This window comes from Flavobacterium dankookense (assembly GCF_004362665.1).
Taxonomy (GTDB): Bacteria; Bacteroidota; Bacteroidia; order Flavobacteriales; family Flavobacteriaceae; genus Flavobacterium; species Flavobacterium dankookense.
In genome coordinates, this window is the sequence record NZ_SNXR01000002.1 from 1 (window position 1) to 83027 (window position 83027).

Consider the following 83027-nt stretch of genomic DNA (forward strand, 5'->3'; position numbering starts at 1 on the left):
AGCTATCGGAGAGCGTTATCCAACTGGAGTTTACAACGTAGTTGTTAGCCAAGATGGTAATGCTAAATCATTACGTATGATTAAGAGATAAGTTTCTCATTAGAACTTATATAAAGGAAACCGCCTCAAGCAATTGAGGCGGTTTTTGTTTATAACAATATTATTAAATACCTTATTAAAGGTTTGTTAACGAGTATAATGGTAATTTAACGTTTTTTTTGTGCAACTCACTGATATTAAGTTAAATTTAACTCGATTTCCAAAAATTAATTTCTTATAACTAAAATTATTTAGCGCATTTTATGTGTCTAGTAGTTGTTTATTGTTTAATCTTTTAAATTATAAAATATGAGAAATGATATTTATTCTTCCCGTTAAAAAGTAGTTTAAAATTACTTTTTAAAAATGCTAAAATGCATTTTATTCTTTTAAAAACAAAGTCTCTTTATTTTACGTGCTATATTTTATATGGCTGTTGTTTACTTATCTTAAAAAAATAATATAAAATCAAATACCATGAAATATATTACAAATAGAATTTTTATAATTCAGCAAACCAATTTTAGTTTGTTGATAAATTACATTTTGCTTTTTTTGTTTGGTCTTTTTGGAGTTAGTGCTCTTGGACAAACACAAACTTATACGTCAAGTGGTTCATTTACAGTTCCTGCTGGTGTTACCACCGTTCGAGTGCAAGCTTGGGGCGGCGGCGGCGGCGGCGGCGGCGTTAATGGATCAAACTCGCAGACTCGTGCTGGTGGCGGTGGCGGTGGTGGAACTTATACTAACAATAATACTGTTAGTGTAAATCCACTTGGTTCGGCTATAACTGTTACAGTTGGACTAGGCGGACAAGGTGGCGATGATAACTCAGATGGTTCAACAGGAGGAACATCTACATTTGCTTCTGCAAGTCCTGTAACGGCTGTTGGAGGTAATGGAGGTCAATCAGCAGATGGTTCTCCACAATATGGGAATGGTGGAGCTGTTAGAGTAGGAGTAACTAATGATGGTGGAGCTGGTTCTGCTGGTACAAGTACCTCAGGAGGAAGAAGTGGTGCTGGTGGTGGTGGAGCAGGTTCTTCTGGTGATGGAGGAAATGCTTCTGGAACTACGGGTGGATCTGGTGGATCTGGTGGTGGTGGTGCAGGTGCCAATGGTAGAACTGACAATGGAGATGGTGCTGATGCAAGTAATTTAGCTGCTGGAGGTGCTGGAGGTAGAAGTACCAGTAATACTGATAGAGACGGAGGAAATGGTTTTAGAGGTCAAGTAATAGTAACTTATACTTGTCCAACGTATTCTTTAACAAGTAGTCCAACAGGAAATAATATTTGTACAACTGCTGGAACTTCAACAGTTATTACATTAACTGGTTCTGCGGTTTCTTTGCCCGTAGGTAATTACACTGTTACTTATAATAGAAGTTTGCCAAATGCAAGTGGTTTGACTGCAACTATGTCTGTAACAACAGCTGGAACGGGAACTTTTACTGCTGTAGGTTTTACTTCGGCGGGTAATTCTACAATTACTATAACAAATTTAGCATCAGGTGGATGTACAAATTCAATAGGTTCATTAAACACTGTTGTAATTAATGTTACTTTAGGAGCTACTGCTGCTGCTGGAACTGCTATTTCAACTTGTTATACTTCTGGAGGAATAAATATTACAGCTGGTTCAACTGCAACAAATAACTCAGGAATTACTTGGACTTCAAGTGGAACAGGAAGTTTTACTGATGCTAATTCATTAACATTATGTGAATATACACCAAGCGTTGATGATATTGCAGCTGGTTTTGTGACTTTGACATTAACCGCAAGTGGAAATTCTCCATGTGGTGATGTAACTTCAACTAAAATTTTATCATTGTATTCCTCGCCAAGCACAACAGGTGTTTCTATTTGCCAAGGTGCATCGGGTAGTTTAACGTCAGCTGCACTTAGCGGTGGAGCTTTACAGTTGAATGGTACTTGGGCTGCCACACCTAATGCTGCTAGACCAGATACAGGAGATAATTCAACTACATGTGATTTTTCATATAGTGGTGGTGCTGATATACGAAATTATACAGCAACAAACTTTCAAGTAAGTACAACAGGTAGTTATACGTTTACTATGACACAAAATAACGCTTATGATGGAATGGGATATATTGTGTCTGGTAATTTTACTCCGGGAAGTTGTTCTACAGGAACTTTTATAAGAAGAGATGATGATGGAGGTCCAGATGATGAACCACAAATTACTACTAATTTGACAGCTGGGGTCGTTTATACTTTAATTTCTACAACCTATTCCACAAGTAGTGGAACGTATATTGGTGATTATCAATGGACAATAACACCACCATCTGGAGGGAAATTATTGCCAGTCGTTGAATGGTATACTGCTTCTTCTGGAGGAACACTTTTGGGAACTGGAACATCATTCAATCCTGTTGGGGTTGCTGGTTCAGGACTTTCAAATACTAATACATCAGGTACGACAACATTTTATGCGGCTAATTCGCTGAATGCATCTTGCGCAAGAACAGCGACTACTTTTGAGATTTTAACCAATGTTACTTATTATGCTGATGCTGATGCTGATGGTTTTGGAGATGCTTCAATTAGTCAAGTAAGCTGTACAGGTGCTCCAATAATGGCTGGTGGTAATCCTGGGGTTACAAACAGTACCGATTGTAATGATGCTGATGGTACTAAAAATGCACAATTTCCTTTCTACGCTGATAATGATGGCGATGGTTTTGGAGTTGGTAGCTTGATAAACGTTTGTGCTATAGATGCATTAACACCACCAACTGGTTATTCATTAAATAATACCGATTGTGATGATATTAATATAGCAATAAATGAAACTTTTCCATTCTATGTTGATGCAGACACTGATGGTTTTGGTGTAGGCAGTTTGGTTGATGTTTGTGCTGTAGATGCATTGACACCACCAATTGGTTATTCCTTAAACAATACTGATTGTGATGATACTAACTTATTAATAAATGCAACTTTCCCTTTTTATGTTGATGCTGATCAGGATGGTTTTGGTGTAGGTAGTTTGGTTGATGTTTGTGCTGTCGATGCATTATCGCCACCAGTAGGTTTTTCGTTAAATAATACAGATTGTGATGATTCTAATGTAGCAATTTATCAACTAGGTGATTTTTATGTTGATGCAGATGGGGATAATTATTCTACAAGTGCAACAACTATTGAATTATGTTATGGAGCAACTGAACCAGTTGGTTATAGTATGGTTTCGTTGGGTATTGATTGTGATGATACTAATGTAGCGATTTATCAATTAGGTGATTTTTATGTTGATGCTGATGATGATAATTATTCTACTAGTGGAACTACTATTGAATTGTGTTATGGAGCAACTGAACCAGCTGGTTATAGTCTTTTGAATCTTGGATTAGATTGTGATGATACTATTGCAGCAGTTAATCCTGGTATGGCAGAAATTCCATACGATGGTTTAGATAATGATTGTGACGGTAATTTAGATAATGGTTTCCCACTATTCACATCAACGATGTTAAATTGTGGTTCAACGTTGTCTAATATAGGTTCGTTTATTTCTTGTTTAGGCACAGCTAATGCTGTTGAATATAAATTTGAGATTACAGGACCAAACGGAACAGTAACTATTGATAGAAATGTTCATTACTTTAGTTTGACACAATTGGCAAACTATCAATACGCCACTACTTATTCAGTAAGAGTAATGTTGAGAAGAGCAGGACAAACGAACTTTGTGGGTTATTATGGTGATGCTTGTTTATATTCTACGCCACCAGTTACTTCACCAGTTGGAGGAGTTGGTTCAACTCAATTGCAATCTTATTGTGGAGAAAGTTTACCAACCTTAGCAACTTTAATTGCTACAACTAGTTTACCAGGAGTTACACAATACCGTTTTAGAGTTACTAACACTGAAACAGGAACTGTTCAAACATTGGATAGAAATTTACATTGGTTCTCATTAACTATGTTAAACGAATTCCACTATGGCACTACTTATTTAGTAGATGTAGCGGTTAGAACAACTGCTCCATTCCCTGCTGAACCTTCTTTTGGAGCGCCATGTACAGTTACTACACCAGCGTTACCAAGTTTAACGGCTTATTGTGATAGCGTTGTTCCAAACAAAGGAATTATTATTCCAACTAGTAGTTTAAACAGAGCGACTTTGTATCGTTTTGAAGTAACACGTTATGCTGATGAAACTTTAGAAACTATCTTAAGCACACAACAAATTGATAGAACAAAACACTGGTTTAATTTTAATCTTGTTACTGATTATGTTCCAAATGGAATATATGGCGTGAGAGTTAGTGTAATGACATCAGGTTCTTTCCCTGGTTCATCAGTTCTAGGTCAGTTCTTATATGGTGATGCTTGTATTATTATGTCTCCAAATATTGCTAGAGAAGCTACACCAGTTGCAACAAGTAGGTTTGAAGCTGTTGGTTATCCAAATCCATACGATTATGAGTTTGGTATCAAATTAGACACTACTAGTGATAGTATGATAAGTATTAGGGTTTATGACATGATTGGAAAACTAATCGAGCAAAGAGAAGTTGCACCAACTGACATTCCTGTACAAGCTATCGGAGAGCGTTATCCAACTGGAGTTTACAACGTAGTTGTTAGCCAAGATGGTAATGCTAAATCATTACGTATGATTAAGAGATAAGTATAGTAAATAAAACTTATAAAAAAAGAGACCGCCTCAATTGTTTGAGGCGGTTTTTTGTTTTTATTAATTAAAAAAAGGATTAGATAAAATCTCAAATTAATAGATAAAAAAAAATCTCCTTTGAGGAGATTTTTATATTTAAACGTGTTTTCTGTTTTTCTTGAAAGAGTAATATGCAAATATTAAACCTACAACTAACAATAAAATTAATTTAGAATTAATTGGAGCAGGTTGTGGGTCAACATCTTCAACGCCACCGCCACCATCGTCGTCTCCTGGTTGTGCAAATGCAGTAAAATCATATAACATTATAAATGCTAAAAGGGCAAATTTTAATATGTTCTTCATAAAAACTTCTATTTCAGTCGGTAAATATAGTAATCATTTTTATACTTCAAAAATATAATTGATTATTTAATGGTTTATTAATCAAATTCAGAGGTGAAAAATAGTTTTACATTTGGGAATTTGCTTTGTGTCATTTGTATGGTGAAGTCAGAATCAGCTAGGAAAACCAATTGTCCATATTTATCGTGAGCTAAAAACTTTTGTTTGATTCTTTTAAATTCTTTGAACTCTTCACTTTTTGCATCATTTGGTTTTACCCAACATGCTTTGTGGACTGGGAAATTTTCATAGCTACACTTTGCGCCATATTCATGTTCTAATCGGTATTGAATAACTTCATATTGTAAAGCTCCAACCGTACCAATTACTTTTCTATTATTCATCTCGAGAGTGAAAAGCTGTGCAACTCCTTCATCCATTAATTGATCAACTCCTTTTTCTAGTTGTTTTGCTTTTAGCGGATCGGCATTATTAATATATCTAAAATGCTCTGGTGAAAAACTTGGAATTCCTTTAAAACTCATCATTTCACCTTCCGTAAGTGTATCGCCAATTTTGAAATTTCCTGTATCATGAAGTCCAACAATGTCACCAGGATAAGATATGTCTACAATTTCTTTTTTTTCAGCAAAGAAAGCATTCGGGCTAGAGAATTTTAAATTTTTATTTAATCTAACATGTGTGTATGGTTTGTTTCTTTCAAATGTTCCTGAAACTATTTTTACAAATGCTAATCTGTCGCGATGTTTTGGATCCATGTTGGCATGAATTTTAAAAACAAATCCAGCCATTTTTTCTTCCTCAGGTTTCACTAGTCGGGTTTCTGACTCTTTTGGTCTTGGAGATGGAGCAATTTCTATAAAACAGTCCAATAATTCTCTAACTCCAAAGTTGTTCAACGCAGAGCCAAAAAAAACAGGTTGTAAATTACCGTTTAAATATTCCTCTCTATCAAACTTTGGATATACTTCGTCGATTAATTCTAATTCTTCTCTGAGTTTTACAGCAGGTTTTTCGCCAATTATTTTTTCTAATTCAGGGCTTGTAATGTCTGAAAATGCAATCGTATCTTCAATATTCTTACGACTATCACCACTAAAAAGATTGATGTTTTGTTCCCAAATGTTATAAATTCCTTGAAAATCATAACCCATTCCAATAGGAAAACTTAAAGGAGTAACGCTTAATTTTAGTTTTTGTTCCACTTCATCCATCAAATCGAAGGCGTCTTTTCCTTCTCTGTCCAATTTATTGATAAAAACAATCATTGGAATGTTTCGCATTCTACAAACTTCTACTAATTTTTCGGTTTGTTCCTCAACACCTTTTGCTACGTCAATCACTACAATTACACTATCAACAGCAGTTAATGTTCTAAAGGTATCTTCGGCAAAATCTTTGTGACCTGGCGTATCAAGAATATTGATTTTCTTGTTTTGGTAATTAAACGCAAGTACGGAAGTTGCTACCGAAATTCCTCTTTGACGTTCAATTTCCATAAAATCGGAAGTAGCTCCTTTTTTAATTTTATTGTTTTTAACAGCTCCAGCTTCTTGAATTGCTCCTCCAAAAAGAAGTAATTTTTCAGTTAAAGTTGTTTTTCCAGCATCTGGATGCGAGATAATTCCAAAGGTTCTTCGGCGTTGTATTTCTTTTAAAAAACTCATATTTTTTTATAAATAGTTTGCAAAAATACGACTTATTTCTTCATCTAGAAAAGTTCCGAGAAATCATTGGTTAATTGTGATACATTTTGTGTTAATAAAATTTTGTTAATACTAACCTTGAGATTTGTTTAATATAATTGAATTGTTACTTTTGTTGATTGTTATTGCACAAAATGACATCCTATCAAAAAAGATAATTTTAATAAAATTTATGAAAACCATTTTTAATAGAAACAACTTAATGGAAATGAAATTGAAACAACTGCTTTTCGGATTTTTATTTTTAATGACAACGGTGCTTTTTGCTCAAAAAAATACAAAAGAAGTATTGTTTACTGTCAATGAAAAACCATACTACACCGAAGAATTTTCAAGAGTTTATAAAAAGAATTTGGATTTAGTAAAAGACGAATCTCAAAAAGATTTAGACCAATATTTAGAATTATTTATTGGATATAAGTTAAAAGTAAATAAAGCTTATAAATTAGGTTTACAAAATAATGAAACCTATAAAAATGAACTAAAATCGTATCGTTCGCAACTAGCTAAAAATTATTTCAACGATACAAAAATTACTGAAGAACTTATTGAAGAAAGTTATAATCGTTTGCAGAAAGAAGTAAAAGCATCACACATTTTAATTCTTGTTGACGAAAATGCCTCAGTCGAAGATACTTTAAAAGCCTATAAAAAAATTAAAGAAATCAAGGATAGAATTTCAAAAGGTGAGGATTTTGATGCTTTGGCTTCTCAACTTTCTGAAGATCCATCAGCCAAAGAAAATAAAGGTGATTTAGGCTATTTTACTGCTTTTAGAATGGTTTATGCTTTTGAAAATGCTGCTTTTACAACTCCAATTGGTTCTGTTTCTAAAATTTTTAGAACACGTTTTGGGTATCATATTCTAAAAGTGACTGATGTTAGACCAAACAGAGGAGAAGTTACTGTAGCTCATATCATGATTTTAAATCCAAAACCTGAAGATACAGATCAAGATAAAGCAAAAAATACCATCAACGATTTATACAAAAAAATTAATCAAGGCGAAAAATTTGAAGAAATTGCTAAACAATTCTCCGAAGATAAATCATCGTCTGCAAAAGGTGGTGTTTTAAACAAATTTGGTTCTGGTCAATTGAGTTCTACAGAGTTCGAGAATGTTGCTTTTTCGCTTAAAAATCCTAACGACATTTCGCAACCGTTTCAATCACAATTTGGTTGGCATATTGTAAAACTTATCGAAAGACATCCAGTAAAAACATTGGATGAAATGAAGCCAGAGTTAGAAAATAAAATTGGTAAAGACGATCGCTCTAGAAAAATTACAGCTTCGTTAAACGAAAAACTTAGAAAAAAATATACCCATAAAAAAGACAACAAACAGTTTGCTGCTATTTCAAAGTTAGTAACAAATGATTTTTATGACGCAAAATGGACTTTGCCAGCCAATGCAAAAGACTTTACTTCACCAATTTTAACTATAGATAATAAAAAAGTTGAAGGAAAAACATTCTTAGAATACATTGAAAAACAACAAAAAGCTCCAAACAATGTTAAGCCATTAGCAAGAATGTTAGACAATGCATATAATGCTTTTTTAGACGAACAGTTGAAAAATTATTATGACGAAAATTTAGAAAACGAATTTGCTGATTTTGCTCATGTAATGGACGAATATCGTGATGGATTATTGCTTTTCGACTTGATGGAAAAAGAAATTTGGGAACGTTCAAAAACAGATACTATTGGATTGCAAAATTTCTACGGTTCACACAAATACAATCATATGTGGAAAAAAAGAGTAGAAGCAACTGTCATTTCTTCAACCAAAAAAGATATGATAGATAAAGTTGTTTCTATGTTGAAAAAAGGTACTTCGGCACAAGAAATTAAAGATAAATTAAATACAAAAGAAGTTGTAAACGTGATGATTAATTCTAATGTTTATGAAGAAGGAAACAATTCTTTACCTAAAGAAACAAAATTTGAAGTTGGCATTTCACCAGTCGTAAAAGAAGGAGAATATTATTTTGTTACTAAAGTAGATAAAGTTTTGCCAGAAGGTGTTAAAACTCTTGAAGAATGTAAAGGAAAATTAACCAACGAATACCAACAATATCTTGAACAAAGATGGGTTGATGATCTAAAACAAGAGTTTAACATTAAGGTAAACAAAGACGTTTTTGAAAAAGTCAAAAAAGAATTAAAACAATAAATGAAAAAAATCCTTCTTTGCTTTTTGATAATGACTTTTTCCTCTTGTGATTTGTTCAAGAAAGAAAAAAAAGCCGAGTCAATTGCCAGAGTTGGAAAAAACTATTTGTATAAAAGTGATATTCAAAATTTAGTTCCTGCTGGAACACCAAAAGCGGATAGCATTTTGATAGTTAAAAATTTTATTGATAGATGGGCAACTCAAAAATTACTTATTGATGCAGCCGAAAGAAATTTAAGCGAAAGTAAGAAGAATGAATATAGTTCGTTAATTAAGCAATATAAAATCGATTTATATACAAAAGCTTATATTGAAGAAATTGTAAAAAGAACTGTCGATACTATTGTTTCTAGCGATGAACTGAAGCAATTTTATAAAGAAAACAAAGAGAATTTTAAAACAAACGGAACATTAGTTCGAATGCGATACATCAATATTGCTAAAGACAATCCGAAACTGGCAACCATCAGAGATAAATTTTTTAACTACAACAAAAAAGATAAAAAGTTTTGGGAAACCTATAGTCTACAGTTCAAAAGTTTTGCATTTAATGATAGTATTTGGGTTGGAATGGATCAGGTTTATAATAAATTGCCAATCATAAATCCTGATAATAGAGATGAATATATTCAGCCAGGAAAAAAAATGCAAGTGCTCGACAATGAAGATTTGTATTTAATAAAAGTAACCAATGTTATTGATAAAAATCAAATTTCGCCGTTTGAATATATTAAACCAACAGTAAAAGAGATAATTCTAAACAAAAGAAAATTAGAATTAATAAAAAAATTTGAAAAAGAAATTACCGATGATGCCATTAAAAATAATGATTATGAAATTTATGAATAGCCGATTGAGTATAGTTTTTGCTGCTATTTTTTGCACAACAATTGCAACAAATGCTCAAGAGATTATAAAAGATGTTGAAAAACCAGTGGCGAAAACCATTAGTCCAAAAAAGCAAAAAGTTGACGGAATCATCGCTACAGTTGGAGATTATACCATACTCGATTCAGATATTGATAAAACATATTTAGAACTTTCAAGTCAAGGAAAATCAATAAAAGATATTACACGCTGTCAAATGTTAGGAACGTTGTTGGAAGGTAAACTTTATGCACACCAAGCTATTCAGGATAGTATCGTTATTAGAGATGAAGAAGTAAAAGAAAAACAAGCAGAGCAAATAGCATACATGGTTGAGCAACTTGGCTCAATGGAAAAAGTGCTACAATATTTCAAAAAAGATACTGAAGATGAATTTAGAACAGAGCTTTTTGAGATTATTAAAACCAATAAGTTGACAGCTGAAATGCAACGCAAGATTATTGATGCTGTTGAAATTACTCCAGAAGAAACTAGAAATTTCTTTAAATCAATTCCACAAAATGATTTGCCGCTTTTTGGTGCCGAAATGGAAGTAGCGCAAATTGTAGTAACTCCAAAAATATCTGATGAAGAAAAACAAAGAGTAATTGCAAGACTAAAAGAACTAAAAGCAGAAGTTTTGGCAGGTTCAAGTTTTAAAACAAGAGCTGTAATTTATTCTGATGATAGAGGTTCGGCAGCAAGTGGCGGTTTTTACAAAATTAATAGAAAAACACAATTCGTTAAAGAATTCAAAGATGTGGCATTCTCTTTAAACGAAGGAGAAATTTCAGAACCATTTGAAACAGAATATGGTTTTCACATCATTATGGTTGAAAAAATTAAAGGACAAGAAGTTGAATTACGTCATATTTTGATGATGCCAAAAGTTTCTGAACAATCCTTAAAAGAAGCTAAAGAAAAAATCAACCTTATCAAAAAAAGAATTGAAGATGGTGAAATAACTTTTGCTGAAGCTGCTAGAACAATGTCAGACGAAAAAGAAACTCGTGCCAATGGTGGAATTTTAATTAATCCAAAAACACAAGACACTAAGTTTGAGTTGACAAAAATGGATCCAAGTTTGTATAGCGAAGTATCAAATTTAAAAAGTGGTGCTATTACTCCAGTGATACTTGATGATGATCCAAGAACCGGAAAAAAATATAAAATAATCACCGTTACAAATAGAATTGAAGAGCATACAGCCGATTATTCAAAAGATTATATCAAGATCAAAGATTTAGCATTGCAAGAAAAACAAATCAAAGAAATTGCCAAATGGACTGATGAAAAAATTAAAGAAACTTACATCAAAATAAATGGTGAATACAGAGATTGTACTTTCATGAATAAATGGATAAAATAATAAATAGTATAACTTAGCGTTTTAGTTTGTCTAAAAACCTAATAATCTAAAATCTACAATGTCTGACGTAACAGCTATAAATAATTTGGTTCAAAAAAGAATTGAACTTAAAAAAGAAATTTCTAAAATCATTATTGGGCAAGATGTTGTTGTTGACCAAATCTTGCTGAGTATTTTTTCTGGCGGACATGCACTTCTTGTTGGTGTTCCAGGATTAGCAAAAACATTGATGGTTAATACTATTGCACAAGCATTAGGCTTAGATTTCAAAAGAATTCAGTTTACACCCGATTTGATGCCATCTGATATTTTAGGAAGTGAAATTTTAGATGAAAACAGACAGTTTAAGTTTATTAAAGGACCAATATTTTCTAATATTATTCTTGCTGACGAGATAAACAGAACGCCACCAAAAACTCAAGCTGCTTTACTTGAAGCCATGCAAGAACGTGCTGTTACAATTGCTGGTCAACATTATAAGTTGTCTTTGCCTTATTTTGTTTTAGCCACTCAAAATCCAATTGAGCAAGAAGGAACATATCCATTGCCAGAAGCACAATTAGACCGTTTTATGTTTGCTATAAAACTGGATTATCCTTCGTTTTCAGAAGAGGTTGATGTGGTAAAAAGTACTACTTCTGATGCAAAACCAACTATAAATGCATTGTTTACAGCTCAAGAGATAATAGATTTTCAACATTTACTTCGTCGTATTCCTGTAGCTGATAATGTTATTGAATATGCTGTAACCTTAGTTAGTAAAACACGTCCAAACAATCCACTCTCTAACGATTATGTGAAAAATTATTTAGATTGGGGTGCAGGACCAAGAGCTTCACAAAATTTAATTTTGGCAGCCAAAGCAAATGCGGCTTTCAACGGAAAGTTTTCACCAGATATTGAAGATGTAAAAGCAGTTGCAACTGGGATTTTGCGTCATAGAATAATTAAAAACTACAAGGCTGATGCTGAAGGAATTACCGAAGAAATGATTATTGATAAGTTGTTATAATAATTTCTATTTTTTTGCGTTTTCCGTTTAAAATAATTGGATTGTGAAAAGATATTTATTCCTTTTACCTGAGCTTACTCTTCTTGGCTTGAGTTGTTATTGGTTTTTAGACAATTTTATTGGAACAAAACACTTCATTCATTTGCTTTTGAGTATTTGTTATACTGTTATTTCAAGTTTTTTTTCAAAATAAATATGTTGTTTTTTTGATAGCTACTTTCATTTCCTTATTTTCAATATACATGTTTTTTGCAGTAATATCTGAATTTAAGGATTTTCCTGTGGCTACATCAGAAGCATTTCAATTGCTCGGTTTTGGATTGTTTTTATGTGTCATAGGTTTTGGTACATCAATTACTCTGTTTTATAAATTTCTACCTAATTTTTTTTAACACAGTACCCAGATATTGTCTATTTTAGTGCCATAAAATTGACAAATAGATGAGTTCTAACCCAGAAAGTTCAAGAATTTTTGGTCTCGATTTAATGAGAGCATCAGCTTTGATGTTGGTCATGAGTTCTCATACACTATGGATATATCCACCTAATGACTCCGTTTTCACCTATTTTTTTCGCTTAGTAGGATTTCTTGGAGTTGAAATGTTTTTTGTTTTAAGTGGTTTTTTGATTGGAACCATTTTTTATAAACTTTACATTCAAGATGATTTTACCTTCAAAGAGGTTCTTTATTTTTTAAAAAGAAGATGGTTTAGAACGCTGCCCAATTATTATTTATATTTAATTCTAAATGTAATTGTAGCTATTATTATTGGTTATTCTTATGCTGATATTTGGAAATATATATTTTTTATACAAAATTTCGCATCTCAAATGCCAGCTATATATCCAGAAGCATGGAGTCTGTCTGTTGAGGAATATACCTATTTAATTTTGCCTTTTTCAGTATATTTAGTTACTATTTTCTTCAAACCCAAAAATAAAAAATACACTTTTTTAACGATAATAATTTCACTTATACTAGTATTTATATTAACCAAATGGTTTTACAATATAACTACAACCAATATTTCATTGAACCAATGGAATGTTTCTTTAAAAAATGTTGTTATCTATAGAATTGATGCAATTCTTTATGGTGTTTTGATTAGTTGGTTAATGATTAACTGCAATGATTTTATGATCAAATACAAAAATTATTTTGTGTTTTTTGCTCTTTTTCTTTTGTTCATAGTAAATATTGTTTTAGGGTATTTTGGAGTGTCTATTGAAAAAAATCCAACTTTTTGGAATGTCTTCTATTTACCTATGTCATCGATAACAATGTCATTCTTTTTACCTTTTTTATCACAGTGGAAAAGTACAAAATTACCATTCAAAAGAATAATAGTTATCTTGAGTTTAATTTCTTATTCCTTTTACTTGATTCATTACAGTATTGTGATGCAATTGATGAAACACTTTATAAAAACGGATTATTTTCAATTGTATGAATATCATCTTTTCACTTTAAGTTTCTTGATAATTAGTCTAAGTTTATCGTACTTAAATTATAAATATTTTGAAAAACCAATGATGAATTTAAGAGATAAATTTTAATTAAAATCATTTTTCCTAATTTTAATTATATATTTAGCATTATTGCGGTGTGTATTTTGTTATTTTCGTAATAATCTTTAATAAAACAATATATTTTTCTGTTTTTTTTAAAATAAAATAACGTTTTCGTAAATTTGCACCGCAAACAATTTAACCTTAAAGATATATGGCTTTTGATATTGAAATGATTAAAAAAGTTTACGGAACTATGGCAGAACGTGTGGATAAAGCGCGCGAATTAGTTGGTCGTCCGTTAACACTTTCAGAAAAGATTTTATATTCTCACTTATGGGAAGGAACGCCTTCTCAATCTTTTACAAGAGGAAAAGATTACGTAGATTTTGCTCCAGATAGAGTTGCTTGTCAAGATGCAACAGCTCAAATGGCATTGTTGCAATTCATGCACGCAGGAAAAAAGACAGTTGCTGTTCCAACAACAGTTCACTGTGATCACTTAATCCAGGCTAAAGTTGGTGCAACTACCGATTTAGCTGTAGCAAATTCTCAATCTAAAGAAGTTTTTGATTTCCTTTCTTCAGTTTCTAATAAATATGGAATTGGTTTCTGGAAACCAGGTTCAGGAATTATTCACCAAATCGTTTTAGAAAATTACGCATTTCCAGGTGGAATGATGATTGGTACCGATTCTCATACAGTAAATGCTGGTGGTTTAGGTATGTTAGCTATTGGTGTTGGTGGTGCTGACGCTGTAGATGTTATGTCTGGGATGTCATGGGAATTGAAATTTCCAAAACTTATCGGAGTAAAATTGACTGGTAAATTAAACGGTTGGTCAGCTCCAAAAGACGTAATTCTAAAAGTTGCCGATATCCTTACTGTAAAAGGCGGTACAGGTGCTATCGTAGAATATTTTGGCGAAGGCGCAATAAATATGTCATGTACTGGTAAAGGAACAATTTGTAACATGGGTGCCGAAATTGGAGCAACTACTTCCACTTTCGGATACGATGATTCAATGAGAAGATATTTAGCAGCAACTGGTCGTCAAGATGTTGTTGATGCTGCCGATAAAGTTGCCGATTATTTAACAGGTGATGCTGAGGTTTATGCTAATCCGAGTCAGTATTTTGATGAGTTAATCGAAATCAATTTATCAGAATTAGAACCACACATTAATGGTCCGTTTACTCCAGATAGAGGAACGCCTGTTTCTAAAATGAAAGAAGAAGCTGCTAGAAATGGTTGGCCTCTAAAAGTAGAATGGGGTTTAATTGGTTCTTGTACTAACTCATCTTACGAAGATATGGCGCGTGCTGCATCAATTGTAGAACAAGCGGTTGCTCACGGAATTACTCCAAAAGCTGAATTCGGAATCAATCCAGGTTCTGAGCAAATTCGTTACACTATTGAAAGAGACGGAATTATTGCTACTTTCGAAAAAATGGGAACTAAAGTATTTACCAATGCTTGCGGACCATGTATCGGACAATGGGATAGAGCTGGAGCAGATAAAGAAGAAAAAAATACTATCGTACATTCGTTTAACAGAAATTTCTCTAAACGTGCTGATGGAAATCCAAATACTCACGCCTTTGTAACTTCTCCAGAAATGGTAGCTGCATTAGCAATTTCAGGAGATTTATCGTTCAACCCAATTACAGATACATTGTTAAACGATAACGGTGAAGCTGTAAAATTAAATCCGCCAACTGGTGATGAACTTCCTAAAAGAGGATTTGATGTTGAAGATGCAGGTTTTCAAGCTCCAGCCGCAGATGGAAGTAGTGTTGAAGTAGTGGTTTCTCCAACGTCTGATAGATTACAACTTTTAGCTCCATTTGATGCTTGGGATGGACAAAATATTACTGGTGCAAAATTGCTTATTAAAGCGTTCGGAAAATGTACTACTGACCACATTTCTATGGCTGGACCATGGTTGCGTTTCCGCGGACATTTAGATAATATTTCAAATAACATGTTGATTGGAGCTGTAAATGCTTTTAACCAAGAAGCTAATAAAGTTAAAAATCAATTAACTGGAGAATATGCTGCTGTTCCTGCTGTTGCAAGAGCTTATAAAGCTGCTGGTGTTCCTTCAATAGTTGTTGGTGATCAAAACTATGGTGAAGGTTCTTCAAGAGAGCACGCTGCAATGGAACCGCGTTTCTTGGGTGTGAAAGCGGTTTTGGTAAAATCATTTGCTCGTATTCACGAAACAAATTTGAAAAAACAAGGTATGTTAGCGTTAACTTTTGCTAACGAAGCTGATTATGACAAAATCAAAGAAGACGATACTATTAACTTCTTAGATTTAAAAGAATTTGCTCCTGGAAAACCATTATCATTAGAATTCGTTCATGCTGATGGTTCGAAAGATATAATTTTAGCAAATCATACTTACAACGAAAGTCAAATTGGTTGGTTTGTTGCTGGTTCTGCTTTGAACTTAATTGCTGCTAATGCATAAGTTTTTGCTAAACAATATATTATATAAAAAACGCTCCAATTATTGGAGCGTTTTTTATTATTAATCACTATCAGCAATTGCTGTTGAAATTATTGGATTATTTGGATTTCTATACAATTCTGTTAGTCCTGATTTCCAATCGACTTTTTCATAAAAAAATTCAATCGAAGTTAGCGTATCTTTCTTTTTGATAATACAGTTTCCGGTAACATTTGCTTCATCACCAATTATTGTATAGACTTTATCGCTTTCTAATTTGTTTTCTGCGTAAAGCAAATATATTTTTTGGGCAATTTCTTGTCTAATATCCAATTTAGCATTGAACGTACTTACTATAACAGTACTTTTTTTAGTCTTGACAATGTATTCAATTCCGTCTTGACCATAGTTGTAAGTATCAAAAACTTTTTTCTCTTGGGCAAATATTACTTGACAAAGTAATAGAATGCCAATGAATAAATTTTTCATTAGTAGGTATTTTAATTTGGGGCAATACAAAGTAAAAGAAAAAAAATGAAATAAAACAAAAATATTTAATATAAAAACTTACTTTTTTAATTAAAAACAGTTTTTAATCTGTATTTTTTTGACTTTAATCGATTTTATGATTGATGAATTTATAGTTTACTTAATCAATTTGTGGTATGAAATAGTTACTATTTCTAAATAGTTAATATGATAATTATCATTTTGTATGGAATTGAGATAGTCTAATTTTGAAAATTAAATTTCAATTTTATGTCAGCTTCTTTAATCCAAAAATACAATGTTCCTGGACCAAGATATACCAGTTATCCAACTGTACCTTATTGGGATGAACAGACTTTTTCATATCAAATTTGGAAAGATACATTGAAGAAATCTTTTTCAGAAAGTAATGCCAAAGAAGGAATTAGTTTATACATTCATTTACCTTTTTGCGAAAGCATGTGTACTTTTTGTGGATGTCATAAACGAATAACAAAAAATCACAGTGTAGAACATCCTTATATTGAAGCTCTTTTGAAAGAGTGGTATTTATACTGCCAGTTGTTTGATGAAAAACCAATTATTAAAGAAATTCATCTTGGTGGCGGAACACCAACTTTTTTTTCAATAAAAAATTTAGAAGATTTGATTAATGGGATTTTTACTAGTGCAAAAAAAGCGACATCTTATGAATTTAGTTTTGAAGGACATCCAAACAATACGACAAGAGAACATTTGCAAAAACTATATGATTTAGGTTTTAGAAGAGTAAGTTTTGGTGTTCAAGATTATTCTGAAACAGTCCAAAAAGCGATACATCGAGTTCAACCTTTTCACAACGTAGCAAAAGTAACACTTCAAGCACGTGAAATTGGGTATACATCAATTGGGCACGATATTATTTTTGGATTACCATTTCAAGAAATTGAAGATATAGTTGATACCATAGAAAAAACAAAATCACTACAACCAGATCGATTAGCGTTTTATAGTTATGCACATGTTCCTTGGATAAAAGGGAATGGGCAACGAGGATTTAAAGATGAAGATGTTCCAAAAGATGAAAAAAAGCGAATGTTCTATGAAGTTGGAAAAAAAATATTGCGTGAAAAAGGATATTATGAAATTGGGATGGATCATTTTGCACTTGAAACAGATAGTTTATACCAATCGTTTGAAAATGGAAGTTTGCATCGAAATTTTATGGGTTATAGTTCTTCAAAAACGCAACTTATGATTGGATTAGGTGTTTCGTCTATTAGTGATAGTTGGTATAGTTTTGCTCAAAATGAAAAAAATATTGAAGATTATTATCAGCTTTTGGAATGGAATAAATTACCAGTTGTAAAAGGACATTTTTTAACCAATGAAGATTTAATCATTAGAAAACATATTTTAAATTTAATGTGCCAATTTGAAACTTCTTGGGAAAATACTTCAGCTTATTTTGAAGAACTTCCGGATGTCATTATTCAATTGCAAGAAATGCAAGACGATGGTTTACTGACTATTGAAGATAAAACAATTCGAATTCATGAAAAAGGTAAACCATTTATTAGAAATATCTGCATGGCTTTTGATTTACGATTAAAGCGAAAAATTCCTGAAAATCAATTATTTTCAATGACGATTTAAAACAAAAAAAATCACGATTTTCGTGATTTTTTTTGTTTTACTTTTTTAAGTAAGTATAAATTTCATCTTTCAAATGTAGCATTTTTACCTTAATTTCTTTGAATGCTTCGTCGGTCATAATTTCTATGCCTTTATTAATACGAAGAATTTGATGTTCTATTTCATCATATTCTTCAAATAATTTTTTGAAGTGATTGTTCTCAATTTTTAGTTGATGAATTTTGTCTTGATATTCGGGGAATTCATGTAGTAAATCGTGTTTTTCCATAATTGTAAATTTAGAATTAATGACAGTTTGCTTTTTGTTGAACAAATAAATTGATGCTACTTGGTGAAACATAAGGAATTCCAATTGCTAAACCTCTAACTATAAATAGTATTCCAATAAAAACACCAACATAAGGAATTGCTTTTTGAATTTTATTGCGAATGGATATAGTTAAAAACGAGTTGATATAAACCACACTGCTCATCATTGGAATTGTTCCCAACCCGAAGAAAAACATATACAAAACACCTAGACTTGCACTTTGCATTGCAATGGCTCCAAATAGCGCGACATAAACCATTCCGCAGGGTAAAAATCCATTGAGTAATCCAATAGTAAAAAGTGATTTATAGCTTTTGTTTTTAAATTGACTTCCTAGCTTGGTTTTTATTTTTGAAATAATTTGAAATATTGGTTTTGAAAAATTATATTTAGCAAAAAGGCGTTCAGGAATTAGAATTACAGCTATCATTAATACTCCAATTGCAATAGATAGATTTTGTTGAATTCCAGCCAGATAAAAACCTCTACCTAACAATCCAAATAACAATCCGATAGTAGCGTAGGCTGTTAATCGACCTAAATGATAAGTTATAATTTGAGTTACTTTTTTTGCTTGATTGTTTCTATCAACAGGAAGCATCATAGCAATTGGTCCACACATACCAATGCAGTGTAAACTAGAAATTAATCCAAAAAGTAAAGCAGTGAATAGCATTTTTAGTTAAGATAAATGGTGTTTTTTGACTGGTATTCTTTATTGTTATATTCCCAATTCAAATTAATGTCCCAACGACCGCCTACCAAACTTTTTTTAGGTATGAGCAAAGTAGAATTAGATAGCGAAATCGGAATTTCAAAATCTAATTTTTTGTTAGACGGTCTGTATAAGGACACTTTTCCCTTAATATTTTTTGGATCAAATTTTGGAGGAAAGATGATTTTTATTTCTCCAGCTTCATTGATTATTTGTGGTTTTTCAACTAAATTTTGAGCATTCTGTATTCGAACCATTTCATCACCAAATTTGGCATCATGTTTATAATATTCTTCAACCACAAGTTCGTTGTCATATTTTGAATTCGATTGCACTTTGATAACAAAATACAATATAAAAGACATAAAAAGTGTGAATGCAATTACGATTCCTGTTCCCCAATTAATTTTCATGCTATTTGTTTTAGATTAATCAAAACTTCTCGGACTTAAAAAACTAGTGGTTGTTGTTTCTATTTTTTTGGTTCCATTATAAACTTCAATCTTTATTTTAGTTTTATCGTTTTCTAGTAGTGCACTATTTATTTCAACAAACAAAGTTCCTTTTGACATTCCTTGTTTTTTTACTTTAAAATCTTTTTGTCCGACTACTGTTAAAGTTCCTTTGATATTGATTAGTTTTAAATGAATATCATTAAAATCTTCATTAGTTTTATTTATGATTTTGAAAGTATATACATTGCTTATATTATCGCCTTTGTGTTGATAAAGTTGACCTGGTAATCTCAGAATAACCGCTTCTACTTCAGTCCTAAGAAATAAAAGACCACTTAAAATTCCAATTAAAATGAATAAAACAGCAGTGTAACCTTTCATCCTAGTTGTGAATTTGAACTTTTCTTTTTTCTCAATTTCATCTTCAGAAGCATATCGAATAAGACCTTTTGGCAGTCCAACACTTTCCATAATTGTATCACACTCATCAATACAAGCAGTACAATTGATGCATTCTAACTGTGTTCCATTTCTAATATCAATTCCTGTTGGACAAACGTGAACACATAGTTTACAGTCAATACAATCACCTTTTCCAGTGGTTGAACGATCTTCATTTTTATTAAATTTAGCTCTACCGGTTTCTTTTTCGCCTCGAACAAAATCGTAAGCAACATTTATAGATTTATTATCCAAAAGTACGCCTTGTAATCTTCCATAAGGACAAGCAATGATACAGACTTGTTCTCTGAACCAAGCGAAAATAAAATAGAAAACACCAGTAAAAATCAATAAAGCGATTAGTGTTCCAAGATGATTTTTTGGACCATCTTCAATCATTTTAAACAGTTCATCGCTGCTTATTAAATAGGCGAGGAAAACGTTAGCAATAAAGAATGATATTATTAAAAAAATCAACCATTTTAGCCCTTTTTTTCTAATTTTTTCGGCATTCCATTCTTGTTTAGAAAGTCTAATTTGAGCACCACGATCGCCTTCAATCCAGTATTCAATTCTTCTGAAAACCATTTCAAGAAAAATAGTTTGTGGACAAATCCATCCGCAAAAAATTCGTCCAAAAATGACTGTAAACAGGATGACGAATACAACGCCAATTATCATAAAAAGAACAAAAATGTAAAAGTCTTGTGGCCAAAAAGGAAATCCAAAGATGTTGAATCGTCTTTCAAGGACATTAAACATCATGAATTGGTTGCCATTTACTTTTAAAAATGGATTAGCAATTAAAATCAATAACAATACATAACTAACCCATTTCCTATAGTCATAAAATTTCCCAGAAGGTTTTTTTGGAAAAATAAATTTCCTTTGACCTTTTTCGTCAATTGTTCCGATACTATCGCGAAATGATTCGTCTGGCAAATTTGGCATTTTTTTAATTTTTTGTTTTTAAACTATCTGATTTGATATTTGTGCTATCAATTTTAGTTGTAACTTTTTCTGCCCAAATTTCTCCTTCAGCTACTTTTGCATCTTTAGGATTAGTGCCTTGTAGTGATAAAATATAACTCGCTACTTTTTGCATTTCTTTAGGTTTTAGAGTTCCTTTCCAAGAAATCATTCCTTTACTATCGCGACCACCATTCATTATGGTATGGAAAACATTTTTAATTCCGCCACCTAAAATCCAATGGTCATCAGTTAAGTTTGGACCAATTGTTCCACCGCCATCTGCTCTGTGACAAGCAGCACAATTTGTATCAAAAATGGTTTTTCCCTCAGCTAAACTTGGTTTGTCAGTTAACAAAGTCACCGATTTTTCATCCATCATATCGGGTGCTGTTTTCATGTATTCTGCAATCTCAATTTTAGCTTGTGCCATTTCTTTTTGGAGTTCCATTTCTTGGTCATCAGCACCAGCGAAATGAAAACGAAACAGATAAATACCTGCAAAAACAATGGTTATATAGAATAGATAAACCCACCATGGAGGTAAAGTATTGTCTAATTCTTTTATTCCGTCATAATCATGATCTAATAAAAGTTGATTTTCTTTATCAATAGGAACAGTTCTGGTCAATTTGTGCATTAGACTTTTATACCATTCACTGTCTCTGAAACTCAAGTTTTGAGCTTGTTTTAGTTTTTCTTTTTGTTCTTCTGTTAATAAATGATAGGTTACATTATCAACTGCTTTATTCACGATTTCAATTGCGATGAGTAGAAAAAGAAATACACCTAAAAACAATAGTATCATAGGGTATTTGATGAATGCAGGTCTATCACCTGAGTCGATAAAATACTCCATCGCTGCACCAACTGAAAAGAAAATGACAGGAATTCTGATATATGATGGGATTAATTTTTTCATTTCTTTAGATTTAAAAATTATATTAATTGTCCTTTAAAGGAATGTTGCTTAATTCTTCTATTTTTTCTTTTCTATACGATGAAACCCAGATTGTTAATCCAACAAAAAAGGAAAAGAAAATGACTAATGAAACTATTGGATATATTTCAACACCAGCAATTGTTTCCATATTGTGTTTTATTTGCTCAAACATGACTTTATTTTTTTGCGTTATCTTTTACTTTAATATCTGTTCCTAATCTTTGAAGATAGGCTATCAAAGCCACGATTTCTCTCTCGTTCATTGGAACAAATTCTTCGCCTTTTGCTGCTGCTTTTTTCTTGCTTTCATCATAACTTTTTACAAAGTCAGGATCTGTTTTTAAATTTTCTTCAATTTTTAATGCTTGAGTTCTTAAATCTTTTAGACCGTTTTCAATTTCATTTTTGGAATAAGGAACTCCAAGAGTAACCATAGCTTGCATTTTCTTTTGCGTTAAAGAAATATCCAAAGGCTCATTATCAAATAACCATTTATAGCTTGGCATAATCGAGCCCGATGATGTGCTTTGCGGACTCCACATGTGGTTAAAATGCCAGTTATCATTGTATTTTCCACCTTCACGTTGTAAATCTGGTCCTGTCCGTTTTGAACCCCAAAGGAATGGATGATCATAAACATATTCGCCAGCTTTTGATTGTGGTCCATAACGTTCTACTTCACTTCGGAATGGTCTAATCATTTGTGAATGACAACCAACACAACCTTCTCTTATATATAAATCGCGACCTTCTAATTCTAACGGTGTGTATGGTTTTACACTTGCAATGGTTGGAATATTAGATTTAACCATGATAGTTGGTACGATTTGAATTATTCCACCAATTAGAATTGCAACTGTTGCTAAAAGTGTTAATTGTATAGGTTTTCTTTCTAACCAAGAGTGATATTTTTCTCCTTTTAATCTTGCAGCATTTATTTTTACTAATTCGGGTGCTTCAGCAAATTCATCCTCTACATTGGCATTAGCTCTAACAGTTTGAATGATGTTATAAACTAAGATGAACATTCCAATTAAATACATTGTTCCACCAATTGCTCTCATCCAATACATTGGCATAATTTGAGTAACTGTTTCAAGGAAATTTCCATAAGTTAATGTTCCATCAGGATTGAATTGTTTCCACATTGAAGCTTGAAGAAATCCTGCAACATACATTGGAAGAGCATAAAGTATAATTCCTAAAGTTCCAATCCAAAAGTGAAAATTGGCTAGTTTGGTTGAATATAGTTTTCCTTTTGTCATTCTTGGAATTAACCAATAAATGATACCAAAAGCCATAAATCCATTCCAGGCTAAAGCACCAACGTGAACGTGAGCGACAATCCAATCGGTGAAGTGAGCAATAGCGTTAACATTTTTTAGTGATAGCATTGGTCCTTCAAAAGTTGCCATACCATAACCAGTAATGGCTACTACGAAAAATTTCAAAACGGGTTCAGTTCTAACTTTATCCCATGCACCTCTAAGTGTCAAAAGTCCGTTAATCATTCCACCCCAAGATGGAGCAATTAGCATAATTGAAAATACAACTCCTAGATTTTGAGCCCAATTTGGCAATGCAGAATATAATAAATGATGTGGTCCAGCCCATATGTAGATGAAAATTAACGACCAAAAATGGACAATCGATAATCGGTAAGAATAAACCGGACGATTAGCAGCTTTCGGTAGATAGTAATACATTAATCCTAAAAAAGGAGTTGTTAAGAAAAAAGCAACAGCATTATGACCATACCACCATTGTACTAATGCATCTTGAACACCTGCATATACAGAGTAGCTTTTCATGGCAGAAACAGGTAATTCTAAACTGTTGAAAATATGTAAAACGGCAACGGTTACAAAAGTTGCGAGATAAAACCAAATTGCTACGTACAAGTGTCGTTCTCTTCTTTTGAGAATTGTACCAATCATATTGATGCCAAAAACTACCCAAATTAGCGCAATAGCTATGTCGATTGGCCATTCTAATTCAGCATATTCTTTTGAAGAAGTGTAGCCTAATGGTAAAGAAATGGCTGCAGCGACAATAATTAATTGCCAACCCCAGAAATTGATATTACTCAATAAGTCGCTAAACATTCTAGCTTTTAGCAATCGTTGTAGAGAATAATAAATTCCCGCGAACATTGCATTTCCAACAAAGGCAAAAATAACCGCATTGGTATGTAAAGGTCTTAATCTCCCAAAACTCAACCAAGAAATTCCTTCGGTTAGGTTTGGAAAGAGAAACAAAAAGGCTAGTAAAAGCCCAACAAGCATTCCTACTACACCAAAAACGATTGTAGCATAAATGAACTTCTTTACAATTTTGTTGTCATAATAAAATTGTTGCATTTCCATAATTAAATTTGTTTTTCTTTAGTTATTCGTTTTGATTTTGGTTTTACTTTTTTCAGTTCATCGTCAAAAAGCATTCTGACTGATGGTGTATAATCGTCATCATACTGTCCGTTTTTAACTGCCCATATGAAGGCAACAAAAAAACAAACGGCAACGATGATGCTAATAGAGATTAATAAATAAATGACACTCATACCTTAATTTGTGTTAACAAAGTTACTATTGCGAATCCTCAATAAACATGATATTTATCATACCTTACTCTTCAATTTTATTTTAAATTTTTGCTGTAAAAATTGCTCATTATCGTTACGAAACTTACAATTGTTATTGTGCTCAACGGCATGATTATAGCGGCAACTAATGGAAGAAGATTACCAGTTAAAGCATAGGTTAAACCAATAATGTTGTAGAGAATTGATAGTCCAAAACTCATTTTTATCGTTGTGATTGCCTTTTTTGATAGTTTTAAAAAATAGTTCAGTTTTTGAAATTGGCTTGCATCTAAAATGGCATCACAAGCGGGAGAAAAGACATTTACATTTTCAGAAATAGAAATCCCAATATTACTTTGTGCTAATGCTCCAGCATCATTTAATCCGTCGCCAACCATCATTACATTTTCGCCTTTTTCTTGAAGTTTTTTTATGAACTCTAATTTTTGCTCTGGCTTTTGATTAAAAACCAATTCAGTATTTTTAGGTAATAATTTCTCCAAAATAGGTCGTTCACCTTCATTATCGCCTGATAAAACTTTTATTTGATAATTGGAACTTAAGTGATTAAATAATTCTGACAATCCTTTTCGATATTCATTGTTGAAAATGAATTTCCCATAATATTCCTCGTCGATTTTTATATGAACCGTTGTTTGCTGTATTGAAGTTTCTTCCGTCTTTTTAACAAAATTTGAAGAGCCAACTTGAATTTTATGATTATCAATGTTTGCTTCAATTCCTTTTCCTGTGATTTCATTAAAATGGGAAATTTTCATTTTTTTAGCATCGGGAAGAAAATCATATAACATTCTGCTTAATGGATGATTGGATGCTTGTAGACTATTTTTTAAAATGCCTAATTGTATTGTCGAAAGTGACTTTCCTTCATAGGTAATATTTGATTTTTTATTGGTAGTTATTGTTCCCGTTTTATCAAAAACTATTGTCGTTACTTTTGCTAATTGCTCAATAACTAGCGCGTTTTTTAGATAAAATTTCTTTTTTCCTAAAATTCTTAAAACGTTACCAAAAGTGAATGGAGCAGTCAATGCCAATGCACATGGACAAGCAACAATTAAAACTGCAGTAAAGACATTGAATGCAGTATTTAAATCAATAAATATCCAATAGCCAAAACCTAAAAACGAAATGATTAATAGAATAGGAGTGAAGTAGCGACTAACTTTATCTGTTATCGTTTTGTGTTTTTGTTCAACTTTTTTTTGAAAAACATCGTTGCTCCAAAGTTGGGTTAAATAGCTTTGTGAAACAGTATGTAAAACATCCATTTCTATGGCTTTTCCAATTTGTTTTCCACCAGCAAAAACTTTGTCTCCCGATTTTTTTGTGATTGGAATAGCTTCACCGGTAACAAAACTGTAATCTATAGCTGCTTTTTCAGTAATTAAAATTCCGTCAACAGGAATGAGTTCCTGATTGCGAATCAATAATCTGTCACCTTTTTGAATATCATAAATTGGAATACTTTCCTCTACTGTGTCTTTAATTCTTGTAATTGCAATTGGGAAATACGATTTAAAATCTCTTTCAAAGCTTAGGAAACTGTATGTTTTTATTTGAAACATTTTGCCTAAAAGCATGAAGAAAATCAATCCAGTTAGACTATCAAAAAATCCTGAACCATAATCCATCACAATATCAAAAGTACTTCGTATAAAAAATATTATGATTCCTAAAGCAATTGGAATATCAATATTCAACATTCCAGATTTAATGCTTTTATAGGCAGAAACATAGTAGATATTTGCGGAATAAAAAAAACTTGGAAGCGATAAAGCAAAAATTAACCATCTAAAAAATCCTTTGTAATGTTCCAGCCAATATTCTCCGACTTCAAAATATTCAGGAAAGGACAATAACATTATGTTTCCAAAAGAAAAGAAAGCCACACCAAGTCGATAGGTTAAACTTCTATCATGGTTAATTTTGCCACTTTCATAATTCTCTAAACTGATGTATGGTTCATATCCAATGGAACTTAATAAATTAACAATTGCTTTTAAATTGGTTTTTGTTGGATTGAAAGTAACTCGTACTGTTTTTTCAGGAAAATTAACCTGAGAGGAAATTATTCCTTCTTGAAGACGTTGTAGATTTTCCAAAATCCAAATGCACGAACTGCAATGAATATGAGGAATATTAAGTGAAACAATAGCGGTTGTGTCTTCTTTAAATTCAAGGAGTTTTGAAACAATGCTTTCATTTTCTAAAAAATCATATTTTCCTTTTATATCTTGTGGTGTTGCTCCAGGTGAGTTTTCGAAATCATAGTAACAAGTCATATCATTGAGAGCAAAAATCTCGTAGACAGTTTTACAACCACTACAGCAGAATTTTTTCTCGTCAAAAATAATTTCGTCTTCTTTTACAATATCTAAACCACAATGGAAACAATTTGGTGTGTCCATAACTTTACTCATTTTACCTGGAGCAAAGGTTGGTTAAAGCTTTTACAAGAAATATGATTTTTATCATATAAAAGTGTAATTTTGCTCGAACGAAATCTTTTGTTATGAGTAAATGCGAACAATGTATTGTTAGACAGTTTAGTTCTTTAAAGGCTTTAGGTAAGGAAGAGCTTTTAAAGATGGCGAATTGTAAAACATCGTATACCATAAAAAAAGGTGAACCTATTTTTGAAGAAGGAGAAACATTAAAAGGTGTTTTTTGTATAAAAGATGGTGTTGGAAAATTATCAAAACTAAGTTCAAATGGTAAAGACCAAATTGTAAAATTGGTAAAATCTGGTGAGTTACTTGGTCAACGTTCCATGATTAGTGAAGAGTCTGCCAATTTGAGTGCTATTGCTCTGAATGATATGGAAGTTTGCTTCATTCCTAGAAAAGAAATACTTGGATTTTTTGACAAAAACAATGAGTTTTCTATGAATGTAATGAAAACCATTTGTGGCGATTTAAAAGAAGCTGACGATCATATGGTTTCGATGGCACAAAAATCAGTAAAGTCACGATTGGCAGAAACATTGATTTATCTCGAAGATACTTTTGGAAAAAACGATGATGGTTCGTTATATCTTCAACTTTCTAGAGAAGAAATAGCTGGTTTGATCGGTACGGCAACTGAGAGTTGTATTCGATTATTATCGGATTATAAAAAAGAAGGTCTTATAGAGTTAGTTGGAAAAAAAATTATAATTCTGAAAAGAAATGAATTGATTAAATTATCAAATTAAAAAAAAAGGCTCAACCAGTAAGTTGAGCCTTTTTTTATCCTAAGAATTTTTTATAAATCTCTATTAATCCAGAATACCATTCTATTTTTTCATAATAAAAATCGATAGCAATTAAATTGTTCTTTTTTCTAATTACACAATTTCCAGTGACACTTGCTTCATTTCCAGAAATAGTATATTTTTTATTAGTTTCTAATTTGTTCTCAGCATACAATGAATATACTTTTCTTGCTATTTCTTCTCTAATGGTCATTTTTGCATTGAAAGTACTAATAATAACAACATCCTTTGAAGACTTAGCTATTAATTCCATTCCGTTTTGACCAAAACTATAAGTTTCAATCTTTTTTTTCTCTTGAGCAAAAGCGATTTGAGTTAGCAATAGTATGCTAAGAATTAATTTCTTCATTAGTAGGAGTTTGATTTTTGACATTGCAATAATATAAAATAATGTTCAACTTTATTTAATAATGAAACAATTAATTTATCAAAAACCCTACTTTTTTTCTTAAAAGGTGTTTTTAATCGATATTTTTTTATGATTAAACGTTATAAAATCAAGCTTTGCATTATTTGGTAAGAATTATTTTTAAAAATCATAAAAAATAAAATCCGCTATAATTACTTACAGCGGATTTACCTTGAACCAATAATTTCTCTTTCTATTAATAATAAGTATAGCGTCTTACTTTTGCTATATATTTTGCCAAGCGAATGACTTGATGACTATAACCATATTCGTTGTCATACCAAACATACATTACGATGCTTTTTCCATCGGGAGAAACAATCGTAGCATTACTATCATAAATTGATGGTTGTGCCGTTCCAACAATATCGGATGAAACCAATTCGTTGTTTAGTGAATACCTGATTTGCTCTACAAGATTGCCTTCTAAAGCATATTTTTTCATAATTGTATTTACTTCTTCTAAAGAAGTTTCTTGTCCAACTTCTAAATTCAAAACTACTAATGAACCGTTAGGAACTGGAACACGAATAGCATTTGAAGTTAATTTTCCTGCCAAACTCGGCAATGCTTTTGCGACAGCACTTCCAGCGCCAGTTTCGGTTATAACCATATTTAATGCAGCTGAACGACCACGACGGTATTTTTTGTGCATATTGTCAACCAAATTTTGGTCGTTAGTATAAGCATGAATGGTTTCGATATGACCTTTAACTACGCCAAGCGTTTCTTCAATTACTGCAAGAACTGGAGTAATTGCATTGGTTGTACAAGAAGCGGCAGAAAATATAGAAACGTCATCTGGATTAAAATCATCGTGATTTACACCATAAACAATATTTGGAACGCCTTTTCCTGGCGCAGTCAATAAAACTTTATCAACACCTTTTGAAACCAAATGACGTTTAAGCGCTTCTTCAGTAGTGAAAACACCAGTGTTGTCGATAACCAACGCATCTTCAATTCCATATTGTGTATAATCAATTTCTTCTGGAGCATTAGCTGTGATGATATGAACAGTTGTACCATTGATAATCAAAGCGCTATTTTCAACATCTGCAGAAACCGAACCTTGAAAATCACCATGAACAGAATCGTAGCGTAATAATGAAGCTCTTTTTTCTAAAAGTACGGCATCGTTTTTATCTCTTGTTACAATAGCTCTAAGACGAAGTTGTTGACCTTTCCCAATTTTGCTCATCATTTCACGAGCTAATAATCGACCAATTCTTCCAAAACCATACAATACAACATCTTTTGGTTTTAGGTTATTGAAGTCTTTTGCGTTTCTTAATTTATCGATAACAAAAGCTTTGCTATCGTTGTATTTATTGTCTTCTAGATGGTATTCGTAAGTTAATTTTCCAATATCAATTCGTGATGGTGGTAAATCTAAATTTTGAATCGCTCTTGCAATTTCAACTGAATCGAAAATATTGATAGGTTTGTTTACAAATTCGCCAGCATATTCATGAAAGTTAATAATATCGCTAACGTTTCTATCAATTAATTGATTTCTAAAAAGAACTAATTCAATGGATTTGTCATACCATAAATCGCTGATGATTTTAATTAGTTCAACGCCAGCCTTTCTTCGGTCTGCTTGAAAGGATAATTCTTTTTCGTATGAATTGTGATTACTCATAAAAAGATAAGTTTTAGTTGTGTGAATTAAATTTTGGCGCAAAAATAGTATAATCAAGTTACTAACGAAAACGATTTCGTAAAAATTTTTAAATAAAAAAAACCAACCCACGAATGGATTGTTTTTTCCAACCTTTTATACTAACTTTTATTGAATTATAATTTGCATCACTTGACCTAATCGATTAATCATTTGAATGTTGACGCTTTTATCTTCGCCTTTTCTGTTTAAGAAAGCGGAAACTGTTTCAACATCAGTTGCTTTTTGATTGTCAACTTTTAGAATAATATTTCCTTTTAACTGGTCATAATACGGTTTCAAAGCATCACTAGTTACATCTTTGATTTTAACACCATAGTCAATTCGGTATTTCTTTTTGTCAGAAGCTTCAATATCTTCCAATTCTAAACCTTTAAACTCGGTATTAATCAATTCTTTTTTGACTAAAGTAACTGGAACAACTTTTATTTTTCCATCGCGAACAAACGTAACTTGTACTTTATCATCTGGTCGTTTTGAATTAATGTAACCTGAAAGCTCAGCATAAGAACTCACTTTTTGGTTATCTAATTTTTTGATAATGTCACCCGTTTTTAAACCTGCTTTTTCAGCTCCTGAATTTTTAGTCACTTTTTCAACATAAAATCCTTCGGTATCGTCGATGCCAATTTCTTGTGAAACTTTACTGTTCAATTCGCCACCTTCAACTCCTAGAATTCCTCGTTGAACGTTTCCGAATTCCATTAAATCCTCAATAATTTTTCTAGTGATATTTGATGGAACAGCAAATGAATAACCAGCATAACTTCCTGTTGGTGAAGAAATCATGGTGTTAATTCCAATCAACTCACCACGAGTGTTGACCAATGCACCACCCGAATTTCCTGGATTCACAGCAGCGTCGGTTTGAATAAACGATTGAATTCCGCGTGTGTCAAGATTTCTGGCTTTCGCCGAAACAATTCCGGCAGTTACAGTTGAATTCAAGTTATAAGGATTTCCAACCGCCAAAACCCATTCGCCAACTTTTACCGCATCAGAATCGGCAAAAGCAGAATAAGGCAATTTTTCGTCGGCATCAATTTTTAACAGCGCAATATCCATTTTTGAATCAGTTCCAATGAGTTTTGCTTTGTATGATTTGTTGTTATTTAAAGTTACTTCCAGTTCGGTTGCGTCTTTAATCACGTGATTATTAGTTACGATATATCCATCTTCCGAAATGATTACTCCTGAACCAGTTCCAACTTGTTCTTGTTGTTGTCCGCCGCGAGTACCATAAAAATATTCTAAAATCGGATTGTAAACGGTTCTAACAGAAACATTTTTTACGTGAACTACTGAATGTACAGCATTTTCTGCTGCTGAGGTAAAATCGACAGTTTCTCCGTTCAAACCAACAGTTCGTCCAAATGAATTTGAGGAAGTTGTAACAATTGAATTTCGATTGTCTTTTTCAATAAATAATTTGTACGCACCAAGTGTGGTCGCGCCACTTAATAAAGAAACTAAAAATAAACTTGATAACTGTTTCATTGTCTATAACATTTAAATTATTTGAAGTAAAATTATAATTTTAACAATTTCGACAAATATCTTTTAACGCTCGTTTAACAGAGTTTAACTTCTCTTTAATATTTATATCTTTGTGGGTATGAAAGTCAAATTTTATAAATATCAGGGAACTGGAAACGATTTTGTTATGATTGATAATCGTCAAAATATTTTTCCCAAAAATGATACCAAACTCATAGAAAAACTTTGCGATAGACGTTTTGGCATTGGTGCTGACGGATTGATTTTATTAGAAAATGACAATTCGACAGATTTTAAAATGGTTTATTACAATTCTGATGGAAACGAAAGCTCAATGTGTGGCAATGGTGGACGATGTTTGGTTGCTTTTGCCAAAAAAATGAACGTGATTAACAACGAAACTACTTTTATAGCAACGGATGGTTTGCATCACGCTACCATTTCTGAAAACGGAATTGTTTCGCTACAAATGAAAGATGTTGACCAAGTAAATATTCACACAGATTATGTTTTTTTAAATACAGGTTCGCCTCATCATGTAACTTTGATTGACGATTTAGAACATTTTGATGTGGCAACTAATGGAGCCAAAATTCGTTATAGCGATTTGTATGGAAAAGCGGGTAGTAATGTTAATTTTGTAAAACAAATGGATGTACAAGATTCAAAGCAGTCTAATCATTTTGCAGTTCGAACCTATGAACGTGGAGTTGAAGATGAAACTTTGTCATGCGGAACTGGCGTAGCAGCTGTTGCTATTGCTATGAATGCAATAGGAAAAACAATAGCAAACAAAATCGAATTGGATGTTCAAGGCGGAAAACTTGAAGTTTCATTTGAAAAAAACAATGGAGTATACACAAATGTGCATTTAATTGGTCCAGCGACTTTTGTTTTTGAAGGCGAAATAGAGTTATAATTACGAATTAGAAATTACGAATTATGAAATCTGAAAATATAATCCAAACAAAGAGTTATGGTTTTGCTTTAAGAATAATAAAAGTATATAAATATTTAAGTCAAGAGAAAAAAGAATTTATCTTGTCAAAACAATTATTACGAAGTGGAACTTCTATTGGAGCTAATATTGAGGAATCAATTGGCGGACAATCGAAAGCAGATTTTTTTGCTAAACTGACAATTGCTTATAAAGAAACCAGAGAATCAAAATATTGGATTAGACTTTTACGAGATTCAGAATATCTTACAGTTGATCAAGCAGAAGATTTATTAAAAGATGTAGAAGAACTTTTGAAAATTATTGGTTCTATTCAAAAGACAGTTCGTAATTCGTAATTTAAAATTCGTAATTCCCATGACACTTAAAGGACAAACTATTTTTTTACGTGCGCTCGAACCCGAAGATTTGGAGTTTGTATATGCTATTGAAAACGATGAAACTATTTGGGAAGTTAGCAATACGCAAACGCCATATAGCAAATTCCTTATTCGTCAATACCTAGAAAATGCGCACCAAGATATTTATGAAGCGAAACAACTTCGTCTAGCCATTTGTAAAAATCAAACTTCGGAAGCTATTGGTTTGATTGATTTATTTGATTTTGATGCCAAAAATAAACGTGCTGGCGTTGGAATTATTATTCAAAATGAAGCCAATCGAAATTCAGGTTTTGGTAAAGAAGCACTTTCATTAGTGATAGCGTATTCGTTCAAACAATTGCAATTACATCAATTATATGCCAATATTCAAGCAGAAAATACAGCCAGTATTTCACTTTTTACTACATTTGGGTTTCAAAAAATAGGAACAAAAAAAGATTGGAATTTGCACAATGGGAAATTCTCTGACGAAGCATTATTTCAATTAATCAATCAAAAATAAATCAACAATAATGCAAAAATCAAAAATCATCAAAGTCATAATCGGACTTTTTTTAGTAGCCGTTTTGGCTGTTTTTTTTCTTTTTTTTACTAACAATACACAACTAGAAAAAGAAGAGTTTTTTGTTGAAATTCCAACAGGTTCAAACTATGACGATGCCAAAAAATTACTTTCGCCTTATGTAAAAAGCATGAGTAGTTTTGAAATCATGGCAAAACTTCGTTCCTATCCAGACAATGTAAAACCAGGACGATTTTTATTGAAAAAAGGCATGAATACCTTTCAGATAGTTGGCGCAATGCGAAGAAATGTTCCAGTAGATTTAGCTTTCAACAACCAAGAACGATTGGAAAATCTTTGCGAACGATTAAGTTCTCAAATTGAACCTGATACTACAAAATTATTGGCAGCGTTTAGAGATACAACTTTTTTACAAAAAAATGGCTTTTCAAACGAAACTGTTTTTTCCATGTTTTTACCTAACACGTATCAAGTGTATTGGAACATTTCGGCAGAAAAATTCAGAGATAAAATGCTCGAAGAATACAATAAATTTTGGAATAAAGAACGAATTACTAAAGCCACAGCGCTTAATTTAACTCCAGTTCAAGTCACAACTTTAGCTTCGATTGTGCAAAAGGAATCTGCCAAAAAGAGTGAACGACCAACCGTTGCAGGTGTTTATTTGAATAGATTAGCAAAAGAAATGCCTTTGCAAGCTGATCCAACGGTAATTTATGCTTTAAAATTAAGAGACAACGATTTTGACCAAGTAATTAAACGCGTTTTGTATAATGACTTATTTATTGCTTCGCCTTACAATACGTATCAAAATACAGGTTTACCTCCAGGACCAATTGCAATGCCAGATGTGGATGCTATCGATGCGGTTTTAAATGCCGAAAAACACGATTATATCTATTTTTGTGCTAGTGTGGAAAAATTTGGATATCACGTTTTTGCCGCTTCGTATGAAGATCATCAAGTAAATGCAAAAAAATATGCCGATTGGCTGAACGCTCAAGGAACGAAACGATAGTTTTGAAAATTAGAAACATTTTATTTTTTCTTTTTTTTATTGGTTTTTGCTTCAAAGCGAAAGCCCAAAATAACTTCGACAATTTTTTCAAACCATCCGATAGTTTAAATAAACAACGATTAAATACCGTCATCGTTTCTGAAGCGATAGTTGGCTCGGCGACTTTGATTGCATTAAATCAAGCTTGGTATGCTGATTATCCGCGTTCTGATTTTCATTTTATTAACGACAATGCCGAATGGTTGCAAATGGACAAAGCTGGACACGTTTTTTCAGCGTATCATTTGGGAAGTTTTGGTTCAAACGCTTTGAAATGGTCTGGTGCAGACAAAAAATCCCAATTGCTTTATGGTTCAACATTGGGATTAACGTTTTTAACTGCGGTTGAGGTTTTTGATGGATTTTCGGCAAATTGGGGTGCATCGCTTGGTGATGTTGCTGCCAATGTTTCGGGAACGGCATTATTTGTTTCACAAGAAATGCTTTGGGAAGAACAACGAATTGTACCGAAGTTTTCCTTTCACACAACGCCTTATGCATCCGCAAGACCAAATGTTTTAGGAAGTTCATTGCCGGAACAAATTCTAAAAGACTATAATGGTCAAACGTATTGGTTGTCAGCAAATATTCATTCGTTTTTTAAATCATCAAAAACAATTCCTAAATGGTTAAACGTTGCTGTTGGTTATGGTGCTGAAGGTATGATTACAGGAAAAGACGAGTTTGTCAATACCGTTTTTCTTCCTACCGATGAAAGATACCGTCAATTTTACTTGAGTTTGGATATCGATTTGACCAAAATTGAAACAAAATCGCATTTTGTTAAGACAATTTTAACAGTTTTTAACACCATCAAAATCCCTGCTCCAACGTTTGAAATCAACGGTTTAGGCGGAACTAAATTTCACTTCTTGTATTTTTAAGTATCTGATATTCAGATTTGTATTTTTTAGTTGTATCTTTGCACCAGAAATTTCATGTCGGTGACAGCGCTTGAGAAATAACATTTGATGATAAAAAAGAGTATTTATTACACTTCAATCCTACTTATAATTGCTATAGTTAGCTCAGGTTTTAAACCTTACAATTCTCAAATCTCAGAATGGCTTCGTATGGAAGATAGCGCATCGTTACGCTACATTTTCCCTTCACAAAAGAATGATGATTATGTCAATCTAAATGTTCCTTTTGTGGGTAAGTTTTTTATTGGCTTTAAAGAAGCGCTTGCTTTTAAGGAGTCGCAAGGAAAATACAATAAAGTAAACACTTTAGGTTATCTAGGAAAATACCAATTTGGGCTAGAAACACTCAAAACCATCGGAGTTGAAGATAGTTTGCATTTTATGAGTAATCCTAGATTACAAGAAAAAGCATTTGTTACTTTACTTTCCAAGAATAAATATGAATTAGCGGATTATATCTCAAAATTCAACGGAAAAGTAGTTGATGGTGTTAAAATCACTGAATCCGGAATTCTTGCTGCTGCTCATCTTGGCGGTGTAGGTTCTGTGAAAAAGTTTTTGAATTCCAATGGCGAACGAGCCAAAAAAGATGCTTACGGAACTTCCGTTAGAACGTATCTAAGAGATTTTGGCGGTTATGAAACCAAAGGAATTGAAGCGGTTAAAAACGCAAAAGTGAAATAATCACATTTTATGAATTATAAAAATAGTAGGTCGGTTGTGTAAATCGACCTTTATTTTTTTCCAATCAGCCACTCGAAAGGTTTTGATGTATTCTGTTGGTAAAGTGATGTCTGTAGCAATGCACAAATGGGTGTTGGGTTGCAAGATTTGCACTAAATCTTCTAACAATTTGTTGTTTCTATATGGCGTTTCAATAAAAATTTGCGATTGATTTTTGGAATTTGATAGATTTTCAAAACTTTTTAATGCCGATTTTTTTTCGCCTTTATCAATAGGTAAATAACCATTGAAGGCAAAACTTTGTCCATTCATTCCGCTTGCCATCATTGCCAATAGGATAGAAGATGGACCAACTAGAGGAATAACTTGAATGCCATTTTCATGCGCCAATTTTACAATTACTGCACCAGGATCAGCTACGCCTGGACAACCAGCTTCGCTCATCAAACCAATATTTTGCCCATTTGAACAAGGAGTTATCATCGATTTTAACTCGGAAGATTCAGTTCTTTTGTTGAGTAATGAAATTCGTAAACTGGATTGTATTTTTTCGGGATGAACTGATTTTATAAATTTTCTTGCTGTTTTTTCATTCTCAACAATATAATCATCTATAAAATCAATTGCTCTTTTGACGGTATGAGGTAAAACGTCTTCAGGATTCATTTCTCCTAAAGTTGTTGGAATTAAATACAGCTTTCCTTTTATTATTGTGGAATTCATAAGTGCTTATCTTTTAATTTTTTAGCAAGAATGTCACACGTTTCGTCGAGCATATTGTAAACCATATCAAATCCGTTTTGCAAACCATAATAAGGATCGGGAACATCTACATTTTCTTTTGGAAATAATTGATTTAAAATTAAATCCACTTTATTTTTTTGTTCTTCTGTTTTGGCTAATTTAATTACATCTTTATAATTATCATTGTCCATAACGAAGATATAATCAAACTCTTCAAAATCGTTAGTCGAAAATTGTCTAGCTTTTTGGTTTGAAATATCCAAACCATTTTTATAAGCTGTGTCAATGGAACGCTTGTCTGGTTGTTTCCCAACATGATAATTTCCTGTTCCAGCAGAGTCTACAAAAAAAGTATCGGAAGGAAGCTTAGAAGATAAAAGTCCTTCTGCCAAAGGCGAACGACAAATGTTTCCTAAACATACCATTAGAATTTTTACTGACATAATCTGAATAAAAAAAGCGAGTAAAACTCGCTATTATAAGGATAGTTTTTTATGTATGTCTTCTACAAATTTTTTGAATTGTTTGTCTGTAGAAACTAAATTATCAACTGTTTTGCAGGCGTGAAGCACTGTTGCATGATCTCTATCTCCAATTTGTGAACCAATATTTGCCAAGGATGCTTTAGTAAATTTCTTCGCAAAAAACATTGCTAACTGTCTGGCTTGAACCACATGACGTTTTCTTGTTTTTGATTGTAAAGTATCAATGTCAAGTTGGAAATAATCGGAAACCACTTTTTGAATGTAGTCGATTGAGATTTCTCTTTTTACGTTTTTAACGAATTTCTCAACAACGTTTTTAGCTAAATCTAGTGTTACTTCTTTTTTATTAAAAGAAGACTGCGCAATTAAAGAAATTATCGCACCTTCCAGTTCACGAACGTTTGATTTGATATTTCTTGCTACATACTCAATTATTTCATCAGGCATTTCAACGCCATCACGATACAAGATGTTTTTCAAAATTGAAATTCTTGTTTCATAATCGGGTTGGTGTAATTCAGCAGATAAACCCCATTTAAAACGCGACAATAAACGTTGTTCAATGTCTTGCATGTCAACTGGTGCTTTGTCTGAAGTAAGAATTACTTGTTTGCCATTTTGATGTAAGTAATTGAAAATGTGGAAAAATACATCTTGAGTTCCTGATTTTCCTGAAAGGAATTGGACATCATCAATGATTAAAACGTCAATTAATTGATAGAAATGAATGAAATCGTTTCGGTTATTTTTCTTCACCGAATCGATGTATTGTTGTGTAAATACTTCGGCAGAAATGTATAAAACGGTTTTTTCTGGATATTTGTCTTTGATTTCCACACCAATAGCATGCGCTAGATGGGTTTTTCCTAAACCAACACCACCAAAAATTAAAAGTGGATTGAATGAAGTTCCACCAGGTTTATTGGCAACTGCCATACCAGCAGAACGTGCTAAACGGTTAGAATCTCCTTCAAGGAAATTATCAAAACTATAGTTTGGATTTAGTTGCGATTCAATTTTTAAATTTCTAATTCCTGGAATTACAAAAGGATTTTTAAGTTCAGGATTTAGATTTTTATATGGTGCATCAACATCTTGTGATTTGATCGGACTTCTGTGTGCGCTTGGTAATTGTTCTGTAAAAGGTTGTTTGTTGCCATAAGTGTTCTCCATTTTGATTTTATAGAGTAACTTTGCATTTTTACCAAGTTCTTTAGTTAACGCAACTTTTAATAATTTCACATAGTGTTCTTCTAGCCATTCATAGAAAAATTTGCTAGGCACTTGAATGTATAGAGCATTATCAGTAAGTTCGACTGATTTAATCGGTTCAAACCAAGTTTTGTAAGCTTGCTCTTGAATATTGTCTTTAATAAATTCTAGACAGTTTTCCCATACCGATTGCGCAGTTTTGTTCATATTGCTCTTATAATTATTGTATTTATTGTTAGGTTTTATTCTCTCGAAAAGGATGAAATTCTTATCGTTTTTTTGGGATAACAAATATGTGAATAAAATTTATTAAAAAAAAAGAAAATCGTATTGATTTTTTAAAAATATTGTCGTAAAGAACATTAATTGAATGTAAAACACTGTAAATAAAGTAGGATGTTAGAATCAAAAGTTGATGTAAGAGTTCGATACTCAGAAACGGATCAAATGGGAGTCGTTTATCATGGAAATTATGTGCCTTATTTTGAGATTGGTAGGGTTGAATGGCTTAGAAACAAAGGGATTTCATATAAAGAGCTAGAAGAAAGTGGCATTGCATTGCCCATAGTTTCTATGCATTTAAATTACAAAAAACCAGCACGTTATGATGACTTACTTACAGTCATAACTAAATTCAAATCGCAGAGTTCTGTAAAGGTGGAATTTGATTGCGAAATTCGTAGTGAAAATGATGAGTTATTAACAACTGCGCATTTTATACTTGTTTTTGTGGACATAAATTCAGGAAAACCTATTGCTCCGCCAAAGCATATTTTGGAAGTGATGAAGAGTTAATATTTTTTTATCTCAACCTCAAACAAATTAGCAAAAATGTCGAAAATCATTTCGGCATTTTTTTTTCGTGTTGCGATGACAATTTTACAACTTTCATTCATTTCTTGGGAGATAATTTCGAGATTTTTTAATTATTCTCATTATGTAATTTATCAATCAAGTTGAAAATTTCATTATCTAATTTAAAGTCAAATTTTCTAGCAAACAGTTTTGTTTCATCCTGAGATGTTAACTCTTCAAAATCTGAACTCACGAATGTGACTGGTAACATACAATCTTTTCTTTCCCAATTAACATAAGTTACCATAGACTTTGTTTTTATTGAAACATCACTTCTTTTTAAATGATTTATAACAGTTTGGAAGTATACCTCATCTGGTAAAATGGAATATTCAAAGTATTCTAATAATTCATTATTTTGTCTCGAAAATTCGTATATTTTTTTTGCTGTTACAGTTGATATTGACCACCATTGACCACCTGCCATTAGGGTTAAGTTTTTTGGAATTGCTCTTTTTTTTGTGAGATTTTTGAAAAATGCTTTATAGAAAGTGAAGTTTTTAAGATTTAGAAAAATTTTTACAATTATTTTTATACTATTCAAATCTAATATTTCTTTTGAAAAAAGTGGTGGTACTAAAATGTAGTTTCCTTTTTTATTTGAAAAATCATATTTATAGAATAAAACTCTTTTTTTCCATTCTTTTGGAAAAACTTCCTTTATTGGTGAAATGTCTATAAAATCAAATTCTTTGTTTGTACTAAAAAAATGATTTATGTACTCATTGTTTTTTAATGGATAATCTTGTCCACTCAATAAAATTAGATGACCGTCATTTTCAGAATTTTCCAAAATTTCTCCAATAGCATTAAGTGTTGCTTTTACTATACCGATTCCGCCCCAAGTTCCGATTTCACGTTTAGTAATGAATTTTACATTTGAATAAGTAGAAAATTTACTTATAAAAACTGAAATATCCGATGTTTTGTCAACATGTATAAAAAAAGAAGAATATTTATCATTCAATTTATTAACTAATCGTACAAGTTGGTCAGGATTATTATGAACAAGAATAATATAATTTTTATGCATTACTGTTAATCTTTAATTTCTATCCCAACCTCAAATAAATTACTAAAAATGTCGAAAATCATTTCGGCATTTTTTTTTCGGGTTGCGATGACAATTTTACAACTTTCATTCATTTCTTGGGAAACAATTTCTAGATTTTTTTCTTTGATGACTCGCATTACTTTATTCATGTTTTTATAATCGAATGAAATTTCAAATGATACATCAATCGTTTTTTCTATGATTTGAGATTCTTCCAAAGCCATTTGTGCTGCTGTTCGATAAGCCGAAATTAATCCGCCAACGCCCAGTTTTACACCACCAAAAAAACGAACAACCACTACCAAAACATTGGTTATACCAAATGACTGAATTTGTCCATAAATCGGCATTCCTGCTGAGTTGCTCGGTTCACCATCATCATTGGCTCGATATTGAATTTTGTCGGTTCCAAGTTGGAAAGCATAACAAAAATGAACTGCTCCATGATGTTGTTTTCTTAAACTATCTAAATGATTTTTGATTTCTTCCTCAGAAGTTACTGGAAAAGCATAACCATAAAACTTGCTGTTTTTTTCTTTAAAAAGAATCTCTTCCGAACGTTTTTCAATCGTTTTATAAGTATCATTCATTTTTTTGAGCTATCAATTTTTTTGATTGATAGAAATACTTATTTATAGTGGAAGATGTTTTTGTTCAAATAAATCAACTACATCTTCTTTGCCAACTTGCAAATTCCAAACGTATAATCCCAAGTTTTCCGCCATGTCTGTATTGATTTTTTTATCATCTACAAATAATGTTCTTTTTGGTGATAAATCATGTTTGTTCAAAATAGTTGTGAAAATTTCGGGTTGTGGTTTTCGCATTCCCATTTCATAAGAATAATACACTTTTTCAAAACAGCGATAAAAATCAGAATAGAAAGACATGCCAACCTTGTGTTCAAAACGACTAATGTGAATAGAATCCGTGTTTGTTAGTAAAAATAAACGATAACGGGAAGAAAGCATCTGTAAAAACTCCAATCGGTATAATGGAAAATCTCCAATAAGTGAATTCCATGCTTTTACAATTTCTTCCACACTTGCATTCGGGATAAATTTCTGGAAACTTTCGATAAACTGAAGTTCGGTTATCTTACCTTTTTCAAATAAATCATTTTGCGCCAATAATTCTTCATTTGGTCCATCAAGTCCAAGTTTTTTAAACTCTTCAATAGATTTCTCTTTTTCTAAATTGATGAAAACATCACCAAAATCAAAAATTATAGCGTTAATCATGATTGTAAAATAGTTTTAATTGGTCGTTTTGAATTTTGCTTTCCTGATAATTTCCATTTATTTCGGGCGATTTTACACCTTCTTTTAAACAGATTTGACTTTTAAAAACTCTTGCTTCGTCCCAAAGATTTGCTTTGATAAAAGTTTCCAAAGTCATTTTTCCTCCTTCAACAATAACCGATTGAATGTTGTTTTTATACAAAATAGAACAAATTTTTTCGGCAAGTTGATTCTCAAAGATAACATTTTCATATATACAATTTTCATCTGATGGCATATTTTCTTGTTCAGTTATGAAAATTGTTTTGGTTTTTTTGTCTTTAACGGAAAAAGAACTATCAATTTTTCCGATTCTATCAATAATAATTCGAATAGGGTTTTTTCTGTTCCAATCTCGAACATCGAGTTTTGGATTATCATCAAGAACGGTTTTGGTTCCAACCAAAATAGCTTGTTCTTCGCTACGCCATTTATGAACTAACTGTCTCGAAAATTCATTAGACAACCAAACAGGTTCTTTTTTTTCACGATGCAATGGTGCAATAAAACCATCGGCACTTTCTGCCCATTTTAATATAATATAAGGACGTTTTTTGTTGTGAAAAGTAAAAAAGCGTTTGTTCAATTCGTTGCATTCGTTTTCAAGAACACCAACAGTGACATTCGCTTCATTTTCTAGTAATCGTTTGATACCATTTCCAGCTACTTTTTCGTTAGGATCAATGGTTCCAATCACGACATTCGGAATTTTATGTTTGATAATTAAATCACAACACGGTGGCGTTTTTCCAAAATGACTACAAGGTTCAAGCGATACATAAATAGTAGATTTTGATAAAAGCGATTGGTCTTTTACTGAATTTATAGCGTGAACTTCCGCATGTGCTTCGCCTGATTTTTGGTGCCAACCTTCGCCGATAATCGTTCCGTTATGGACAATTACGCTACCAACCAACGGATTAGGATAAGTAGTTCCAAAACCGTTTTTTGCTAATTCAATACAGCGTTTTATGTAAATTTCATGTATCTTCACGTCACAAAAATAACACTTTACTTTTAGAATGTGTAGTATAATAATTCGACCAATACAACCTGACGACAATGCCCAAATTGCTGCAGTAATTAGACAAGTCTTTATCGATGACGATTTTCCAAAAACTGGAACTGCTTTTGCTGATGTTCAATTGGATTTCATGTTTGAAACGTATAATAAATCAAAAGCAATTTATTTTGTAGTTGAAACCGAAGGCAAAATTATTGGCGGCGCAGGAATTAGTCAGTTGGAAAATTCTAATGAAAATATATGCGAACTCCAAAAAATGTATTTTCTACAAGAAGCTCGAGGCAAAGGAATTGGCTTCAAATTGATTGAAAAATGTTTGAAAAAAGCAATTGAATTTGGCTATTCCAGTTGCTATCTCGAAACTTTACCTGAAATGAAAGCGGCTCAAAACTTGTATAACAAATTTGGTTTTGAATACCTTTGTTCGCCCTTGGGAAATACTGGTCATTCGACTTGTCCAGTTTGGATGTTGAAGGAATTGACAATTGATAATGAATAATTAATAATGCTACTTAAAAATTATAAAACCATTTTTCTTCAAGCGCTTTCTTCTTTATATGATGAAAAGGAAATTGAGAGTTTTTTTTTTCTCACCTTAGAAAAATTACATCAAAAAAAGCGAATTAACTTAGCGTTACAACCTGATTTAACAATGGATGAAGTGCAGTTAACTCAATGGGAAACTGTTTTAGCGGAATTAAAAACCTACAAACCGATACAATATATTTTAGGCGAAACAGAGTTTTACGGTTTGCCATTTTTAGTGAATGAAAACGTATTAATTCCTCGACCAGAAACGGAAGAATTGGTGGAATTGATTGTTAGTAATGAGATAAAAGGGAAAAGAGAAAAGAGAAAAGTAAAAATTCTAGATATTGGAACGGGTTCGGGTTGTATTCCTATTTCGTTGAAAAAGAATTTGCCTTCGGCGGAAGTTTTTGCTATTGATGTTTCTGTAAACGCTTTGGAAGTTGCTCAAAAAAATGCTGAAATTAATGGAGTAGAAGTAACTTTTGTAAAAGCAGATATTTTGCAAGTTGATGATTTAACAAAACTTATAACTTGCAACTCGCAACTCGCAACCTCACTTGATATTATCGTTTCCAATCCGCCGTATGTTCGGAATTTGGAAAAAGCAGAAATCAATCCAAATGTTCTAGAATATGAGCCGCATTTGGCTTTGTTTGTAGAAGATAACGATGCTTTACTTTTTTATCGAAAAATTACCGAATTAGCCAAAAAGCATTTAGCTGAAAACGGAAAATTGTATTTCGAAATCAATCAATATCTCGGCAAAGAAACGGTAGCTTTGGTTGAAAGTTATGGTTTTAAAAACGTTCAGTTACGTAAAGATATTTATGGAAACGACCGAATGATTTCGGCAGATTATTCATAACGTAATGCTTCAATCGGGTCTAATTTCGAAGCTTTAATGGCTGGATATGAACCAGAAACAACAGCTACAATAAAGGTTGTAATTACAGCAGCCATAATAGCTAACCAAGGAATTACAAAACTAAAATCAATAGCAATAGCAATTAAATATCCTGTTAGAATTCCTAAGATAATGCCAACTAATCCACCAAGTTGACCGATAATTAGTGTTTCTACAAAAAACTGAAAAGCAATAGTTCCACGTTTGGCACCAAGTGCTTTTCTAACGCCAATTTCGCGTGTTCTTTCGGTTACAGAAACTAACATTATATTCATTAAAGCGATGGATGAACCGAAAATTGTGATAATACCAATTATCCATGCAGAAATATTCAAAACACCAGTCATTTCCGCAATACGGTTGATTAAATCGTCGCTTCTTGATGTGCCAAAATTATTTTCTTCGACAGGATTTAACTTTCTAACTTTTCGCATTGTGATTAAAGCATTATCAATAGCTTCGTCTAGAATTTCTTTTTTTTGAACCATTGAACTAATGGTGTAATTAATGTTTGGTGCCGAAAACATGGAACGAGCTACTTGAATTGGAATTAACATTCGTAAATCTTGGCTGTTGCCAAAAGTGGAACCTTTTTCTTTTAAAACACCGATAACTCTGAATTTTGCACCTCGAACAGAAATGATTTTATCAATTGGATTAACATCTTTTAGCAAACCTTTTGTAGCAAAATCCGAACCAACAACACAGGAATAAGTGTTGTTTTGTATATCAAAATTATTGAAATTTCTACCGGTTGTTAACTCTAAACCTGAGTTGGGAACAAAATATTCATCAACGCCAATAACAGAAACTTCGGGATCTGTTTTTTCATTTTCAAACTTTACTTCAGCCTTTGAAGTTGCAGTAAACGACAAAGAGGTTTGAGTTAGCGGAAATTTATAATTTTCTTTAAAAGCTTTCGCTTCAGGATAGGAAATAATAGGGTTGATTTTTTCTATTTCATTGCCGCCACTTCTTCTCGAGGTGTAATCGTATTGATTAATGTTGAAAGTATTTGAACCCATTGAGGCAAAATTGCTCGAAAGTGTATTTTCTAAAGCGGAAACGACTGTTAAAATACCAACCAATGCCCAAATACCAAGGGCAATGATTAAAATAGTTAACACAGTTCTAAGTAGTTGCGTTCGGATGGAACTTCCTGCGATTTTTAAATTTTCTTTGAATAATCCTATCATGATGGTAATTTGACACTAAAATACATCATTTGTTACAAGTTTCTTCACATTGGTCTAGAAAATAGTTTTAAAAAATAAGATATTTGCAAAATAATTACGAATTAAAAATTACGAATTTGAAATAGTTAGTTATTTAAACGTAATCCTTAATTTTTAATCCTCAATTTTTAATTTAAAAAAATGGCACAAAAACCAAGTATTCCAAAAGGCACAAGAGATTTTTCACCCGTTGAGGTTTCCAAACGAAATTATATCGTTTCTATAATGCGAAATCATTTTGAGAATTTTGGTTATCAACCTATTGAAACACCAAGTTTTGAAAATTCCGAAACTTTGATGGGAAAATATGGTGAAGAAGGTGATCGTTTGATTTTTAAGATATTGAATAGTGGAGATTTTTTGGAAAAAGTTTCTGAAGAAGAATTAGTTGAAAAAAAATTAAAAAAGCTAACATCTAAAATCTCAGAAAAAGCACTTCGCTACGACTTAACTGTTCCTTTTGCGCGCTATGTTGTACAACATCAAAATGAAATTGAGTTTCCATTTAAACGCTATCAAATTCAACCCGTTTGGCGTGCTGATAGACCACAAAAAGGTCGTTTTAGAGAGTTTTATCAATGTGATGCTGATGTTGTTGGTTCCACATCGCTGTGGCAAGAAGTAGAGTTGGTCCAACTTTATGACAGTGTTTTTTCTGATTTAGGTTTGAATGGTGTTACGATTAAAATCAATAACAGAAAAATTTTAACTGGAATTGCCGAAGTTATTGGCGCTTCTGATAAATTAATTGATTTTACAGTTGCTTTAGATAAATTGGACAAAATAGGTGAGGAAGGCGTAAAAAAAGAAATGGTCGAAAAAGGAATCTTGGAAACGGCTATAGAAAAAGTGCAACCATTATTTAATTTCACTGGAAGTATCAACGAAAAATTAGAAAAATTATCGGAGTTGCTTTCGTCATCAGAAGAAGGGAAAAAAGGAATTGAAGAATTGCGATTTATTTGTGACAACGTTATTAAACTAGGATTGAAGAAAGCTATTTTGGATTTAGACGTTACATTGGCTCGTGGTTTGAATTATTATACTGGAGCTATTTTTGAAGTTGCTGCACCAGCAGGAGTTTCAATGGGTTCAATTGGTGGTGGCGGACGATATGATGATTTGACGGGCATTTTCGGGTTGAAGAACATGAGTGGCGTTGGAATTTCATTTGGATTGGATAGAATTTATTTAGTTTTGGAGGAGTTAGATTTATTTCCAGAAACGGTTACAAGTTCTACCAAAGTTTTGTTTTTGAATTTTGGCGAAAGCCAAGCTTTTGAAGCAATGAAAGCTATTACAACTTTGAGAAATAACAATATCAAAGCAGAAATGTATCCAGATGCAGCTAAAGATGAAAAGCAATTTAAACATGCACAAAGGCGAAATATTCCTTTTATTGTTAAAGGAATAAATAATAATTTGTTCACATTACGAAATATCATTTCAGGAGAACAAGTTGAAGTCACACTTGACGATTTGATAAAGAAGATACAATAAAAAAAACTCCACTAGCAATAGTGGAGTTTTTAGATTTGGGGTGTCAAAATTTATTTAAAAAACTACTTAATTAAAATTTTCTTACTGATACTACCATTTTCAGTATTTACTTTTACGATGTAAGCACCTGTACTGATAGTGTTTGTTGGTAATTCAATACTTGCTTGGTCAATGTTTTCAACATCCCAAGAAGTGATTTGTTGTCCTAACATATTGAATAGTATTACCGATTTTATTGTTGTTTCCATCAATTGATTTTTGATGTTGATAGTGCTGTTCGCTTGAGAATTGGTTACAGAAATACCTTTTTGTAAATCAACATCACCAACTGCAAGACTGCTTGTGTCAACAAAACGTAATGAGAATCTATTTTCATATGTTCCAGCTGGTAATGAAATTACAAATGGATTTTCTTTAATACTATTGTATGTATTTGTAACATTGTCATGGATGTAAATTTCAACATTTTCTTCAACGTTTTCTTTTTTGTCAATTCCAATTGTTGTATTTCCTGCAGCAGCAACTTTTACACCTAGAGGATAAATGTTGTTTATGTTAAAGTAACCATCACCAAGAATATTTAATTTGGCACTATTTTGCATGAAATACATATCGTTAGGTTTGTCATCTAAATGAGCAGCATCGTATCCTGGATCGATTTCACTAGTTGCTTTATCGTTCATAAATCCAATTAATACTTGTCTATAATAATTATTGCTTGATTTGAAACCTAATTTTATCTTCATGTATTGCTCATCTGCAAACGTATCTTCAGTATTATCAAAAAGAGGGTTTGCAGAGTTCATCATATTATTTTCTCTGAACAATGTATTAGATTGAACATTGCTTTCTTTTATAAAAAGACGTTGGTCATTTTGGAAAGTTAATGTTCCACCAGTTGTGTTACCAGCTACAAAGAAACCTTGTCCTACAGGGATAAATCTTCCAGGTTCTTTAGTGCTTGAACCTAAACCACTCACTATTGCAGGAGCAGAAGGTGCAGTACTTCCAGTAAGATTTCTTGTTGCATAACCACCTTGATACTGAATAGTATTATGAGAGGTATTTGTTGCATAATGTTCCCAGAAATATAATGTTCCTGTTATTGTTGATAAATTATCATTAATGAATTTGTCAGCGTCAATAGCAGATGGATATGGATTTCCTGCTAACATTAGGTTATTTGCTCCAACAGGTGTTGTTATAGTTCCGTTGTTTGGTTTTCCAACAAAAGTATAATTTTGATCAGGAGTACTTGCATTACTACCTTTTAGTGTGAAACCTTGTCCAGCTAATAAAGTGCCATTTTGACCAACTGATGACCAGTTGTAATAATTGTTTCCTACGTTTTGGAATTTGTAAATCCAATAGCTGCTCAAAGTGATTGGGCTTGTTGCAGAACTATTAGTGCCAGAAGTCCAATTTAAGTTTTGAATGCTATTTGGGTTTGTTCCATCTTTCATAACTCCAGCCACAGTATAACCATGATTGATTGTTGAATTGTTTATAGAACTAACAGGTGAAGACCAATAGTTATAGTTAAAACGATTAGATTGTCCTTGTTGGTCTCTTTCAATAGAACCCATACTTGTTACATCAAGCTCACTGTTTGTTGATTGTATTAATTGAGATTTTCCAACTAAGTCTATTTTTCCATCTAATTTTAAGTACCAATCATTTTGCAATTTATTATCATTAGTCATACTAACTGTTACACCATTGTCAACAAACATTCCCATATTAGTATGATTTGCTGTTTCTGTTATGTCATGTTGAACTCTTATTATTGAATAATCATAGTCAATAACGTCCATTCCACGTACATCGTTAGTTGTATCATTAACAGCTGTTGCCAATGTTCCAGTTGCTCTTGTTACGAAAGGCATCGGAGCTTGTTGATAGTTAATTACTTTATTATTGTAAATTTTCATACCTGAAGCAACATCAATTGCAGGAGTTGTTAAATCATCAACTATATCGTCTTTGTATGCATCCATTCTATAATATCTCAATAAATTTGCAAAAGGCAATGCTTCAATATCTCTAGGGACGATAGCACCTCTAACTTGAGAACTATTATTTTGAATTTCTTGATAAACCATTCTTTGAAGTTGAGTTGGAGATAGTGCAACATTAAATATTCTTACTTCATCAATTTTTCCTTTAAAGTATCTTATAGCCGATGATGGTTGTTTTCCAATAGTTAAAGGATTAGTGTCAGCATTTAAAGAACCACTTATGTTTGTAGTCGCTACTTCACTTCCGTTTAAATAAAGTTTTAAAGTACTGCCATTATAGATTGCTGCAACATGATACCATCTTGATGTACTTAGTGGAGTTGCATAAGTAAGTGTAGTTCCATTTAAAATAGCTTGAAGTTGTCTTCCACCACTAACTCTAATCAAGAAATTACCTTGCCCAACAACTACTCCAACAGCATTGTATCCTGGAGCCAAATCAATCCATGACATTAATGAAGCATTCGCTAATCCACTAAGAACACCTGTAGCTTCACCATAATCATTACGTCCATCAAATTCTAGAAACAATTTTCTGTCTAAATTTCTTGGTGAGCCTTTTATAGTATTATTGGTATCAAAAGCATCCATTATTCCATCTCTGTCATTATCACTTACACCATCTATTTTTCCATCATTGTTTGTGTCATAACTTGCGTATAGTGATGTAGTAATGTCAAAAGTTCCGTTGTTATCAGAGTCTAATTCTCTATAATTTGCTATTCCATCATTATCAGTGTCTTGGGTGTAATCTCTATTGATAGTTCCAAAAGCAGTTGAGTTATCGTATAAATCTAATAAACCATCTCTATCAGTGTCTAATAAATCTCCTGTTCCATCACCATTGATATCTCCATCACCATTCAATAGATTTGCTTCATCAACATCAAATAAAGTATCATTATCACTATCTAGGTCTAAATAATCAGGTCTGAAATCTCCATCTGTATTTATCATTACATATGTTCCTGCTGAAATCATACTATCAATGTAATCGTTCATTCCATTTCCATTAGCATCCATCCAAGTAGCAGGGCTTGACATGTCCATTGTTGATTTTTTGTTGCTATATGCTTTAAATCCAGCTTCTTCAATATCTGGAATTCCATCATTTTCGTCATCTACATCAGTTACATCAGTTACGCCATCACCGTCAGTATCAACACAATTTTGATTAATTACAATTTGAACATCATCAATAAAATTTCCAACAGAAGCACTTCCTGAACCAGTATAACCTGCTTGGAATGTCATTACAATTTGAGTTTGACCAACAGGAATTGTATATACTCCTGAATAAGTTCCCCATGCTGATGTTCCATCTACCATTGTTGCAATTGGTGTTGATGCAATTGCATTTGTTAAACTTGAACCAAATTTAACAAAAGCTTGATCTACACCACCACGACCTCTGTGTTTTATTGACCAGTTTATAGTTCCGCCAGCTCCGTTTAAACAAAATGTTTGATATAAAATACCAGGAATATTAGCATTTAGTTCAGCAAATTGATTTCCTGCTGCTGCTGGAACTCCATTAAAACCTGAACTCCATATTTCAATAAAATTTTCTGCACTTGTTTGCCATCCTGTAACACTAGATGTAGGTAGGATTGCAAAACTACCTGCAGCAATAGTTGGGTTTTCGAAACTTCCATTTTGAAATGGGTCACTTAAACAAGTACTACATTCAATAACATCAGTTATACCATCATTGTCATCATCAGTGTCGACATTATTTGTTATTCCATCACCATCAGTGTCAATATCACCAAAACCATTGATGAAAAAAACATAAGGATTTTCATTGGCATCATCATTGTTCACTGTAATGATAGCATTTCGTTGACCATTAGATGTAGTCGAAAATAAGACCGTAAATGATGTATTTCCTCCAGCTGGAATTGAAAGAACAGAAGGATTTGATGTTACTGTAAAATCAGCAGCATTTATTCCTGAAATTACAGGGTTTGAAATATTTAAAGGTGTTGTTCCTGAGTTTTGAATTACAAATGTTCTTGAAGAAGTTCCTGATGGTAACAAGATGTTACCAAATGCCGTACCATCTGTTGATGAAGGTGTTGTGTCGCCGTTTACAATTGTTTCTCCTAGTCCGGTAACATTTATTTCTACATTTGCACCATAACCTTGAATAGTAAAAGTGTATGGGTTTTCATTAAAATCATTGTTATTTATAGTAACTATTGCTGTTTTAGTTCCTGTTGTTGTTGGATTGAAAGTAATCGTAAATGTTCTAAAATCGCCACCTATTATTCCAGTTGAAGCTGGATTAGCTGTAACAGTAAAATCACTTGCATTTACTCCAGAAATTGTTGGATTTGATATTGTTAACCCAGTTGTTGCTGTGTTTAGAATTCTAAAAGTTCTGGCTACTGTCCCAACATTGATGTCAGTTTGTCCAAAGTCTGTCCAATCTGTTACGCTAGGAGTATTATCACCATTAACAATTGTCACACTATTTCCTTGTACATCTATCTCTCTATCTGTTCCTGTTCCTGAAATGGTATAATTAAAAGGGTTTTCATCACTGTCATTTGTGTTGAATGTTATAAACGCAACTCTAGTTCCTGTTGCACTTGGATTGAAAGTTACTGTAAAAGTTGTACTACTTCCTGCCGCAATACTTAAAACTGTTGGATTTGCTGTAACAGTAAAATCACTTGCATTTGTACCATTAATAACAGGATTTGAAATTATAAGAGGAGTTGTTCCAGTGTTATTAATAGTATAAGTAACAGCTACTGTTCCTAAATTTAAGTCAGTTGATCCAAAATCAGTAGCATTTGTTGTTGAAGTTGTTGTACCTCCATCAACAATGTTATTTGAGTTTCCTGTAACATTTATTTCAGCACTTGTACCATTCCCGCTAATGTTGAATACATATGGGTTTTCATCGGCATCATTATTCGTTATAGTAATTGTTGCATTTCTTACACCGATAGCCGATGGATTGAATACAACTGTAAAAGTTCTATTATTTCCTGCGTTAATTGAAGTTGAAGTTGGGTTAACTGTTACCGTAAAATCTCCAGCATGAGTTCCTGATATAGTCGGATTAGTAATTGTTAAAGGAGTTGTTCCATTATTTCTAATAGTAAAAACTCTAGAAACTGTTCCACTTGCTATATCGGTATCGCCAAAGTCTGTCCAATCAATTGTTGTTGGGGTAGTATCGTTGTTTGTTATTGAAGTAGAATTACCTTCAAGATCAATTTCTGGATTTAAAGTTGTTCCTCTAATATTAAAATTATAGGTAGCTTCATTACTATCGTTGCTGATAACGTTTATTGTAGCATTCATATTCGCACCAACAGTTGTAGCATTATATCTTATAACCATATTTGTTGATGATCCTGGAGTAATAGTTGCACTTGGAGGTGTTGTGATGGTAAACTCAGCAGGATTAGTACCAGTTATAGAATATGAACTGATATTTAGATTTGATGTTCCAATGTTTTGAATGGTAAAAGTTTTAGAAACAGTAACTCCAATATAAGTAGTTCCATATTCAGTATTGTTAGTAGTTGCATAAGTAGTACTTCCATCCAATATATCATTTCCATTTGATTGAATATTGATTTCAGGGCTTGCAGTGAAACTATTAGCTGTAACATTAAATGAATAAGTTCCTTCATTTGAGTCATTATTTGATATTGATATTATCGCATTTTTTGGTCCAGTAGATGTTGGACTAAAAGTAACTGTTAATGTTGCTGTTCCACCTGCTGGAATTGTTGATGCTGATGAACTAACTGAAAATTCTCCTGAATTATCATAAACAGACCAAATTGATAGTGGAAAACCACCAGTATTTTGAATAGTAAATGTTTTTACAATACTTCCTGAGCCATATACAATACTACCAAAATCAGTATTATCAGCCGTTGAATAGGCAGTAGATCCTGTTAAAATAGTAATTCCATTTCCTTCTACATTAATTTCTTGTGCTGTAACCATTGCACTTACATTGAATGAATATGTTCCTTCATCTGCATCATTATTAGATAATGAGATAGTTGCAGTTCTTGTTCCCGTTCCAGTTGGATTAAAAACTACTGTAAGCGTTGCTGTTCCTCCAGGGGTTACTGTACTTGGACTGTAACTAATAGTGTAATCAGTAAGCGATGACCAAGCTGATGATAAAGTTAAATTACTTGTTCCTAAATTTTGGATTGTGTATGTTCTAGTTCCAGCAGAAGTTCCAAAATCAGTATTAATACTGTTTGAAATTAAAGTTGAACCATTTGGGATATCAGTTGCAGGACTTCCACCTTGAATGTTTATTTCTTGTTCAGTACCAATTCCTTCAACGGCAAAGCCATAAGTAGGTTCGTCACTATCACTATTTGACAAATAGGCAATTCCTGTTCTGGTTCCAGCATTTGTAGGATTGAATGTTACTGTTAATGTAGCAGTTCCACCAGGTACAATCGTTCCTGATGAAATTGATGCTGAAAAATCTCCACTGTTAGTATACACTGAACTTATGGTTAAATCTGCAGTACCAATATTTTGTACTGTGTAAGTTCTATTTACAGATCCTGAGTTTATATCTGTGCTACCAAAATCGGTATTTATTGTTGATGAAATAGTTGTGCTTCCAGAGGCAATGTTATTTCCATTTCCTTGTAAATTTATTTCTGGAGAACCAATACCACGAATAATAACATTATCAATATAATAAAACTCTCCAGAGTCAAGCCCAAAAGATCTTACTCTAACTCTTATGCTATTGTTACCTGCAGGAACATTGAATGTATATGGATTTGATGATTGACCTGGAGTTGCATCACCAGTTCCAAATGCTAAATTTTGTCCACCACTACCAGTGTTTCCGTCAACAAGTTTAACAGTTGTTGGATAACTTCCTCCATTGTCATATGAAAAATCAATAAATAAATCTTCACTATCATCAACTCCTGTTGCTGCAAATGCAATAGAAACCTGTACACTTGTGTAACCTGAAATATCAACATTTTCAAAAACTACATTTCTATCACCATTAGCGAATCTAAGCGATCTTGTTCCACTCATAGCAGTTGTTGTGGATGTAGTAACATTTGTCGCAGAAGAAACGGTGTAACTTAGATTGTCGGCTGTTGCGCTTTCAAATCCTTGACTTTCTATTGTTGTTTGAGAAAAACTCAACATCGAGAACAATAGGAGTAAAAATATAAACCTGTTTTTTTCTAATTTAAGTAATGCTTTTTTCATAACCTTTGGGTTTAGTTATTCTTGTATTTAATTTTGACAATCCAAAAGTATAGGAGAAAATTAAATTATCGATAAAAAGCATAAAATAATCGATGAAATACATATTTTGTACTATATAAAAAAGTAATAACTTACAAATTATTTATTTGTAATCATTTTGTTTTATGCTTTTAAAGTAATTTTCAACTCACATTTTAAATTGTGTCAGGTGATTTACGTAATAAATACAATTGAGGATTTATTACATAATAAATTATTAATTAAGCCAAAAGTGAAAGATGTATGAAGAAGAAATCTATATCTAATTATCATTAGATTTGAATTTTTTTAAGCATAAAAAAACCCTACTATATAAATAGTAGGGTTTGTAGTAGCGAGAGGGAGATTTGAACTCCCGACCTCAGGGTTATGAATCCTGCGCTCTAACCGACTGAGCTACCTCGCCATTAATGGGCATTCCCTGAATGCGGGTGCAAATATAAAATTATTATACTTGGTTGCAAACTAATATCAACTATTTTTTTTATTTTTTAAAAACGTTTTTTTTTTGATATTATATTCTATATATTTCGAAAAAATTTCTGCATTATGGAAAGCAAAATTAGATACGAGCTAGAGTTTCCAATAAATTCATCACCTCAATTATTATATCAATATATTTCTACACCTTCTGGACTTCAGGAATGGTTTGCGGATAACGTAAATTCAAGAGGTGAGTTTTTCACTTTTATTTGGAATGACAGTGAGGAAAATGCGCGACTTGCTTCAAAAAAATCAGGTGAAAAAGTAAAATTTAAATGGATTGACGAAGACAAAAAAGACACAGAGTTTTATTTTGAATTAAGAATTCTTGAAGATGAGATAACAAAAGATGTTTCGTTAATGGTAATTGATTTTGCTTTTGAAGACGAACTCGCTGAGTCAAAATTATTGTGGGAAAATCAAATTTCTGATTTGAAACATGTTATAGGTTCTAATTAATTCTTATTAATAAAGTATATTTGTCCCAACTCGTTCTATCATCGAGTTGGTTTTTTTTATGATAAATTTTAACGGAATTCTGCAACAAGTTACTAATCAAATAACAACCTCTAATCGTTCTTTTCTATACGGAGATGGAATTTTTGAGACTATTAAAGTAGTTGACGGAAAAATACTTTTTCTTGAAGATCATTATTTTAGATTAATGGCTTCGATGCGAATTGTTAGGATGAAAATTCCAATTAACTTCACGATGGAATTTTTTGAAAGTCAAATTTTATTGTTAACTGAAACACTTGCTATCAGCGTTTCTGCTCGTGTTAGAGTTACTGTTTTTAGAAATGATGGAGGTTTATATTTACCTAAGGAAAATTCGGTTTCATATATAATTGAAGGAAGTGAATTAACTTCTAAAGAATATAAAATTAGTACTTCAAACTATGAAGTTGATCTTTTTAAAGATAGTTATATTAGCAAACAATTGCTTTCAACTCTCAAAACTACGAGTAAAATTCTAAATGTTACAGCTAGTATATTCGCAAAGGAAAATGATTTAGATTCTTGTATACTGCTTAATGATGATAAAAATGTTGTAGAAGCTATCTCTGGAAATTTATTTATGTTAATGGGAAATAAACTAATCACACCACCTATATCAGATGGTTGTTTGAATGGGATAATGAGAAAGCAAGTTCTAAAATTAATTAACCAATTTCCCGATATTCAATTAGAAGAAAGTACGATTTCACCATTTGATTTACAAAAAGCAGACGAATTATTCATCACTAATGTTATAATTGGAATTCAACCAATATCGAAATATCGCAAAAAAGAATACAAAAGTGATTTATCACAAAAGCTATTGGATAAAATAAACGAGACAATTTTTAATTAATTCAAGATTGGATTTTCTGGTGCATTAGACCAAATAAGATATTCGCCACCTAGTTCAATGATTTTTTCTTTCCAAAAATCATTTCCAGCTTTTCCTAAAATTTTATTGCCATAAGCATTCTTGAGTAAAATCCATGAGTTGGCTTGCATTTCATCTTCAAGTTGTCTTTGATCCCAGCCTGAATAACCAAGAAAAAAGCGAATGTTTTTTTTCTTAATAACGCCGTTGTTGATTAATGTTTTGGTAGTTTCAAAATCACCACCCCAAAAAATACCGTTTGAAATTTCTATACTATTCGGAATTAAATCTGGGATTGTATGAATAAAATAAAGATTATCTTGTTCAACTGGTCCACCGTTATAAATTTTGAAGTTGGAGTCTATATCTGGAAGTAAATCTTTGATTTTATATTTTAGCGGTTTGTTGATTATAAAGCCAACAGAACCTTCATCGTTGTGATCGGCTAATAATATTACAGAACGATTAAATGACAAGTCACCAATTATTGATGGCTCAGCAATCAAAAGGCATCCTTTTTTTAATTTTTCTGAAATCATTTTCATTAAATTTTATTAAAACTAATAAAAACTATTTAAAATTCCTAAATTTTTGTTGTAAAAAATAAAAAACCACATCTTACGATGTGGTTTTAATATTTTAAAGTAGAACTATTTATTAGTTAACTGCTCCGTCTAATTCAGCACCAGCTTTGAATTTTACTACATTTTTAGCAGCAATCTTGATAGTTTTACCTGTTTGTGGATTTCTTCCATCTCTTGCAGCTCTTTTTGATACTGACCATGATCCAAAACCTACTAAAGAAATTCTTCCTCCTTTTTTCAAAGTTCCGCTTACATTTCCTAAAAATGATTCTAAAGCTAATTTTGCAGCAGCTTTCGTGATACCAGCATCAGCTGCAATTGCATCGATTAATTCTGATTTGTTCATAATAATAGTTATTAATTGTTGGTTAAACATTATGTTATAGATAACAAATTTAGTAGGAATAGCATATCACGCAAGCGATTTGAGTTTTTTTTGAGGTTTTTGTTGATAACTTAATTCTTTTGTTGATAAACCGTGGTTGTTCGTCGATTTTTTTATGTAAAAATCTATTCAAAGCCTTATTTTACTAGTGCTGTTTCAGAAAAACTACTTCCATTTAAGACATCTGATGCTAACATTTTTTTCTTTCCTGGAAATTGTAAACTTAAAATTTTAATAAAACCATCTTCTATCGCAACCATAATTTCTTTTTTGGTCGTAATTAACGTGCCACTTTTTTTATCATGCTTTTCTTTGATAAATGCAGCATCAAAGATTTTTACATTCCATTCTTCGTTATTATCTTCAAAAAAACACCACGCACATGGATAAGGAGAAAGTCCACGGATGAGGTTATGAATTTCTTTTCCACTTTTTGTCCAATCGATTTTACAGTTTTCTTTATTTAATTTATAAGCTGTTTTTATTTCTGCAGTTTCTGTTTGGATAGTTGTTTTTACATTACCTTTTTCTATTAGTTTCAATGTTTCAATAACGGTTTTACTCCCTAAATGCATCAGTTTATCGTGCAATTCTCCTGCGGTTTCATTTTCTGAAATTTTTATTTCATTGGATAAAATCATCGCGCCTGTATCGATTTTATCATCAATGAAGAAGGTTGTAACACCAGTTTTGGTTTCTCCATTGATAATTGCCCAATTGATTGGTGCTGCGCCTCGATAATTTGGTAATAAAGAAGCGTGAAGATTAAATGTGCCAATTTTTGGCATTCGCCATACTACTTCTGGTAGCATTCTAAAGGCAACCACTACTTGAAGATTGGCGTTTAGTTCTTTTAATTCGGCTAAAAATTGTTCGTCTTTTAAATTTGTTGGTTGTAATAAATGCAAGTTATTTGCTAAAGCATATTCTTTAACAGCAGAGTATTTTACTTTTTGTCCACGTCCAGCAGGTTTGTCTGCAGCGGTAATGACACCAACAATTTCATAATTGTTTTTTACAATTGTATCTAGAATACCAACAGCAAAGTCGGGTGTTCCCATAAAAACAATTCGTAACTTTTCCATATTTATTTTTTTATTGCGTATAAATTGTTGGGTTGGATGATAATCTCATCGTTTTCCAATAAATTTTGAAGTGCAAAGATAACATCGTCTTTTGGAAACCTAGTTAACTTTTGAATATCTCTTGCATTGAATTCTTGCATTTTTAATAACTCAATGATTTTGTTAGGTAAGGTTGAGCTATCTTTTTTGATATTCTTTTTTTGAATACAATACGAACAAATACCACAATCTTTTGAAGCTATTTCGCCAAAATAACTTAATAGCAATTTGTTTTTGCAAACGTTTTTAGTTTTTACATAATCCAAAACCGATTTGAGTTGTTCGATTTTTAAATTGTTTTGGGCTTCTAAATGTTTTGTAACTCGATTGATGGTCTTGTCGTCTTCTCGAACTTCGTTAAAAATTATTGAAGTGTCATTTTTTTTGGCAAGAAGTTCAATGATGTTTTTTTCTTTCAACTTGGTTAACAAAGCACTTACTTTAATTTCTGACGTGTTGGATTTTTTTGCCACTAATTGAGTGTTGAAAGACGTTTGCATATCATAAATCCCAGGATAAGTTCTTAAAATAGTTAGTACTATTTCCTCATCACTTGGGTTTAAACTCATATAGCGAATGACTTCTTTGGAAGAAATTATAAATTGCATCGTTATTTTTTCTGAAAACTCTTGCGAGATGGAAATAATTCCTTGGTTGTCTAAAAATTGTAATGCATTATAAGTTTTTAAAGTTGGCAAATTATAATGTGTGCAAAATTGGTTGAGATTAAAGCTAAATTTTTCGTCAATTCCTTCACCATAACCAATTCTAAAGAAGTTGCAGAGTTTTACAAACACTAGATTTAAAAACGCTTTATCGGGCAAAATACTCAAAAACTGCGACTCGGCATGTGCTATATCGGTTGGATTTGCTAAAAGAACGGCAAAGGCTTTTTCTTCATTTCGTCCTGCGCGACCAGCTTCTTGATAATAATTTTCAAGATTGCTTGGCAAATGCAAATGGATGATTGTTTTTACATTGGCTTTGTCTATTCCCATCCCAAAAGCATTGGTTGCAACCATAATTTGAACTTTTTCTTCCATCCAAAGTTTCATGTGGTTTTCTTTATCCCTGGGTAATAATCCACCGTGATAGTAGGTTGCTTTGAAACCAAGACTTTCGAGTTGCGACACAGTATCCGTACATGATTTTCTATTGGTTACATATATAATGGAAGGTTCTGGGTTTTTTCGAAGGATTTGTTCTGCCAAATGGAATTTGTCTTCTACTTCAAAAACCATGTAGCTGAGGTTTTCTCTCGAAAATGATTTTGAAAAAAATGCGGCATCACTAATTGCTAATTGGTTTAGTATGTCTTTTTGAACTCGAGCTGTTGCTGTTGCTGTTAAAGCCAAGAAAGGAACTTTTGGGAAATACTCTTTTAACTTATTAATCTTCAAATAAGCTGGGCGAAAATCATGTCCCCAATGCGAAATACAGTGTGCTTCGTCTATCGCAATTAGATTGATGGGTAAGTTTTTGATTCGCTCAACAATCCAATCGTTTTGTAATCGTTCTGGAGAAAGATAGAGGAATTTGTAGTTGCCAAATTGGCAATTGTCTAGTAAATCGATGATATCATTTTCACTAATTCCACCAGTTAAGGCAATGGCTTTTATACCTTTATTTTGCAAGTTTTGTACTTGGTCTTTCATTAAGGCAATCAATGGCGAAATGACCAAACACAGTCCTTCGTTTATCATTGCTGGAACTTGGAAACAAATGGATTTTCCACCGCCAGTTGGCATCAATGCGAGTGTGTCTTTGCCTTCTAGAACGGAATTGATTACTTCCTCTTGAAGTGATCTAAAAGAGTCGTGTTTCCAATATTGTTTTAGAATTTCTAAAGCTTTTGACATTTTTACGATTGTCGGTTGTCCAAAACTACTTATTTTATTTTAGACTAGAGAAAAAAGATAATAGACATATAGATAATGGATGCAATTACTATCTTCTTTTTTATGATAATTGGTTTAAGATAAATTGGATGCGTTCTTCTACTGTTCCTGTTGGCACTTCTATCAATTCGTAGTTGTAGTTTTGGTAGGTTTCCTTTAAATGGTCGAATAGGAGTGTGGCTTGTTCAAAGTTTTCGTAGCGCGCTTCGTCACTTTCGTAGATTTCTTCCCATGGTGGAAGGACAAATATTTTTGAGTATTTATGTTCATGACATGCTTGGTCAAAAAATGCCGGATAACTATCGCCGATGTAATGCATGTAAGCTAAAATATCGGGTATTCCGCGGTCTAAGAAAACTATTTCGGCTTGGTCTTGAAGTGCACTTTGGTATTGTTTTCTTCTTCCTTCGAGAAGGAGTTCGCTAAAGAGTAACGGTTTTTCTAGAAATAGTTGTTCGATGCCTTGTTTCTTAGCTTCAAGGGTAATTTGGCGTGAAATTTCGGGGAAACACGAGTAGCCTTGTTCGATTAATCCATCGATGATTGTGGTTTTGCCCGTTCCTGGACCGCCAGTGATTACAACTAATTCTTTTTCCAAGGGTTTTAAAAAATAAGCCGCAAATTTATTGAAAGTATTTAGAATAGCGAAAGTGTTTTGGGATTTATTTGGATTTCTTTTTGGATTATTTTTTTGTAGAATATTTAACAATATGTTTGTTTGGCTGACAATTTTGTGTCAAATACAAATACTTTATTTGAATTACTTTATAGACTTAACCTAATTTATAGATGTAATAGTTTTTTAAAATTCAAATAGTTACTCTTTTAGCCCTGATGGAAGTGGAAATCCTGTCATTGCGATTTTGAATTGTGAGATGTTACTGCTTTCTTCCTCGCAATGACAGATTGTAACGAACAGCAGGAATATGGAAAGCAAGAAAGCGATAAAGTTTCGCTTCAAAAGAAATTCAAAACAACTTTTATTTTTTATCTGTAATTAAATGTAGACTCTTGTAAGTGTGCTAAAAAAACAACACAATGAAAGAAAGTGATAATTTTACTTTCCTCAACAAACGTTATGAAAAATATAAAAAAATAGAGTTGGGAGCTAAATTGAATTAATTTTACACGTTTAATTTTTAAAATTCAAAACCAATTTTAACCAATTTCATGGAAGAGAAAAAACCAGACAACGTAGTTTATTCTGAAAAAGAAGGATACAATTCAAGTTTTCTACCTTATGCAACCAATGTTGGTGCGCCAGTTATTAAAACTGATGATGTTGTTGCCTGGAAAAATAGAGGTATTCACGCTGTTAATAAAGAATTTGAAAATAAGTTTAGTGAGCTTAAGTTGGAATACAAAAAATTAATGGAGGAATATAAATGGAATGAGTTGGTTTATAATGCTAAATTTTCATTTGAACCTGTGATTGGCGAGACGTATCATATGTATTTAGGTGATGATGGAAGAGAGTTTCTTTCACTTATATCACCAACGGAATGGAACAAACAATTTATTGGTACATTCAAACTCAATAGTGATAAAAAATGGATGGTTATTGATACATCTAGTGCGGAATTTTATTAATGTTTTTAGTAAATCAAATTTTCAAAATCTCTTCCTTTTATTTTGCTGAACAATAACTTTTACTTGAAAGTTCAGCAAATACTTTACTTCAAAACAAATTCAAAACAACTTCTGTTTATAATCTAAAATCAATACTGTATATTTGCTTTTATTTTTTAATTGGATGGATAAGAAGACAGAGGAATTTTATATCAGACTGCGTGAAGAGTTGAACAATACATCAACTTGGCCTAACGAATACTTATACAAATTTATTGTGCCGACGGATGCTAAGAAAATTGAGGAAGTGGAAAATGCTTTTGACAATCTTGGCGCTGTTATTCAAACAACGCAATCTAAAACAGGGAAATACACAAGTATTTCTATCAACGTGATGATGGAAAACCCGGATAGTGTGGTTGAAAAATACATCGAAGTTTCTACAATTGAAGGCATAATATCATTATAAAATGTTAGAAAAATATATCAAAGAAAATGCCAATGAAGTGGTGCATCATCTTGAATATAATGCGGAACGTCCGCATTTAATTATTCCAGAATATGGCCGTCATTTGCAAAAACTGATTGATCAAGCTACTGAAATTGCAGACAAAGAAGAACGCAACAAAGCAGCTAAATACATCATTCAAGTAATGGGAAGTTTGAATCCTCACTTGAGAGATGTTCCCGATTTTCAGCACAAACTGTGGGATCAACTTTTTATTATGTCGGATTTTAAGTTGGAAGTAGATTCACCTTATCCTGTGCCAACTCGCGATGTAATTAATCTAAAGCCAGAACGATTAGCTTATCCTCAAAAAAACCCAAAATACCGTTTTTATGGTAACAATATTAAGTACATGATTAATGTAGCTAATAGTTGGGAAGAAGGCGAAATGAAAAGTGCGTTGGTGAAAGTAATTGCCAATCACATGAAAAAATCGTACTTGAGTTGGAACAAAGATACTGTTACTGATGTGGTGATTTTTGAGCATTTATTCGAACTGTCTGATGGTAAATTGAACTTGTTGCAAAGTAGCGAAGAGTTACTAACGACTACTGATTTAATGCGAACAAACAAAAAGATGTCGAATAAAACGATGCCTCAAAACCTTAAGATTAAAAACAATAAAATAGGTAAAAAACCTTTTGTAAAAAACAATAATAACAATACAAAACCTTAATTTGTATACTGTATAATGTAAAATTGTAAATCGATACAACATTATACACTATACAATTATACATTATACAGAAAAGAAATGGGAACATTTAAAATAGAAGGCGGAATTAGACTAAAAGGAGATGTAACACCACAAGGCGCAAAAAACGAAGCGTTGCAAGTTTTATGTCCAGCTTTATTAACCTCAGAAAAAGTTAGAGTAACTAATATTCCCGATATTATTGATGTCAATAAATTAATTACGCTACTAGGAAATCTAGGAGTAAAAATTCAGAAAAATGGTCCTGGCGATTATACGTTCCAAGCCGATGAGGTAAATGTTGATTATCTAAAAACAGACGCTTTCAAAAAAGAAGGCGGAAGTCTTCGTGGTTCGATTATGATTGTTGGTCCACTATTGGCTCGTTTTGGTTGTGGTTATATTCCAAAACCAGGTGGTGATAAAATTGGCCGTCGTAGATTAGATACACACTTCGAAGGTTTTATCAATCTTGGTGCAAAATTCCGTTATGAAAGAGAAGACCATTTTTATGGAGTAGAAATTGATGGACGATTGAAAGGTGCTTATATGTTATTGGACGAAGCATCAGTTACTGGAACAGCAAACATTGTTATGGCGGCAGTTTTAGCCGAAGGAACAACTACAATTTATAACGCTGCTTGCGAACCCTATTTGCAACAGTTGTGTAAAATGTTGAACTCTATGGGTGCAAAAATCACCGGAGTTGGTTCAAACTTATTGACCATAGAAGGAGTAGAAAGTCTTGGCGGATGCGAACACCGAATTCTTCCTGATATGATTGAAATTGGTTCGTGGATTGGTCTTGCGGCGATGACAAGAAGTGAAATAACTATTAAAAATGTTTCTTGGGATAACTTAGGTGTTATTCCAAGTGTGTTTAGAAAATTAGGAATTACACTTGAACGTCGTGGCGATGATATTTATATTCCAACACACGAAAACTATGAAGTAAAAACAGATATTGACGGTTCTATTCTTACTATCGCTGATGCGCCTTGGCCAGGATTTACACCCGATTTGTTGAGCATTGTTCTCGTTACTGCAACGCAAGCTAATGGAGATGTGTTAATTCACCAAAAAATGTTTGAAAGCCGTCTGTTCTTTGTGGATAAATTAATTGATATGGGTGCCAAAATTATGTTGTGTGATCCACACAGAGCTGTAGTTATGGGACACAATTTTAAATCACAATTGAAAGCAACCGTAATGAGTTCACCAGATATCAGAGCAGGAATTTCATTATTGATTGCGGCGCTTTCTGCAAAAGGAACGTCAACTATTCAAAATATTGAACAAATTGATAGAGGTTACGAACGAATTGACGAACGATTGAGAGCTTTAGGAGCAAACATCGTTAGAGTATAAATAAATGCGATTTACAGCCTTTTGCCTCCTTTTTTTGTTGCTTTCTTCTTGTAAAACAACCTTCAGGAGAATTGATGTTAATTCAATTTCTGAGACTGAAAAACAGAAGGTTTACAATTTTGGTAAACGAATTGTAGAAACTTGTAAAACGCGACAATTTATTCAATTAACTCAAAGAGAAGTAACTAAAAGTCTTTCGGAACTTTCACTTGCAGAAATGCAACATGCTTGTGATGTATTAGACAAAAGAAACGGAAAATTTATCGACATGAAACTGATTGAAGTTATTGACGATACTTTTACAAGAGGTTCAAAAATATATCGCTATAAAGCAAATTTTGAAAGAAATGATTTTGTAAACGAAGTTCGAATTTGGTTGAATACTGACGGAAAGTTTGCCGGAATTATTTGGAAAGAATGGAAAGACGATTACATACCTCATAAATAATCTAATCCCAATTTACTACTGTAGATTGGGATTTTTAATTACACAAATGGAAACTTATATCATTATATTTCTTTGCATTGCGTCTTTCTTCGCCGGATTTGTAGATGCTATTGTTGGCGGTGGCGGTTTAATTCAAACACCTGTAACGATGATATTGTTGCCACAATTGCCTGTGGCGAATGTTATTGGTTCTCTAAAAATTCCAGCCTTTAGCGGAACAAGTTTTGCCGCTTTTCAATACTTAAAAAAGGTAACAATGAACTGGAAGTTATTAGCATTGATGGCTATTGTTGCCTTTGGTTCCGCATTTTTTGGTTCGTATTTGTTGACCAAAGTGAGTAACGATTTTATGAAACCATTGCTCTTAGTGGTTTTGATTGGAATAGCCATTTATACGTTTGCCAAAAAGAACTTTGGACAACATCAAGAAAAAGATTTTAGTCAAAACAAACAACTATTTCTAGCCATTGCCATTAGTATAGTTATTGGTTTCTATGATGGATTTATTGGTCCTGGAACAGGAAGTTTTTTAGTCTTGGCATTTGTAACCGTTTTGGGTTTTGATTTTCTTCATGCTTCGGCTAATGCCAAAATGGTTAATCTTGCTACTAATTTTGGTTCGATTTGTCTTTTTGTTATCAAAGGAAAAATAATTTGGGCAATCGCTATTCCGATGGCTTTTTGCAATGCACTTGGTGGTTTTATCGGTGCAAAATTAGCAATAAAAAAAGGCAATACATTCATTAGAAAGTTTTTCCTTTTTGTAGTAATCCTAACGTTAATCCGTTTCGGATATGATGTGTTTTTTTAAAACAGTAAGAAATTAAGATTTCAGATATATACATCCTGAGCGTGTGGTATAGTAAAACAGTTTGTAGATATATATGTCCTGAGCGCGTAGTATAGCAAAATAGTTTGTAGATATTTATTCCCTGAGCGAGTGGTATAGTAAAACAGTTTGTAGACATATATGTCCTGAGCGAGTAGTATAGTAAAATAGTTTGTAGACCTATATTACCTGAGCGCGTAGTATAATAAAGTAGTTTGGTTTTATATATTACCTGAGCGCGTAGTATAATAAATTAAAAAAAATACCCGTTTGCTTTAGGTATAGCAAACGGGTAATTTTATAAAATGTATTCTTGTGGTTTTTTAAATAATCACCATTCATTATAAATAACTGAGTCGTTTATGACTGCATTGGCAACATGCTTACTTGTAGTTCCCAATGGTGCTAATAGCGTCCATGAATTAACATAAAATAAAGTTATTTTCTTTCCCTCAAAATCTTTTTTGGCTTTACTTATTTCAAATCCGTTTTCAAAACCGCGGTTGATGTAATATTTTATCTCATCGTTTTCCAATTCAAAGACCAAATCTTTAACACCACCTTCAGATACAGATTTAATGATGCCTGAAATTTCAATACAGTTGTCTTTGCCTTTATTCATAGGAATAAGTCCTGAGATTAAAAAGACAATGATCAAGGTAAATGTAATGTAAAAAACTTTCTTCATAATTTTATCCATTTTAGTATTAAGAGTAAAACGGATAAAATTACTTTTTATTGTTAGTTTCGATTAAAAATTAATTCCAAACATTACGCCATCGCCTTGAAATCCGCCTTGGTAAGAGCGAACATAATCCACTCGGAATATCCTAACTTTTCCAAAACCAAGGTTGCTCAATCCAACCGAAAACTCTTGGTATGGTTTTCTATCTGGAACTGCTAAGTTTTTAAAGCCAAGCATCAATTTTGATTGCAGTTTGTTCAACAACGGAATTTTATTCATAATATATCCTTTGTCATTGTGTTCAAAATGTGTTTCTAAATAACTGTCATTTGTACTAGCAGCATAATAAGGCAATAAATTGAACGAGTTGATGAACGATGTTCCAATCGAAACGTGCGTTTCATTTCCATTGAAATGTTTATAATCTACAAATGAAATGTTTTCGGCGTTAAAAAACTTTCCTGCTCTGATGTTTATTCCAGTTTCACCTTTGTTGCCAAGCGTTAAGTTTTGTGTAATTCTAGCCGTTACTTTATCATAATTATAGTTGTCATTATTAGAAGCAAATCCTTTTTCATATCCAAAAAGAAGTGTTGGATATTTGTCATTTCCAAGGTTGTATTTTCCATCAGGACGCGTGATGTATTCTTGTCCAAATTTAATTCTACCAGCAATATTCAGTTTTACTAAATTGTGTCTGTCGATTGCAGCAACAGTTTCGTCTAATGGCAACAACGGATTATTGGAAGTATATAAATCGTCATTTTTAATCAAAGTATAATCACTAGTGTTGAAAAGCGGTTTTCTTTCTGCATATTCAACAGCCGCAGTCATGTTCAAACCATTGAATATTTCTCTTGAAAAATTAGCCGTCACAAAATTCTTTTCATACAATTTCATGTAATTGTCTTTGAAAAACAAGGTGCTAACCATGTTAACTATTCTTGCAATTGGTTCTTCTGGATTGAATTGTGTTGCTACATTTCCACCAAAAACAGTCAAAAATGATTTGGATTTGTTGTCTAATTTTGCCGAAAAATAACCAGTTGGTCTAAATTTTTCATCTGAAAATCCATAAGCTAGGTTAGAACCAAACTGATAGTAGGTTTTTTTGTCTTCATTATTTTTAAAATACGACAAACCAATGCTAGTGTTATAACCTTGAACGGTGTTGAACGAAGTATTTAACGCTGGACCGTTATAATTGATAGTCCATTTTTTGAATGAGTTGGAATAGGAGTAACCGTTTATAATATCCAACAAGCCAAACTTGTTTTTCTTTTTATCGATGGAATCTAGATAGACTTGCGATTTTTTCTTCTCTTGCAAGGCATCTTTTTTCAAATAATCGGTAGTTTCTTCTTCGGTCAAAGGCACAGGACGAATGGTGTTCCAAAAAGAGTCTTCCTTTTTATTGGCATTTTCTTCAAATCGAATGACTTCGGCAGTGAAGGTTTTTTTATCAAATTTTTCTGGAAACTCAAAATTCGAAAACACATAGGTAAATCCACCCGAAATATTTACACCAAACATTCCAGCATCAAAGTCTAAAGTTTGGGTGTTTTTAGTCCAGATTTTTGATAGATTATTATAACTAAAACTTTGTTTTAAGTTCAAAACATTAATCGCTGGGTTTTGCATTTGCTTTCCAGTAAGTGAAACATCTACAGCATAAACCGCATACGTATCATCAACGATATAGATGTAACCCGACATTACTGGTTCGGTTTCTCTACGTGGAATGATTTTGATTTTATTGATTTGCTGACGGTTTTCGTTAAAGAATGAACCTTCAAATGAGTATTTGTAGTAATTAAAGGCATTGTCAGCAATTGGTGAAACTACATTGGTGTCAAATTCTAAATAATTGTCATAGAAATCAAAATTAGCTGAAGAAGCATTGTTAAAACTAAAACCATTGTCGTTTCCACTCACTTTTGAAGCTAAAATTACTTCTTTCAACTTGTCTGGTTTTTGGAAAGTAACTTTTGAAACCGTTTCCGATAAATATAAAATGCCACTACGAGTCGAGTCGATAATTTCATCAAAGAAATCGAGTTTTTGTCCTAAGATAGTTTTTGGTAAATTCTTAACTCTAAAAATACCTCTCGAATAAAAATCAGCAGTGTATCTAGCAGTTTTAGCTGCATTTGTCTTTTTATTCTTTATAGCATTTCTAATAATTTCGTTCGCGGGATTATCATTTGGATTGATAACTACTTCGTTCAACGAAATTTCTTCCTCCAAAAGAACAACCTCAATCGATATTGGATTTTCAGCAATATCAACAACTTGTTTACCTGTTTTATAACCGAGATATTGAAAAAGAATGACATGCTTTCCAGGTGTTTTGATGTTCAGTTCAAATTTCCCTAACTCGTTGGTAGTAGTAGCGGTATAGGTGTTTTCTTCAAAAATGTTCACAAACGGAAGCGGTTTTCCGGTAACATCTTTTACAACACCTTTAATTTGGGCTTGTGTTGCAACAGCAATCAGGAACAGTAATAAGAGAGTAAAGTTTTTTTTCATGGATTAGAATTTAATAGTTGAGTGGTATTATTATTTAGACGTAAAAAAATATAAAATGGTTGTATACTACTTTTAGTAAGAACAAAGAAAATCGCTTTTGTGAAAAACGTAGTTTCTAAAATAGTTCTTTTTAACACAAGAAAAAAAACTATGATTTCATTTGGATAGAAGTGAAATTACAAAAACGATTGTAAAGCTAATTCATAACTTTTCATTCCAAAACCAATTATTATTCCTTTAACATTTGGCGAAATAAACGAATGATGTCTAAACTCTTCTCTAGCAAAAGTATTTGAGATGTGCACTTCAATAACAGGAGTAGAAATAGCTTTCACTGCATCGGCAATTCCAACTGATGTATGAGTATAAGCTGCTGCATTAAGGATAATACCATCATAACTAAAACCAACTTCTTGAATTTTATCAATCAGTTCGCCTTCAATATTACTTTGAAAATAGTCCAATTCAACATGTTTAAACTTTGATCTTAATTCGTTGAAATAATCCTCAAATGTTTGACTGCCATAAATTTCGGGTTCGCGTTTTCCTAATAAATTTAGATTGGGTCCGTTGATGATGATGATTTTCATGAGATGAATTTTTAGTAAAAATAAAAAAACCGTTGCGAAATTAGCAACGGTTTTGTGATAAACTTATGATTTTATTAGAATGTATAACCAACAGAAAACTGGATAACTCTGTTCGTAACTTCAGCGTCTTTGTTAGCTTCCGTTAATCCCATGACATATCGAGCTTGAACAAAGAAGTTTTCAGTAATGTTATACCCTAATCCTGCAGCAGCTGCAAAATCAAAACTTTCGCCTTCAAATTGTTCTTCAACGTTTTCGTTTACTAAAAACGAAAACTGTGGTCCAGCTTCTAAACTTAACTTTTTACTAGTTAAATAAAATTTAGCCAATACTGGAACAGTAATGTAATTATAGTTAATATCCTTAATTCCTGCTTCATCAACCTTTGTCCCTTGCGAAGAATACAAAAGTTCTGGTTGTAATGATAAATTTTCCAAAAGACTGATTTCTGCAACAGCACCAAAATGAAAGCTTGTATAAATTGAACCTTCAACATTATCGCCTTCAAGATTAGCAAAGTTAGCACCAGCTTTTACACCAAATTTCAGCATTTGAGCGTGTAAAGAGTTTGCGCTCAACAATAAAATGAATAAAACAATTACTTTTTTCATGGATTTGAGTTTTAGAATTGATACAAATATATAACGAATTGTGAATGATTTTATTGTTTCTCTTAGACAAATAGTTTTAAGAATTCTCATTTTAGCGCTGTTTTTAAGTTAGGCTAGATTTGTTCATATTGGTGTTGAAATTGCTATTTTGTTGAAAAAGAGCTTTATAAATATTAATAATTGTTGATAAACTTGTTAATAACTACAAAACGACTTATTATTCCTAATAAATGAAACTTATAACTTTGTTTCTATTAATTTTAAAATTAAACAAACATGAAAAAAATTATTTTAACAGTAGCTGCGGTTTTCGCTTTTGGTGTTGCTAACGCTCAAGACAAAAAAGAATCTGCTGGTGGTCAAACATCAGAAGGAAAATGGTTAATCGAAGCTAACACAGGTAATGCTATGTTAGGAACTACAGGTTTCTATTTTGCATCACAAGATGGTGAGTCTACAATGAACTTAGGTTTAGATGGTGGTTATTTCATTATGGATGATTTAGCTATTAAAGCTGGTTTAGGTTACGGAAGTAATAGTGCAAATTCTACTAGTTCTTTTTCTTACCGTTTAGGTGCTAAATATTATGTTGAAAGCATGATACCTGTTACTCTTGATTTAACTGGAGCTTCTGGTGATGCAGTAGAGATTGCTAATGAAACACCAATGTGGTTAGGTATTGGTGCTGGTTATGCTTGGTTTTTAGGTGAAAACGTTTCTATTGAGCCAGGTTTACGTTACAACCACAGTTTGAATGAAAATTATACTGATAAAGCTGTTATTCAATTTAATATTGGTTTCGCTTTACACTTCTAAGAAGTTGTAATACTTATAATGAGAACCTCTCCATTGGAGAGGTTTTTTTATATCATTTCATTTCGTTACTTTGCTGTATGAATTGGAATAGTTATATCAAAAGTTTTCAAAATTACCTAAAGATAGAAAGAGGATTATCAAAAAACACCATTGATAACTACACTTTCGATTTAGAACGGTTATTACTTTTTTTATCTCAAAACCAAATAGAAGTTTCTCCTATTACTATAAAAGATGAAACCATTCAACAATTCATCTATACCATTTCTAAAGAACTCAATGCACGTTCGCAAGCTAGAATTCTTTCCGGGCTAAAAAGTTTCTTTAACTACCTGATTTTTGAAGACTATAGAACGGATAACCCTATGGAGTTAATTGAAGCCCCAAGAATAGGACGAAAATTACCCGATACACTTTCACTAGAAGAAATTGATGCACTCATTAGCGCCATTGATTTATCAAAACCTGAAGGAGAAAGAAATAGAGCTATGCTCGAAACCCTTTATGGCTGTGGATTACGCGTTTCTGAATTAGTAACTTTAAAAATATCAGACTTATTTTTTGATGAAGATTTTATCAAAATTACAGGTAAAGGAAACAAACAACGATTTGTTCCAATTGCCAATTCTACTAAAAAATATATTGACATTTACAGAAGCACTATCAGAAATCATTTGCAAATTTCTAAAAATCATGAAGATACATTATTTTTAAATCGAAGAGGAAAACAATTAACTCGAGCAATGATTTTTACGATTATTAAAAATTTAGCAGTTGCAATTAATTTACAGAAAAATATAAGTCCTCATACGCTAAGGCATTCATTTGCAACACATTTGTTAGAAAATGGAGCCGATCTTCGTTCTATTCAAATCATGCTCGGTCACGAGTCAATCACCACAACAGAAATTTATGTTCATCTCGATAAAATGCATCTTTCACAAATAATTAATGCATTTCATCCGAGAAAAATGTAGTTTGTCGATATTTTTATTATATTTGAAACGAATTTCAATTTTCCCCAAAGGTTGAAATTTGTAAAAAACTATAAACTTAACCACTAAAGCTATGTTACAAAAACCATATGCTGAAAAAAAATTTAATAGCGACAACGGTATTTTTTACAAGAAACTTGTAACTAAAATTCCGGATTTAATTTTTCAGCTTTCGTTATCGCCAACTGGCGATTTGAGTTCTCCTTTTCTTAACAAAGCCGTCATTAATTATTTCGAACTCTCCAGACAAGAGTTGCGAAACTTTGATTTAAGCCAACGAATCGTTCCTGATGATTTTCAAAAACTTTTAAGTTCTATCCAAAGTTTAGATAAAAACACTGATTTTTGGTCTCATGAATTCAGAGCCATTCTTCCAACTAAAGGATTACGTTGGTTTAAAGCTGTGGCTAATGTTGAACGGGATATTTACAATTATATTTCTCTATATGGAAGAATATCTGACATAACTGAAGAAAAGCAAAGAGATATTGAGCTAAAAATTTCTGAAGAGCGTTTTCAATTTGCTATGGAAGCATCTTCAAATGGTATCTGGGATTTAGATTTAAGAACAGGTAAGGTCTTTTTTTCTCCCCAATCATTACGAATACTTGAATTAACTCAAGATGATGTAATTGATACAAACGAAAAATGGGATGAGCGAATTCACCCTGATGATTTAGAAAAATATTTGAAAGATTTTAATATGCACATTAAAAGTGAAACCGATTATTTTGAAAACGCAAAGCGAATGAAGACTAAATCGGGTAATTATAAATGGATTTTGAGTAGTGGTAAAATCATAGAGCGAGACAAAAATGGACTTCCAACCAGATTAACAGGAACACATACCGATATAACCTCTCAAAAAGAAAACGAAACTGCAATATTAAAAAATTCGCAAATAATTAACGAGCAAAATAGTCGATTGTTAAATTTTGCGCACATCGTTTCCCACAATTTAAGCTCGCACACAGGCAATTTTAAAATGCTTCTAGATTTGATTGAAACTGAAAATGACTCGGAAACTGTTCTTGAAATTTTTGAGCATTTAAAAACTTCGTCAAACGCTTTAAATCAAACAATTGAACATTTAAAAGAGTTGGTTGACATCAATACACACATGGTTCATAAAAAAGAAAATTTGGATTTGAACCTCTATTTAAATAAAGTTTTAGGAATTTTAAGTGAAGAAATAAGCAACAACAAAGTGAAAATTTTTAAGCAGATTCCAAAAAAATGCAATATTGCTTTTAATCCTTCTTATTTAGAAAGTATTTTGCTTAATTTTACCACTAACGCAATTAAATATTCACATCCTGACCGAACACCAGAAATCTATTATTCCATGAGAAAAGAAGATGGGAAATGTGTTTTAGAAATTAAGGATAATGGATTAGGAATTGATTTAGAAAAGCACGGAAGAAAGCTTTTCGGGATGTATAAAACGTTTCACAAAAATAAAAATTCAAGAGGAATTGGATTGTTTATCACTAAAAATCAGATCGAATCAATGGGTGGAAATATAGAAGTAGAGAGTAAAACAAATATTGGGACAACTTTTAAAATCTTTTTTAGCAATGAAGTTTAATGATGTTTTTGTAGTCGATGATGATAAAATTTTTCATTTCATCATCAAAAAATTATTATTGAACAATAATATAAATGTTACCCCAAAGTTTTTTGAAAATGGATTACTTGCCATTGAAGGAATAAAATCCAAAATGGATAGAGGTGAAAATCCGCCCGATCTAATTTTATTAGATATCAATATGCCAATTCTTGACGGTTGGCAGTTTTTGGAAGAATTTAAAATAATTAAAGATAAATTAGCCAAAGAAATTATAATCTATATTGTTAGCTCATCCGATAATCAGTCGGATATGAGTAAAGCTAATGAATACCAAGATGAAGTCAAAGATTATTACTTAAAACCAATGACAGCCGAAGATTTGAAAACAATTTTTAGCTATCCAGCTTAGTTTTTTTCTTCTAATAAATCACTTAAATGCAATCGTAAAGCGGTTACAGAAATACTTATTTCCCAAAACGAAATAGCTAACGATATCAATAAGCAGAGCAAACTTGCTGAAAAAAGATAAATTCCAAAAATTTGTTGTTCTAAAAACAATAAAAACATTGCAAATACTGAAAGAAACAAGCACAAAACTCCAAAAAGTTGCATGTATCTAATCAAAGAAAGTCGCAAATTCAAGTTGTTGATTTGAAGTAAAATACTTTTGGTATGTTTCTCGTCATAATGACTTTTTAAACTTCTAACAATTTGAGCAATTGTTAAAAATCGATTGGTATAAGCCAATAAAATCAATGATGTAGCAGAAAAGAGTAGAGCAGGAGTTTCTATAGATAGTGTCATGTTATATTCGAAGTTTGATTTACGAGGTACGAAGTACGACAAATAAATTCAATAAAAAAACCTGCAAGTTATCACTCACAGGTCTTTTATCTATTAGTGAATTATCTGAAAGCTATTTAATCAACTCGAAACTTCTTTTTACAAAAGCGGTCAATTCTTCACCTTTCAATAATCCTTGAGAAATTTTAGCTAAATCTAAGGCTTGTTTTACTAAACTTTCTTGTACTGATTTATCTCCAGTATTTAAAATTGTTGTGGCTAATTCCGAGTTGGTATTTACAACCAAGTTATACATTTCAGGGAAATTACCCATGCCAAACATTCCGCCACCACCAGATTGGCTCATTTCTTTCATTCTTCTCATAAATTCGGGTTGCGTAATTATAAATGGTGCAGCAGTGCTGTCCAGAGGTTCGAGTTGAACTGAATAATTTGTTTTTGGAACAATTTCTTCTAAAACAGTTTTCAATTGTGTCGATTCATCTTCAGAAAGTTTAGAAATTTGAGTTTCCTCTTTTTGGATTAATTTTTCAATATGATCTGAGTCAACACGAGTAAATGTTAAATTTTCGTTATCCGCTTCCAATTTTTGTATCAAATGCGAAACAATTGGAGAGTCTAGCAATACTACTTGATATCCTTTTTGCTTTGCAATTTCAATGTAACTGTGTTGCGCATCTTTGTTTGAAGCATAAAGCACAACTAGTTTTCCATTTTTATCTGTTTGATTTGTTGCAATTGTTTCTTTCAATTCCGCTAACGTATAATACTTGTCATCAACAGTTGGATACAGAACAAAATCACCAGCTTTTTCATAGAACTTTGGTTCTGAAAGCATTCCATATTCTAAAACGATTTTAATGTCGTTCCATTTTTGTTCAAAATCTTCACGGTTCTCATTAAAAAGTGATTTCAATTTATCAGCAACTTTTCGGGTGATGTAATTTGAAATTTTCTTCACATTTCCATCAGCTTGAAGATAGGAACGAGAAACATTTAATGGAATATCTGGCGAATCAATTACACCTTTCAACATTCCTAAAAATTCAGGAACAATTCCTTCTACATTATCAGTAACATAAACTTGATTTTGGTATAATTGAATTTTGTCTTTTTGCAGTTGCAAATCCGAAGACATCTTCGGGAAATATAAAATACCAGTCAAATTGAATGGATAATCTACATTTAAATGAATGTTGAACAATGGTTCTTCAAACTGCATTGGATACAACTCTCTATAGAAGTTTTTATAATCTTCATCAGTCAAATCAACAGGTTGTTTTGTCCAAGCTGGATTTGGATTATTGATGATGTTGTCAACTTCAATTTGTTCTGGTTTTGCATTTTCAGCGGCATCTTCAGATAAAGGAAGCGATTCTTTTCTTGTTCCAAATTTGATTGGAATTGGCATGAATTTATTGTACTTAGTCAACAATTCACGAATTTTATATTCTTCCAAGAAATCTAATGAATCTTCTGCTATGTGAAGAATTATCTCTGTTCCTCTGTCAGTTTTGTCATGTGGTACAAGCGTAAATTCTGGACTTCCGTCACATGTCCAATGTGCAGCAGGTTCATCTTTGAATGATTTTGTAATGATTTCCACTTTTTCGGCTACCATAAAGGCGGAATAAAAACCAAGACCAAAATGACCAATAATTCCTGAATCTTTGGCAGAGTCTTTATATTTTTCTAAAAATTCCTCGGCACCAGAAAACGCAACTTGGTTGATGTATTTTTCTACTTCGTCCGCAGTCATTCCTAAACCTTGATCAATAATATGAAGTTTTTTTCCGTCTTTGTCGATTTTAACTTCAATAATAGGATTACCATATTCCACTTTGGCTTCTCCAATAGAAGTTAGATGTTTTAGTTTTAAAGTAGCATCTGTTGCATTGGAAACCAATTCACGCAAGAAAATTTCGTGGTCGCTGTATAAAAACTTCTTGATTAGTGGAAAGATGTTTTCTACTGATACATTAATTTTTCCTGTTGTCATATTCTTTGATTTTATGTTTAAATAATTTTAATACTAATTACTAGTCAAATCTAATACCAAAATCTATTTCTATGACAAATTGACGTAGTAACAATTCTACAATCAAATAGAACTAATTTATAAAATGCAATTGAAAATGGGCGTATCTTTGCCAATAATTAAATGTAAAATATTATAGAGATGAAAAAAATTATTTTAACAGTCTTATTTTCGGTTTTACTATTGGGATGCAAATCAAAATCGGCAACCAATACAAAGCTTGATAATAAATCTGAAGTTGCGATTAAAGGAAATTGGAGAATTGCTTCAGTTGGATTTCCTGGTTCAGATGTTATGAAATTGACATCTTTTGATTTGGCTGATTCTAAATGTTTTATTGGAAGTACGTGGAAATTTGTTTCCAATAATAACAAAGGAAATTTTACTTTGAATAGTCCAAGTTGTACTTCTTATTCAACACCAATTACATGGTTTATCAATAAAGAAGGTGAGTTTGTTATGAAAATTTTAGATGAAGCAAAAGCTAAAAAAGTTAAATCTGGTTATGTATTGAAAGTGGCTAACCAAACTGCAAGTTCATTTCAACTTATTGAAAAAGTGGATGTTGCTGGAAAAATAACAGATGTTGTTTATCAATTTGAAAGATTAAATTAAAAAATTATGAAAAAGTATACTTCTATTTTTGTAGCATGTTTAATGCTACTATCGACAGTTTTTACAAGTTGTGAAGCTGTAAAAAACACAAATAATACACAACGTGGTGCTGGAATTGGTGTTGCCGCTGGAGCTGTTCTAGGTGCAGTTTTAGGAAATAACCTTGGAAAAGGTGGAAACGGTGCTCTTGGTGCTGTTCTTGGTGGCGTAATTGGTGGTGTTGCTGGTGGTGTTATTGGAAACAAAATGGACAAACAAGCACGCGAAATTGAAACAGTTTTACCTGGTGTTGAAGTTGAAAGAGTAGGTGAAGGAATTAAATTAGTTTTGGGTGAAAATGCAGTTCGTTTTGATACAAACAAATCAACTTTAACTTCTAATGCTAAAGCGAATTTGGATAAACTTGTTTCTGTTTTTGAACATTATCCAGATACCAATATCCAAATTTATGGTTATACTGATAGCACTGGTGCAGCTGATTATAATTTAAAATTATCAGAACAAAGAGCAGCATCTGTTAAATCTTATTTGGCAGGTAAAGGTCTTGCAGCTTCTAGATTTAATACTACTGGTCTAGGAATTGCTGATCCAATTGCAACAAATGATACTCCTGATGGAAGAAGCAAAAACCGTAGAGTAGAATTTGCTATTACGGCAAATGAGAAAATGGTTCAAGATGCTCAGAAAGAAGCAGGGAAATAATTAAGCCTCATGTAATTAATCTAAAGCGACTATATTTTTAGTCGCTTTTTTATTATTTAAAACTTTAACAAAACTTTTTGTTTAATTATTTGCTTAATTTGTTAAACAATTTGTAACTTTACAATGTATTTAAAATCAATAAAATGGCAACAGCTAAAAAGACAAGTTCTAAAAAAGAAATAATTGATGATTTGAGTATTATGAGTCATTTCATGACAGATGTTTTAGAAAACAATGAAGAACCAAAGAATATTTATACTTTTTGTAAAAAACACGATTTAGACGAAAGTCAGTTTTATTCTTTTTTTGGTTCGTTCGAATCGTTAAAAGAAGCTATATGGTTGAAGTTTTTTGAAAATGCATCTGCAGCGATGTCAAAAGACCCAAAAATTGAAAGTTATTCTAACAAAGAAAAATTATTGACTTTATATTTTACTTTGTTTGAAATTTTAACGTTGAATAGGACTTATGTGTTGTTTTATTTGAAAGAAAACAAGGAAGGATTGAAAAATTTAAAAAGCTTAAAACAATTCAGAAACCATTTTAAAGAATATATCGTAAGTATAATTAATTCAAATGAGACAATGGTTTCAGGAAGAATTAATAAAGTTACTGAACCTGTTTTTTCAGAAGGAGCATGGATACAGTTTTTATTTTTATTGAAATTTTGGATTGACGATACATCAAAAAGTTTTGAAAAAACAGATGTCTTGATTGAGAAATCGGTTAATACTGTTGTTGATTTATTAGATACAAAACAATTAGAGAATTTATTTGATTTGGGTAAATTTCTTTGGAAAGAAAAATTTAATTAATGAAAACATTAGACAAAATTCCAACAGGAAAAATTGAACGTGCAACCCAATTAGTCAAAACTGGCATTAAAGTTGGAGGAAATTATGTTGCTTACTATGGTGAGAAACTGGTTAATCCAAACTTAACAAAAGATAAATTGAATGAAGACAATGCTGAAGATATTTATGATGGATTAAAGAATTTAAAAGGAAGTGCTTTAAAAGTGGCTCAAATGTTGAGCATGGATAAAAGTATTATGCCACAAGCTTATGTTGATAAGTTTTCACTTTCTCAATTTTCGGTTCCGCCATTATCAGCGCCATTGGTGAGAAAAACATTTAAAAAATATTTAGGAAAATATCCTGAAGAAATATATGATACGTTTACACCAGATGCCATGAATGCGGCCAGTATTGGTCAGGTGCATAAAGCAACAAAAAATGGTAAGAGTTTTGCAGTGAAAATTCAATATCCTGGTGTTGCAGAAAGTATTAGTTCAGATTTAGCTTTAGTTAAACCATTTGCAACGAGAATGTTTAATTTGAAAGGAAAGGATTCAGAGAAATATTTCATTGAAGTTGAAAATAAATTACTCGAAGAAACGGATTATGTTTTAGAATTAAAACAAAGTTTGGAAGTATCTGATTGGTGTAGTAAAATTGAAAATTTGTGTTTTCCAAAGTATTATTCTGAATATTCTTCAGAGAAGATTTTAACGATGGAATGGATTGAAGGGAAACATCTTTCGGAGTTTACATCACAGAATGACGATAGAGTAAAAGGAGATAAAATTGGTCAAGCACTTTGGGATTTTTATATGTTTCAAATGCATCATTTACGACAAGTACATGCCGATCCACATCCTGGTAATTTTTTAATTGATAAAGATGACAATCTGGTAGCGATAGATTTTGGTTGTATAAAGCAAGTTCCTGAGGAGTTTTATGTTCCTTATTTTGAATTGGCTAAACCAGAAGTTATTGATAACCCAAAGATTTTTAATGAAAAATTATTCGAATTAGAAATTTTACGTCTCGATGATAGCAAAGAAGAGATTGAGTATTTTACCAAGATATTCCATGATTTACTGAGTTTGTTTACAAAACCGTTTCATGGAGATTATTTTGACTTTTCGGATGATGATTTTTTTGGAAAAATAGCAGAAATGGGTGAAGAATTTTCAAAAGACACACAATTGAGAAAAATGAATGGCAACAGAGGTTCAAAACATTTTTTATATATTAACAGAACGTTCTTTGGATTGTATAATTTATTACACGATTTGAAAGCAAGAATAGAAACAAAAACATACGAAAAATATATTCCATAATTTTAATTGTTTTATTGGTTAGGTTGATTAGAGCGATAACTCCACGTTTGAGTATCGCTCTTATCTTTTTTACCTAATTTGAATTATTTCAAAGAATGTTTTAGCAGGAAATGCATCAACATTTACTGATGTTTGATAGTTTTCTGCAAATATTTCGATAGTTCCACCTATTGCTAGATTAACTGCACAACTGATGTTTCTAAAAACAGGGCCAAGATTGGAATGGTTACCTGTCATCTGTTGATATAGAACTCCATTCACATATACTCCAATAGAATAAAATTCTTGATTACTTTGATCATTTGTATGAAATGAAGCATTAACTTGATATAGACCAGCTTTAGATGCAGTAAAAGTTCCACCAGCAAATTCTGAATTAGTATCTATTACTTCACTATCGAAATTTATTTTTTGCCAATTAGACGTTGTTAAACTTTGGTTGGCACTTAGATTTACTTTTGTATAAGAATACGTGTTTACAGGATTTTGAACCCACGAAGCATTTCCAGTAGCATCACTTTGCATGATATAATTGGCTGCTGCACCATTTGTCATTTGAAAATCGGTTGTTCTTGTTTTTCCTGCTATTTCTAATTTGTTTCCAGCTGATGGAGGAATTCCAATTCCAACATTTGTTCCATCGTCTTGTATAATACTATTTACTAATCCAGTTCCATTCCATTTTGATATAGTGTTTATTGTAGTTGTTTGTACTTTTGGATCTACTTCGGCTATTGCTAGTGTTGAAGCATTTACCCAAGATGTTGTTCCAGCACCATTGGTTTGTAATACTTGTCCAACTGTACCACGAACATTTGGTAGGGAATATCCTGGAGCTGCTGCTGGATTACTAATTTGAAGCGTTCCATTAATACGAACAATATTGTTATCAAATTCACCATAAATCAAAGCAGCGTCTGCATTTGCATTGGAATTTTCTATATATAATTTGTTGGAAGTTGTTTCATTTAATCCAGCTTGATATCCTAATGCAACATTACCTGTACCAGTATTATTTCTTAAAGCATTATATCCAACGGCAACGTTATTTGCTGAAGCTCCAAATACTAGTAATGAATTTGAACCAATTGCTGTATTAAATGAACCTGTTGTTCTTAAACCAGCTTGATGACCAAAAAAAGCATTATTATTTGCTGCACCAGTATTGTATCTTCCAGCCTCGAAACCTACATAGGTATTATTTGCACCAGAACCATGTTCATCTCCAGCAAGAGTTCCCATAGCGGTATTATTAGCACCAGTATTTATTCTTAAAGTGCTTGATCCAACAGCAGTATTACCTAATGCGTTTGTATTACCTTGTAGCGCATCATACCCAATAGCAGTATTGTTATTTCCTGAATTGGAAAATAGTGCATGCCATCCAATTGCTGTTGAATTACTTGATGTTGATGTTGTTCCCCACATAGCTTCAAAACCAACTACAGTATTTGAGCTACCTGAATTTCTTCCTAAAGCACGTTCTCCGATTGCTACATTAGAAGAACCAGCTGTATTAGATGTTTGCGCTTGATATCCAACAGCCGTATTTGAAGTACCAGATGTGATTGATGAAGATGCTTGCGTACCTAAGGCAGTGTTTTTAGTTCCAATTGTATTTGCAGTTAATGCACTAAAGCCAACAGCTGTATTATCGCTTGCTGTATTTACTGCCAATGCGTTTGTTCCAATAGCTGTATTAGAACCACCAAGTATATTGGTAACTAATGCTCTTTGTCCAATTGCTGTATTATTCTGTCCTGTTGTATTTGCAGCTAATGCTGAAGCACCAACTGCAGTGTTATTTGAAGCAGTTGAATTAGCAGTTAAAGCACTTGTTCCAATTGCTACATTAGAAGATCCTGTTGTATTTGCTCCTAATGAACTTGTTCCAAAAGCAGCATTATTTGTTCCTGTAGTTGCTATATTTAATGCGCCAACTCCTAGTGATGTATTTGTGGATTGAATTTTCCCAGATGCTATATTGTTTCTTCTAAATGATACATCCACATCATCGGTTGTTCCCATAAAATTAGTTGTTCCTGATAATCCAGCATTACCAGTAGTTGTCCAATCATTTGTTGTTACTCCTGTTGCCAAACGTACCCATATAGTTCCGTTCCAATAATAAAAGCCTGATGTAACATCTGAAACATTCGCTGTATTATATACTAATTCGGAAATTGTTGGTAGTGTTAAGGGTAATGCGCTTGTTGTTGTTGTTAATGCTACTCTTGGAATTAACAATCCGTCATTTGTAGAGGTAATATCTAAAATACCTTGTGGATTTGGTTGACTAATACCAATATTTTTTGTTGCTCCGACACTTCCATAAATGGTATTTCCAATATTTAATTGATCACTTCCACTTGCTACTGGAGCAACAGTATTGGCTCCAATCATTATATTATTTGAACCAGTAGTTAAAGCAAAACCAGCATCAAATCCAATGGCTGTGTTGTTTGAACCTGTACTTGTTTGTAAACTTCGATATCCAAGTGCGCTATTACCTGTACCAGTTAAGTTATCTCTTAGTGATGTAAAACCGACAGCAGTATTATTATTTGCATTTGAATTTGTTAATGCGTTTCGACCAATTGCAACATTAGCATTAGCATTTGTGTTAGCATATAGAGCACCAACGCCAACGGCCGTATTTTCACTTCCGCTTATGTTTGAAAATAAAACAGACTCTCCAAAACCTGTATTTCTTCTTCCAGAAGTTAAACTAGGCATTGTGTTTGCTCCAAATGCAGTATTTCTAATTCCTGTTTGTGAACCAACATTGATTGTTGGATTTACTAATGAGTTGGCTCCAAATGAAGTATTACTATTATTAAAAACAAAAGTAACTGGTGTGAAAATAGGATCACCAATATAACCAGCTCTAAAATTATTTCTTCTAATTACAAAATCTTGATTATCCGTTGTTCCAATGAAATTTGTAGATGGATTTGTTCCGTTATTTCCACTAATTTTCCAACTATCATTATCATTTCCAGTTGTCAATTTAATCCAAACTGTTCCGTCAAAATAGTAATATCCTACTGACGTTACATTTATTGTTGTTAAAGTTGCCGAGCCATTTGATATATCATCTACATAGATCATTGTTGAGGTTGGAGTTCCTGTCATTGTTTGAGCTCTTAATCTAGAAACTCTAGGAATTAACAAGCCATCAACTGATGTTCCCGTCAAACTGGTTGCCGTTATATCTAATGTTGACTGAGGTGTTGTAGTTCCAATTCCAACTTGTGCGTATGTACCAATGGATGCTAATAGTAATACTGTAAATAACTTGGTTTTCAACTTTTTCATTTTTTTTATTCTTTTTTAAAAATTAAAAACGCCTCTCAATAAAGAGAGGCATTTTTATTATCAATATTTAATCTAAACTTATCTCTTAATCATACGTAATGATTTAGCATTACCATCTTGGCTAACAACTACGTTGTAAACTCCAGTTGGATAACGCTCTCCGATAGCT

72 protein-coding genes and 1 tRNA gene are annotated in these 83027 nt (G+C 32.2%); 35 read left to right on the plus strand and 38 right to left on the minus strand.

Translation table 11 applies throughout. The features are described 5' to 3' along the window. The first annotated feature begins 516 nt into the window (after nucleotides 1-516). A complete protein-coding gene (locus BC748_RS14320; protein ID WP_133531502.1) occupies nucleotides 517-4707 on the plus strand; it encodes a glycine-rich domain-containing protein in 4191 nt (1396 codons plus the stop codon). Nucleotides 4708-4848: 141 nt separating this feature from the next. On the opposite strand, the gene BC748_RS00490 is transcribed toward BC748_RS14320, so the two are convergent. Continuing rightward, nucleotides 4849-5058 (minus strand): hypothetical protein, encoded by a 210-nt coding sequence (locus BC748_RS00490; protein ID WP_133531503.1) that lies wholly within the window; start codon nucleotides 5056-5058, stop codon nucleotides 4849-4851. A 77-nt stretch (nucleotides 5059-5135) separates the two neighbouring features. Continuing rightward, entirely contained in the window at nucleotides 5136-6725 is a 1590-nt protein-coding gene (locus tag BC748_RS00495) for a peptide chain release factor 3 (RefSeq protein WP_133531504.1), read from the minus strand. A gap of 211 nt (nucleotides 6726-6936) precedes the next feature. Here BC748_RS00495 and BC748_RS00500 point away from each other — a divergent pair, with 211 nt between their 5' ends. The 6 genes from BC748_RS00500 (at nucleotide 6937) to BC748_RS00525 (ending at nucleotide 16173) form a co-directional block, all read left to right on the plus strand. Further along, nucleotides 6937-8940 (plus strand): peptidylprolyl isomerase, encoded by a 2004-nt coding sequence (locus BC748_RS00500; protein ID WP_246013982.1) that lies wholly within the window; start codon nucleotides 6937-6939, stop codon nucleotides 8938-8940. Then, the gene (locus BC748_RS00505) at nucleotides 8941-9789 is read left to right on the plus strand and encodes a hypothetical protein (RefSeq protein ID WP_133531505.1); all 849 of its coding nucleotides are present in this window, start codon (nucleotides 8941-8943) and stop codon (nucleotides 9787-9789) included. After that, a complete protein-coding gene (locus BC748_RS00510; protein WP_133531570.1) occupies nucleotides 9752-11176 on the plus strand; it encodes a peptidylprolyl isomerase in 1425 nt (474 codons plus the stop codon). Before BC748_RS00505 ends, BC748_RS00510 begins: the two co-directional genes overlap by 38 nt. Before the next feature lie 58 nt (nucleotides 11177-11234). Beyond that, on the plus strand, nucleotides 11235-12188 hold the full coding sequence (locus BC748_RS00515; protein ID WP_133531506.1) for an AAA family ATPase: 954 nt from the start codon (nucleotides 11235-11237) through the stop codon (nucleotides 12186-12188). A 441-nt stretch (nucleotides 12189-12629) separates the two neighbouring features. Next, nucleotides 12630-13745: an acyltransferase family protein gene (locus BC748_RS00520; protein WP_133531507.1), complete on the plus strand. Its 1116-nt coding sequence runs from the start codon at nucleotides 12630-12632 to the stop codon at nucleotides 13743-13745. Nucleotides 13746-13911: 166 nt separating this feature from the next. Beyond that, complete coding sequence (locus BC748_RS00525) at nucleotides 13912-16173, plus strand: aconitate hydratase (protein ID WP_133531508.1); 2262 nt, start codon at nucleotides 13912-13914, stop codon at nucleotides 16171-16173. Nucleotides 16174-16233: 60 nt separating this feature from the next. On the opposite strand, the gene BC748_RS00530 is transcribed toward BC748_RS00525, so the two are convergent. Next, nucleotides 16234-16641: a hypothetical protein gene (locus BC748_RS00530; RefSeq protein ID WP_133531509.1), complete on the minus strand. Its 408-nt coding sequence runs from the start codon at nucleotides 16639-16641 to the stop codon at nucleotides 16234-16236. Between the two features lie 270 nt (nucleotides 16642-16911). Here BC748_RS00530 and hemN point away from each other — a divergent pair, with 270 nt between their 5' ends. Then, the gene (gene hemN / locus BC748_RS00535) at nucleotides 16912-18276 is read left to right on the plus strand and encodes an oxygen-independent coproporphyrinogen III oxidase (RefSeq protein WP_133531510.1); all 1365 of its coding nucleotides are present in this window, start codon (nucleotides 16912-16914) and stop codon (nucleotides 18274-18276) included. Between the two features lie 37 nt (nucleotides 18277-18313). Here hemN and BC748_RS00540 read toward each other — a convergent pair whose 3' ends face one another. From BC748_RS00540 to BC748_RS00580, 9 genes are all read right to left on the minus strand, one after another. Next, nucleotides 18314-18544, minus strand: a complete 231-nt coding sequence (locus tag BC748_RS00540) for an HP1242/YdcH family protein (protein WP_133531511.1) — start codon at nucleotides 18542-18544, stop codon at nucleotides 18314-18316. 16 nt (nucleotides 18545-18560) lie between these two features. After that, nucleotides 18561-19262, minus strand: a complete 702-nt coding sequence (locus tag BC748_RS00545) for a sulfite exporter TauE/SafE family protein (RefSeq protein WP_133531512.1) — start codon at nucleotides 19260-19262, stop codon at nucleotides 18561-18563. 2 nt (nucleotides 19263-19264) lie between these two features. Continuing rightward, entirely contained in the window at nucleotides 19265-19714 is a 450-nt protein-coding gene (locus BC748_RS00550) for a FixH family protein (RefSeq protein ID WP_133531513.1), read from the minus strand. Nucleotides 19715-19729: 15 nt separating this feature from the next. Then, nucleotides 19730-21148: a cytochrome c oxidase accessory protein CcoG gene (gene ccoG, locus BC748_RS00555; protein WP_133531514.1), complete on the minus strand. Its 1419-nt coding sequence runs from the start codon at nucleotides 21146-21148 to the stop codon at nucleotides 19730-19732. A gap of 4 nt (nucleotides 21149-21152) precedes the next feature. Beyond that, nucleotides 21153-22088 (minus strand): cbb3-type cytochrome c oxidase N-terminal domain-containing protein, encoded by a 936-nt coding sequence (locus tag BC748_RS00560; protein WP_133531515.1) that lies wholly within the window; start codon nucleotides 22086-22088, stop codon nucleotides 21153-21155. Nucleotides 22089-22110: 22 nt separating this feature from the next. Continuing rightward, nucleotides 22111-22281: a cbb3-type cytochrome oxidase subunit 3 gene (locus tag BC748_RS00565; protein ID WP_133531516.1), complete on the minus strand. Its 171-nt coding sequence runs from the start codon at nucleotides 22279-22281 to the stop codon at nucleotides 22111-22113. A gap of 4 nt (nucleotides 22282-22285) precedes the next feature. Beyond that, a complete protein-coding gene (gene ccoN / locus BC748_RS00570) occupies nucleotides 22286-24475 on the minus strand; it encodes a cytochrome-c oxidase, cbb3-type subunit I (protein ID WP_133531517.1) in 2190 nt (729 codons plus the stop codon). Nucleotides 24476-24477: 2 nt separating this feature from the next. Further along, a complete protein-coding gene (ccoS, locus tag BC748_RS00575) occupies nucleotides 24478-24669 on the minus strand; it encodes a cbb3-type cytochrome oxidase assembly protein CcoS (RefSeq protein ID WP_133531518.1) in 192 nt (63 codons plus the stop codon). A gap of 77 nt (nucleotides 24670-24746) precedes the next feature. Beyond that, nucleotides 24747-27122 (minus strand): heavy metal translocating P-type ATPase, encoded by a 2376-nt coding sequence (locus BC748_RS00580; RefSeq protein WP_133531519.1) that lies wholly within the window; start codon nucleotides 27120-27122, stop codon nucleotides 24747-24749. Nucleotides 27123-27226: 104 nt separating this feature from the next. Between BC748_RS00580 and BC748_RS00585 the strand changes: the two genes are divergently transcribed. Beyond that, nucleotides 27227-27907: a Crp/Fnr family transcriptional regulator gene (locus BC748_RS00585; protein WP_133531520.1), complete on the plus strand. Its 681-nt coding sequence runs from the start codon at nucleotides 27227-27229 to the stop codon at nucleotides 27905-27907. Between the two features lie 34 nt (nucleotides 27908-27941). On the opposite strand, the gene BC748_RS00590 is transcribed toward BC748_RS00585, so the two are convergent. From BC748_RS00590 to BC748_RS00600, 3 genes are all read right to left on the minus strand, one after another. Further along, a complete protein-coding gene (locus tag BC748_RS00590) occupies nucleotides 27942-28316 on the minus strand; it encodes a hypothetical protein (protein WP_133531521.1) in 375 nt (124 codons plus the stop codon). Nucleotides 28317-28572: 256 nt separating this feature from the next. Beyond that, nucleotides 28573-30021, minus strand: a complete 1449-nt coding sequence (locus tag BC748_RS00595) for a glyceraldehyde-3-phosphate dehydrogenase (RefSeq protein WP_133531522.1) — start codon at nucleotides 30019-30021, stop codon at nucleotides 28573-28575. A 147-nt stretch (nucleotides 30022-30168) separates the two neighbouring features. Further along, nucleotides 30169-31557, minus strand: a complete 1389-nt coding sequence (locus BC748_RS00600; RefSeq protein ID WP_133531523.1) for a trypsin-like peptidase domain-containing protein — start codon at nucleotides 31555-31557, stop codon at nucleotides 30169-30171. A 118-nt stretch (nucleotides 31558-31675) separates the two neighbouring features. On the opposite strand from BC748_RS00600, the gene dapF reads away from it, so the two are divergent. The 6 genes from dapF to BC748_RS00630 all read left to right on the plus strand — a co-directional run bounded on the left by dapF (nucleotide 31676) and on the right by BC748_RS00630 (nucleotide 36085). Continuing rightward, nucleotides 31676-32476 (plus strand): diaminopimelate epimerase, encoded by an 801-nt coding sequence (gene dapF, locus BC748_RS00605; protein WP_133531524.1) that lies wholly within the window; start codon nucleotides 31676-31678, stop codon nucleotides 32474-32476. Between the two features lie 23 nt (nucleotides 32477-32499). After that, entirely contained in the window at nucleotides 32500-32853 is a 354-nt protein-coding gene (locus BC748_RS00610; RefSeq protein WP_133531525.1) for a four helix bundle protein, read from the plus strand. Nucleotides 32854-32872: 19 nt separating this feature from the next. Further along, nucleotides 32873-33400 (plus strand): GNAT family N-acetyltransferase, encoded by a 528-nt coding sequence (locus BC748_RS00615; RefSeq protein ID WP_133531526.1) that lies wholly within the window; start codon nucleotides 32873-32875, stop codon nucleotides 33398-33400. A 10-nt stretch (nucleotides 33401-33410) separates the two neighbouring features. After that, a complete protein-coding gene (mltG, locus tag BC748_RS00620; protein WP_133531527.1) occupies nucleotides 33411-34439 on the plus strand; it encodes an endolytic transglycosylase MltG in 1029 nt (342 codons plus the stop codon). Nucleotides 34440-34441: 2 nt separating this feature from the next. After that, entirely contained in the window at nucleotides 34442-35362 is a 921-nt protein-coding gene (locus tag BC748_RS00625) for a DUF2279 domain-containing protein (RefSeq protein ID WP_133531528.1), read from the plus strand. A gap of 87 nt (nucleotides 35363-35449) precedes the next feature. After that, nucleotides 35450-36085 carry a peptidoglycan-binding protein LysM gene (locus tag BC748_RS00630; protein WP_133531529.1) on the plus strand — a complete coding sequence of 212 codons (636 nt, stop codon included), beginning with the start codon at nucleotides 35450-35452 and terminating at the stop codon, nucleotides 36083-36085. Here the strand turns inward: BC748_RS00630 and BC748_RS00635 are convergent, their stop codons facing one another. From BC748_RS00635 to dnaA, 3 genes are read right to left on the minus strand one after another with little or no spacing between them, the layout of a single operon-like run. Beyond that, the gene (locus BC748_RS00635) at nucleotides 36086-36808 is read right to left on the minus strand and encodes an SAM-dependent methyltransferase (protein ID WP_133531530.1); all 723 of its coding nucleotides are present in this window, start codon (nucleotides 36806-36808) and stop codon (nucleotides 36086-36088) included. It abuts the gene before it with no gap. Beyond that, complete coding sequence (locus BC748_RS00640; protein ID WP_133531531.1) at nucleotides 36805-37272, minus strand: low molecular weight protein-tyrosine-phosphatase; 468 nt, start codon at nucleotides 37270-37272, stop codon at nucleotides 36805-36807. The genes BC748_RS00635 and BC748_RS00640 overlap by 4 nt, the downstream gene beginning before the upstream one ends. A 33-nt stretch (nucleotides 37273-37305) precedes the next feature. Further along, the gene (gene dnaA / locus BC748_RS00645) at nucleotides 37306-38733 is read right to left on the minus strand and encodes a chromosomal replication initiator protein DnaA (RefSeq protein ID WP_133531532.1); all 1428 of its coding nucleotides are present in this window, start codon (nucleotides 38731-38733) and stop codon (nucleotides 37306-37308) included. A gap of 189 nt (nucleotides 38734-38922) precedes the next feature. On the opposite strand from dnaA, the gene BC748_RS00650 reads away from it, so the two are divergent. Beyond that, the gene (locus BC748_RS00650) at nucleotides 38923-39321 is read left to right on the plus strand and encodes an acyl-CoA thioesterase (protein ID WP_133531533.1); all 399 of its coding nucleotides are present in this window, start codon (nucleotides 38923-38925) and stop codon (nucleotides 39319-39321) included. 127 nt (nucleotides 39322-39448) lie between these two features. Here the strand turns inward: BC748_RS00650 and BC748_RS00655 are convergent, their stop codons facing one another. The 4 genes from BC748_RS00655 to ribD are packed head-to-tail and all read right to left on the minus strand — an operon-like array spanning nucleotide 39449 to nucleotide 42709. Beyond that, complete coding sequence (locus BC748_RS00655; protein WP_133531534.1) at nucleotides 39449-40414, minus strand: beta-1,6-N-acetylglucosaminyltransferase; 966 nt, start codon at nucleotides 40412-40414, stop codon at nucleotides 39449-39451. 5 nt (nucleotides 40415-40419) lie between these two features. Next, the gene (locus tag BC748_RS00660) at nucleotides 40420-41025 is read right to left on the minus strand and encodes an IMPACT family protein (RefSeq protein ID WP_133531535.1); all 606 of its coding nucleotides are present in this window, start codon (nucleotides 41023-41025) and stop codon (nucleotides 40420-40422) included. 42 nt (nucleotides 41026-41067) lie between these two features. Continuing rightward, nucleotides 41068-41676: an HAD family hydrolase gene (locus tag BC748_RS00665; protein WP_133531536.1), complete on the minus strand. Its 609-nt coding sequence runs from the start codon at nucleotides 41674-41676 to the stop codon at nucleotides 41068-41070. Next, on the minus strand, nucleotides 41669-42709 hold the full coding sequence (gene ribD / locus BC748_RS00670; RefSeq protein WP_133531537.1) for a bifunctional diaminohydroxyphosphoribosylaminopyrimidine deaminase/5-amino-6-(5-phosphoribosylamino)uracil reductase RibD: 1041 nt from the start codon (nucleotides 42707-42709) through the stop codon (nucleotides 41669-41671). Before ribD ends, BC748_RS00665 begins: the two co-directional genes overlap by 8 nt. 28 nt (nucleotides 42710-42737) lie before the next feature. Here ribD and BC748_RS00675 point away from each other — a divergent pair, with 28 nt between their 5' ends. Then, a complete protein-coding gene (locus tag BC748_RS00675) occupies nucleotides 42738-43238 on the plus strand; it encodes a GNAT family N-acetyltransferase (RefSeq protein WP_133531538.1) in 501 nt (166 codons plus the stop codon). Nucleotides 43239-43244: 6 nt separating this feature from the next. Continuing rightward, a complete protein-coding gene (gene prmC / locus BC748_RS00680; protein ID WP_133531539.1) occupies nucleotides 43245-44135 on the plus strand; it encodes a peptide chain release factor N(5)-glutamine methyltransferase in 891 nt (296 codons plus the stop codon). Here prmC and BC748_RS00685 read toward each other — a convergent pair. Further along, on the minus strand, nucleotides 44126-45370 hold the full coding sequence (locus BC748_RS00685; RefSeq protein ID WP_133531540.1) for an ABC transporter permease: 1245 nt from the start codon (nucleotides 45368-45370) through the stop codon (nucleotides 44126-44128). The two genes, prmC and BC748_RS00685, sit on opposite strands and share 10 nt — an antisense overlap. A gap of 180 nt (nucleotides 45371-45550) precedes the next feature. Here BC748_RS00685 and hisS point away from each other — a divergent pair, with 180 nt between their 5' ends. Beyond that, a complete protein-coding gene (gene hisS, locus BC748_RS00690; protein ID WP_133531541.1) occupies nucleotides 45551-46909 on the plus strand; it encodes a histidine--tRNA ligase in 1359 nt (452 codons plus the stop codon). A 62-nt stretch (nucleotides 46910-46971) separates the two neighbouring features. Here hisS and BC748_RS00695 read toward each other — a convergent pair whose 3' ends face one another. The 3 genes from BC748_RS00695 to BC748_RS00700 all read right to left on the minus strand — a co-directional run bounded on the left by BC748_RS00695 (nucleotide 46972) and on the right by BC748_RS00700 (nucleotide 54604). After that, on the minus strand, nucleotides 46972-54159 hold the full coding sequence (locus BC748_RS00695; protein ID WP_133531542.1) for a choice-of-anchor D domain-containing protein: 7188 nt from the start codon (nucleotides 54157-54159) through the stop codon (nucleotides 46972-46974). Beyond that, the gene (locus BC748_RS14325) at nucleotides 54140-54262 is read right to left on the minus strand and encodes a hypothetical protein (protein ID WP_281275060.1); all 123 of its coding nucleotides are present in this window, start codon (nucleotides 54260-54262) and stop codon (nucleotides 54140-54142) included. Before BC748_RS14325 ends, BC748_RS00695 begins: the two co-directional genes overlap by 20 nt. Nucleotides 54263-54530: 268 nt before the next feature. Further along, nucleotides 54531-54604 (minus strand) — tRNA-Met (locus BC748_RS00700). A gap of 143 nt (nucleotides 54605-54747) precedes the next feature. Here BC748_RS00700 and BC748_RS00705 point away from each other — a divergent pair. After that, nucleotides 54748-55140, plus strand: a complete 393-nt coding sequence (locus BC748_RS00705) for an START-like domain-containing protein (RefSeq protein ID WP_133531543.1) — start codon at nucleotides 54748-54750, stop codon at nucleotides 55138-55140. Between the two features lie 58 nt (nucleotides 55141-55198). Continuing rightward, a complete protein-coding gene (locus tag BC748_RS00710; RefSeq protein ID WP_133531544.1) occupies nucleotides 55199-56035 on the plus strand; it encodes an aminotransferase class IV in 837 nt (278 codons plus the stop codon). On the opposite strand, the gene BC748_RS00715 is transcribed toward BC748_RS00710, so the two are convergent. The 5 genes from BC748_RS00715 to BC748_RS00735 form a co-directional block, all read right to left on the minus strand. Continuing rightward, a complete protein-coding gene (locus BC748_RS00715) occupies nucleotides 56032-56592 on the minus strand; it encodes a YqgE/AlgH family protein (RefSeq protein WP_133531545.1) in 561 nt (186 codons plus the stop codon). The two genes, BC748_RS00710 and BC748_RS00715, sit on opposite strands and share 4 nt — an antisense overlap. 118 nt (nucleotides 56593-56710) lie before the next feature. Beyond that, nucleotides 56711-56983, minus strand: coding sequence for an HU family DNA-binding protein (locus BC748_RS00720; protein WP_133531546.1), 273 nt, complete (start codon nucleotides 56981-56983; stop codon nucleotides 56711-56713). A gap of 176 nt (nucleotides 56984-57159) precedes the next feature. Then, nucleotides 57160-58107: a methionyl-tRNA formyltransferase gene (gene fmt / locus BC748_RS00725; protein WP_133531547.1), complete on the minus strand. Its 948-nt coding sequence runs from the start codon at nucleotides 58105-58107 to the stop codon at nucleotides 57160-57162. 2 nt (nucleotides 58108-58109) lie between these two features. Continuing rightward, the gene (locus tag BC748_RS00730) at nucleotides 58110-60005 is read right to left on the minus strand and encodes a RecQ family ATP-dependent DNA helicase (RefSeq protein ID WP_133531548.1); all 1896 of its coding nucleotides are present in this window, start codon (nucleotides 60003-60005) and stop codon (nucleotides 58110-58112) included. Between the two features lie 100 nt (nucleotides 60006-60105). After that, on the minus strand, nucleotides 60106-60642 hold the full coding sequence (locus BC748_RS00735; protein ID WP_133531572.1) for an AAA family ATPase: 537 nt from the start codon (nucleotides 60640-60642) through the stop codon (nucleotides 60106-60108). Nucleotides 60643-61214: 572 nt separating this feature from the next. Between BC748_RS00735 and BC748_RS00740 the strand changes: the two genes are divergently transcribed. From BC748_RS00740 to BC748_RS00765, 6 genes are all read left to right on the plus strand, one after another. After that, a complete protein-coding gene (locus BC748_RS00740; RefSeq protein ID WP_133531549.1) occupies nucleotides 61215-61634 on the plus strand; it encodes a DUF2452 domain-containing protein in 420 nt (139 codons plus the stop codon). Between the two features lie 163 nt (nucleotides 61635-61797). Beyond that, on the plus strand, nucleotides 61798-62082 hold the full coding sequence (locus BC748_RS00745; protein WP_133531550.1) for a DUF493 family protein: 285 nt from the start codon (nucleotides 61798-61800) through the stop codon (nucleotides 62080-62082). Between the two features lies 1 nt (nucleotide 62083). Further along, nucleotides 62084-62797, plus strand: a complete 714-nt coding sequence (locus tag BC748_RS00750; protein WP_133531551.1) for a DUF4290 domain-containing protein — start codon at nucleotides 62084-62086, stop codon at nucleotides 62795-62797. Between the two features lie 78 nt (nucleotides 62798-62875). Next, nucleotides 62876-64183, plus strand: coding sequence for a UDP-N-acetylglucosamine 1-carboxyvinyltransferase (murA, locus tag BC748_RS00755; RefSeq protein ID WP_133531552.1), 1308 nt, complete (start codon nucleotides 62876-62878; stop codon nucleotides 64181-64183). Between the two features lie 4 nt (nucleotides 64184-64187). Further along, nucleotides 64188-64631, plus strand: coding sequence for a hypothetical protein (locus BC748_RS00760; protein WP_133531553.1), 444 nt, complete (start codon nucleotides 64188-64190; stop codon nucleotides 64629-64631). 46 nt (nucleotides 64632-64677) lie between these two features. Further along, on the plus strand, nucleotides 64678-65442 hold the full coding sequence (locus BC748_RS00765; protein ID WP_133531554.1) for a sulfite exporter TauE/SafE family protein: 765 nt from the start codon (nucleotides 64678-64680) through the stop codon (nucleotides 65440-65442). 349 nt (nucleotides 65443-65791) lie between these two features. On the opposite strand, the gene BC748_RS00770 is transcribed toward BC748_RS00765, so the two are convergent. The 4 genes from BC748_RS00770 to BC748_RS00785 form a co-directional block, all read right to left on the minus strand. Further along, nucleotides 65792-66148: a hypothetical protein gene (locus tag BC748_RS00770; protein WP_133531555.1), complete on the minus strand. Its 357-nt coding sequence runs from the start codon at nucleotides 66146-66148 to the stop codon at nucleotides 65792-65794. A gap of 63 nt (nucleotides 66149-66211) precedes the next feature. Then, the gene (locus tag BC748_RS00775) at nucleotides 66212-68674 is read right to left on the minus strand and encodes a DUF5686 and carboxypeptidase regulatory-like domain-containing protein (protein ID WP_133531556.1); all 2463 of its coding nucleotides are present in this window, start codon (nucleotides 68672-68674) and stop codon (nucleotides 66212-66214) included. Nucleotides 68675-68850: 176 nt separating this feature from the next. Beyond that, on the minus strand, nucleotides 68851-69264 hold the full coding sequence (gene aroQ / locus BC748_RS00780) for a type II 3-dehydroquinate dehydratase (protein ID WP_133531557.1): 414 nt from the start codon (nucleotides 69262-69264) through the stop codon (nucleotides 68851-68853). A gap of 74 nt (nucleotides 69265-69338) precedes the next feature. After that, complete coding sequence (locus BC748_RS00785; RefSeq protein WP_133531558.1) at nucleotides 69339-69875, minus strand: porin family protein; 537 nt, start codon at nucleotides 69873-69875, stop codon at nucleotides 69339-69341. Between the two features lie 276 nt (nucleotides 69876-70151). Here BC748_RS00785 and BC748_RS00790 point away from each other — a divergent pair, with 276 nt between their 5' ends. The 4 genes from BC748_RS00790 to BC748_RS00805 all read left to right on the plus strand — a co-directional run bounded on the left by BC748_RS00790 (nucleotide 70152) and on the right by BC748_RS00805 (nucleotide 73665). After that, on the plus strand, nucleotides 70152-70691 hold the full coding sequence (locus tag BC748_RS00790; protein ID WP_133531559.1) for a porin family protein: 540 nt from the start codon (nucleotides 70152-70154) through the stop codon (nucleotides 70689-70691). Nucleotides 70692-70768: 77 nt separating this feature from the next. After that, complete coding sequence (gene xerD, locus BC748_RS00795; protein WP_133531560.1) at nucleotides 70769-71668, plus strand: site-specific tyrosine recombinase XerD; 900 nt, start codon at nucleotides 70769-70771, stop codon at nucleotides 71666-71668. Nucleotides 71669-71759: 91 nt separating this feature from the next. Then, nucleotides 71760-73274, plus strand: a complete 1515-nt coding sequence (locus tag BC748_RS00800; protein WP_133531561.1) for a PAS domain-containing sensor histidine kinase — start codon at nucleotides 71760-71762, stop codon at nucleotides 73272-73274. Then, nucleotides 73264-73665 carry a response regulator gene (locus BC748_RS00805; RefSeq protein ID WP_133531562.1) on the plus strand — a complete coding sequence of 134 codons (402 nt, stop codon included), beginning with the start codon at nucleotides 73264-73266 and terminating at the stop codon, nucleotides 73663-73665. Before BC748_RS00800 ends, BC748_RS00805 begins: the two co-directional genes overlap by 11 nt. On the opposite strand, the gene BC748_RS00810 is transcribed toward BC748_RS00805, so the two are convergent. Together BC748_RS00810 and htpG are read right to left on the minus strand one after the other, a co-directional pair. Next, the gene (locus BC748_RS00810) at nucleotides 73662-74060 is read right to left on the minus strand and encodes a DUF2721 domain-containing protein (RefSeq protein ID WP_133531563.1); all 399 of its coding nucleotides are present in this window, start codon (nucleotides 74058-74060) and stop codon (nucleotides 73662-73664) included. The genes BC748_RS00805 and BC748_RS00810 overlap by 4 nt on opposite strands. 112 nt (nucleotides 74061-74172) lie before the next feature. Then, the gene (gene htpG / locus BC748_RS00815; protein ID WP_133531564.1) at nucleotides 74173-76059 is read right to left on the minus strand and encodes a molecular chaperone HtpG; all 1887 of its coding nucleotides are present in this window, start codon (nucleotides 76057-76059) and stop codon (nucleotides 74173-74175) included. 180 nt (nucleotides 76060-76239) lie between these two features. On the opposite strand from htpG, the gene BC748_RS00820 reads away from it, so the two are divergent. The 4 genes from BC748_RS00820 (at nucleotide 76240) to BC748_RS00835 (ending at nucleotide 79540) form a co-directional block, all read left to right on the plus strand. Continuing rightward, on the plus strand, nucleotides 76240-76713 hold the full coding sequence (locus tag BC748_RS00820) for a lipocalin family protein (protein WP_133531565.1): 474 nt from the start codon (nucleotides 76240-76242) through the stop codon (nucleotides 76711-76713). 6 nt (nucleotides 76714-76719) lie between these two features. Continuing rightward, nucleotides 76720-77415, plus strand: a complete 696-nt coding sequence (locus tag BC748_RS00825) for a YiaD family glycine zipper/OmpA-like lipoprotein (protein ID WP_133531566.1) — start codon at nucleotides 76720-76722, stop codon at nucleotides 77413-77415. Between the two features lie 143 nt (nucleotides 77416-77558). Then, nucleotides 77559-78230 (plus strand): TetR family transcriptional regulator C-terminal domain-containing protein, encoded by a 672-nt coding sequence (locus tag BC748_RS00830; RefSeq protein ID WP_133531567.1) that lies wholly within the window; start codon nucleotides 77559-77561, stop codon nucleotides 78228-78230. Next, a complete protein-coding gene (locus tag BC748_RS00835; protein WP_133531568.1) occupies nucleotides 78230-79540 on the plus strand; it encodes an ABC1 kinase family protein in 1311 nt (436 codons plus the stop codon). The genes BC748_RS00830 and BC748_RS00835 overlap by 1 nt, the downstream gene beginning before the upstream one ends. Nucleotides 79541-79609: 69 nt before the next feature. On the opposite strand, the gene BC748_RS00840 is transcribed toward BC748_RS00835, so the two are convergent. Beyond that, entirely contained in the window at nucleotides 79610-82858 is a 3249-nt protein-coding gene (locus BC748_RS00840; protein ID WP_133531569.1) for a beta strand repeat-containing protein, read from the minus strand. Between the last annotated feature and the right edge of the window lie 169 nt (nucleotides 82859-83027).

Coding starts and splice junctions, on each gene's coding strand:
- BC748_RS14320 (WP_133531502.1), top strand. CDS start 517: ATGAAATATATTACAAATAGAATTTTTATAATTCAGCAAACCAATTTT.
- BC748_RS00490 (WP_133531503.1), bottom strand. CDS start 5,058: ATGAAGAACATATTAAAATTTGCCCTTTTAGCATTTATAATGTTATAT.
- BC748_RS00495 (WP_133531504.1), bottom strand. CDS start 6,725: ATGAGTTTTTTAAAAGAAATACAACGCCGAAGAACCTTTGGAATTATC.
- BC748_RS00500 (WP_246013982.1), top strand. CDS start 6,937: ATGAAAACCATTTTTAATAGAAACAACTTAATGGAAATGAAATTGAAA.
- BC748_RS00505 (WP_133531505.1), top strand. CDS start 8,941: ATGAAAAAAATCCTTCTTTGCTTTTTGATAATGACTTTTTCCTCTTGT.
- BC748_RS00510 (WP_133531570.1), top strand. CDS start 9,752: ATGCCATTAAAAATAATGATTATGAAATTTATGAATAGCCGATTGAGT.
- BC748_RS00515 (WP_133531506.1), top strand. CDS start 11,235: ATGTCTGACGTAACAGCTATAAATAATTTGGTTCAAAAAAGAATTGAA.
- BC748_RS00520 (WP_133531507.1), top strand. CDS start 12,630: ATGAGTTCTAACCCAGAAAGTTCAAGAATTTTTGGTCTCGATTTAATG.
- BC748_RS00525 (WP_133531508.1), top strand. CDS start 13,912: ATGGCTTTTGATATTGAAATGATTAAAAAAGTTTACGGAACTATGGCA.
- BC748_RS00530 (WP_133531509.1), bottom strand. CDS start 16,641: ATGAAAAATTTATTCATTGGCATTCTATTACTTTGTCAAGTAATATTT.
- hemN (WP_133531510.1), top strand. CDS start 16,912: ATGTCAGCTTCTTTAATCCAAAAATACAATGTTCCTGGACCAAGATAT.
- BC748_RS00540 (WP_133531511.1), bottom strand. CDS start 18,544: ATGGAAAAACACGATTTACTACATGAATTCCCCGAATATCAAGACAAA.
- BC748_RS00545 (WP_133531512.1), bottom strand. CDS start 19,262: ATGCTATTCACTGCTTTACTTTTTGGATTAATTTCTAGTTTACACTGC.
- BC748_RS00550 (WP_133531513.1), bottom strand. CDS start 19,714: ATGAAAATTAATTGGGGAACAGGAATCGTAATTGCATTCACACTTTTT.
- ccoG (WP_133531514.1), bottom strand. CDS start 21,148: ATGCCAAATTTGCCAGACGAATCATTTCGCGATAGTATCGGAACAATT.
- BC748_RS00560 (WP_133531515.1), bottom strand. CDS start 22,088: ATGAAAAAATTAATCCCATCATATATCAGAATTCCTGTCATTTTCTTT.
- BC748_RS00565 (WP_133531516.1), bottom strand. CDS start 22,281: ATGTTTGAGCAAATAAAACACAATATGGAAACAATTGCTGGTGTTGAA.
- ccoN (WP_133531517.1), bottom strand. CDS start 24,475: ATGGAAATGCAACAATTTTATTATGACAACAAAATTGTAAAGAAGTTC.
- ccoS (WP_133531518.1), bottom strand. CDS start 24,669: ATGAGTGTCATTTATTTATTAATCTCTATTAGCATCATCGTTGCCGTT.
- BC748_RS00580 (WP_133531519.1), bottom strand. CDS start 27,122: ATGGACACACCAAATTGTTTCCATTGTGGTTTAGATATTGTAAAAGAA.
- BC748_RS00585 (WP_133531520.1), top strand. CDS start 27,227: ATGAGTAAATGCGAACAATGTATTGTTAGACAGTTTAGTTCTTTAAAG.
- BC748_RS00590 (WP_133531521.1), bottom strand. CDS start 28,316: ATGAAGAAATTAATTCTTAGCATACTATTGCTAACTCAAATCGCTTTT.
- BC748_RS00595 (WP_133531522.1), bottom strand. CDS start 30,021: ATGAGTAATCACAATTCATACGAAAAAGAATTATCCTTTCAAGCAGAC.
- BC748_RS00600 (WP_133531523.1), bottom strand. CDS start 31,557: ATGAAACAGTTATCAAGTTTATTTTTAGTTTCTTTATTAAGTGGCGCG.
- dapF (WP_133531524.1), top strand. CDS start 31,676: ATGAAAGTCAAATTTTATAAATATCAGGGAACTGGAAACGATTTTGTT.
- BC748_RS00610 (WP_133531525.1), top strand. CDS start 32,500: ATGAAATCTGAAAATATAATCCAAACAAAGAGTTATGGTTTTGCTTTA.
- BC748_RS00615 (WP_133531526.1), top strand. CDS start 32,873: ATGACACTTAAAGGACAAACTATTTTTTTACGTGCGCTCGAACCCGAA.
- mltG (WP_133531527.1), top strand. CDS start 33,411: ATGCAAAAATCAAAAATCATCAAAGTCATAATCGGACTTTTTTTAGTA.
- BC748_RS00630 (WP_133531529.1), top strand. CDS start 35,450: ATGATAAAAAAGAGTATTTATTACACTTCAATCCTACTTATAATTGCT.
- BC748_RS00635 (WP_133531530.1), bottom strand. CDS start 36,808: ATGAATTCCACAATAATAAAAGGAAAGCTGTATTTAATTCCAACAACT.
- BC748_RS00640 (WP_133531531.1), bottom strand. CDS start 37,272: ATGTCAGTAAAAATTCTAATGGTATGTTTAGGAAACATTTGTCGTTCG.
- dnaA (WP_133531532.1), bottom strand. CDS start 38,733: ATGAACAAAACTGCGCAATCGGTATGGGAAAACTGTCTAGAATTTATT.
- BC748_RS00650 (WP_133531533.1), top strand. CDS start 38,923: ATGTTAGAATCAAAAGTTGATGTAAGAGTTCGATACTCAGAAACGGAT.
- BC748_RS00655 (WP_133531534.1), bottom strand. CDS start 40,414: ATGCATAAAAATTATATTATTCTTGTTCATAATAATCCTGACCAACTT.
- BC748_RS00660 (WP_133531535.1), bottom strand. CDS start 41,025: ATGAATGATACTTATAAAACGATTGAAAAACGTTCGGAAGAGATTCTT.
- BC748_RS00665 (WP_133531536.1), bottom strand. CDS start 41,676: ATGATTAACGCTATAATTTTTGATTTTGGTGATGTTTTCATCAATTTA.
- BC748_RS00675 (WP_133531538.1), top strand. CDS start 42,738: ATGTGTAGTATAATAATTCGACCAATACAACCTGACGACAATGCCCAA.
- prmC (WP_133531539.1), top strand. CDS start 43,245: ATGCTACTTAAAAATTATAAAACCATTTTTCTTCAAGCGCTTTCTTCT.
- BC748_RS00685 (WP_133531540.1), bottom strand. CDS start 45,370: ATGATAGGATTATTCAAAGAAAATTTAAAAATCGCAGGAAGTTCCATC.
- hisS (WP_133531541.1), top strand. CDS start 45,551: ATGGCACAAAAACCAAGTATTCCAAAAGGCACAAGAGATTTTTCACCC.
- BC748_RS00695 (WP_133531542.1), bottom strand. CDS start 54,159: ATGAAAAAAGCATTACTTAAATTAGAAAAAAACAGGTTTATATTTTTA.
- BC748_RS14325 (WP_281275060.1), bottom strand. CDS start 54,262: ATGTATTTCATCGATTATTTTATGCTTTTTATCGATAATTTAATTTTC.
- BC748_RS00705 (WP_133531543.1), top strand. CDS start 54,748: ATGGAAAGCAAAATTAGATACGAGCTAGAGTTTCCAATAAATTCATCA.
- BC748_RS00710 (WP_133531544.1), top strand. CDS start 55,199: ATGATAAATTTTAACGGAATTCTGCAACAAGTTACTAATCAAATAACA.
- BC748_RS00715 (WP_133531545.1), bottom strand. CDS start 56,592: ATGATTTCAGAAAAATTAAAAAAAGGATGCCTTTTGATTGCTGAGCCA.
- BC748_RS00720 (WP_133531546.1), bottom strand. CDS start 56,983: ATGAACAAATCAGAATTAATCGATGCAATTGCAGCTGATGCTGGTATC.
- fmt (WP_133531547.1), bottom strand. CDS start 58,107: ATGGAAAAGTTACGAATTGTTTTTATGGGAACACCCGACTTTGCTGTT.
- BC748_RS00730 (WP_133531548.1), bottom strand. CDS start 60,005: ATGTCAAAAGCTTTAGAAATTCTAAAACAATATTGGAAACACGACTCT.
- BC748_RS00740 (WP_133531549.1), top strand. CDS start 61,215: ATGGAAGAGAAAAAACCAGACAACGTAGTTTATTCTGAAAAAGAAGGA.
- BC748_RS00745 (WP_133531550.1), top strand. CDS start 61,798: ATGGATAAGAAGACAGAGGAATTTTATATCAGACTGCGTGAAGAGTTG.
- BC748_RS00750 (WP_133531551.1), top strand. CDS start 62,084: ATGTTAGAAAAATATATCAAAGAAAATGCCAATGAAGTGGTGCATCAT.
- murA (WP_133531552.1), top strand. CDS start 62,876: ATGGGAACATTTAAAATAGAAGGCGGAATTAGACTAAAAGGAGATGTA.
- BC748_RS00760 (WP_133531553.1), top strand. CDS start 64,188: ATGCGATTTACAGCCTTTTGCCTCCTTTTTTTGTTGCTTTCTTCTTGT.
- BC748_RS00765 (WP_133531554.1), top strand. CDS start 64,678: ATGGAAACTTATATCATTATATTTCTTTGCATTGCGTCTTTCTTCGCC.
- BC748_RS00770 (WP_133531555.1), bottom strand. CDS start 66,148: ATGAAGAAAGTTTTTTACATTACATTTACCTTGATCATTGTCTTTTTA.
- BC748_RS00775 (WP_133531556.1), bottom strand. CDS start 68,674: ATGAAAAAAAACTTTACTCTCTTATTACTGTTCCTGATTGCTGTTGCA.
- aroQ (WP_133531557.1), bottom strand. CDS start 69,264: ATGAAAATCATCATCATCAACGGACCCAATCTAAATTTATTAGGAAAA.
- BC748_RS00785 (WP_133531558.1), bottom strand. CDS start 69,875: ATGAAAAAAGTAATTGTTTTATTCATTTTATTGTTGAGCGCAAACTCT.
- BC748_RS00790 (WP_133531559.1), top strand. CDS start 70,152: ATGAAAAAAATTATTTTAACAGTAGCTGCGGTTTTCGCTTTTGGTGTT.
- xerD (WP_133531560.1), top strand. CDS start 70,769: ATGAATTGGAATAGTTATATCAAAAGTTTTCAAAATTACCTAAAGATA.
- BC748_RS00800 (WP_133531561.1), top strand. CDS start 71,760: ATGTTACAAAAACCATATGCTGAAAAAAAATTTAATAGCGACAACGGT.
- BC748_RS00805 (WP_133531562.1), top strand. CDS start 73,264: ATGAAGTTTAATGATGTTTTTGTAGTCGATGATGATAAAATTTTTCAT.
- BC748_RS00810 (WP_133531563.1), bottom strand. CDS start 74,060: ATGACACTATCTATAGAAACTCCTGCTCTACTCTTTTCTGCTACATCA.
- htpG (WP_133531564.1), bottom strand. CDS start 76,059: ATGACAACAGGAAAAATTAATGTATCAGTAGAAAACATCTTTCCACTA.
- BC748_RS00820 (WP_133531565.1), top strand. CDS start 76,240: ATGAAAAAAATTATTTTAACAGTCTTATTTTCGGTTTTACTATTGGGA.
- BC748_RS00825 (WP_133531566.1), top strand. CDS start 76,720: ATGAAAAAGTATACTTCTATTTTTGTAGCATGTTTAATGCTACTATCG.
- BC748_RS00830 (WP_133531567.1), top strand. CDS start 77,559: ATGGCAACAGCTAAAAAGACAAGTTCTAAAAAAGAAATAATTGATGAT.
- BC748_RS00835 (WP_133531568.1), top strand. CDS start 78,230: ATGAAAACATTAGACAAAATTCCAACAGGAAAAATTGAACGTGCAACC.
- BC748_RS00840 (WP_133531569.1), bottom strand. CDS start 82,858: ATGAAAAAGTTGAAAACCAAGTTATTTACAGTATTACTATTAGCATCC.